111 protein-coding genes and 3 tRNA genes (2 of these 114 cut by a window edge) are annotated in these 115,343 nt (G+C 53.1%); 51 read left to right on the plus strand and 63 right to left on the minus strand.

Annotation, left to right across the window (positions count from 1 at the left end; all coding sequences use genetic code 11):
- A protein-coding gene (gene serB / locus FHW66_RS03170) for a phosphoserine phosphatase SerB (protein ID WP_183378241.1) crosses the window boundary here: on the minus strand, positions 1-613 show its 5' portion. It extends 236 nt beyond the left edge of the window; 613 of the gene's 849 nt are visible here — the first part of the coding sequence; its start codon is at positions 611-613; the stop codon falls past the left edge of the window.
- A 56-nt stretch (positions 614-669) separates the two neighbouring features.
- The gene (gene mfd / locus FHW66_RS03175; protein WP_183378645.1) at positions 670-4,128 is read right to left on the minus strand and encodes a transcription-repair coupling factor; all 3,459 of its coding nucleotides are present in this window, start codon (positions 4,126-4,128) and stop codon (positions 670-672) included.
- A 131-nt stretch (positions 4,129-4,259) separates the two neighbouring features.
- On the opposite strand from mfd, the gene ispD reads away from it, so the two are divergent.
- The 3 genes from ispD to FHW66_RS03190 all read left to right on the plus strand — a co-directional run bounded on the left by ispD (position 4,260) and on the right by FHW66_RS03190 (position 5,872).
- Positions 4,260-5,003 carry a 2-C-methyl-D-erythritol 4-phosphate cytidylyltransferase gene (gene ispD / locus FHW66_RS03180; RefSeq protein ID WP_183378242.1) on the plus strand — a complete coding sequence of 248 codons (744 nt, stop codon included), beginning with the start codon at positions 4,260-4,262 and terminating at the stop codon, positions 5,001-5,003.
- Complete coding sequence (gene ispF, locus FHW66_RS03185; RefSeq protein ID WP_183378646.1) at positions 5,003-5,506, plus strand: 2-C-methyl-D-erythritol 2,4-cyclodiphosphate synthase; 504 nt, start codon at positions 5,003-5,005, stop codon at positions 5,504-5,506. Before ispD ends, ispF begins: the two co-directional genes overlap by 1 nt.
- Before the next feature lie 162 nt (positions 5,507-5,668).
- Complete coding sequence (locus tag FHW66_RS03190; RefSeq protein ID WP_007878889.1) at positions 5,669-5,872, plus strand: cold-shock protein; 204 nt, start codon at positions 5,669-5,671, stop codon at positions 5,870-5,872.
- Positions 5,873-6,124: 252 nt separating this feature from the next.
- Here the strand turns inward: FHW66_RS03190 and aceB are convergent, their stop codons facing one another.
- Positions 6,125-7,711, minus strand: coding sequence for a malate synthase A (aceB, locus tag FHW66_RS03195; protein ID WP_183378243.1), 1,587 nt, complete (start codon positions 7,709-7,711; stop codon positions 6,125-6,127).
- Between the two features lie 152 nt (positions 7,712-7,863).
- Between aceB and FHW66_RS03200 the strand changes: the two genes are divergently transcribed.
- Complete coding sequence (locus FHW66_RS03200) at positions 7,864-8,775, plus strand: LysR family transcriptional regulator (RefSeq protein WP_183378244.1); 912 nt, start codon at positions 7,864-7,866, stop codon at positions 8,773-8,775.
- Between the two features lie 74 nt (positions 8,776-8,849).
- Here the strand turns inward: FHW66_RS03200 and thrC are convergent, their stop codons facing one another.
- Positions 8,850-10,310 carry a threonine synthase gene (gene thrC, locus FHW66_RS03205; RefSeq protein ID WP_183378245.1) on the minus strand — a complete coding sequence of 487 codons (1,461 nt, stop codon included), beginning with the start codon at positions 10,308-10,310 and terminating at the stop codon, positions 8,850-8,852.
- 239 nt (positions 10,311-10,549) lie between these two features.
- Here thrC and FHW66_RS03210 point away from each other — a divergent pair, with 239 nt between their 5' ends.
- Complete coding sequence (locus FHW66_RS03210) at positions 10,550-10,960, plus strand: surface-adhesin E family protein (RefSeq protein WP_255458786.1); 411 nt, start codon at positions 10,550-10,552, stop codon at positions 10,958-10,960.
- 112 nt (positions 10,961-11,072) lie between these two features.
- Here FHW66_RS03210 and FHW66_RS03215 read toward each other — a convergent pair whose 3' ends face one another.
- The 5 genes from FHW66_RS03215 to FHW66_RS03235 all read right to left on the minus strand — a co-directional run bounded on the left by FHW66_RS03215 (position 11,073) and on the right by FHW66_RS03235 (position 20,730).
- Positions 11,073-12,122: a hypothetical protein gene (locus FHW66_RS03215; RefSeq protein ID WP_183378246.1), complete on the minus strand. Its 1,050-nt coding sequence runs from the start codon at positions 12,120-12,122 to the stop codon at positions 11,073-11,075.
- Positions 12,115-12,672, minus strand: coding sequence for a hypothetical protein (locus tag FHW66_RS03220; RefSeq protein WP_183378247.1), 558 nt, complete (start codon positions 12,670-12,672; stop codon positions 12,115-12,117). The genes FHW66_RS03215 and FHW66_RS03220 overlap by 8 nt, the downstream gene beginning before the upstream one ends.
- A gap of 105 nt (positions 12,673-12,777) precedes the next feature.
- On the minus strand, positions 12,778-17,550 hold the full coding sequence (locus tag FHW66_RS03225) for an RHS repeat domain-containing protein (protein WP_183378248.1): 4,773 nt from the start codon (positions 17,548-17,550) through the stop codon (positions 12,778-12,780).
- A gap of 578 nt (positions 17,551-18,128) precedes the next feature.
- A complete protein-coding gene (locus tag FHW66_RS03230) occupies positions 18,129-19,439 on the minus strand; it encodes a homoserine dehydrogenase (protein ID WP_183378249.1) in 1,311 nt (436 codons plus the stop codon).
- A 61-nt stretch (positions 19,440-19,500) separates the two neighbouring features.
- The gene (locus FHW66_RS03235; protein WP_183378250.1) at positions 19,501-20,730 is read right to left on the minus strand and encodes a pyridoxal phosphate-dependent aminotransferase; all 1,230 of its coding nucleotides are present in this window, start codon (positions 20,728-20,730) and stop codon (positions 19,501-19,503) included.
- A gap of 204 nt (positions 20,731-20,934) precedes the next feature.
- Here FHW66_RS03235 and FHW66_RS03240 point away from each other — a divergent pair, with 204 nt between their 5' ends.
- From FHW66_RS03240 to FHW66_RS03285, 10 genes are all read left to right on the plus strand, one after another.
- The gene (locus FHW66_RS03240; RefSeq protein WP_183378251.1) at positions 20,935-21,330 is read left to right on the plus strand and encodes an Mth938-like domain-containing protein; all 396 of its coding nucleotides are present in this window, start codon (positions 20,935-20,937) and stop codon (positions 21,328-21,330) included.
- Between the two features lie 43 nt (positions 21,331-21,373).
- Positions 21,374-23,098: a glycosyltransferase family 39 protein gene (locus tag FHW66_RS03245; RefSeq protein WP_183378252.1), complete on the plus strand. Its 1,725-nt coding sequence runs from the start codon at positions 21,374-21,376 to the stop codon at positions 23,096-23,098.
- A complete protein-coding gene (locus tag FHW66_RS03250; RefSeq protein WP_183378253.1) occupies positions 23,095-23,466 on the plus strand; it encodes a 4-amino-4-deoxy-L-arabinose transferase in 372 nt (123 codons plus the stop codon). The genes FHW66_RS03245 and FHW66_RS03250 overlap by 4 nt, the downstream gene beginning before the upstream one ends.
- A gap of 134 nt (positions 23,467-23,600) precedes the next feature.
- Positions 23,601-24,728 carry a DegT/DnrJ/EryC1/StrS aminotransferase family protein gene (locus FHW66_RS03255; RefSeq protein WP_183378254.1) on the plus strand — a complete coding sequence of 376 codons (1,128 nt, stop codon included), beginning with the start codon at positions 23,601-23,603 and terminating at the stop codon, positions 24,726-24,728.
- A gap of 116 nt (positions 24,729-24,844) precedes the next feature.
- A complete protein-coding gene (locus FHW66_RS03260; RefSeq protein WP_183378255.1) occupies positions 24,845-25,801 on the plus strand; it encodes a glycosyltransferase in 957 nt (318 codons plus the stop codon).
- On the plus strand, positions 25,798-26,715 hold the full coding sequence (locus FHW66_RS03265) for a formyltransferase (RefSeq protein WP_183378256.1): 918 nt from the start codon (positions 25,798-25,800) through the stop codon (positions 26,713-26,715). Before FHW66_RS03260 ends, FHW66_RS03265 begins: the two co-directional genes overlap by 4 nt.
- A 21-nt stretch (positions 26,716-26,736) precedes the next feature.
- On the plus strand, positions 26,737-27,792 hold the full coding sequence (locus tag FHW66_RS03270; protein WP_183378257.1) for a bifunctional UDP-4-keto-pentose/UDP-xylose synthase: 1,056 nt from the start codon (positions 26,737-26,739) through the stop codon (positions 27,790-27,792).
- A 192-nt stretch (positions 27,793-27,984) separates the two neighbouring features.
- The gene (locus FHW66_RS03275) at positions 27,985-28,929 is read left to right on the plus strand and encodes a polysaccharide deacetylase family protein (RefSeq protein WP_183378259.1); all 945 of its coding nucleotides are present in this window, start codon (positions 27,985-27,987) and stop codon (positions 28,927-28,929) included.
- A gap of 72 nt (positions 28,930-29,001) precedes the next feature.
- Positions 29,002-29,481, plus strand: coding sequence for a peroxiredoxin (locus FHW66_RS03280; protein WP_183378260.1), 480 nt, complete (start codon positions 29,002-29,004; stop codon positions 29,479-29,481).
- A 410-nt stretch (positions 29,482-29,891) separates the two neighbouring features.
- Positions 29,892-31,571: a PhoH family protein gene (locus FHW66_RS03285; RefSeq protein WP_183378262.1), complete on the plus strand. Its 1,680-nt coding sequence runs from the start codon at positions 29,892-29,894 to the stop codon at positions 31,569-31,571.
- Positions 31,572-31,654: 83 nt separating this feature from the next.
- On the opposite strand, the gene FHW66_RS03290 is transcribed toward FHW66_RS03285, so the two are convergent.
- The 7 genes from FHW66_RS03290 to rpsF form a co-directional block, all read right to left on the minus strand.
- Positions 31,655-32,662: an inorganic phosphate transporter gene (locus FHW66_RS03290; protein WP_183378263.1), complete on the minus strand. Its 1,008-nt coding sequence runs from the start codon at positions 32,660-32,662 to the stop codon at positions 31,655-31,657.
- A 45-nt stretch (positions 32,663-32,707) separates the two neighbouring features.
- Positions 32,708-33,334 carry a DUF47 domain-containing protein gene (locus FHW66_RS03295; RefSeq protein WP_183378264.1) on the minus strand — a complete coding sequence of 209 codons (627 nt, stop codon included), beginning with the start codon at positions 33,332-33,334 and terminating at the stop codon, positions 32,708-32,710.
- Positions 33,335-33,440: 106 nt separating this feature from the next.
- A complete protein-coding gene (locus FHW66_RS03300) occupies positions 33,441-34,847 on the minus strand; it encodes a replicative DNA helicase (RefSeq protein ID WP_183378266.1) in 1,407 nt (468 codons plus the stop codon).
- A 197-nt stretch (positions 34,848-35,044) separates the two neighbouring features.
- Positions 35,045-35,497 (minus strand): 50S ribosomal protein L9, encoded by a 453-nt coding sequence (gene rplI, locus FHW66_RS03305; protein ID WP_183378268.1) that lies wholly within the window; start codon positions 35,495-35,497, stop codon positions 35,045-35,047.
- Between the two features lie 26 nt (positions 35,498-35,523).
- Positions 35,524-35,808, minus strand: a complete 285-nt coding sequence (gene rpsR / locus FHW66_RS03310) for a 30S ribosomal protein S18 (RefSeq protein WP_007882558.1) — start codon at positions 35,806-35,808, stop codon at positions 35,524-35,526.
- A 34-nt stretch (positions 35,809-35,842) separates the two neighbouring features.
- Positions 35,843-36,136 (minus strand): primosomal replication protein N, encoded by a 294-nt coding sequence (priB, locus tag FHW66_RS03315; RefSeq protein ID WP_183378269.1) that lies wholly within the window; start codon positions 36,134-36,136, stop codon positions 35,843-35,845.
- 54 nt (positions 36,137-36,190) lie between these two features.
- Entirely contained in the window at positions 36,191-36,559 is a 369-nt protein-coding gene (gene rpsF / locus FHW66_RS03320; RefSeq protein WP_183378271.1) for a 30S ribosomal protein S6, read from the minus strand.
- Between the two features lie 256 nt (positions 36,560-36,815).
- Here rpsF and lexA point away from each other — a divergent pair, with 256 nt between their 5' ends.
- The 10 genes from lexA (at position 36,816) to FHW66_RS03370 (ending at position 46,963) form a co-directional block, all read left to right on the plus strand.
- A complete protein-coding gene (lexA, locus tag FHW66_RS03325) occupies positions 36,816-37,463 on the plus strand; it encodes a transcriptional repressor LexA (RefSeq protein WP_183378272.1) in 648 nt (215 codons plus the stop codon).
- 195 nt (positions 37,464-37,658) lie between these two features.
- Positions 37,659-39,635, plus strand: coding sequence for a tetratricopeptide repeat protein (locus FHW66_RS03330; RefSeq protein ID WP_183378273.1), 1,977 nt, complete (start codon positions 37,659-37,661; stop codon positions 39,633-39,635).
- A gap of 313 nt (positions 39,636-39,948) precedes the next feature.
- The gene (locus tag FHW66_RS03335) at positions 39,949-41,037 is read left to right on the plus strand and encodes a flagellin (RefSeq protein WP_183378274.1); all 1,089 of its coding nucleotides are present in this window, start codon (positions 39,949-39,951) and stop codon (positions 41,035-41,037) included.
- Between the two features lie 78 nt (positions 41,038-41,115).
- Positions 41,116-41,484: a flagellar protein FlaG gene (locus tag FHW66_RS03340; protein WP_183378275.1), complete on the plus strand. Its 369-nt coding sequence runs from the start codon at positions 41,116-41,118 to the stop codon at positions 41,482-41,484.
- A 235-nt stretch (positions 41,485-41,719) separates the two neighbouring features.
- Positions 41,720-43,825 carry a flagellar filament capping protein FliD gene (fliD, locus tag FHW66_RS03345; RefSeq protein ID WP_183378276.1) on the plus strand — a complete coding sequence of 702 codons (2,106 nt, stop codon included), beginning with the start codon at positions 41,720-41,722 and terminating at the stop codon, positions 43,823-43,825.
- A 25-nt stretch (positions 43,826-43,850) separates the two neighbouring features.
- Positions 43,851-44,276, plus strand: a complete 426-nt coding sequence (gene fliS, locus FHW66_RS03350) for a flagellar export chaperone FliS (protein ID WP_183378277.1) — start codon at positions 43,851-43,853, stop codon at positions 44,274-44,276.
- A 59-nt stretch (positions 44,277-44,335) separates the two neighbouring features.
- On the plus strand, positions 44,336-44,674 hold the full coding sequence (locus FHW66_RS03355; RefSeq protein ID WP_370543392.1) for a flagellar protein FliT: 339 nt from the start codon (positions 44,336-44,338) through the stop codon (positions 44,672-44,674).
- Positions 44,675-44,676: 2 nt separating this feature from the next.
- Positions 44,677-45,849 carry a flagellar hook-length control protein FliK gene (locus FHW66_RS03360; protein ID WP_183378279.1) on the plus strand — a complete coding sequence of 391 codons (1,173 nt, stop codon included), beginning with the start codon at positions 44,677-44,679 and terminating at the stop codon, positions 45,847-45,849.
- A complete protein-coding gene (locus FHW66_RS03365) occupies positions 45,836-46,123 on the plus strand; it encodes an EscU/YscU/HrcU family type III secretion system export apparatus switch protein (protein ID WP_183378280.1) in 288 nt (95 codons plus the stop codon). The genes FHW66_RS03360 and FHW66_RS03365 overlap by 14 nt, the downstream gene beginning before the upstream one ends.
- A gap of 84 nt (positions 46,124-46,207) precedes the next feature.
- Entirely contained in the window at positions 46,208-46,963 is a 756-nt protein-coding gene (locus FHW66_RS03370; RefSeq protein ID WP_183378281.1) for a flagellar brake protein, read from the plus strand.
- Between the two features lie 120 nt (positions 46,964-47,083).
- Here FHW66_RS03370 and fliE read toward each other — a convergent pair whose 3' ends face one another.
- Positions 47,084-47,437 carry a flagellar hook-basal body complex protein FliE gene (gene fliE / locus FHW66_RS03375; RefSeq protein ID WP_183378283.1) on the minus strand — a complete coding sequence of 118 codons (354 nt, stop codon included), beginning with the start codon at positions 47,435-47,437 and terminating at the stop codon, positions 47,084-47,086.
- A gap of 255 nt (positions 47,438-47,692) precedes the next feature.
- On the opposite strand from fliE, the gene fliF reads away from it, so the two are divergent.
- The 13 genes from fliF (at position 47,693) to fliR (ending at position 59,094) form a co-directional block, all read left to right on the plus strand.
- A complete protein-coding gene (gene fliF / locus FHW66_RS03380) occupies positions 47,693-49,459 on the plus strand; it encodes a flagellar basal-body MS-ring/collar protein FliF (protein WP_183378284.1) in 1,767 nt (588 codons plus the stop codon).
- Positions 49,452-50,447, plus strand: coding sequence for a flagellar motor switch protein FliG (fliG, locus tag FHW66_RS03385; RefSeq protein WP_183378285.1), 996 nt, complete (start codon positions 49,452-49,454; stop codon positions 50,445-50,447). Before fliF ends, fliG begins: the two co-directional genes overlap by 8 nt.
- A gap of 80 nt (positions 50,448-50,527) precedes the next feature.
- Positions 50,528-51,223, plus strand: coding sequence for a flagellar assembly protein FliH (fliH, locus tag FHW66_RS03390; protein ID WP_183378287.1), 696 nt, complete (start codon positions 50,528-50,530; stop codon positions 51,221-51,223).
- 45 nt (positions 51,224-51,268) lie between these two features.
- Positions 51,269-52,672: a flagellar protein export ATPase FliI gene (fliI, locus tag FHW66_RS03395; RefSeq protein ID WP_183378289.1), complete on the plus strand. Its 1,404-nt coding sequence runs from the start codon at positions 51,269-51,271 to the stop codon at positions 52,670-52,672.
- 37 nt (positions 52,673-52,709) lie between these two features.
- The gene (gene fliJ, locus FHW66_RS03400; protein ID WP_183378291.1) at positions 52,710-53,150 is read left to right on the plus strand and encodes a flagellar export protein FliJ; all 441 of its coding nucleotides are present in this window, start codon (positions 52,710-52,712) and stop codon (positions 53,148-53,150) included.
- An 18-nt stretch (positions 53,151-53,168) separates the two neighbouring features.
- Positions 53,169-54,620, plus strand: a complete 1,452-nt coding sequence (locus tag FHW66_RS03405) for a flagellar hook-length control protein FliK (protein WP_255458787.1) — start codon at positions 53,169-53,171, stop codon at positions 54,618-54,620.
- Between the two features lie 134 nt (positions 54,621-54,754).
- Positions 54,755-55,270, plus strand: a complete 516-nt coding sequence (gene fliL, locus FHW66_RS03410; protein ID WP_183378292.1) for a flagellar basal body-associated protein FliL — start codon at positions 54,755-54,757, stop codon at positions 55,268-55,270.
- 4 nt (positions 55,271-55,274) lie between these two features.
- Positions 55,275-56,288, plus strand: a complete 1,014-nt coding sequence (fliM, locus tag FHW66_RS03415) for a flagellar motor switch protein FliM (RefSeq protein ID WP_183378293.1) — start codon at positions 55,275-55,277, stop codon at positions 56,286-56,288.
- Positions 56,281-56,730 carry a flagellar motor switch protein FliN gene (gene fliN / locus FHW66_RS03420; RefSeq protein WP_183378295.1) on the plus strand — a complete coding sequence of 150 codons (450 nt, stop codon included), beginning with the start codon at positions 56,281-56,283 and terminating at the stop codon, positions 56,728-56,730. Before fliM ends, fliN begins: the two co-directional genes overlap by 8 nt.
- The gene (gene fliO, locus FHW66_RS03425; protein ID WP_183378296.1) at positions 56,727-57,209 is read left to right on the plus strand and encodes a flagellar biosynthetic protein FliO; all 483 of its coding nucleotides are present in this window, start codon (positions 56,727-56,729) and stop codon (positions 57,207-57,209) included. Before fliN ends, fliO begins: the two co-directional genes overlap by 4 nt.
- Positions 57,202-57,969 carry a flagellar type III secretion system pore protein FliP gene (gene fliP, locus FHW66_RS03430; RefSeq protein ID WP_370543393.1) on the plus strand — a complete coding sequence of 256 codons (768 nt, stop codon included), beginning with the start codon at positions 57,202-57,204 and terminating at the stop codon, positions 57,967-57,969. The genes fliO and fliP overlap by 8 nt, the downstream gene beginning before the upstream one ends.
- Before the next feature lie 9 nt (positions 57,970-57,978).
- Entirely contained in the window at positions 57,979-58,248 is a 270-nt protein-coding gene (gene fliQ / locus FHW66_RS03435; protein WP_183378297.1) for a flagellar biosynthesis protein FliQ, read from the plus strand.
- Between the two features lie 42 nt (positions 58,249-58,290).
- The gene (gene fliR, locus FHW66_RS03440; protein ID WP_183378299.1) at positions 58,291-59,094 is read left to right on the plus strand and encodes a flagellar biosynthetic protein FliR; all 804 of its coding nucleotides are present in this window, start codon (positions 58,291-58,293) and stop codon (positions 59,092-59,094) included.
- A 79-nt stretch (positions 59,095-59,173) separates the two neighbouring features.
- On the opposite strand, the gene flgL is transcribed toward fliR, so the two are convergent.
- The 10 genes from flgL to flgB all read right to left on the minus strand — a co-directional run bounded on the left by flgL (position 59,174) and on the right by flgB (position 69,481).
- On the minus strand, positions 59,174-60,307 hold the full coding sequence (flgL, locus tag FHW66_RS03445) for a flagellar hook-associated protein FlgL (protein WP_183378301.1): 1,134 nt from the start codon (positions 60,305-60,307) through the stop codon (positions 59,174-59,176).
- 18 nt (positions 60,308-60,325) lie between these two features.
- Positions 60,326-62,587, minus strand: coding sequence for a flagellar hook-associated protein FlgK (gene flgK, locus FHW66_RS03450; RefSeq protein ID WP_183378302.1), 2,262 nt, complete (start codon positions 62,585-62,587; stop codon positions 60,326-60,328).
- Between the two features lie 184 nt (positions 62,588-62,771).
- Positions 62,772-63,722 carry a flagellar assembly peptidoglycan hydrolase FlgJ gene (flgJ, locus tag FHW66_RS03455; RefSeq protein WP_183378303.1) on the minus strand — a complete coding sequence of 317 codons (951 nt, stop codon included), beginning with the start codon at positions 63,720-63,722 and terminating at the stop codon, positions 62,772-62,774.
- Between the two features lie 13 nt (positions 63,723-63,735).
- Positions 63,736-64,890 carry a flagellar basal body P-ring protein FlgI gene (locus FHW66_RS03460; protein WP_183378651.1) on the minus strand — a complete coding sequence of 385 codons (1,155 nt, stop codon included), beginning with the start codon at positions 64,888-64,890 and terminating at the stop codon, positions 63,736-63,738.
- A 58-nt stretch (positions 64,891-64,948) separates the two neighbouring features.
- Positions 64,949-65,731, minus strand: coding sequence for a flagellar basal-body rod protein FlgG (flgG, locus tag FHW66_RS03465; RefSeq protein ID WP_183378304.1), 783 nt, complete (start codon positions 65,729-65,731; stop codon positions 64,949-64,951).
- A 67-nt stretch (positions 65,732-65,798) separates the two neighbouring features.
- Entirely contained in the window at positions 65,799-66,539 is a 741-nt protein-coding gene (gene flgF, locus FHW66_RS03470; protein ID WP_183378306.1) for a flagellar basal-body rod protein FlgF, read from the minus strand.
- Positions 66,540-66,598: 59 nt separating this feature from the next.
- Positions 66,599-67,861 carry a flagellar hook protein FlgE gene (flgE, locus tag FHW66_RS03475; RefSeq protein WP_183378307.1) on the minus strand — a complete coding sequence of 421 codons (1,263 nt, stop codon included), beginning with the start codon at positions 67,859-67,861 and terminating at the stop codon, positions 66,599-66,601.
- Between the two features lie 32 nt (positions 67,862-67,893).
- Positions 67,894-68,613, minus strand: coding sequence for a flagellar hook assembly protein FlgD (locus FHW66_RS03480; protein ID WP_183378309.1), 720 nt, complete (start codon positions 68,611-68,613; stop codon positions 67,894-67,896).
- Between the two features lie 14 nt (positions 68,614-68,627).
- Entirely contained in the window at positions 68,628-69,032 is a 405-nt protein-coding gene (gene flgC, locus FHW66_RS03485; protein WP_183378310.1) for a flagellar basal body rod protein FlgC, read from the minus strand.
- A 5-nt stretch (positions 69,033-69,037) separates the two neighbouring features.
- A complete protein-coding gene (gene flgB, locus FHW66_RS03490) occupies positions 69,038-69,481 on the minus strand; it encodes a flagellar basal body rod protein FlgB (protein ID WP_183378312.1) in 444 nt (147 codons plus the stop codon).
- Between the two features lie 220 nt (positions 69,482-69,701).
- On the opposite strand from flgB, the gene flgA reads away from it, so the two are divergent.
- The 3 genes from flgA to FHW66_RS03505 all read left to right on the plus strand — a co-directional run bounded on the left by flgA (position 69,702) and on the right by FHW66_RS03505 (position 71,390).
- Entirely contained in the window at positions 69,702-70,436 is a 735-nt protein-coding gene (flgA, locus tag FHW66_RS03495) for a flagellar basal body P-ring formation chaperone FlgA (protein WP_183378313.1), read from the plus strand.
- A 119-nt stretch (positions 70,437-70,555) separates the two neighbouring features.
- Positions 70,556-70,909 (plus strand): flagellar biosynthesis anti-sigma factor FlgM, encoded by a 354-nt coding sequence (gene flgM, locus FHW66_RS03500; RefSeq protein WP_183378315.1) that lies wholly within the window; start codon positions 70,556-70,558, stop codon positions 70,907-70,909.
- A gap of 4 nt (positions 70,910-70,913) precedes the next feature.
- Positions 70,914-71,390 (plus strand): flagella synthesis protein FlgN, encoded by a 477-nt coding sequence (locus FHW66_RS03505; RefSeq protein WP_183378317.1) that lies wholly within the window; start codon positions 70,914-70,916, stop codon positions 71,388-71,390.
- Between the two features lie 95 nt (positions 71,391-71,485).
- On the opposite strand, the gene FHW66_RS03510 is transcribed toward FHW66_RS03505, so the two are convergent.
- From FHW66_RS03510 to FHW66_RS03605, 20 genes are all read right to left on the minus strand, one after another.
- On the minus strand, positions 71,486-72,220 hold the full coding sequence (locus tag FHW66_RS03510) for an RNA polymerase sigma factor FliA (protein ID WP_183378318.1): 735 nt from the start codon (positions 72,218-72,220) through the stop codon (positions 71,486-71,488).
- A 6-nt stretch (positions 72,221-72,226) separates the two neighbouring features.
- Positions 72,227-73,024 (minus strand): antiactivator of flagellar biosynthesis FleN protein, encoded by a 798-nt coding sequence (locus tag FHW66_RS03515; RefSeq protein WP_183378652.1) that lies wholly within the window; start codon positions 73,022-73,024, stop codon positions 72,227-72,229.
- A 34-nt stretch (positions 73,025-73,058) separates the two neighbouring features.
- Positions 73,059-74,507 (minus strand): flagellar biosynthesis protein FlhF, encoded by a 1,449-nt coding sequence (gene flhF / locus FHW66_RS03520; RefSeq protein WP_183378320.1) that lies wholly within the window; start codon positions 74,505-74,507, stop codon positions 73,059-73,061.
- On the minus strand, positions 74,504-76,588 hold the full coding sequence (gene flhA / locus FHW66_RS03525; protein ID WP_370543394.1) for a flagellar biosynthesis protein FlhA: 2,085 nt from the start codon (positions 76,586-76,588) through the stop codon (positions 74,504-74,506). Before flhA ends, flhF begins: the two co-directional genes overlap by 4 nt.
- A gap of 2 nt (positions 76,589-76,590) precedes the next feature.
- Positions 76,591-77,769 (minus strand): flagellar biosynthesis protein FlhB, encoded by a 1,179-nt coding sequence (gene flhB / locus FHW66_RS03530; protein WP_183378323.1) that lies wholly within the window; start codon positions 77,767-77,769, stop codon positions 76,591-76,593.
- A 297-nt stretch (positions 77,770-78,066) separates the two neighbouring features.
- Positions 78,067-78,717, minus strand: a complete 651-nt coding sequence (gene cheZ, locus FHW66_RS03535; RefSeq protein ID WP_183378325.1) for a protein phosphatase CheZ — start codon at positions 78,715-78,717, stop codon at positions 78,067-78,069.
- A 1-nt stretch (position 78,718) separates the two neighbouring features.
- A complete protein-coding gene (gene cheY / locus FHW66_RS03540; RefSeq protein WP_183378326.1) occupies positions 78,719-79,117 on the minus strand; it encodes a chemotaxis response regulator CheY in 399 nt (132 codons plus the stop codon).
- A 133-nt stretch (positions 79,118-79,250) separates the two neighbouring features.
- The gene (locus tag FHW66_RS03545) at positions 79,251-80,327 is read right to left on the minus strand and encodes a chemotaxis response regulator protein-glutamate methylesterase (RefSeq protein WP_183378328.1); all 1,077 of its coding nucleotides are present in this window, start codon (positions 80,325-80,327) and stop codon (positions 79,251-79,253) included.
- A gap of 109 nt (positions 80,328-80,436) precedes the next feature.
- Positions 80,437-81,042, minus strand: coding sequence for a chemoreceptor glutamine deamidase CheD (cheD, locus tag FHW66_RS03550; RefSeq protein WP_183378329.1), 606 nt, complete (start codon positions 81,040-81,042; stop codon positions 80,437-80,439).
- Positions 81,043-81,045: 3 nt separating this feature from the next.
- Positions 81,046-81,912, minus strand: coding sequence for a CheR family methyltransferase (locus tag FHW66_RS03555; RefSeq protein ID WP_183378330.1), 867 nt, complete (start codon positions 81,910-81,912; stop codon positions 81,046-81,048).
- Between the two features lie 219 nt (positions 81,913-82,131).
- On the minus strand, positions 82,132-83,700 hold the full coding sequence (locus FHW66_RS03560) for a methyl-accepting chemotaxis protein (RefSeq protein WP_255458789.1): 1,569 nt from the start codon (positions 83,698-83,700) through the stop codon (positions 82,132-82,134).
- A gap of 292 nt (positions 83,701-83,992) precedes the next feature.
- A complete protein-coding gene (locus FHW66_RS03565) occupies positions 83,993-84,706 on the minus strand; it encodes an MIP/aquaporin family protein (RefSeq protein WP_183378332.1) in 714 nt (237 codons plus the stop codon).
- Between the two features lie 81 nt (positions 84,707-84,787).
- Positions 84,788-86,284 (minus strand): glycerol kinase GlpK, encoded by a 1,497-nt coding sequence (gene glpK / locus FHW66_RS03570; protein ID WP_183378333.1) that lies wholly within the window; start codon positions 86,282-86,284, stop codon positions 84,788-84,790.
- A 641-nt stretch (positions 86,285-86,925) separates the two neighbouring features.
- Positions 86,926-87,720 (minus strand): DeoR/GlpR family DNA-binding transcription regulator, encoded by a 795-nt coding sequence (locus FHW66_RS03575; RefSeq protein WP_183378335.1) that lies wholly within the window; start codon positions 87,718-87,720, stop codon positions 86,926-86,928.
- A gap of 264 nt (positions 87,721-87,984) precedes the next feature.
- Positions 87,985-88,061: transfer RNA gene (locus FHW66_RS03580), tRNA-Pro, on the minus strand.
- Between the two features lie 88 nt (positions 88,062-88,149).
- On the minus strand, positions 88,150-89,385 hold the full coding sequence (locus tag FHW66_RS03585) for an MFS transporter (protein ID WP_183378336.1): 1,236 nt from the start codon (positions 89,383-89,385) through the stop codon (positions 88,150-88,152).
- 188 nt (positions 89,386-89,573) lie between these two features.
- Positions 89,574-89,996: an Rrf2 family transcriptional regulator gene (locus FHW66_RS03590; RefSeq protein ID WP_183378337.1), complete on the minus strand. Its 423-nt coding sequence runs from the start codon at positions 89,994-89,996 to the stop codon at positions 89,574-89,576.
- An 88-nt stretch (positions 89,997-90,084) separates the two neighbouring features.
- A tRNA-Asn gene (locus tag FHW66_RS03595) sits at positions 90,085-90,160 on the minus strand.
- Between the two features lie 218 nt (positions 90,161-90,378).
- A tRNA-Asn gene (locus FHW66_RS03600) sits at positions 90,379-90,454 on the minus strand.
- A gap of 97 nt (positions 90,455-90,551) precedes the next feature.
- Positions 90,552-91,769, minus strand: a complete 1,218-nt coding sequence (locus FHW66_RS03605) for an amino acid aminotransferase (RefSeq protein WP_183378338.1) — start codon at positions 91,767-91,769, stop codon at positions 90,552-90,554.
- 116 nt (positions 91,770-91,885) lie between these two features.
- Here FHW66_RS03605 and uvrB point away from each other — a divergent pair, with 116 nt between their 5' ends.
- Together uvrB and FHW66_RS03615 are read left to right on the plus strand one after the other, a co-directional pair.
- Positions 91,886-93,973, plus strand: a complete 2,088-nt coding sequence (gene uvrB, locus FHW66_RS03610; RefSeq protein ID WP_183378339.1) for an excinuclease ABC subunit UvrB — start codon at positions 91,886-91,888, stop codon at positions 93,971-93,973.
- A gap of 39 nt (positions 93,974-94,012) precedes the next feature.
- Entirely contained in the window at positions 94,013-94,801 is a 789-nt protein-coding gene (locus tag FHW66_RS03615) for a uracil-DNA glycosylase (protein WP_183378340.1), read from the plus strand.
- 19 nt (positions 94,802-94,820) lie between these two features.
- On the opposite strand, the gene FHW66_RS03620 is transcribed toward FHW66_RS03615, so the two are convergent.
- From FHW66_RS03620 to FHW66_RS03660, 9 genes are all read right to left on the minus strand, one after another.
- On the minus strand, positions 94,821-96,614 hold the full coding sequence (locus FHW66_RS03620; protein ID WP_183378341.1) for a methyl-accepting chemotaxis protein: 1,794 nt from the start codon (positions 96,612-96,614) through the stop codon (positions 94,821-94,823).
- A 67-nt stretch (positions 96,615-96,681) separates the two neighbouring features.
- Positions 96,682-97,062, minus strand: coding sequence for a RidA family protein (locus FHW66_RS03625; RefSeq protein ID WP_183378342.1), 381 nt, complete (start codon positions 97,060-97,062; stop codon positions 96,682-96,684).
- A 1-nt stretch (position 97,063) separates the two neighbouring features.
- On the minus strand, positions 97,064-97,975 hold the full coding sequence (locus tag FHW66_RS03630) for a dihydrodipicolinate synthase family protein (protein WP_183378343.1): 912 nt from the start codon (positions 97,973-97,975) through the stop codon (positions 97,064-97,066).
- 60 nt (positions 97,976-98,035) lie between these two features.
- Positions 98,036-98,953: an alpha/beta hydrolase gene (locus tag FHW66_RS03635; protein ID WP_183378344.1), complete on the minus strand. Its 918-nt coding sequence runs from the start codon at positions 98,951-98,953 to the stop codon at positions 98,036-98,038.
- Positions 98,953-99,654, minus strand: a complete 702-nt coding sequence (locus FHW66_RS03640) for an ABC transporter ATP-binding protein (protein ID WP_370543401.1) — start codon at positions 99,652-99,654, stop codon at positions 98,953-98,955. Before FHW66_RS03640 ends, FHW66_RS03635 begins: the two co-directional genes overlap by 1 nt.
- A gap of 131 nt (positions 99,655-99,785) precedes the next feature.
- Positions 99,786-100,529 (minus strand): ABC transporter permease, encoded by a 744-nt coding sequence (locus tag FHW66_RS03645; protein WP_183378346.1) that lies wholly within the window; start codon positions 100,527-100,529, stop codon positions 99,786-99,788.
- Positions 100,530-100,572: 43 nt separating this feature from the next.
- On the minus strand, positions 100,573-101,115 hold the full coding sequence (locus FHW66_RS03650) for a VOC family protein (protein WP_183378347.1): 543 nt from the start codon (positions 101,113-101,115) through the stop codon (positions 100,573-100,575).
- A 43-nt stretch (positions 101,116-101,158) separates the two neighbouring features.
- On the minus strand, positions 101,159-102,166 hold the full coding sequence (locus tag FHW66_RS03655) for an ABC transporter substrate-binding protein (protein ID WP_255458790.1): 1,008 nt from the start codon (positions 102,164-102,166) through the stop codon (positions 101,159-101,161).
- Positions 102,167-102,230: 64 nt separating this feature from the next.
- Complete coding sequence (locus FHW66_RS03660; protein WP_183378349.1) at positions 102,231-103,175, minus strand: fumarylacetoacetate hydrolase family protein; 945 nt, start codon at positions 103,173-103,175, stop codon at positions 102,231-102,233.
- Between the two features lie 148 nt (positions 103,176-103,323).
- Here FHW66_RS03660 and FHW66_RS03665 point away from each other — a divergent pair, with 148 nt between their 5' ends.
- Positions 103,324-104,268: a 2-hydroxyacid dehydrogenase gene (locus tag FHW66_RS03665; protein ID WP_183378350.1), complete on the plus strand. Its 945-nt coding sequence runs from the start codon at positions 103,324-103,326 to the stop codon at positions 104,266-104,268.
- Between the two features lie 107 nt (positions 104,269-104,375).
- Here the strand turns inward: FHW66_RS03665 and FHW66_RS03670 are convergent, their stop codons facing one another.
- Positions 104,376-104,846 (minus strand): VOC family protein, encoded by a 471-nt coding sequence (locus FHW66_RS03670; RefSeq protein WP_183378351.1) that lies wholly within the window; start codon positions 104,844-104,846, stop codon positions 104,376-104,378.
- A gap of 247 nt (positions 104,847-105,093) precedes the next feature.
- Between FHW66_RS03670 and FHW66_RS03675 the strand changes: the two genes are divergently transcribed.
- Together FHW66_RS03675 and FHW66_RS03680 are read left to right on the plus strand one after the other, a co-directional pair.
- Positions 105,094-105,738 carry a GntR family transcriptional regulator gene (locus FHW66_RS03675; protein ID WP_183378352.1) on the plus strand — a complete coding sequence of 215 codons (645 nt, stop codon included), beginning with the start codon at positions 105,094-105,096 and terminating at the stop codon, positions 105,736-105,738.
- A gap of 282 nt (positions 105,739-106,020) precedes the next feature.
- Complete coding sequence (locus tag FHW66_RS03680; protein ID WP_255458791.1) at positions 106,021-107,130, plus strand: porin; 1,110 nt, start codon at positions 106,021-106,023, stop codon at positions 107,128-107,130.
- 68 nt (positions 107,131-107,198) lie between these two features.
- Here the strand turns inward: FHW66_RS03680 and FHW66_RS03685 are convergent, their stop codons facing one another.
- A complete protein-coding gene (locus tag FHW66_RS03685; RefSeq protein ID WP_183378353.1) occupies positions 107,199-107,453 on the minus strand; it encodes a hypothetical protein in 255 nt (84 codons plus the stop codon).
- 103 nt (positions 107,454-107,556) lie between these two features.
- On the opposite strand from FHW66_RS03685, the gene FHW66_RS03690 reads away from it, so the two are divergent.
- On the plus strand, positions 107,557-108,468 hold the full coding sequence (locus tag FHW66_RS03690; protein WP_183378354.1) for a LysR substrate-binding domain-containing protein: 912 nt from the start codon (positions 107,557-107,559) through the stop codon (positions 108,466-108,468).
- 15 nt (positions 108,469-108,483) lie between these two features.
- Here the strand turns inward: FHW66_RS03690 and FHW66_RS03695 are convergent, their stop codons facing one another.
- The 4 genes from FHW66_RS03695 to FHW66_RS03710 are packed head-to-tail and all read right to left on the minus strand — an operon-like array spanning position 108,484 to position 111,255.
- Entirely contained in the window at positions 108,484-109,392 is a 909-nt protein-coding gene (locus tag FHW66_RS03695; protein WP_183378655.1) for a metal ABC transporter substrate-binding protein, read from the minus strand.
- A 59-nt stretch (positions 109,393-109,451) separates the two neighbouring features.
- Positions 109,452-110,342: a metal ABC transporter permease gene (locus FHW66_RS03700; RefSeq protein ID WP_183378355.1), complete on the minus strand. Its 891-nt coding sequence runs from the start codon at positions 110,340-110,342 to the stop codon at positions 109,452-109,454.
- A complete protein-coding gene (locus FHW66_RS03705; protein ID WP_183378356.1) occupies positions 110,339-111,115 on the minus strand; it encodes a metal ABC transporter ATP-binding protein in 777 nt (258 codons plus the stop codon). Before FHW66_RS03705 ends, FHW66_RS03700 begins: the two co-directional genes overlap by 4 nt.
- A 2-nt stretch (positions 111,116-111,117) precedes the next feature.
- A complete protein-coding gene (locus FHW66_RS03710; protein WP_183378357.1) occupies positions 111,118-111,255 on the minus strand; it encodes a hypothetical protein in 138 nt (45 codons plus the stop codon).
- A gap of 232 nt (positions 111,256-111,487) precedes the next feature.
- Between FHW66_RS03710 and FHW66_RS03715 the strand changes: the two genes are divergently transcribed.
- Genes FHW66_RS03715 through FHW66_RS03730 form a run of 4 tightly spaced genes read left to right on the plus strand, consistent with a single transcriptional unit; the run spans position 111,488 to position 114,745 of the window.
- A complete protein-coding gene (locus tag FHW66_RS03715; RefSeq protein WP_183378358.1) occupies positions 111,488-112,054 on the plus strand; it encodes a DUF2796 domain-containing protein in 567 nt (188 codons plus the stop codon).
- An 18-nt stretch (positions 112,055-112,072) separates the two neighbouring features.
- Positions 112,073-112,786: an ABC transporter ATP-binding protein gene (locus tag FHW66_RS03720; protein WP_183378359.1), complete on the plus strand. Its 714-nt coding sequence runs from the start codon at positions 112,073-112,075 to the stop codon at positions 112,784-112,786.
- The gene (locus FHW66_RS03725; RefSeq protein WP_183378360.1) at positions 112,783-114,045 is read left to right on the plus strand and encodes an ABC transporter permease; all 1,263 of its coding nucleotides are present in this window, start codon (positions 112,783-112,785) and stop codon (positions 114,043-114,045) included. Before FHW66_RS03720 ends, FHW66_RS03725 begins: the two co-directional genes overlap by 4 nt.
- Before the next feature lie 7 nt (positions 114,046-114,052).
- Complete coding sequence (locus tag FHW66_RS03730) at positions 114,053-114,745, plus strand: DUF3299 domain-containing protein (RefSeq protein ID WP_183378361.1); 693 nt, start codon at positions 114,053-114,055, stop codon at positions 114,743-114,745.
- Between the two features lie 427 nt (positions 114,746-115,172).
- Here FHW66_RS03730 and FHW66_RS03735 read toward each other — a convergent pair whose 3' ends face one another.
- Positions 115,173-115,343 carry the end of a DUF2026 family protein gene (locus FHW66_RS03735; RefSeq protein WP_183378362.1) on the minus strand. The gene runs 474 nt beyond the window's last position, so the window shows 171 of its 645 coding nt (coding positions 475-645); its start codon lies beyond the right edge, outside the window; it ends in the stop codon at positions 115,173-115,175.

A 115,343-nucleotide genomic window follows, 5' to 3' on the forward strand; every position in this document is an offset into this window, starting at 1 on the left:
CAACCACCTTTCCAGTGAGCTTGCCGTCAACGATCTCGAGCACGTTGGCATGTGTGTAATCGAGCTTCAGACGCTGCTTCATGCGGTCGGTAAAAAAAGTAAAACCACCGGAAACCAGCAAGGTTTTCAAACCAGCTGCCTGAATTGCCTGCAGCATCTTCTCCGCACCCGGAGACAAAGCAAGGCGCTCGTCATAAACACGCTGCAAGGCACCCGCATCGAGCCCCTCAAGTAAGGCGACCCGGCGCGTCAGACTCTCCTGAAATTCAATTTCGCCACGCATGGCAGCTTCAGTAATTTCAGCAACCTGGGGCTTGAGCCCTTGCATGTCGGCAATCTCGTCGATGCACTCAATGGTGATCAGCGTCGAGTCCATGTCCATGGCAACCAGCCTGAAATCGTCAAGGCTCCGCCCAGCTTCTACGAAGGCGTAATCGACCTGCAGTGGCAGGCAGGCAGCATTGATATGCTCTCTCAGTTCAGCGCTATCGGCGATGCCTTCACAGCGCCAGGCATTGCCACTCAAGGCCACGACCCTTTGCGGCTGTGCCAGCTTGATGAGACCCTCAATGGCAGCACGTTCAGTGGAGAGTCCTTGCAGAATCAGATTCATGTTCATGTTGATGGAAATGACAAAATGAGAAATAGGTACGACATTGGCCAGCTAATCTAACCCAGCAAGGAACGCATGGTTGCCTTGACTTGCGTCACGCGCGCATTGAGATCAGGCATATTGGCGGTAATTCTTAGCTTGTCCTGTCCGTTGAGCTTGATGTGCCGATTTTTCTGGATCAGCTCAATGATGCGCATGGCATCGATCGGTGGATTAGGGACGAATTGCAGCAGCGCCGACTCAGCGTGTGCATCAATCTTGATAATGCCCAGCGGCTTGGCTGCGATCCGCAATCGATGCGTTTCTATCAAGGCCCTGGCGACTTCTGGCAGCTTGCCAAAACGATCGATCAACTCCTCCTGTAACGCATCGACTGCCTCTTGCGCGGTACAGTTGGCAAAGCGTTTGTAGAGCGACAAGCGCTCGTGCACATCGCCACAATACTCATTGGGAAGCAAGGCCGGTACATGGAGGTTAATTTCGGTAGTGCTGGCCAACGGGGCTGCAAGATCAGGCTCTTTGCCGTTCTTGAGCGACCGGACCGCTTCGTTGAGCATATCGGAATACATCTGGAAACCGATTTCATGCATCTCACCAGACTGGTTGTCGCCAAGGACCTCACCGGCACCGCGAATTTCCAGATCGTGCATGGCGAGATAAAAGCCGCTTCCCAATTCCTCCATTTGCTGAATCGCCTCCAGCCGTCGTTGCGCCTGTTTGGTCAGGCCTTTAACGTCATTGACCAACAGATAGGCATAGGCCTGGTGATGGGAACGACCAACCCGGCCGCGTAACTGATGTAACTGTGCCAGACCAAATTTATCGGCCCGATGCATGATGATGGTATTGGCCGTCGGCACGTCGATCCCGGTTTCGATGATCGTGGTACAGAGCAAGATATTGGCGCGTTGGGCCACAAAGTCGCGCATGACCTTTTCCAGATCGCGTTCATGCATCTGACCATGTGCGATCAGGACCCGCGCCTCTGGCAACAAAGCCTCAAGCATCGCCTTCCGGTTTTCAATCGTCTCGACTTCATTGTGCAGGAAATACACCTGACCGCCGCGTTTGAGTTCACGCAGGCAAGCCTCTCGAATGGTGGACTCGCCCTCTGCTCGCACGAAGGTCTTGATCGCCAGCCGCTTCTGCGGTGCTGTGGCAATGATCGAAAAATCGCGCAACCCTTCCAGTGCCATCCCCAGCGTACGAGGGATCGGCGTTGCCGTGAGTGTCAGGACATCAACTTCAGCGCGCAGCGATTTAAGCGCTTCTTTCTGACGCACGCCAAAGCGATGCTCTTCATCAATGATGACAAGACCAAGGCGCGTAAATTTAATGTCATCTGAGAGCAGCTTGTGGGTACCGATCACAATATCGAGCGTACCGTCGGCCATGCCCTTGATGGCTTGATTGACTTCCTTGCCGGTACGAAACCGTGATAGCTCAGCAATACGCACTGGCCAGTTTGCAAAACGGTCGGCAAAGGTCTGCGCATGCTGCTCTGCCAGCAGCGTGGTTGGTGCCAGAATGGCAACCTGCTTGCCGCCCATCACCGCCACAAACGCAGCACGCAAGGCGACCTCGGTCTTACCGAAACCGACATCACCACAGATCAGGCGATCCATCGGTTTGCCGCTGGTCATGTCGCCAATCACCGCATTGATGGCGGCAGCCTGATCAGGTGTTTCTTCAAAGCCGAAGCTCTCGGCAAACGCTTCATAATCGCGCGCCGAATACTGAAATGCATGGCCCTGTCGAACCGCTCTGCGGGCATACAGATTCAATAATTCAGCAGCAGTATCCCGGACCTGCTGGGCCGCCTTGCGCTTGGCCTTTTCCCATTGGCCGGAACCTAGTGCATGCAAGGGCGCATCATCGGCAGAAGCGCCTGAGTAGCGCGAAATGACATGCAACTGCGACACGGGCACGTAGAGCTTGGCTTCCTTGGCATATTCAAGATGCAGGAACTCGGTTTCACCCTCACCCAGATCCATGCTCAACAAGCCCATATAACGTCCGATGCCATGATTGGCGTGCACCACCGGGTCGCCAATCTTGAGCTCAGAGAGATCGCGCACCATGTGCTCGACCTGAGTCACTGCCTCCTGCTTCTTGCGGCCGGCACGACGCCCTGAACCGGCATAAAGCTCGGTTTCGGTAATGAAGCACAAACCCTCGTCGACCAGTTCAAAACCGGCATGCAACGGTGCTATACCCAGCATCAGCGGCGCATTGTTGAGCGCGAAACTATCGTAGCCGTCGCACAGTGCAGGATGTAGGTCGAATTCCTTGAAATACTGCTGCAAGGTTTCACGGCGACCGATCGATTCCGCGCACAACATCACACGCTTGTCGGTTCGCAGCAAGTAACTGCGTAAATTGGTCAGCGGATCTTCGGTACGGCGATTGACCGCAATATTGGGAATCGAGGCCGATAATTCTGACGGTGCGTCGTCGGTTTGCAGAGCCAGACGACCATGCGGCTTGACCAGCGAGAAAAAGTCCTCGTCTGTGAGAAAAATGTCTTCCGGTGGCAACACCGGGCGCTCACGATCTGCCTTCAGGAATTGATAGCGCGAGCGGGTATCGCTCCAGAAGCGCTTGATCGCCTGATCGATATCGCCCACCGTGGCAAACAATGTCTGCGCGGGCAGATATCGGAACAGAGTCGCTGTCTCCTCAAAAAACAGCGGCAGATAATATTCAATCCCGGCAGCCGCAATGCCATTGCCAATATCCTTATAGATGGCAGCGCGCGAAGGATCACCCTCGAACACTTCACGCCAACGGCTACGAAATGCAGTGCGCGCCACTTCGTCCATGGGAAATTCTCTCCCTGGCAACAAGCGAACTTCGCGCACCGGGTAGAGCGAGCGCTGGGTATCGGCATCAAAGGTGCGAATGGTTTCAATGGTGTCGCCAAACAGGTCGATACGATAGGGCAAGACCGAACCCATGGGGAAAATATCGATCAACCCGCCTCGCACGGAATACTCTCCGGGCGACATGACTTGTGTGACATGGCTATAACCGGCCAGCGTCAGTTGTGACTTCAGTCGCGCTTCATCAAGCTTCTCTCCCTGCTTGAAGAAGAAGGTGTACCCCGCCAAAAAGCCCGGTGGCGCCATCCGCAACAAGGCGGTCGTGGCAGGTACGATCAACACATCGCACTGGCCACTCTGTATTTCGTAGAGTGTTGCCAGTCGCTCGGACACCAGATCCTGATGCGGCGAGAAAGCGTCGTACGGCAGCGTTTCCCAATCTGGCAACAAGTGACAGCGCAATTTTTGCTGCGCATCGTCAATATTTTGCAGGCTCGCCAGAAACCAGGGAATTTCCGTCAGCAAACGTTGCGCATCGGTAGCATTGGCCACAACGACGGCCAACATGCGTTTCTCCGCTTTGAGCGCGAGTGCGGCCTGTGCCAGCAAATAGGCATCAGCCGAGCCATGCACGGCGGGCGGAACGAAACGTACACCCGGCTTGGGAAGGAGTTTTTTCAGATCGAAGGGCATTGGCTGGATTGGGAGGCGCACCAAGGCGCGCAAAATACGACAAAATGCTGCTGAACCGACTGAATTTCGCTTTAGAATTCAGCCTCACATTATAAACGAAGCACTCTGCCACGCAGGCAGCGCCTACCGGCATGACCATCATCTCTTCACCAACAGCCAGTTCTACCGTACCGCATCCCGTCAGCCATGTTGCGCTGATCCCCGCCGCCGGCGTCGGAGCACGACTGGGCGCAACCATCCCGAAACAGTACATGCTGCTGGCAGGCAAGCCGATGCTGCTACACGCGCTCGACACCTTCGCCGCCAATCCGGCCATTTCGCAAACTTTTGTGGTTGTCAGTGCAGAAGATGGCTATATTGAGGAATTACTGTCGACACAAAGCCATCTGCAAGACAAGGTCACTATTCTGCGACACGGTGGTGCCAGCCGTCAGGAAACAGTGCGCAATGGTCTGCTACACATTCGACAACACCTGCGCGACAACGACTGGGTATTGGTACACGATGCAGCACGTCCCGGCCTCAGTCAGCTGCTCCTGAACCGTTTGCTGACAGCATTGCAGGACGATGAAGTTGGCGGCTTACTGGCGTTGCCAGTGGTCGACACGCTCAAACACAGTGTCAACGATCGCAGCAGCAAAACAGTTCCACGAGCCCATTTGTGGGCGGCGCAAACGCCACAAATGTTTCGCTACGGCTTACTGACGCAAGCGATGCAGCAAGCCAAAGAGCGACTCAGCGAGATCACTGACGACGCCAGCGCAATCGAAATGTTGGGTCTGCAACCAAAACTGGTGGAAGGCAGCCAGCGCAACTTCAAGGTCACACTGGCGCATGATGTTGCTCTGGCCGAACTTTTTTTACAAGGATCATGATGACTGCTTCCCTGCCCCCGTTCCGCATCGGACAAGGTTACGATTGCCATGCGCTGGTGGTCGGTCGCAAACTGATTGTCGGCGGCGTCGACATCCCGCATAAAACTGGTCTGTTGGGCCACTCTGATGCCGATGTGTTGCTACACGCCATCACGGATGCGTTATTCGGCGCGGCCGCATTGGGCGATATCGGACGTCACTTCCCAGATACGGATCCAGAGTTCAAGGGCGCCGATTCGCGCCGGTTGCTGCGTGAAGCCGCCAGACGCGTCATAGCAGCTGGTTATGGCATTGGCAACGTTGACGCCACCATCATCGCTCAGGCACCAAAAATGGCGCCACATATTCCCCAGATGGTTGCCAATGTTGCACAGGATCTCGGGATTGCCGAGAATCAAGTTAACATCAAGGCAAAAACCAATGAAAAAATGGGCTATTTAGGGCGTGAAGAAGGGATTGCATCCGAATCAGTAGTTTTGATCTATCGATTATCTGCAAATTAAATCGATCATAGAGACTGAAAAGCACTTGCATTGACGATTTAATCGGTATAATTAAACGGTCGTTAAGATTCGAGTTGGTAGTGCGGTATCAGTCTGTCATTCCTCTCTAGGTTTAAACGATAATAACGGGCAAAGCCCACACTAACTTATTTAGGAATTAACATGGCAACAGGTATCGTAAAGTGGTTCAATGACTCGAAGGGCTTCGGCTTCATCACTCCTGACGAAGGCGGCGAAGATTTGTTCGCTCACTTCTCGGCAATCCAATCGAACGGCTTCAAGTCCCTGAAAGAAAACCAACGCGTTTCTTTCGAAGTGACAACTGGTCCTAAGGGCAAGCAAGCTTCGAACATCCAAGCAATCTAAGTTCAACTTAGTTCGCAAGATGTAAAAAATCCCCGATGCGTCGGGGATTTTTTTCGTCTGTTGTTTCCGTAGCTTGGATAACGTTAGTCGGTTCTGCAGTTTCCATCTCTCGACGCATCCTTGCTATACATCGCAGCGTGCTCGGAAGTACTGACCTGATAAACCAACGAGAAAAGCCCGCAATGTTCCGCGGGCTTTTTGAAGATAATCCAACTCATCCAGCATCCTGTTCACAGATGCCGGACAAACTCATCAGATCTCTTCGTACAAAGGCAGAGTCAAGAATTCTGCAAAGTTCTGCGAAGTCGACATCTCTTCGAAAATCTGTGCAGCACGATCATAGGTGGCACCATTACCCGCCACTTCCTTGACCTTGACCAGCTCTTCCGGAATCATCGCACGGACCATCTCGGCAGTGACCTTGCGACCATCTTCCAGAACACCCTTGCTGCTGCGAATCCACTGCCATACCTGAGCACGGCTAATTTCAGCAGTCGCAGCATCTTCCATCAGATTATGAATAGGCACGCAACCGTTACCCGCCAGCCATGCGCCTAGGTAATGAATACCAACGTTGATGTTGTAACGCAGACCAGCTTCGGTAATTGGTGTTTCCGGCTGGAAGTTCAGCAGGTCAGCAGCCTTGACCTCAACATCCGGACGTTGCTTTTCAAATTGATTTGGCTTGTCACCGAGAACAGCAACAAACTCCTTCATTGATGCCTCGACCAAACCTGGGTGCGCGACCCAACCACCATCGTAACCATCAGTGGCATCACGACGCTTGTCATTGATGATGCCCTGCATTGCAACGGCATTCTTTTCCGGATCGTTCTTGATTGGAATCAGCGCGCTCATACCACCGATTGCTGGCGCACCACGCTTATGACAGGTCTTCAGCAACAGCAGCGCATAGGCGCGCATGAATGGCGCAGTCATTGTGACCTTGGCACGATCAGCCAGGCAGAAGTCCTTGTCATTCTTGAACTTCTTGATGCAGGAGAAAATGTAATCCCAACGACCAGCGTTCAAGCCAGCGCTGTGTTCGCGCAGTTCATAAAGGATTTCTTCCATCTCGAACGCGGCGGTGATGGTTTCGATCAGCACGGTCGCCTTGATGGTGCCTTGTGGCAGACCGATCTCGTTTTGTGCCATGACGAAAATATCATTCCACAGACGCGCTTCCAGATGTGATTCCATCTTCGGCAGATAGAAATACGGGCCAGCGCCGCGTGCCAGCTGTTCGCGGGCGTTATGGAACAGGAACAACGCAAAGTCAAAAATGCCGCCAGAGATACGCTGACCATCAATGGTGACGTGTTTTTCATCCAGATGCCAACCACGTGGACGCACCACCAACGTAGCAATCTTGTCATTGAGCTTGTAGCTCTTGCCGTTCTGCTCCAGCGAAATGGTACGGCGAATGGCGTCAAACAGATTGATCTGGCCAGTGATCTGGTTATCCCAGACTGGCGAATTGGAATCCTCGAAGTCGGTCATGTAGCTATCGGCGCCAGAGTTGAAGGCGTTAATGACCATCTTGCGCTCGACCGGACCGGTGATTTCTACACGACGGCATTCCAGCGCCTTTGGAATCGGTGCAATTTTCCAGTCGCCAGTGCGAATATGCGCAGTTTCCGACAGGAAGTCAGGACGCTCACCAGCATCTAGACGCTTTACGCGTTCCACACGAGCGGCCAGCAATTCCTGGCGACGTCCTTCAAACGCGCGGCTTAATTTTGCGACCAGCGCCAGCGCATCAGGCGTCAGGATCTGTTCATAACCGGGCTTGATTTCTCCTGAAATCTGCATGCCGGCCGGCAGTGTCAATTGCGTCATTGCTGTGCTCCTTAGTCGTTATGGATCAAATAAATTTGTTACTTAGTATATTTAAACTAAATCATTATGAGTAACACGTTTTTATCAATTTATCTTTGCATTTTAGTCACAAGTGAGCGGATAATTCCTGGTCGCCTTCTGAGGTTACCGCCATGGATCAGTTCAAGCAAATCTCCACTTTCGTCGATGTTGCCAGCAAAGGTAGCCTCTCTGCCGCCGCCCGTGCAGAGGGAGTCGCACCGGCAATGATCGGGCGCCGTCTGGATGCACTGGAAGAAAGATTAGGCGTAAAACTGTTGCAGCGCACTACCCGCAAGCTGGTCTTGACCAACGAAGGCGCTGCCTTTCTGGAGGACTGCCAACGCATCCTTGCGGATTTGGAAGTGGCTGAATCCGCGGTCTCTGAACGCAGCGCCAAGGCGAGTGGCAACCTGCTGATCTCGGCACCGGCAGGCTTTGGACGTCAGCATGTGGCACCGCTGGTACCGTCATTTCTGGCAGAACACCGAGACGTCACATTGACCCTCAACCTGAACGATCGCATCGTGGACCTCATTGGCGAAGGTGTTGACGTCGCCATCCGGATTGCCGCCCTCACCGACTCAAGTTTGGTGAGTGTCAAACTTGCCGACAATCATCGGGTGATCGTTGCGGCTCCTGCCTACCTGCGCCGTCATGGAACACCGCAGTCGCCGGACGATTTAATGCGCCACAATTGCCTGGCGATCAGTAGTGAAGGCAGTCAGCGTGGCTGGACCTTGCGCCAGCAAGGCAAGAACACAGTGTTCAAGGTCGGCGGCAACATGGTCTGCAACGATGGAGAGGTGCTGCACAATTGGGCGTTGAATGGGAAGGGACTTGCCTGGCGCTCGATGTGGGAAGTCGGCTCGGCAATCGAATCTGGTGAGCTAGTGACAGTACTGGACAAGTTTGCCGCGCCCGGCAATGACATTTACGCTGTCTTTGCGCAACGTCGGCATTTGCCGCTGCGTATCCGTGCGTTTGTTGACTTCTTGCGACACGCGTATGCACAGCCAGATTATTGGCGCAAAACGCAGAATTAATGACAAGCAAAACAGAACTGGACCTCCTGACTGTACCTAAGCCGGAACAGTCAGGAGGCAAACCCGCCAATGGATTACAGACCAGTATGCTGGGCCACGAAAGCCTTGACCTTGGCGGCGTCGGCTGACATGACTTCAAAGCGCTGCGGCAAGGCTTCAATGTTTTCAAACCCGGCAGGACGGACCGCATCACGCCCTAGGGCCTCACGGATAGTTTCGTTGAATTTGGCTGGCAAGGCAGTTTCCAGCACGATCATCGTGACGCCAGGCGTGAGGTGCTCACGCGCTACCTTGATACCATCTGCAGTGTGGGTATCAATGGTGATACCGTAAGTTTCCTGAGCAAAACGAATCGTTGCCAGACGATCAGCGTGGGTCGACTTGCCAGAGGCAAATCCATACTGCATCACAGACGCAAATTCATCACCATCACTACCTGCAGCACCACTGAGATCAAAGCCGCCAACGGTTTCCACTTTGTGGAACAACGCTTTCACCCGGGCACTATTGCGTCCTAGCAAGTCATAGATAAAGCGTTCGAAGTTAGAGGCCTTACTGATATCCATACTCGGGCTGCTGGTATGGTAAGTCTGTGCAGCCTTGCGCACCCGGTAGATACCGGTACGGAAAAACTCATCCAGAACATCGTTCTCATTGGTCGCCACCACCAGTTTGTCAATCGGCAGACCCATCATGCGAGCGATATGGCCAGCACAAATATTGCCAAAATTACCAGATGGCACAGTGAAAGAAACTTTTTGGCTATTGTTACTGGTCGCACTCAGATAGCCACGGAAGTAGTACACGACCTGAGCAACCACACGCGCCCAGTTGATCGAATTGACCGTACCAACCTTCTGCTTCTTCTTGTACTCCAGATCATTGGAGATCGCCTTGACGATATCCTGGCAATCATCGAAGACGCCTTCAATAGCCAGATTGAAGATATTGGGATCTTGCAGGCTGAACATTTGGGCCGTCTGGAAAGCGCTCATTTTCTGATGCGGGGACAACATGAACACCCGAATACCCTTTTTGCCACGCATGGCGTATTCAGCAGCACTGCCTGTATCACCCGATGTGGCGCCAACAATATTGAGTTCTGCACCTTTTTTAGCCAGCGCATATTCAAACAAGTTGCCCAGCAATTGCATAGCCATGTCCTTGAATGCCAGCGTAGGACCGTTTGACAACGCTTGTAAAACTAGCTTCTTGTCGCCCTGCTCTTCCAGCACGCGCAAGGGCGTGATCGCTGTTGCAGCTTCACCCTGTCTGGCGTTGCGATATACCTCTGGCGTGTAGGTCTTGTGCGCCAGTGCCGCCAAATCTGCATCCGGAATATCGGTGGCAAATTTTTTCAGGACTTCATAGGCAAGATCGGCATACGACAGCGTGCGCCACTGATCCAGCTCGGCATTGGTCACCTGGGGATAGCTGGCAGGTAGGTACAAGCCGCCATCGGGCGCCAGTCCACCCAGCAGGATATCGGAAAAGGAAGGTGTCGCAGAATGACCGCGAGTGGAAACGTATTGCATAGCGTAATGATTGAAGTCTGGCAGCAGGTTGCTCGGAGTCCGACATTATAGCCGGGCGTCGGGCTCAAGGAACGCGATACAGGAGATTCCCGCAATTTCATCCCATTAACCGCAAACAAGACGCCAAGTGAAATAAAATGTGAGCCTGCTTGAAAGGCAACTAACGTCAGGCTATGCTGGCACCCTTCGACCAGTTTCAGGTGCAGTACCTGAAGCAAAAATGCAAAGAAATGGACTTGATGATGAAAAAATGGCTCTTGATGTTGTGCTTCGTCTGTGTTGGCGCCCACGCCGAAGATTGGCGCACTGTGGGTAACTCGGATACCTCAGAGTTGACGGTTGACGTCGATTCCATCAAGGATAATGGTGGCATTCGCGAAGCGTGGTCGATGTGGAATTTCAGCCAAGCCAGAGCGACCAACGACAAGGATTTCCCTGCACTGAAATCCTACAAGGATCTGCAGCAATACAACTGCAAGGACAAAAGCGTGAAATTGACGCGCGAAATCATTTACGCCGATCTCGATGGCGGTGGCGATAAGCGTGATCACAGCGACGCCCTGAAAAATATGCAATTTGTAAAGACAACCCCGGGGACAGTCGCCGACATCATGCTGCAAAAAGTGTGCAGCTATGAAATCAAGAAATAAGCTGTTCACAAACTAGAAGTAATTTCTTGCGCTGGCTACGCAAAAAGGGTGCCACTATGACACCCTTTCCTCCTTCCCATGGAGCCCTCAGAACCTTCCTTCCAATGACGGTCTACGCGTCAGAAACATCGACATTAGTCGCGCCTGTTATACGAATCCGGTAGCGATGCGTATTCCCATCCACATCAATAAATGAAACAAAAACCTCTCTGGATATGGTGGCGTGGTCGTTCGGATTTTCATAATATTGCAATATCCTGATAGGCCATTGATTCGACGGTCGTATGTGTACCGGTTGAGCATTGTTTTCGGGCCGAGCAGTAAACCCATTCCGTATTTCACTAGTCCAAATAGTATTGATTGTGGGGTGTGCTACCACGTCTGCCAACCTGCGTCCCCCTTGAAATATATTTCGCAGATTAGGCCGTCCAGAAAGAAATGCGCCACCGGTTAAGACAGGTCCTTCTATCATGGGCGGACTGTTTGGTGGAAAACGCAGGTAGGTAATATACAGAGACCACCAGTAAATCTTATCCCAAAATACATTTTCATCGAAATAGGATCGCCATTCCCTGTCCAAATCACGGGCGTGAATGCGACGCGGAGCAACTGATTGAATGGTAACGGCGCGAGCTGACGGACTCCTGGTCTCACTACTTGCTCCATCCATCACCATCCTCGCAACGAAACTTGCGGTTTCTCTCACTGAGGATCGTAACCATATCGAAATCACTTGATGCCTCATCGGAACGGCAACATCCGATGAATCGAAAATTTCCCCACTAGAAACATCTTGGTAATTTTCAACCTGTTCGTGAAAAACAGGAGCAATATCTTGATCGATTGACGTTAGCTCATGGATAAAAGCATTGGGAGGTGTATCCTCTGCGCTTCTAAAACGCGGGTTACGCTGCGAATCAGAGCTCCAGTTGTGTATATTTCCCGTGTCGTTCCTGATTAATCGAAGTGATCTAATTTCATTTTGACTGAGAGGAACATCGTGGAATGCGTTATTCATCCATATCTGTTTCTGCGCATGAATGTGCAACTGCAGTTGTTGATTGTTATTGGCAAACAATTGACTGCGATTATTTACTAAATGGACCTCAAAAATTACCATCTCTGGCACTGGTGGTGGTGGTGGAGTAGATTGCTTATCCATGATGAGCACCTCCAGACCAACAGACAGAGAACCCGTAATGTGGAGGGGCGATCTCGCTCAACAACGTAATATCCAATGACGCAGTCATGGGTTGCACCGGCATCATGACTTTTTCCTTCACAAACGTTGCAAACGCCACATCTGCCATAAAAAAATATTGCACAACCTGAGGATGCGTTCGAAAGTACACTAAGAATGCCTGATACAACATGCCGGAAAAATGGACCGCGTGGACAAGAAACATCGCATGATCAGCCTCGCAGATAGGCTTGATACCATCCTCACCGAAGCGTTCAATATCAAACCAGAACGAAATATGGCGATGTTCTAGCATTGGCAGGAATTTCCCTCCATCTTGTTTCTTACAAATCATCTCGTCAAAATTTCCAGGCACGTGCAACCCGACAGGAGAGGAAAATTCGAGCATGTATTTGACGCCGTCGATAATCATCGGCACACATTCACGACTGCTGGTTACGGCCTGCACACGTCCTATCCAGTCACTCCCGACTGCCCCGCTAAACAAGGCATCATGAATATAAGGCTGCATGAATCTCATTATTTTCTCCTGAAAAAATGACGATCATTTGAGATCGCGCTCATAAAAAATGATCCCCGACTGGCGCACCTTTTCACCGACGTTCTGTCAGGTGAGCTACATGGCCTTGGAATAGATATCCAGTAATGCGGAACTACGTAATTTCACTGCCTGTGCGTAAAATGTTTGATCAAATTCCCGCAAACTATCAAGCACACCGTAGACACCACCAGCAACCGGTTCGAATAACGCGTCATCATCCCTTCGAAGGGCATCAGCAACATCGTCGATGGCATCATAGAATCCAATGGAAATGCTGCTGATATTTTCCAAAAATCCTGCCACGTCCGATGTTAAGTTCATGGACCATCTCACACGGTTTCTTCCGTCGCGGCGAAAATTGAACAATTCCGCGCCGGCTTCTTTGAATCCGATTCGAAGTGCTGTTTGCCGACTTTCCTGGAAAAATAAGGGCACGCGTTCCAAATCCCTGCCATTTACTCGCTCGAACCGGTAGCCGATTTTCCTCATAGTCCTTGACGACTTATAGGCAGCCACGCCCCCTCTGGCAGCGACAGTCACGCCAGAACCAAAAGAAACAACGCCGGATATCAGCGATCCAATAGATAGCCAATAGGCAGTTTGGCTATTGTCCGTTCCATTAATTGCGTCAATCTGCGAAACACTTGCAGACGCAATACCCAAACCTAAAGAGACAGCGCTGCTGGCCAGACTTGCCTTGAGCAATACACCTGTCATCCCTGCTGCGGCAATGGCGGCGGGCCCGCCAAAAACTGCAGCCGCGGCCGTTAGCACAATGGATAAGCCAATCAAAATCCAGGTTGCCCACAGAGGGAGCGCCGACAATCCACTCGGGTCTCTGAAATTAATCGGGTCGCCGCCGCAATAGATATAACTATTGATGCCGCCTTCGAAAAATGGACTCAACGGATCTGGCGACAAGAAGATCATCAGTTCGGGACTATAAGCACGCTGACCATTTCCCAAATGGTAGAGCTGACCAAGTGGATCGTAGCGCTCGCCGTTGAAACCAGGCCGATTACGCTCAATTAGCGTAGCGGCGCCGTTACCGTCGATGTCAGACATACCGTAAGGGGAATACTGTATGTGCCTGACGCCACCATTCGCTGCAGACACCGTCCTCACGCTGGCGGCGCTATCGCTAACATTGACTTCGGTCCCGATGGCATTGATGCTGCGCGCCAACACAGTTCCCTGATGACGCACATACCGTCCGCGGACATTGCCTTGACTCATACCAATGATACGATTCTGGCTGTAGTGCAAGCCGACCGAATTGGCTTGCGCATCGGACTGCCGGATCTGACGTCCACTGGCATCGTAGCCATAGCTAGTCATGGCATTACTGTTATTGCTGATCTTGAGCAGGCGCCCCATGCTATCGAAGGTCAATCGGCGAATACCATCGCTCTCCAGATTGCCGCACGCGTCATAATTCAACTGAATAATTTGTGCCGGATTGGTCGTCGTAATCTGGGTCAGTTGAGTAGGATCGATGCCTTTGTGAAGACGGGTCGCCACATTGTCAACCTGACCGACCAAACCCGTAACCACTTGCGTGATGTTGTTGAGTACATCGTACGTAAATGCCTGGGACCGAATCGATCGCCCAAGTTGATCAGCAGCGTATTGCGGACCGGTGCATACATAGCTGACGAGTCTGCCATAGGTATCGTAGGTAAATGATTCATGCGCAAGGGTGAATTGATTAGCATCGACGATTCGCCGGGAAGCAATTTTGCTATTCGCATGATAGGTCAGCGTGATCGTCTGAAACGGGCGCCCATTCTCGGTTATCTGGCGGCTCGATTCGCGGCCAAACTCGTCATAGTTCACTGTGCTGGCGAACACTTTGCTGTCAGCCGCAGTACTGATCATGCTGACACGGCCAATCCTGTCATAGGAGAGTCCGACCTGAGTCGCCGCTCGTCCAGCACCTGAGATTGTCGCCTGCGAAAAGCGACCGTAGGGATCATAGGAAAGGCTCTCAGTATCGCCTACGGCGGACACAAGATTAGTCAATCGCCCCGCCAAAGAATGACTATACCTGTTAATGAAACTATTCTGATTGACTGACTGGCTGTCCACTTGCACTCGGCCAAATTCATCGTACTGTAAGCTACGCGCTGACTCACTGTTGACAGCACCGACCTGCGCTCCAGTCCTCGGATTCAAAGAAAACGTACTGAATGCCTGACCCGCGATATTGATCTGCTTAACGTCATCAAGCTGTATGTCATATTGATATTCTTTTACGACACCCGTGGGCAGACGGACAGAACTCGGGCGCGTCGATCCGCTTGGATAATTCAGGGATGTAGATAACGTGCTGTTACCACGCGTGTGCGAAACAAGGCGGCCGACACCATCATAAACTTTCCTTCCCAACGTCATATTATTGACTAGTACAGATGTCTTGAGCGGCTCCACCATATGACTGGCATAGAGATAAGAAACCGTCTTGACTTCGTTCCCCGTAGCGGGAGTAATGGTTTCAGTGATAACGCGATCAAAAATATCGTAAGTAAAAACGGAACGATTGCCATTGATATCAGTTTCCGAAGCACAGCGTCCGAAACCGTCAAAAGTGCGCGAGAATATGCTGATCGTTTGTTGGTTGGTCCCCACCAACTGAGCACTGGTGATCTTATCGAATTGATTTTCGACACTGCGCATCATTCCGCTGCCAGAGCGCCCTTTCAGGTGAACCCGTGCTATCGGATCATATTCACTGACGACAACGCTGTTATCGGGTTGCGTGATCTGGCGCACCCGTCCCCAGCCGTCAAAAGCATAGCGTGTCTGAAGTGCTATTGATTGACCATCGATACGATCGGTCACGGTCTCAGAGATTAACTGACCTAATGCATCGTACGTATTCGCGCGGATGCGATACTCAATCGACGCTTGCAGTTGAGAAACCGACACAAGCCGACCAATGCCGTCATAACGTGTAATGTATCGCCCGTTCAAGGCATCATTTGTCACCACATTGGCCGCAACACCCGTACTGGCGAATTGATAGGCGTATTGGCGCACTGCAGCGTTTGACGTGCCAGGGGAAATCGTCTCGACGATTACCCGGCCATTGATGTCATACGCAAAACTCACGGTGACTGCATCATCCTTGCGTATTGATAGCAAAAGATCGTTGACCACCGAAGTCGATCTGAGCGTGGTCAACACCGTATTGTCAAAGCCGACAACACGGCGCGTCTCAGTCAATGTATCTGCGCTAAGTTGATAGGTATATTGCGTGCGTGTGGTCTGGCCATTGAGCGTGACTTGTGACTCGCTTATACGCCCATGCATAACGGCGTCGTTATTGGATTGAAGATAAAACGAGCGTTGTATAAGACTATTGGCAAAGATACTGGACTCTTGAACAATGTAAGGCAAACCTCCTGCCAGACCAGACAACGCCGTATAAGTGTACTCAGTGATCTTGGGATTCAGACCGGGCGACGATGGCACAATCCGTTCCTGGCTCATGAAGCGCTGAAAGAATCCATGTGGTTCCGCTGGACATCTACCAGAAGAACCGTTAATCGGATAATAAGAAAATTCATGACGCACACCGGACGGTTCCACATGAACCAGTTCATTGCCGAAATTATCCGTCTGAATCGTCTCTACCTCCCGGCGCGTAGCACTGTTATTGCCGCTGAAAGTAGTCACCATCTCCCTGGGCAAATGCAGATTCGCAGGCTGCTGACCCAATAGGGCGTTTGGTATGTCGTTATAGGTATATTGCTGTTCAAACCGTGCCCCTGCTCTCGCCGTGTACTCATTGATTGGCAGATGAAAGCGATTGAAGGTTACCTGCTTTTCTTGCAGCACATTATTTGCCCCATCGACCGTCTGATCTCTACACCAATACTCATAAGGGGAGAGATGCTGATACATATTGTCCCGCCCTACCTCAAACTGTGGAAATGGATTGCCTGTGAAATTATTCGCGCTATAGGTATAGCGATGTACGCTATTAGGAGAGTCGCTGCCGCTGCGACTTGTCAGTTGCGACACGAAGGGAATGCGCTGATTTCGGAACGCGTGTCCAATACCATCGTAGGCAAGGATGTCTTCGCCCCCCATCGGGTTTGTGAAACTGGATATGGCAAGATAACCATTGAGATTTCTGTACTGAAATGCGAATCTAGGCAGATTCTGTACGGAGGAATTGGTCTCAACCGGCACCGAAACATTGGTCAACTGATTGGAGAAATACGTAAAGTGGATACGGCTAGAACGCCCCCCATCCTGCAACACATCCGCTTGCGAGAGCAATTCGCTGATGTAGCGCAGTGTCAGATATGTCCGTCCCGAGTTTGCATTTGATATCGAAGCGAGACGATCGCCCGAAGCTACCCGTGTATAGGTGAAATTGAATCTTTCGCCATTTTCAAAAATAAGCTCAACGAGCGAGAAAATAGGACCAGGACGCAAACGACGCAGTACTTCGACGACACCGTCCTTATAAATCACGTGCAATATATCTGCAGATTGCCTACGCACCACCATATCTTCGAGCTTGCGATCCCAGAACCGCAAGGATGCATTAACACCTGCTGGCGGTAGCGAGTCGGTCGCGTAAATCTGCCCGGTGATCAATCTAAGTTGTCGCACATCCTCATTGAACTCAGTCGTGTTTAAGGTCCAGCCCAAACCAAAACCGGTATTGAGATCCTCCATCATGGAAAATGAAAGTGTGATGTCGCGGTGTTGCTCTACCGGTCCTTCAGGAGAAATCGTCGCCAGTCTAATGCGACTACCGTATTGTCCTGTTCGCAAATCCACTCCACCACTCAGATAAGAATCAAAATTGAACGCATTGGAATAGATTTGCATTATGAAAGTCTTTCTGGATTCAAAGACGACACGAGAAATGATGTGTTAAAAATGTACGAGGACCGTTCGAATGCAGACTAAACTTTTCAGAGAACTGTCGCCCCCCCCATCAAGAGGGGGCATATGAAATCATTGTCGCAACATGAGTGACATCATGAGCATCGTTGACTGCGTCGCTTCTGCAGGACATGCGAGGAGAACATTTTTTGTACTATTTCTAGCCGCAGAGAATCAGGACCATTGATGAGATGTTCTACGCAGTAGATGCGTCCGAAATTGGCAAGCGTCCAGCTGATCCACATTTTCACCGCACACGGTGCTAACTGGAGTGCGCGACCGGAAGCAGAGCGCCTACAGCCGCAGCTGACTTCTCGCTCAGTGTCGCCCTTTCAGGCAGGAGGCGAAATCTCTTCATTGAATACGAACGCACTCCTTCGCTGCGCAATCATTAGAGTGCACACATGCTGGACGCGCATGAAAAATGCCGTTCAGTCTAGACTGAACGGCATTAGGACCATCGGGTACTTTTTTATCGAAAAATAAGCAAAAAAGCCGAAGTGGACTTAACCCTAGCTTATTTAGCTCAACTCTTCCAGGCGGATCTTTGTGACCGTGCCAACCACCGTGGACAGCCCCTCGATCTTGACAATCGCCGCCTCGATATTACGCTCCTGTGTCTGATGCGTGAGCATGATGATATCGGTCTGGGTTTCGCCTTCCGATGGTTCCTTTTGCAGCATGGCATCGATCGAGATCGACGAATCAGCCAGAATCCGCGTCACGTCAGCCAGCACGCCTGGCTTGTCTGCGACTTGCATGCGCAGATAGTAGCTGGTGGTCACTTCAGTAATCGGCAACACAGGTGTATCGGCCATGGCATTCGGCTGGAATGCCAGATACGGTACACGATGTTCAGGATCCGCAGTAGCGAGGCGGGTGATATCCACCAGATCAGCAATCACTGCCGATGCGGTTGGCTCAGCGCCAGCGCCCTTGCCGTAATAAAGCGTCTCGCCGACCGCATCACCACGCACAACCACCGCATTCATCGCACCCTCCACATTGGCGATCAGGCGGGTAGCCGGAATCAAGGTCGGGTGAACGCGCAACTCAATGCCATTGGCAGTCTGGCGAGTAATCCCCAGCAGCTTGATACGATAGCCAAGCTGCTCCGCATATTTGATGTCGGTCGCTTGCAGCTTGGTGATGCCCTCTACATACGCCTTGTTGAACTGCACCGGAATACCAAATGCAATCGACGCCATGATGGTCAGCTTGTGCGCAGCATCGATACCCTCAATATCAAAGGTCGGATCAGCTTCAGCGTAACCCAGGCGCTGTGCCTCGGCCAATACCACATTGAAGTCGAGTCCCTTGTCACGCATTTCCGACAGGATAAAGTTAGTCGTTCCATTGATGATGCCGGCAATCCAGTCAATGCGATTGGCGGTCAAGCCCTCGCGCAAGGCCTTGATGATCGGAATACCACCGGCCACAGCTGCCTCAAAGGCGACCATGACACCCTTTTCCTGTGCTGCCTTGAAGATTTCATTACCATGCGCGGCAATCAATGCCTTGTTCGCAGTCACCACATGCTTGCCATTGGCAATCGCCTTGAGCACCAACTCCTTGGCAACGTCATAGCCGCCAATCAGCTCAACAACGATATCGATCTCGGGATCGTTGACGACCAGATTAGCGTCTCCCACCACCTTGACTTGTCCATTGGTCAGCTCGGTGGCACGCGCGGTATTGCGAGCGGCCACCATGGTAATTTCAATGCCGCGCCCGGCGCGACGCGCAATTTCTTCCTGATTGCGCGTCAATACATTGAAAGTACCGGAACCCACGGTGCCGATGCCAAGCAAGCCTACTTTGATGGATTTCATAATGTCTTAGTGGTTGATAAAAATGACCGCCACAACGCTGCGGCGGGTACTGCGGTAAAACTCATGCGGTGCCGTGACGCTTGCGATAACCTTCAAGGAAGTGCGCAATGCGGCCAATCGATGCCGTCAAATCATCGGTATTGGGCAGGAATACGACCCGGAAGTGATCTGGCGTCGGGCAATTGAACCCAGTTCCCTGCACAATCAACACCTTCTCTTCGGCCAGCAGCTCATAGGCGAACTCCTGATCATCGCGGATCGGATACACCGCCGGATCCAGACGAGGAAACATGTAAAGCGCCGATTTCGGCTTTACACACGTCACGCCAGGAATATCCGTTAGCAATTGGTGCGCCAGATCACGCTGACGCGTCAGCCGGCCATTGGGCGCAACCAGATCATTAATACTTTGATATCCACCCAGCGCAGTCTGAATCGCATATTGTCCCGGGGCATTAGCGCACAGGCGCATCGACGCCAACATATTGAGGCCTTCGATGTAATCCTTCGCGTGTTTTTTCTCGCCGGAAACAACCATCCAGCCGGCCCGATAACCACAGGAGCGATAATTCTTGGACAAACCATTGAAGGTAATGAACAGGACATCGTCCGCCAGCGATGCCAGCGAGGTATGGGTGTTGCCGTCGTAGAGCACCTTGTCATAAATTTCGTCAGCAAGGATGATCAACTGATGCTGGCGAGCAACTTCCACCAACTCCTTGAGCACATCCGTAGTATACAGCGCGCCGGTCGGGTTATTCGGATTGATCACCACAATCGCCTTGGTATTGGACGTGATCTTCTTGCGAATATCCGCAATATCAGGCTGCCAGCCAGCCTGTTCATCACACACGTAATGCACTGGAGTGCCGCCGGAAAGGCTGACAGCAGCAGTCCAGAGCGGATAATCCGGTGAAGGCACCAGCACTTCATCGCCGGTATTGAGCAATGCATTGACACTCATGACGATCAGTTCCGAGGCGCCATTACCGAGATAAATATCGTCAATGGTGACGCCCTGGATATTCTTTTGCTGGGTGTAATGCATCACTGACTTGCGCGGTGCAAACAAGCCCTTGGAATCCGTGTAACCTGAGGCATTGCCCATATTGCGGATCATGTCCTGCACGATCTCGTCGGGCGCGTCAAAGCCGAAGGCGGCCAGATTACCAATATTGAGCTTGATGATCTTGTGGCCTTCTTCTTCCATTTGCCGGGCTTTTTCCAGCACGGGGCCACGAATGTCATAGCAGACATCAGCCAATTTCTTCGATTTATGAATCGGTCGCACGGTGCAAATCCTTAGAGTGAGCTAGCCCGACAGCGCCGCCGGGACCGGCCATTTTGCCGAAAGCCTTCTATTTTATCAACGAATAAAACTTGGTCAGGAACGGGAAGACGCTACAATGCTGCACTTAAAGAACGGATGCCGTGATGTGATGCGGCATGTCAGCCGCCATCCTCTTGTCCGCAGCACCATTTCGACCAAGATGCCATGAAGCTTCAATCCACAGAAACCCAGCAATATCAAACTGTCACTGCCTACGATGAACGCGGCATTGAACTTAACGCAGTGCGCTTCGATCATAGCCTGCTTGTTTTACCGGAAACACCGCCTACAATCTGGCCCGTCCCGCATTTCGACGCGCTGACCAGCGAACATTTTGACCAGATCGATGCAACGCATCCCGATGTGGTCATCCTCGGTACCGGGCCGCGTCAGCGCTTCGTCCATCCCCGATTGATCGCGAATCTGACTGCACGTCGTATCGGTGTCGAATGCATGGATAATCAGGCAGCTTGCCGGACATACAATATTTTGATGGCTGAGGGCCGAAAGGTCGCCTTGGCGCTGATTCTGGAATCTGCACCAGTTTCTGCGCCGACCTGACTATCGAATCACCGCTGAACTACTGCTCAAGGAAATCGCCGCGATGCGAGAACTCTACAAATCCAAGGCGTTCGTCTGGACGCTACTTATTCTGTTCCTGCTGATCTGGTTTTACATGCTGGGGGCGCGCACGCTGGTCCCAACTGATGAGGGCCGGTATGCCGAAATGGCACGTGAAATGGTTGCCACCCACGACTGGATCACACCACGCCTGAATGCAATCAAGTATTTCGAAAAGCCGCCTCTGCAAACCTGGATGAATGCCATCACGTTCGAACTGTTCGGGCTCGGTGAATGGCAGGCGCGCCTGTGGACCGGTCTGAGCGCACTGTTTGGTATTGCATTGGTGGCCTACACCGGTCGCCGCGTGTTCAATGAACGCGTTGGCTTCTATGCACCAGTGGTTCTGGCATCCAGTCTATTCTGGGCAGCCATGGGGCACATCAATACACTCGACATGGGTCTGGCTGGAATGATGACCTTGAGCATCTGTGCACTGTTGCTGGCGCAACGCACTGACGCCAATCGCGCCGAGCAACGTAACTGGATGCTGCTGTGCTGGGCCGGCATGGCACTCGCGGTGCTCTCCAAGGGACTTATCGGCATTGTTCTTCCCGGTGCTGTATTAGTGCTTTACACGCTCTTTTCACGCGATTGGGGCATCTGGAAACGACTGCACCTAATTAAGGGATTGATCCTGTTTTTCGTCATCACTGTGCCTTGGTTTTTGCTGGTCTCGATGCGCAATCCAGAGTTTGCTCAGTTCTTTTTCATTCACGAACATTTCCAGCGTTTTACCACCAAAATACATAGCCGTACCGGCCCATGGTATTACTTCATTCCCATTCTGCTGTTAGGCATCCTGCCCTGGCTTGGTGTGTTTGCGCAGAGTCTGTGGGGTGCGCTGCGCGAAGATCGTAGCGGTGCCGGTAACTTTACCAGCCTCAGCGAAGGTCGCTTTCAGCCGCGCAAGATGCTGCTGATCTGGTCAGTGTTCATTTTTGTCTTTTTCAGCATTTCTGACTCGAAGCTACCGTCGTATATTCTACCAATATTCCCGACGCTGGCATTGCTGATTGCCTGCCATCTGGAGAGTAGTTCGTCCAAAGCACTGGTCTGGTCGGCATCGCTGCTGGCAATCCCTTGCGCAATTTCCCTGGCCTTCATTCCGCGCGTACCACTGTTGGCCAGGGATGCGTATTCCCTGCCATTGGTGAGCGCACACGTACCATGGATTTACGCCGCTGCCATCACCGCCTTTATTGGTGCCGTACTGGCGATCCGTCTGGCTCGCAGGGAGCGTGATCTGGCGGTTGTGACCCTGGCTGCCGGTGCATTCATTGCCGGACAATTGTTAATGTTGGGTCATGAACCTCAGGGACGCTATTCGGCGGGCGTCAATCATGTCCCTGCAATTGAGGCAGAGCTGACACCAGATACGCCAATATTCCTGGTCGGACTCTATGAACAGGCGTTGCCGTTTTACCTGCAACGGACCATGACACTGGTTCGCCATGCAGATGAAATGGAATTTGGCCTGAAGCAGGAACCACAGTTATGGATCCCGACTGTCGATGCGTTTGTCAAACGCTGGGAAGCAGATCATCATGCCGGCATCAAGGATATCGCCATCATTGATCCTTCGATCTATGCAGACTTGGCACAGCAAGGCGTGCCAATGCGAGTGATCGGCCAGGACCCACGACGTGTCATCGTCGCCAACGACCCCACAACGCCCCTTTTCGACAAGAAGAAGACAGCACCATGAATCTCGCGACCTTCGGTTTTATTTTCACGGGTATTTGCCTTAATGCCATCGCGCAATTATTGCTGAAGGCAGGCACCAATGCGGTTGGTGCAATTCATCTGACCGCCGACAACTGGTTTGCCACTGCAATCAAGCTGGCAACCCAGTTGCCAATTATCGGCGGACTGACTTGCTATGTCGTTTCGGTCGGCGTCTGGATCATCGGCCTGTCACGGGTTGACGTCACCATCGCCTATCCACTGTTGTCGCTGGGCTATATCATCAACGCTGTCGGTGCCTGGTATTTTCTGGGTGAGGCCGTCTCGGCACAACGACTGCTGGCCATCGCCGTCATTATTGTTGGCGTCATTCTGTTGACCAGAAGCTGAGCATGAGATTCCAGCAGGAGTTCACCCCCCCCTCGCAATAGTCACATGCCCATTGGCTGATTTACAATACGTGCCGTTATGCCCGCAGCAGTTACGAGATGTTGCGGCTTTTTTACAATAACCGTGAGCGTTTCATGACACAGCCCCTGCCGTTTCTGCCATTTTCAAAGCCTACCATTGACGAACCAACCATCGCCGCGGTTGCTGACGTATTACGTTCTGGATGGATCACCAGCGGTCCCAAGGTACAGGCATTTGAAAAGACCCTGTCAGATTACCTCGGACAACGATTGGTGCGCACCTTCAATTCGGGCACCTGCACCATGGAAATTGCACTACGTATAGCTGGCATTGGCGCAGGCGACGAAGTGATTACGACGCCGATTTCATGGGTTGCTACAGCCAACGTCATCATTGAAACCGGCGCAACCCCGGTGTTTGCAGATATCGATCCAGTCACACGCAACATTGATTTAGACAAGCTGGAAGCGGCGATCACACCTCGTACAAAAGCTGTGATCCCGGTCTACCTGTCCGGACTTCCTGTGGACATGGATCGTCTGTATGCGATCGCACGCAAGCACAATCTGCGTGTCATCGAAGATGCCGCGCAAGCGCTTGGTTCCAGCTGGAACGGAAAACGTATCGGTTCATTCGGTGACTTTGTATCCTTCAGCTTCCAGGCAAACAAGAACATTACTAGTTCCGAGGGTGGCTGTCTGGTAGTCAACGATGCTGACGAAGCAAAACTGGCTGAAAAATATCGGCTGCAAGGCGTCACCCGTACCGGATTCGATGGTCTGGAAGTCGACGTGTTGGGCGGCAAGTTCAACATGACCGATGTCTCAGCAGCGATCGGTCTCGGACAATTCGCCCATATCGATGCCATTACCGAGAAGCGACGCAGCCTGGCGCGTCACTATTTTGAACAGTTTGGCAGCGACTTCGAAGCCACCACGGGTGCGCAATTGCCAGTCGCCGATTTTGCAAACTCCAATTGGCACATGTTCCAGCTGGTACTGCCAGAACGCATCACCCGCGCTGATTTCATGGAAAAAATGATGGAACGCCAAATTGGCATCGGATATCACTATCCGCCGATTCATCTGCTGAAACTGTATCGTGATCGCGGCTTCCGTGAAGGCATGTTCCCCTTCGCCGAACGCGTAGGTCGTCGTATTGTGTCGTTGCCGATGTTTAACGCAATGGACAAACAGGATGTGGAGCGTGCAGTTGCCGCGGTAAAATCCGTGCTGGCTTGATTGCTCAGAACATAGCAGAATGACAATTCATGCCTCAGTCTCGCGACTGGTACGTGTCTTGCATGCCTGTATGATAAACATGCTTCACTAAAATAAATTCTATATCCCAGGCCTTGATGAAACCAGAACTCTCCGTCGTCATCCCCGTCTACAACGAGCAATCGGGTCTTGCCAAGCTATTTGCACGGCTGTACCCGGCCCTCGATGCGCTAGGAATCACGTACGAAATCATCTACGTCAATGATGGCAGCCGAGACCAGTCTGCGGCACTCTTGGCCGATCAATATCGCGCGCGCCCCGATGTCACCCGGGTTGTCCTGTTCAATGGCAACTATGGCCAGCACATGGCGATTCTGGCTGGCTTCAATGCCACGCGCGGTGATATCGTTGTTACCCTCGACGCCGACCTGCAAAATCCGCCGGAAGAAATTGGCAACCTGGTCACCAAGATGCGAGAAGGCTATGACTACGTAGGATCAATCCGCCGTCAGCGCCAGGATTCCGCCTGGCGCACATGGGCCTCCAAGGCAATGAATCGCCTGCGTGAAAAACTGACCCATATCAAGATGACCGATCAGGGCAATATGCTGCGCGCCTATGGCCGCAATGTGATTGACCTGATCAATCAGTGTCGCGAAGTCAACACCTTCGTGCCGGCGCTGGCCTATACCTTCGCCCGCAATCCAACCGAAATCATTGTGGAACACGAGGAGCGCTCGGCTGGCGAATCGAAATATTCGCTTTACAGCTTGATTCGCCTCAATTTCGACCTGATCACCGGCTTCTCACTGATGCCTCTACAATTTTTTTCGCTATTAGGAATGATGTTGTCGGTAGCATCCGCTGCCTTGTTCATCCTGATGGTAGTACGGCGCTTTGTTCTGGGTGCCGAAGTGCAAGGGGTCTTCACGCTGTTTGCGATCACTTTTTTCCTGATCGGCGTGATTCTGTTCGGTATTGGTCTGCTGGGTGAATATATCGGCAGAATCTATCTTCAAGTCCGGGCCCGTCCCCGCTATGTGGTGCAGGCGATCCTCGAACAATCTTCCGAAGAAAGTCAGAACAACGCATGAACGCAGTCGTCTTTGCCTATCATGACGTCGGAGTGCGCTGTCTGAAAGTGCTGCTGGCGCGCGGCGTCAAGGTAGAACTTGTCGTCACGCATCAAGACAATCCGACGGAAAATATCTGGTTTGGCTCGGTGGCTAGTGTCTGTCGCGAATACGGCATCAATTTCATCACACCTGAAGATCCAAAATCGCCGTCCCTGCAGGCGCAGGTTGCCGCAGTAAAGCCAGATTTCATTTTCAGTTTTTACTATCGACACATGCTGCCGGTTGATTTGCTGGCGATAGCGCGTCATGGCGCCTACAACATGCATGGTTCGCTCCTGCCGAAATACCGTGGCCGAGTACCAATCAACTGGGCCGTCTTGCATGGCGAGACCGAAACCGGAGCTACCCTGCATGAGATGGCAGCCAAGCCTGACGCCGGAGCGATTATTGCGCAAACGGCAGTGCCAATCCTTCCCGACGATACGGCCTACGAAGTATTCGGCAAAGTAGTCGTTGCTGCAGAGCAAACTTTATGGAACGCACTTCCACTGATGCTGGCAGGTCAGACGCCACGGCTGCCCAATGACTTGAGTCAGGGCAGCTATTTTGGTGGCCGCAAGCCCGAAGATGGTCGCCTTGACTGGAAAAAGCCCGCTCAATACGTGCATAATCTGGTACGCACGGTGGCTCCCCCCTATCCGGGAGCTTTCGAAGAAATTTCAGGTGATAAAATCACAGTAACCAAAACGCGGTTGCTTGACGAGTCGGTTCGTACCAAACTGGTCAGAGCACACGGCGCGCAGGAAAAGTTTTTTGATGGTGGCCATCTTTATGCACGCTGTGGCGATGGCAACTACCTGGAAATACTGAGTATCCAGATCAATGATCAGGATGCTTCTCTTAATAATTATCTGAAATACATGGCCGTCTAAGGTCGTCTACCAATACCTATCATGAAAAAAGTCCTTATTCTCGGCGTCAACGGCTTCATCGGCCATCATCTGTCCAAACGCATTCTGGAAACCACTGACTGGCACGTCTATGGCATGGACATGATGACTGACCGCATCACTGACATTCTGGAAAATGAGGCTTACAAGTCGCGCATGCACTTCTTCGAAGGTGACATCACGATCAACAAGGAATGGGTGGAGTATCACGTCAAGAAGTGCGACGTCATCCTGCCACTGGTTGCCATTGCGACACCGTCGACCTACGTCAACAAGCCGCTGCGTGTATTTGAGCTGGATTTCGAAGCCAATCTGCCGATCGTCCGCTCCGCCGCCAAGTATGGCAAGCATCTGGTGTTCCCTTCCACTTCCGAAGTCTATGGCATGTGCCACGACGATGAATTCGATTCCGAAGAATCTGAATTGATCTGTGGCCCGATCAACAAGCCACGCTGGATTTATTCCTGCGCCAAGCAATTGATGGATCGCGTGATCTGGGGTTACGGCATGGAAGACAATCTCAATTTCACCCTGTTCCGCCCATTCAACTGGATCGGTGCCGGGCTGGATTCCATCCATACGCCGAAGGAAGGTAGCTCTCGCGTGGTCACCCAGTTCTTTGGGCATATCGTACGCGGTGAAAATATTTCTCTGGTAGATGGCGGTCAGCAAAAACGTGCTTTCACCTACATTGACGATGGTATCGATGCATTGATGAAGATTATTGCCAACGAAGGTGGCGTTGCGTCCGGCAAAATCTACAACATCGGCAATCCAACCAACAATTACTCGATCCGTGACCTGGCCGACATGATGCTCAAACTGGCAGCCGAATATCCTGAGTACGCTGAATCGGCAAAACAGGTCAAACTGGTTGAAACCACGTCGACCGCCTACTATGGCAAGGGTTATCAGGATGTTCAAAACCGCGTTCCCAAGATCACCAACACCTGTGAAGAACTGAACTGGAAGCCTACCTTCACCATGGCAGACACGCTGCGTAACATTTTTGACGCCTACCGTGGTCAAGTAGCGCAGGCGCGCGCACTGGTTGACTAAGCCTTGCGCAAGCGAGACTGATGAAAATGCGCTCTTTGGAGCGCATTTTTCATTTGGACGGCGACAATCGATACGCGCCGCAGAAAATCGGTTTATCGCGCGCGCCTTTCATGCAACAATTTATGCCATCGATCATTTGATGGAGGCACTCCTCACCGAAGAGCCTCCTTCACCCAAAGAAAGTACGCAAACTTGCCTCAGATCACGCTAAAAATAGACGCCGATACCTACCGCGGCACCCGCCAGGGTGTACCCAATCTGGTTCAGCAGCTGCTGCGACATGGCGCCAATGCGACCTTCCTGTTTTCGCTTGGACCGGACCACACTGGCTGGGCCCTTAAGCAAGTATTTCGGCCGGGTTTCTTCAGCAAGGTCTCACGCACCTCGGTCGTCGAACATTACGGCCTGAAAACCCTGATGTACGGCACGTTGTTACCTGCCCCGGATATCGGCAAGACCTGCGGTGACTTTATGCGCGCGGCGCGTGACGCCGGTTTCGAATGTGGCATACACACCTGGGATCATCGCGTCTGGCAAGACCACGTCCGCGCGCGAGACGCTGCATGGACGCAAAATATCATGCAGCGCTCGTATGCACGTTTTCGCGAGATTTTTGGACACGATCCGGTCACGCATGGTGCCGCCGGCTGGCAAATGAACGAACATGCATTTGTCCAACTCGATAAATTTGGCATCACATACTCCTCCGACGGCCGTGCGCTACTCAAAGAAGATGGCACACTCGCAGACCCGGCAGCCGGTCCACATCGACTTGGTACCAATGGCAGCACCTTGTCATGTGTACAACTGCCGACCACACTTCCTACGCTCGACGAGATCCTGGGAAGAGAAATCAACGGCAAGCTTATTGATGCCAGCAATGCTGCCGCGTTTTTGCTTGCGCTGACCAAGCAGCAGCCTCGGGACCATGTATTCACCCTGCACGCTGAACTTGAAGGGCAGAAACTGGCCCCCATATTCGAGCAGCTGTTACTGGGCTGGCGCGCCCAAGGTTACGAACTGGTATCAATGGGAGAGTACTTTCAGAGCATAGAAGGACAGCTTCTGCCAGTCCTTCCGATTACCTGGGGCGAATTACCAGGACGCTCTGGGGATTTGATCCTGCAAGCCGCATAACGTGTCCCTGGACGATATCCCAGGCACGAGACGCAATTCCAAATTTGATTAAGTAGACTAAGGGGCACTATTTTGACTGACGAAACTCCATCCATCCTCAACAAGATCGTGCCTGAATTTTCTGCAGAGATGACCGGCGGCAAGACCTTCTCGTTGTCAGCGTACAGCGGCAAGAATCTGGTACTGTATTTTTACCCCAAAGACAATACGCCCGGCTGTACCACCGAAGGTATTCAGTTCCGCGATGCCTATCCACAATTTCAGAAACACAATACGGAAATCTTTGGTATCAGCCGGGATAGCCTGAAGTCACACGAAGGCTTCAAAGCCAAACTTGACCTGCCCTTCGAACTGATCACTGATCCTGACGAAACCGTGTGCATCATGTTCGATGTCATGAAGATGAAAAACATGTATGGCAAGAAAGTAAGAGGCGTCGAACGCAGCACGTTTGTGATTGACGGATCAGGCAAATTGGTGAAAGAATGGCGTGGAGTGAAGGTCGCTTCTCATGTCGAAGAGGTGCTCAGTTTCGTGAAAACGATTGCTTAAGAAGTTCTGCTGCTCAGGTTTCACCGTGTTGTGAAATCTTGGCCTGGTGACAATGCCTGTGATGAAATTGTGGCGTTCCACAAGATCGAATTAACGATTTCATCCATCGCATGCAAACCAGCCGAAAGATGTAGTCAATGTAGACAAGCCTTTGAATTCAAATAAAAAACCGTTTCCTGGAAGCCGTTTTTGGATCAGGTCCCGAACCTGCCAAAACGGCTTTTTTACTTTGCATTTCAATGCTTCCACTAACCAAGCCCTCCTCTCCCATGGCTCACTGCAGTTCAATGCAGGCGCCTGTCCCGAGAAGGGTTTGCTTAGCGGCGGTTGTACTTCGTTGTTGCTCCTCCTGCAGTCCCAGTTCGCTCTGACAAAGCGGCATTTTTTCTCCATTCATATCCGAGGTTCTGATGCCCCTGCCCAAACTGCCGAGTAAACCAGCCACCTTGTTAGCACCCAAGGATTATCCCAAGGCCGAACGCAGTAAAACTGTCAAACCCCATATCGCTTTAGTTGAAGTTGCCGCACCTGCCTTACCCGTTACAGTCGCAAAAGCGCAACCTGCCGTGACCGAACCCAGCGCCAGAATCACTGGCAAAAGCTCGGCCGAAAAAACGCGCCCCGCCCCCAAGGCAAGCGAATCACGCGCAAAATCGACGATCAGTCGCACCGCCGACAAGCTCGGCGTCACGAAGCTGTTCGTGCTCGATACCAATGTGCTGATGCATGATCCGACCTCGCTGTTCCGTTTCGAAGAACATGACATCTACTTGCCGATGATCACGCTCGAAGAACTGGATAACCACAAGAAGGGCATGTCAGAAGTCGCACGGAATGCGCGCCAGATTTCGCGCTCGCTCGATGCATTGGTCAGTGATATTGCCGAGGACGCCATCGACAGCGGCATTCCACTGTCAAAACTTGGCAATAAGGATGCCAAAGGACGGCTTTTCTTCCAGACCAAGCTCCAAAATGCCAAGCTGCCGGAAGGACTGCCAGAGGGTAAGGCCGACAATCAGATTCTCGGCGTGGTACGTGCGCTGGACCAGCAGTATCCTGAGCGCCCGGTCGTACTGGTGTCGAAAGACATCAACATGCGCCTCAAGGCACGCGCCATCGGTTTGCCGGCAGAAGATTATTTCAACGATCATGTCCTGGAAGATACCGACCTCCTTTACTCAGGTATTCATCAGTTACCGGACGATTTCTGGAACAAGCATGGCAAAGGCATGGAGTCATGGCAAGAGAGTCGCCACGGCACCAGCTATACCTATTATCGGGTCACCGGGCCGCACGTCCCGGCCCTGCTGGTAAACCAGTTTGTGTTTATCGAACCGAAGAATGGCGAACCAGCATTCTATGGACAGGTGACCCAGATCAACGGCAAGACCGCCGTTCTGCAAACCCTGCGCGATTACGGCCACAGCAAGAACAGTGTCTGGGGGATTACTGCCCGCAACCGCGAGCAGAACTTTGCACTGAATCTGTTGATGAATCCGGAGTGTGATTTCGTCACCCTGTTAGGTCAGGCGGGTACCGGAAAAACCTTGCTGGCGCTCGCTGCTGGCCTGGCACAGGTGCTCGAAACGAAGACCTACAACGAAATTATCGTCACCCGTGTTACCGTACCAGTCGGTGAAGATATCGGCTTCCTGCCGGGTACCGAGGAAGAGAAGATGGGTCCGTGGATGGGCGCCTTCGATGACAATCTGGAGGTACTCAATAAATCCGATGGTGACGCTGGTGAATGGGGCCGTGCGGCCACGCAAGATCTGATTCGTTCACGCATCAAGATCAAGTCGCTCAACTTCATGCGCGGCCGTACTTTTGTCAATAAATTCCTGATCATCGATGAAGCGCAGAACCTCACACCAAAACAGATGAAAACCTTGGTGACACGGGCCGGTCCGGGAACCAAGATTATCTGTCTCGGTAATATCGCTCAGATTGATACCCCTTACCTGACCGAAGGTTCCAGCGGTCTGACCTACGTAGTTGATCGTTTCAAAGGCTGGTCACATAGTGGTCACGTGACACTGGCACGCGGCGAACGCTCACGACTGGCAGATCACGCAAGTGACGTGCTGTAGCATTACTTCTGTTTCAACTTTGCCAACAAAAAAGCCACCTCACGGTGGCTTTTTCTTACCCATAGAAAACGCATAGAAATGACTTAGAACACGTGTGCGCCAACCCACCAGGCAACCGCTGCCACAAAAGCAGAAGCGGGAATGGTAAATATCCAGGCCCAGACGATATCGCTGGCGACACCCCAACGGACGGCGGACATTCTTTGCGAAGCACCGACACCAACGATAGCACCTGTGATCGTGTGCGTTGTTGAGACCGGCACTCCCATGGCAGTCGCAATGAACAGGGTGATCGCGCCACCTGTTTCCGCACAGAATCCACCTACCGGTTTTAATTTGGTAATCTTCTGACCCATTGTCTTCACGATACGCCAGCCACCAAACAAGGTACCCAGACTGATGGCGCAATAGCAGCTGATGATGACCCACATCGGCGGGCTGTCTGGTCCAGCATTGCCGGATGCTATCAGTAACATCCAGATGATGCCGATCGTCTTTTGCGCGTCATTACCACCATGCCCGAGGCTGTACATGGAAGCTGACAGCAACTGCGCGCGGCGGAACCAGCTGTCTACCTTGCGCGGCGTTGATCGGACAAATATCCACGAAACCAGCAGCATCATCAGCGAGCCCAAGATAAAGCCAAGCAGGGGTGACAGCACGATGAACAGGATGGTCTTGATCAGCCCGGAAGCAACCAGCGATCCGGTTCCCGCCTTTGCCACCGCAGCGCCCACCAGGCCTCCAATGAGTGCATGTGACGACGATGATGGAATACCGTAGTACCAAGTGACCAGATTCCAGAAAATCGCCCCAATGAGCGCCCCGAAGACCACCACGTGATCAACGATGGCAGGATCAATCGTACCCTTGCCAACCGAAGCCGCCACATGTAACTGGTGGAAAACAAAGACCGCTGCGAGATTAAAGAAGGCAGCCATCGCAACTGCTGTCTGGGGCCGCAACACACCTGTCGATACGACCGTGGCAATGGCGTTCGCGGCATCATGAAAACCATTCATGAAGTCGAATATCAGCGCCAGCGCGATCAGGAAGATCAGAATGTTGAGACTTATTTGTACTGTATGCATGAATAAACCGTTGTCTTGAAAAACATCTGCAACCTGATCCTGAGATCAGGCGTTTTCGACGATGATGCCTTCGATGATGTTGGCGACGTCTTCACAGCGATCGGTCACAGTCTCCAAGATTTCATAAATAGCCTTGAGCTTGATCAGGTTTCGCACATCAGGCTCGTCACGGAACAACTTGGACATGGCCGCACGCATGACATGATCGGCATCCGACTCGAGGCGATCGATTTCTGCACAGATGGTCAGGATCTGGCGCGAATTATCCATGTTGTGCAGCAGACCAACGGCCGCCTTGACCTTCTCGGCACAGGCCAGACAAAGTTCTGCCAACCTCTTGGCCTCAGGAGTGATGGCCTTGATGTCATACAGAGAAATAGTCTGGGCAGCGTCTTCAAGCAGATCCAGAATGTCATCCATGCGCGTGATCAACTGATGAATGTCATCGCGATCGAGAGGCGTGATGAAGGTCTTGTGCAACAGATCGATCGCATTATGCGTGATCTTGTCGGCCTGCTTTTCCAGCGTTTCAATCGCATGAACGCGGATTTCTAGGTCGTCGAAATTGGTCATCAAACCAACCATTTCCTTGGCACATTTCACACCGAGTTCAGCGTGCTGATTGAAAAGATCAAAAAATTTGCCCTCGGTGGGCATCAGGCGTCCAAACATGTTTCACTCTCTTATGAATAATGAATTCTTTTACGACACAACACTGCACCAACCAGATTGCACAGTATTGAGTTTCCCCGATACGCAGGGCCGTGAATCGGTTACGTCAATCACCACCATACGGTGAAGCCAGACTACCAACGTAATTGTCGTACTTCGTAAATTGACCCAGGAATGCCAGTCGAATGCTGCCGATTGGACCGTTACGCTGCTTACCGATGATGATTTCTGCGGTGCCCTTGTCGGGCGAATCAGGATTGTAGACTTCGTCACGATAAATGAACAAAATCACGTCCGCATCCTGCTCAATAGCACCCGATTCCCGCAAGTCCGACATCACGGGACGTTTATTGGGACGTTGCTCGAGTGCACGATTGAGCTGAGACAGTGCGATGACAGGGCAATGCAACTCTTTGGCAAGCCCCTTCAAACTACGTGAAATTTCCGAAATTTCAGAAGCACGATTTTCGCCACTGCTACCACCGCCGTTACCGGACATAAGCTGCAAATAGTCGATGATAATCAGACCTAACTTGCCACACTGACGGGCCAAGCGCCTCGCACGAGCGCGCAATTCGATCGGACTTAGCGCAGGAGTTTCATCAATGTAAAACTGCGCATCGTTCATTTTTTGAATTGCATGGGTCAGACGGGGCCAATCTTCATCGATCAGACGACCAGTACGCAAACGATGCTGATCCAAACGTCCAACCGAGCCCAGCATACGCATGGCCAACTGTGCGCCCCCCATTTCCATGGAGAACACAGCAACCGGTAAGCCACTGTCAATAGCAACGTTTTCGCCGATATTGATCGAAAATGCCGTCTTACCCATCGAGGGGCGACCTGCCACAATGATCAGATCGCCTGGCTGCAAGCCCGACGTCATCTTGTCCAGATCGATGAAGCCAGTAGGTACGCCGGTGATATCGCTGGTACTGTCGCGATTGTAGAGTTCGTCAATTCGCTCCACCACCTGCGTGAGCAACGGCTGGATTTCCATGAACCCCTGAGAACCACGCGAGCCCTCTTCCGCAATGGCAAAGATCTTGGATTCTGCCTCGTCAAGCATTTGCTTGACGTTCTTGCCCTGTGGATTGAAAGCATTGCCAGAAATCTCATCGGACACCGTGATGAGCTTGCGCAAAATACCGCGGTCGCGAACGATCTCGGCATAACGCCGGATATTTGCCGCAGACGGCGTATTTTGCGCCAGGGCATTCAGATAGCTCAGACCACCAACCTCTTCGGCCTTGCCGCTGGTGGACATGGCTTCATAGACGGTAATCACGTCGGCAGGCTTGGTTTCATTGATCAGCTTGACGATATGCTGAAAAATGATGCGGTGATCATAACGATAAAAATCTTCGGCACTAACAAAGTCAGCGATCCGGTCCCATGCCGCATTGTCAAGCAACAGACCACCAAGCACGGATTGCTCTGCCTCGATGGAATGAGGGGGAACTCGAAGAGATTCTATCTGTGGGTCGGGAGAAGCGTTCATGGCGCGCATTATACCTGCTAAGAGTTAAGGCTTCAGGAGCGCTGGGGAATATAAACTTGGCGAAAAACCAGAAACAGCAGCTAGCTTCAAGCTAAATTATTTCGAAACCACTATTTAAGAAATTTGAATATATTTAAAAACTACAACAAAAAAGCCAGGCGAACCCGGCTTTTTTGTTGTTCAAGATGAACAGCTCAGCGCATCAATTATGCGTGATCGCCCACCACAGCAATGGTCACATCAACGACGACGTCGGTATGCAACGCTACCGAAACAGCGTGCTCGCCAACAATCTTCAATGGACCTTGCGGCAAACGAACCTGTGCTTTTTCGACTGGGAAACCTTGCTTTGCCAACGCATCAGCGATGTCAAAGTTGGTAACCGAACCGAACAGACGGCCATCAACGCCAGATTTCTGCGAAATTTGAACGGTCAGACCGCTCAGCTTTTCGCCTTGCGCTTGCGCTGCTGCCAGCTTTTCGGCTGCAGCTTTTTCCAGTTCTGCGCGCTTGGCTTCGAACTCGGCGATTGCAGTTGCAGTAGCACGACGTGCCATGCGTTGTGGAATCAGGAAGTTACGTGCGTAACCGTCTTTAACACGGACGACTTCGCCCAGGCTGCCGAGATTAACGACTTTTTCCAACAGAATGACTTGCATGTTTTTCTCCTATATCTCGTCGTCAATTACGCGTTGTGCAGATCAGTGTATGGCAGCAACGCGAGGTAGCGTGCGCGCTTGATCGCCGTATCGACTTGACGCTGATAGTGTGCCTTGGTGCCGGTCAGACGTGCTGGCATGATCTTGCCGTTTTCCTGAACGAAGTCCTTCAGCGTGTCGACATCCTTGTAGTCAACTTGCTCAACACCTGCGGCGGTGAAACGGCAGAACTTCTTGCGCTTGAACAGCGGATTTTGCTGTTGGCGCTTTTGCTTCAATTTGCTTTTATCGAACTTTTTACCGAATGCCATTTTGCGGCTCCTGATATATGAAAATTGGGTGGTTCTAAACTACGGAATCAAAATCAACGATGTGAAACACAAGGCCTTTGCTGTTGCGATTCCTGCGCGCTACGAAACCAGTAAATCTGAACATCCCACCGAGACTGGCCTGGTTTAGTCTTCCTGAAATTTCTCCTGCGGCGAACGCAGTCATTTCAAATTCGACCAACCTTTTGATCCCGGCTTCAGTTTGCTCCGACTGGTGGTGCAGCTTGGCTGTCACTACCGGAATGCCTGCCGGGGTATAACGAATAACGTCACGCTCGGCAATGCTGGCAACAAACTGGAACTGATTCACATTTTCTGGTGTTAATTAACGCTGGTATCTCGCAAATTCAGCTCAGCACAGCGATTAGGCTGCTGGTGCTTCTGCGCGATTGCTCTTTGCTGCATCTTCCTTCTGAACAGCCTTCAGGATTGGCGAAGGACCAGTTTCGGCCTTCTTCATCTTGACTGTCAGGTGACGCAGAACGGCATCATTGAATTTGAAGCCAGTTTCGATTTCGGCCAGTGTTTCGCCGTCAACTTCGATATTCAGGCAGACGTAGTGCGCTTTAGCCAGCTTCTGGATTTGGTAAGCCAGTTGGCGACGACCCCAATCTTCGACACGGTGAACTTTGCCGCCGCGTGCAGTAACGATGCCCTTGTAACGCTCGATCATCGCAGGAACTTGCTCGCTTTGGTCCGGATGGACGATAAATACGATTTCATAATGACGCATGTAGACTCCTTTATGGACTGATTAACAAATCGCCCACCTCGGCGTCAAGACGAGTGTGGGAAGAGGAAAGCCCGCAACTATATTACAAAAAAGCGAAAACCTCAATACATTCAGGACTTTGCATGACATCCTGCGCCACACTAGATCACATTTTTCCGCCTGGTGACAACCTCGGCGCCAATTGACACTGAAGGATAACTGTATAAAAATACAGACTGTGCATGCACCCAGCATGTCTTTAATACCGAAAGCCTCCATGCTCAAACTGACCGCTCGCCAGGAACAGATATTAAATCTGATCAAAGACGCTATCGAAAACACTGGCTTTCCACCGACACGAGCAGAAATCGCCAGCGAGCTTGGCTTCCGTTCTGCCAATGCAGCTGAAGAACATTTACAGGCACTGGCACGCAAAGGTGCTATTGAAATTTCGCCCGGCACGTCGCGCGGCATTCGACTGCGCGAGCATATACAGGCAGCAGGCAATCGACAAATGGCACTACCCCACCCTGCATTGATGCAACTCTCGTTGCCATTGGTTGGCCGCGTCGCAGCAGGCTCTCCCATCTTGGCGCAGGAGCACATTGAGAGTAATTACACTGTCGATCCAGCCCTGTTCTCGGCCAAACCTGATTACTTGCTGAAGGTACGAGGCATGTCGATGCGTGATGCAGGAATTCTGGATGGCGATTTGCTGGCCGTCAAAAAGACTGACCAGGCGCATAACGGCCAAATTGTAGTAGCCAGACTGGGAGACGACGTTACCGTGAAACGCTATCGCAAAACCGGCACAATTATTGAACTATTGCCCGAGAACAATGATTTCAGCGTTATCCAGGTCACTGAAGAAGACAATTTTGCACTCGAAGGCCTAGCCGTGGGCCTACTGAGAAGCTGGAACTAAAGCGACTCAACCCAACGCAGCTCCCTACAGCATTTTTACTCAGCCCGCCGAATTGCGGGCTTTTTTGCGTCTGTTTGAACAATTAAATGCAAGATTGAAGCATATGATAGGCGCAGATTATCGTAGTCAACATGCAAACAGCTTAGAACCTGCCAACAGCACAACAGGCATCTTCCCCACAGTTAAGGATTTTTCATGTCAACGCGTAGTAGCCAGAAATCAGTTAAAAAAAATCCCGATCATCACCTTAAAGACCTACTTGCTGTAAGGGAATGTCTGTCACTTCTGGAAGATCATAAAATCGCCGAGGCCAGAGAACTCTGCTCTCAAGTATTGAAACGGTCCCCCAAACTCGTATTTGCCAATCATGCATTGGGCCTGATCCTGATGTACGAAAACGATTATGCACAAGCGGAAGCCGCCTTTCGGAAGGCCATCATTGCAGACCCAGATAACGCAGAATACCTTTCCAATCTGGCAACATCCTTACTAAAACAAGAACGCATTGAAGAGTCAATCAAGCTATTCGAACAAGCTCTGGCAATCAATCCAGAAAACAAAGATGCCCGAATTGGACTGGCCAATGCCTTGCACGAAAAAAATGATCCAGAAGCATCGATTGCTTATTTTGAAGATGCTGCCAAACGTGCGCCAGATGCCCCTGGCCCATTGTCACATCTGGGCAAAGCGCTGATTGACGCCAAGCGTTACAAGGAAGCTGTCTCGGTGCTGCTCAAAGCGCTTGAGATTCAAATTAATTTTGCACCAGCACACACCAATCTCGGCATTGCATTTCAGGAAATGAATATGCTGGACGATGCACTGGAGTGCCACAAGACCTCGCTACTACTCGATCCTACGGATATTTACGCACAGAACAAGATCGCTGACACCTATATCAAGCTCAAGAAATATGATGCAGCTCATGAGCATTATCGACGCATTATTGAGCTCGCCCCCAAGGATCCGAACAGCTACACCAAACTAGGCTCAAGCTACTTTGCAACCGAGGATCGCTATGAGGAAGCGATGGCGCTGTTCCAAAAGGCTCTGGACATTGCCCCACAACACGCACTGACACTGAATAATATGGGCGCAGTCATGTATGACCATGGGGAAACAGTGGCGGCGCTCGAATACTTCCATCGTGCAATCGCGCTCAAACCAAACTATCTCACGGCCATTCACAACCTTGCGCTTGGGCAACTACTCGCTGGAAACTTCGTCGAGGGTTGGGCCAATCACGAGAGTCGCCTTAAAGTCAAAGAACGTAGCTATGTGTATACGGTTATTCATAAGCTATTTTCCATCATTCCGAAATGGGATGGCATTGCCTCACTGGAGGGAAAATACATTCTCTTGATGCACGAGCAGGGTTTCGGGGACAGTATCCAGTTCGTGCGCTACGTGCATGCATTACTCGCACGTGGAGCACGCGTAGCGCTGCACGTCAAAGAACCACTTGCACGTCTGTTCCGAAGCGTTTCCGATCAGGTCACCCTGGTCAGGGAAACCGACCCCCTGCCCAAATGCGACTACGCCTATGTGCTCATGAGCCTGCCGTATGCCCTGAGCACCAATCGCGTGGAAGACATCCCTGCTTACCCATCTTATCTTCATGCTGAGCAATCAGACCGCGATCAGTGGGCACAAAAACTTGATCAATTGGCACCTGAGCGCAACCATCTGCGAGTCGGCTTTGTTTGGGCCGGCAATCCGGAGCATGGCAATGATCGACGCAGATCGATTCCCCTGAAGACTTTTTCCAGTCTCTTCAGCCTTCCAGGCATCGAATTCTTTTCTCTGCAAAAAGGCGGTCCGGTCAGCGAGCTGAAAGACTTCCCCTCCGAATTACCGATGCACAACATTGGTGAGCAATTCACGGATTTCGCCGATACGGCAGCTGCAATTGAGAATCTCGATCTGGTCATCAGCGTTGATACTTCAGTGGTTCACCTTGCGGGCGCACTCGGTGCGCCGACATGGACGTTGCTGGCACACACGCCTGACTGGCGCTGGCTCAATGACAGGGAAGACTCTCCGTGGTATCCCAGCATGCGCCTGCTGAGGCAAGAGAGCCCAGGAGATTGGGCAGGTGTATTAAAGCGGGTAGCGGCAGCGCTTGAAGTAATGCGTGACACCAAACTGAAGTCTCAGCAGACGCTTCATTGATTTTCGAAATATGTCTTTTTATCAACTATTGATTACGGATGGTCTCGATCTGAATACCTGACGGCAATTATTGCAAGATTCACCACTAAAGTTTTCCCGAATCAGGTCGAAATATGAATTGCTTGACGTATGGAAGCACGCGGTTTTAGGTCGGACAGCATTGGAAAAAATTTTTTGCAAAAAACATTAAACTTTTTCCGATACCGTCCGATAAAGCAAATAACAGCGGTTTGAACGCCTGAGGCTTTAGGTAAAAACCAAAGTTAAGCACTGAAACTCGGATTTATCGGCCTCAAATCTTAGGAGAATTAATATGGCATCAGTCATCAATACCAATATTGCCTCGGTTAATACGCAGCGCAACCTCAATACGTCGCAATCGTCCCTGAATACGTCGATTCAACGTTTGTCTTCGGGCCTGCGCGTCAATAGCGCAAAGGACGATGCTGCAGGCTTGGCAATTGCTGACCGCATGAACGCTCAGGTCAAGGGCCTGGCAGTTGCGCAACGTAACGCCAACGACGGTATCTCCCTGGCGCAAACTGCTGAAGGCGCTTTGAGCACCGTCACCGACAACCTGCAACGTATGCGTGAACTGGCAGTGCAAGCATCGAACGGCTCCAACAGCGCCGCCGACCGCAAGACACTGAACGACGAATACAAGCAATTGTCGAACGAAGTCTTCCGCGTGCTGAACGGTACTAACTTCAACGGTCAAAACCTGTTCAGCGGTATCGGTTCTGGCGCGAGCGCAGGTATCGGTTCCGATCCAGCAAACGTTTCTGCTTCGCTGACACTGACTTTCCAAGTTGGCGCCAACGTTGTGGACAACAAGCTGAACGACCAGATCAGCATCTCGCTGTCAGATCTGTCCAACGATCAAACCATTTCCAAGGTGATCGGTACCAGCGCGCACGGTCTGATCGGCCTGGGTGACACCACTGAGGTAGATGCAGCGCAAGTTACCTACACGTCCGCCAAAGCATCACTGGACCAACTGTTCGCAACTGGCTCCGCACTGAGCTCGACCGCTCTGGCATCGTCAGCCGTTCTGTTGCAACAGGCCGTCGACAGCGCCAAACTGACCTTGGACGCAGCAATTGCTGATCCAATGGCACAAAGCGATGCACAAAAGGCGATCAAGAACCTGGATCAAGCGATCAACGTGATCTCCTCGAAGCGTGCCGAATTCGGTGCAGTACAAAACCGCTTCAGCGCTGTTATCAGCAACTTGCAGATTTCGAGCGAAAACATCACCGCGTCGCGCAGCCGTATCATGGATACCGACTACGCGTCCGAAACCGCAAACCTCACACGTTCGCAGATTCTGCAACAAGCAGGTACAGCAATGCTCTCGCAAGCCAACACGGCTCCGCAAAGCGTGCTGTCTCTGTTGAAATAGTCTTAAGAGCTCTGTAGGATGATGTGCGGGGGATATCATTGTATTCTCCGCACATTCCTTTACTGAAGGAGTAATAGTATGTCGATTTCCCCTCTCAACATTACCGCAGCAGGCGACTCTGGTGCTTATGCCCCGATCCAGCCTGCCAACAGGCCCGATCCAGTGGTATCGACAGTTGCACCGGTAGCAGACCCTCAATTCCAGAATTCCAGCGAAAATTCGAGTGACAAGGACGTCGCCAATGCGGTTGATAAGCTCAACGACTTCGCCCGACAAAACGCGTCCGACCTGGATTTCTCGCAAGACAAGGAAACAGGCAAGACCATTGTCAGGGTTGTTGATACAGCAACTGATACGGTGATTCGTCAAATTCCGAGCGAAGAAGCCATTGCCATTGCCAAGTCGATTGACAAGATGCAAGGTGTATTGATTAACCACAAAGCCTGAGTCTGGTACGAACTATTGGGACCTTGATATCTTCATGCGCAATGCTTATTTGTTGCGCATGAGCTGTATTGTCGCGATAGTTCATAACAGATTTTCTCCTTTGCGAAGCACCCCCAACCCAAGCCAGGAGTTATTATCTCGGGTTTGATACCCAACTTAGCTGCTAAATGATGCGCCAACTACTTGGAAGAGCAACATTGCATTTGGCTAAAGCGCATCGCATTCAGGAGCATTTATGAGTACCTCCACCGGTACAATTACATCATCCGCCGGACCGCTCGACGTTCAATCGCTCGTTGGCAAGATCATGAGCGCGGAAGGTACTGCACTTGAGCCCCTGAATAAGCAAGCCTCCAGTTATAACAGCCTGATCTCTGCCTACGGCGGTTTGAAAAGTGCAATCTCCACTTACCAGACAGCACTCAATGGGCTGTCGGCAAACAGTTTTGGCGCACAAAAGGCAACCGTAGCCAATAATGGCGCAACTGGTACCCCCACTACGGATCCACTGACGGCTGATGTCACGCCGGATGACTCAACCAAAGCGTTGCCACAAAAATTGCAGACTGGCGCTTTTCCACCGACTGCGAGCTTCAAAGCAGGCGATTCGCTAGCGATCAAAGTTGGAAATAACCCCCCAAAATTTCTGACACTGCATAGCAATCAGAATCTGACAGGATTGCGCGACGCCATCAACGATGGTTCGCTCGGCGTGAGCGCGACGATCGTTGCTGGTAAAACTGGCGATCACCTGGTCATCACATCAAATACGGCCGGCTCTGCCGGGGCTGTGAAAATTCAGGCCAATAACAGTCTGATTCCACTCTCCTATGACTCCGCTACACCAGCTGCCAATGGCCTGCTTCAGACGCAAGGCCCACGCGATGCCAGCACAGCTGCATCTGGCACCTACACTGTTGCCATTTCACAACTGGCTCAGGCGCAAAAAATCACCTCGGCATCCTTCCCTGATGGTGCGATGTTTGATACCGGCGTCCTGGCCATCAAGACTGGCAAGGGTTCGACAAACATCATTCATCCGACCTCAAACAGCCTGTCGGGTATCCGTGATGCCATCAATGCAGCTGACACCGGCGTAACAGCAACCATTGTTGGTGGCGAGAATGCACAACACCTTGTGATCACGGCCAATGAACCGGGCCTTGAAAATACGATTCGCGTCACAGGGACTGGCAGCTACTCAGCATTGAATTTTGACCCGAGCGGAAACTACACCTCGGCCGGCATTACCCTAGGCCAGACGTTCGACGGGAACGCAGGCGACCTGAGTTTGAATATCAACGGCACGACGACGTCGGTTCCGTTGAGTGGCGAGAATATGAGCTTGGCTGATGTACGTGATGCCATCAATAAATCCGGTTCTGGAGTGACAGCAACCATCAGCAATGATGGCACGCAGGATCATCTGGTTTTGGCAGGGACCGGGAAAAATGCCAGCAGTCCAGTATCGGTAAGGGGAACTGGTGATTTCGCCGACTTCAGCGGCACCAGCATGGGACAATTGAGTGCTGCCAAAGATGCCAAACTGAGTATTGATGGCGTAGCCGTTTCCAGCGCATCGAACAAGGTTCTCAATGCGATCCCGGGAGTGACATTAAATCTGACCAAGGTCACCACCGATTCCGACAACGTCACCTTGACGGTCGGCAACGACACTAGTGGATTGTCCAAGACAGCAGATACTTTCGTCTCCGCCTACAACACCTTGGTCAAGGCGGCCACCGACATGACCAAGCAATCACCGGCCACTGAGCTGGGCAAGGAAGGCAAGTCGGGGCCACTGGCCAGTGAAACTGCCGTCCAAAGCATGCTTTCGCAGCTGCGTAATGCCCTCTTTACCCCGGTATCAGGAGGCAAAGGCATTGCGACTTTGTCAGATGTCGGGATCAGCGTGCAAAAAGATGGCACCTTATCGGTCGATGCCGCCAAGTTGAGCGCGGCTGCAAACAAGAATTTTGCCGGTGTCACCAATTTGTTCACGGCGGGCGCGACTACCAATCCTGATGGCACACTAGCTACACCACCCGCGGACGCAGGCAAGAGCGATGACATCAAGGACAAAGGGGTATTGACCCGTTTGAAATCGCTGGTCAACGGCTTTGTGACAGATGGCGGTATCATTGATACCAAAACCAAAGGCTTGCAAGCTAGTCTGCGTGTCAATAGTGACCGTCAGGCAGCAATCAACCGACGATTAAGCACAATGCAAGATTCCTATACGAATCAGTTCAACAAGCTTAATGGCACACTTTCCAGTATGGCAACAACACAGAGTTATTTAACGCAACAGTTGGCAAGTCTTCAGAAGTCGAACCAATAGTTAATATCGAGCACGGGAGAAAAAAATGTTCGGGACTACGCAAAGCGGTGCCAATGCCTACGCCAATATTGGCGTTGAAACCGGTGTACTGGCAGCGAATCCGCACAAGCTGATCACGATGCTGTTCGATGGCGCGCTTGTCGCGATTGCCCTAGGGCAAAAGTACATGAAGGATGGTGATATCAAGAACAAGGGTGAGTCAATCACCAAGGCGATCCTGATTATTGAGAGTGGATTACGTGCCAGCCTGAACAAGAACGTCGGCGGCGAAATTGCACTTAACCTCGATGCGCTCTATGACTACATAGGGCGCCGCCTGTTTGCTGCCAATCTCGAGAATTCACAGGAGATTCTGGAGGAGGTGCACGGTCTTTTAAGCGACCTGCGCGGCGCCTGGGAAGCCATCGGCCCCGAGGTGGACGCCATGTCGCGGGCTCAAGCAGCAGCCTGATTCACGCACAGGCAGTGTGAACTGAGAACCTCTGATAACAAGTTATACGAAAGCAAAAAATGATGGATGGAGCCGAAGTCATTTCCCTCTATGAATCCGTTGCCGACCTGACCGATCAGATGCTTGCAGCTGCACGCGAGGAAGACTGGAACCTCTTGTCAAAACTGGAAGCGGACTGCGCTCATGTAGTAGGAGTCCTTAAAGAGACAGAGGGGGCTGTTACACTGACAGATGACCGTCGCGAGCGCAAAGTCAAAATACTCAAAAAAATTCTGGCGGATGACAGAGACATTCGCAATCTCACCGATCCCGGCCTGAAAAAACTTGCAGCCCTGATCCATAACACCAGTACCGAACGCAAAATTGCCAGCGCCTACGGTGTCAATCCGCGAGGCTGATAATGATTCCTCGGGCCGACATTACCAATGCCGTCCAGCCCATCGCCAGCGTTGACGCTCCAGCCGCCATTGTGGCGGTTGCCGATGCCAAGCAGGAAGCGTTCAGTCGCCTGGTTCAGATTGCCATTGGCCAGCAGTTACAGGGTAAAGTTCTATCAACATATAACGATGGCAGCTATCTAGTACGTATCGCCAACACGGCTGCTCGTATGGTTTTGCCCACGGCCACGCGTGCCGGAGACTCACTATTGCTGACAATGGTGAGCAAAGATCCTCGCCCCACTTTCCTTTTAACTGAAACAATTCCTGGCGAAGAGGAAAGTAGTTCGGTATCGCTCAGTGCGGCCGGGCGCAAGATGGAAAAGGAGTTACAGACATCGACCACCGGCGCCGAGCGCTCAGCAACAACAGTCGATGGCCGTAACACACTTGTACCTGAGACTGACGACAAAACACCTCAAACAGCACCACAAAGCAGACAGGAAAGCGCACCGGCAACCCTGAGCTCAGCAGGTAAACTAATCGATGCAATTTTGCATACAGCTGACCCGAATCAAGCATCGAAGGCAATCGAATCATCGACCCCTTTGGTCAATACACCTGTCAACGCCTCGCAGTTAGCAAGCGCACTGCATGACACCATAAGCTTTAGCGGCACATTCTATGAGTCTCATGTGGCGGCATGGGCGGAAGGAAAACGCCCACTGGATCTCCTGCTAAAAGAGCCTCAGGCAGATTTAGGACGACAAGCACCGATCTCGACAGCAGATTTGCTTTCCAGCGCGGATCAGTCCCACAAACAGCTGGCAGAAATCATCAATATTCAATTGAACACACTGGAACAACATCGGATACTCTGGCATGGTGAAGTATGGCCCGGACAGCAAATGGAATGGGAAATAAGTCAGGAGCCTCCAGATTCACAGAGTCGTGCAGACCAGGAAGATAGCGCGACTGCTGCGTGGCATAGTGTTGTGAAATTTGAATTGGCGCATCTGGGTACAGTGTCTGCATCAATACGCCTGGTTGATAAACAAATTCATATGCAGGTGCGTACTGATAATGACAACTCCGCACGTCTGCTGCGCCGACACGGCAATCAACTTGCCGACAGCATGGCTGCTGCCGGCACGTCACTGGACTCACTGATTGTGAAGCACGATGGAGAATCCTAAACCGCGACTACAGAATGCAGTTGCTTTGGCATATAACACTAATCAGGCGGCCCCAGTTGTCGTTGCGAAGGGCAGCGGTCTGATAGCGGAGGCTATTATTTCGCGCGCCAGAGAGAGTGGCGTATTCGTGCATGAATCGAAAGAACTCGTCTCGCTGCTGATGCAGGTGGATCTGGACCAGCAAATCCCACCTGCTCTGTATCGTGCTGTAGCAGAGCTTTTGGCTTGGCTATATCGCATTGATAATATGCAATCAGAACGCAATGAGGTATGATCTTTCATTAAAGTAGGACAGCGACCTAACGAAGGATGAAGAACTCCCTTCTTTGAAATTTAGACGTATAGACGCACAGCACAAATGGCAACTCAAGACAATATAAAAGACGACAGTCCGTTCCGAGTTTACTCTCGCCGGGAAATCGTTTCTTTGCTGAATAGCATGATGGAGCGAAATCAACTTCTGAATTTGCTCATCAAAGGCGGATCAGAATCCATTATTACCTCGATTCTTGATGTAGATGAAGCGGATGACAGCGTAGTCATTGATGCGGCACCAAGCGCGACACTGAACAACAATATTCTGCAAAGTAATCGCATTGGCTTCGAAGCGATGTACAACAACATTCGTATCACGTTCAATGTGGATAAGGCACAGGAATGTCTTTTCCAAAAACGCCCGGCACTGAAAATTGCGATCCCTGAAAGTCTGGTTCGACTGCAGCGACGAGAGTACTTTCGCATTTCCACACCGGTTGCCAAGCCACTCCATGTAACTTTCCGAATGACAAAACCGGATGGCACGTTGGCCACGGTTGTCACACAACTGAACAATATCAGTGCGGGTGGAGTCGGCATCACCGATGAAAAAATGCAACTTGATACGACGCTCGGCCGCATCTACGAAGACTGCAGCCTTGAATTGGGTGACAACACGTTGGTTACCGTCAAGTTACAAATTCGTGATGCCAAGGAAACAAAGCTAACATCCGGCAAGAACGTCGTTCGTCTTGGCTGCGAATTTATCGACCTGCCTCGTGCTGTGCTTGCAGCGATTCAACGCTTCATTACTAAAATTGAGCGCGAACAAAATGCCAAGGCTTCTGGAATGATTTAAGCGAATTTTCGCAAAATAATGTCTTCGTACCAGTGCGGAGTCGCACAAAAAGAAAAAGCTGCCTTGGCAGCTTTTTTTACAACCGATACCCAGCACAGCATCAAAAAACCACCTGCCTGCTTAAACCTGCATAGTCATAATGTCACGATAAGCCGAAACCAACTTGTTACGGACCTGCAGGCTAGTCTGAAATGAGATATTTGCCTTTTGCATCGATATCATGACGTCAGACAAATTAATATTGTCATCCCCCATCGAGAAGCCCTCAGACAACTGCTGCGCCTTTTCCTGCGCCTCGTTGACCTGATCCAGGGAATTCTTGAACACACTGGCAAAATCAACGCGCTGAACCGGCTTCTCACTCTCTGTTACGGTATCCACAGGAGAAACGTCACCGTGAGCACGGGCGGCAACCGCTCTAAGCTGCGCCACCATAGCCTCGATTCTGCTAGTATCTATCATGCTCTCAGCCATTTACCCGCCCCTTCATTTTCTGACAAAAGTCACGATTGATCAGTACGCCCAGACTTTCCAGTTCTACAACGACAGGTTATCATGCCAATCCGAGCGGCTCGCAATAATAAACGGGGAAATAGCCATTCTTTTCCATAGATCAAATTTCCAATCTGGCACGACAATCCATAATAGGCATAAATCCTACCTGGATAGGGAAGCAGTGAAGCAAAACATTCAAAGCCACATGCTGGACGGCGTACGCAAGGGGAAATCATGGCGGTAGCGGCCGACGGCACAATGACCAATGACGGCAGCAATCCTGCCGTCGGCGGCGCCACCGGCGACAATATCACGCCCCAACCAGCGCCACCTGGCGGCATCGTTGGCTACGTCCAATCGCCGCAGGGGCGCCGCGCTCTGCTGATGGTTGCAGCGGCAGCTGTCATCGCCCTGATGATCGGCATCTGGATGTGGAGTCAAAAAACCGAGTACCGCGTACTATTTTCCAACTTCTCGGATCGAGATGGTGGAGCGATTGTTGCTGCGTTGCAGCAAATGAATGTGCCCTACAAATATTCGGAGGGCGGCGCTGCTATTTTGGTGCCCGAAACGGTCGTGCATGACGTACGTCTGAGGCTTGCAGCACAGGGGCTGCCTAAGGGCGGCAACGTCGGTTTTGAATTGATGGAAAACCAAAAGCTCGGTGTTTCCCAATTTCTCGAACAAGTGAATTTTCAGCGCGCCCTGGAAGGCGAATTGGCACGTTCCATTCAGACCTTGCAAGCCGTGCAGGCAGCGCGCGTGCATCTGGCACTGCCAAAGGCTTCCGTTTTCGTCCGCGACCAGCAAAAGCCGACCGCCTCTGTCATTCTTGGCCTTTACCCTGGCCGCATGCTGGATGCTCAACAAGTTAGCGCAATTGTCCATTTAGTCGCCAGCAGCGTCCCAGAATTGCCACCGAAGAACGTCACGATCGTTGATCAAAGCGGGAATCTGCTTTCCGACACCAGCAAGCTGCCAGCAAACAGCCTGGACCCGACACAACTGAAGTATGTGCAGGATCTGCAGCAAGATATTGTCAAACGGGTTGAATCGATCATTGAACCGATTGTCGGAACCGGCAATGTGCGTGCCGAAGCGACGGCTGATGTTGATTTTTCTCGTAGCGAACAAGCCGCAGAGACTTACAAACCAAACCAGACTGCTGATACGGCGGCAGTACGCAGCAAGCAGAGCAGCGAGTCGCAAAACTCAAACACAAGTGCCTCCGGAATACCGGGTGCCCTGACCAATCAGCCGCCAGCACCAGCAACCGCGCCAATTACCAATCCACCGCCGAATGCGCCCAGCAGCGCCAGCTCCGGCAACGCCCGCAAAGACTCTACCATCAACTATGAAGTTGACAAGACGGTTCAGTACATTCAGCAGCCAATGGGTGGCGTCAAACGCTTGACGGTTGCAGTTGTGGTCAACTACAAGCGTACTGTTGATCAAACTGGCAAAATCGTGATGAAGCCTTTGACCGACGCTGAGCGGAGTCAGATCGAGGATCTGGTCAAGGAGGCGATGGGCTACAATAAGACTCGTGGCGATTCCCTGAACGTGGTTAACACGCAATTCAGCATCGAGCCGGAACCAGAGTTACCATTGTGGAAACAGCCAGACATGATTGCCCTGGCAAAGGAAATCGGCCGCTATGTCTTGCTGGGCATAGTTATGCTGTATCTCTACTTTGGCGTACTGCGTCCGCTTATCAGAAAGATCTCTGGCAAGGAAGAGCGCGAAGCCAAGGAACGCGCCGATGCTGAAGCCGCTGCAGCAGCAGCTGCAGCCGCCGAGGCAGAAGCAGAGGCCGAGGCTGAAGCCGACGACATGTTCGACCCAGAGGATCCTGATGCGATCGTTCAGCTCTCTGGTGAGCAGGAGCAGATTGATGAGCGCGCTGAATACAAGGCAAATCTCGAAAGCGCCAAGCAATGGGCCAAAAATGATCCTAAACTGGTAGCTAACATCATTAAGTCATGGGTGAACGATGAGTAACGAGGGTGTGCACGAAGGAGCCATCATGATGCTCGCCCTGGGCGAGGATGAGGCTGCCGAAGTCATGAAGCATCTGGGACCGCGCGAAGTGCAAAAGCTCGGTGCTGCAATGTCTCAGCTCAAGGGCGTCAGCTTTGAGGAAATCAACGCTGTATTGGTCAAGTTCCTGGCTGAAACCGGCCAGGCATCTCCGCTCGGACTGGATTCAGACGACTACATCCGTACCGTGATCACCAAAGCCCTTGGCGACGATAAGGCAAGCTCGCTGCTTAACCGTATTCTGGGCGGACGTGATGCCAGCGGTATTGAAAGCCTCAAGTGGATGGATGCCCAATCCGTTGCCGAACTGATCCGCAATGAACACCCGCAGATCATCGCAACCATCCTGGTACACCTGGAGCGCTACCACGCTTGCGACATCATCAATTGCTTTACCGAGCGGTTACGCAACGATGTTGTACTGCGTATTGCAACGCTGGATGGGGTTCAGCCAGCAGCTCTGCGCGAACTCAATGACGTTCTCACAAAATTACTCACAGGCAACGAAAGCCTCAAGAAACAACAGATGGGTGGTATCCGCACCGCCGCAGAAATTCTCAACTTCCTCTCTGGTGAGAACGAAACGTCTGTGATGAACAACTTGCGTGCCTATGATGAAGACATGGCGCAAAAGATCATGGACGAAATGTTCGTCTTTGAGAACATCATTGATATCGATGGCCGTGGTATTCAGTTGCTGCTGCGCGAAGTTCAGTCGGAATCCCTGATTGTGGCCCTGAAGGGCGCATCGCAAGGTCTGCGTGACAAGATTTTCAGCAATATGTCTCAACGTGCTGCGGAGATGATGCGCGAAGATCTGGAATCCAAGGGTCCTGTGCGCTTGTCTGAAGTCGACGCCCAACAGAAAGCCATTCTGCAAATTGTCCGTCGCCTCGCCGATGAAGGTCAGATCGCGCTCGGCGCGAAGGGCGAAGATGCCTTTATCTAAGGTGCCTGCGGGCGCTTTACGCAACCGGTATGCTGGTGTTACGCTGACAACTTGCGTACTCCAGTTTGAGCGGATTTAAGATGGCATCACGAAACAACATCATTCCCAAGGAATTGATGACGCCCTATCAGCGTTGGGAGCTTGCTTCCTTCGACGAACCAGAACCAGCTCCCGTGGTCGAGGAAGAAGAGTTCGTCGAAGAACCACCCCCACCTGTACTGACTGCTGAAGAGCTCGACGCCATTCGTGAGCACGCCCATCAGGAAGGCTATGCTGACGGCCACCAAGAAGGATTTCAAAGCGGTCACAATGAAGGCTACGCGGCTGGGCTGCAGCTCGGCCAGCAAGAAATCACCGAGATTATTGGTCACTTGCGACAGGTCGCCCTCTCCTTTGGTACCGAAGTTGCACAAAGTAGCGAGAACCTCGCCCCCGAGTTGCTCAACCTGGGTTTGGATCTGGCCAAGGCGATGTTAAAGACCGCACTGAACGTCAAACCTGAGCTGATTTTACCCACAGTCAGCGCGGCCATTCATGCCTTGCCGGGCGTACAACTGCCGGCGCTACTGCATCTGCAACCAGACGATGCTGCGTTGGTGCGTGAACACCTCGGGGAAGATCTGAGCAAAAATGGCTGGCGCATCATCGAAGATACCGACCTCGACCGCGGTGGCTGCCGCATCGAAACTGGCACCAACCAGATTGATGCAACCACCGAAACTCGCTGGCGCCGGATTGCCGAATCGCTAAGCAAGCAACTCGACTGGCTGGATTAAGTGGCTGAGCAAGCGCCCTCCTCGTGGCAGCCAGAGTCAGATGCAATGAACTCTCCGACGTTATCGCATTTCAGCCATTGGCAAGCGTATCTGCACAACTGTAGCAGCCTGGTGCAGATGACCGAGCCGACCAGAATTTCCGGACGGGTGACGCGTGTCGCCGGACTGGTCATGGAGGCTGTCGGCCTCAAGCTGCCGGTTGGTAGCCCATGCACTGTCCCGCTGCCAAATGGCACCCTGATTGAGGCCGAAGTAGTCGGGTTCGAGGATGAACGCCTGTTCCTCATGCCACAAAGTGATGTAGAGGGCATCGTTCCAGGTACTAAAGTCTACCCTCTAGAACCTCCCAAACCGCCGCCGCGCGTTGGCATCACAACGGCCATCCGGCGCGCCGACGTGCACACACGTCGACTCCCGGTGGGCGACGAATTGCTCGGACGCATACTCGATGGCGCTGGCCGCCCTCTCGACAACCTCGGCGCACTGCACACCGAACGTTCTGCGCCGTTGAGTGTGCGCTCAACGAATCCTCTCGAGCGTGCGCCTATTGCAGACATTCTTGATGTTGGTGTTCGTGCGATCAACAGTATGCTCACGGTCGGTCGCGGGCAACGTATGGGCCTGTTTGCAGGCTCTGGGGTTGGCAAAAGTGTGCTACTTGGCATGATGGCAAGATATACCAGTGCCGATATTATCGTCGTCGGCCTGATTGGCGAGCGAGGCCGAGAAGTCAAAGAATTTATCGAGCAGATTCTTGGCCCCGAAGGACTTGCTCGCTCCGTCGTGGTTGCCGCACCTGCCGACACGCCGCCACTGATGCGCCTGCAAGGTGCAAGCTATGCCACGGCGATCGCAGAGTACTTTCGTGATCAGGGCAAAAATGTCTTGCTCATCATGGATTCACTGACCCGCTATGCCATGGCTCAGCGTGAGATCGCGCTGGCCATTGGTGAGCCACCCGCCACCAAAGGCTACCCGCCCTCCGTTTTTGCCAAACTGCCAGCATTGGTTGAGCGTGCTGGGAATGGTGATGTGGGGGGCGGATCAATTACCGCTTTCTATACCGTTCTGACAGAAGGCGACGATCAACAGGACCCCATTGCTGATGCTGCGCGTGCAATTCTGGACGGACACATTGTTCTGAATCGGACACTGGCAGAGGCTGGCCACTACCCTGCAATTGATATTGAACAGTCGATCAGTCGTGCAATGCACAGCATCACGTCGATGGAACATCAGCGCGACATGCGCCGACTCAAGCAACTTTACTCCCGCTATCAACGCAATCGAGATTTGATTAGTGTTGGCGCCTATGCATCTGGCTCCGATCCAGTATTGGACCAGGCTATTCAATTATTGCCCCGAATTGAGGCATTCTTGCAGCAGGGCATTTCCGAGCGTGCGGGTGTTACCGAGAGCTTGGGGCAACTTACCGCTCTATTCAAGTGATTGAGCCCGATGTGACGTCCATATAATCGACGTTACTATGGCCACAACCTCCGCACTCGAAACCCTGATCGAACTGGCGATCAAAGAAACCGACGAAGCGAGCAAACGCTTGGGACGGGCCGTGCGTACGAGTGAAGAGGCCCAGCAAAAACTTGTCATTCTGGAACAATACCGCGATGATTACGCCCAACGTTTTCAGGAAAATCTATCGTCGGGTTTAACGGCGATGAACTACCGCAATTTCCAGCTGTTTATCGAGAAAATCGATCATGCGATTGCAGGTCAACAAGGCGTTGTCCGCACGACACAGTTGCGAGTTGCTGATGCCAGAGCTGCGTGGCACGCCTGTGAGCGCAAGCGAATGTCATACGACACGCTTGTCACACGTGCCAGGCAAATTGAGCAGGTGCGCGATAATCGACGTGAGCAAAAGCAAATGGATGAACATGCATCCAGAATCACGTTTTATAAACGGTAGCAACATAGCAAGGCGGAAATGATGAACACACAATTGCCGATATTAAATGCCGTTAGCTCTTCGAATGCTGCGCCCGCTCCAGTGCAGGCTGAATCTGCACGTGCCGGTGCCTCTTTCAACCAGATCCTGAACAAGGAAGTCAGCAGCAGAAAGAGTGAAACCAGCAGCAGTGAATCAAATACAGCAACCACTAAGAACAACTCTACTGCTACCAGTACGTCGACCCAGCCTCAAACCAATACGCAGAACCAGGCCAAGCCGGCTGAGCCCACGCATGCAAATGCACAGGAAACCGCAAAGCCCAATGAGAATGCCTCAGCTGTCAGGGATACAAAGGACAGCAAGGAATCCAAAAGTGCATCTTCTGTGCACAAAAAGGGCGAGGAACAGGCTCAACAAGATGACGATCAGGAAAACAGCAATGCCGCCTCTGCACAGATTCTGGCGTTGGTCTCCAATGTGGGGCAACTGAACAACCACCAAAATAGCAACGGCGGCCAAGGACAGCGGCAAACTGGCGAGCACATACAGTCGCTGAACGGTGAGTCCAAAACCGGGAAGAAACATAGCGATACTATTGGTCTGGTCACTGGTGCCGGGTTGGGAGCGGCAGCAGGAGCCACTGTAGCGGCCGGTATCGGTAGTCTTGAGGCGCAATCCAAACTCGGTGGTCTCAAGGCCCAAGACGAGGGAGTCGGGCAAGGTAAGCCATTCAGCCTGAACGATCAACAGGAAAAGTCACTTTCAACCAAACAAGGACTGGGAGCGGCTGGGTCCTCAAGCCTGAGCCTGCATGGTGACGCGGAAAAGAACCTGGCGGAAGGTGCCTTTGGCGCGAAAGCTGCATTCTCGCTGGCGCAGGATAAGGACCAGCAAGCCAATGGTCAGCATGCCAAAGCCGCAGTCGATGCCAATGCCCGCGTTGGTGACGCCAATATGCAACCCAACTCACTTGCATTGGCACCTGGCGTACAACAAAGCATGAGCCTGAATCAGCAAGGCGCGATTGCCGGACAACCGACAGAACGACTGACACCTGCTGTGGGTAGCCCTGGCTGGGATCAGGCGGTGGGTCAGAAGGTCGTATGGATGGCAAGCGGCGGATTGCAAAGTGCATCTTTGACCCTCAATCCACCCGATCTTGGTCCATTGCAGGTAGTTTTGCATGTCCACAATGATCAGGCAGATGCCACCTTCATCACAGCACAACCCGAGGTGAAGCAGGCGCTGGAAGCTGCCATGCCGAAGCTGCGTGAAATGCTCGACGCCTCCGGTATTCAGTTAAGTCAGGCAACTGTCAATACTGGCTTGCCAAATCAGCAACAAGGAAATAATCGCCAAGAATTTGCATCGGATCGCGGCGGCGCATCCGGATTTGGTGCGAATAGCGACGAAGGAGAACTCAATGTCGCTACGATCCCGGTGCGTCCAGCAACTGGTGGCCTCGGCATGGTAGATACTTTTGCGTAAAATCGGCACTATTCCGAACGCAAGGAATTGAACAAAAAATAACTGACGTTTCTACAGAAGCACTCAATATCGGCAGATTCCTGCCGATAGTATTGTTAACTGCATTGTGGACTCGCTCGAAAGGGAAATTTTAGATGGCAACAAAAGCCCCGGCAAAAGCAGCCGCCAAAGAAGCGGATGCACCTGCTCCGAAGTCAAAAAAGATGCTCTTCATCATCGTCGGTGCAGTGTTGGTCGTTGTACTTGGCGGTGCAGCAGCATTCATGTTGATGGGTGGAAAATCGAAGAAAGCCGATGAGGAGCACAGCGAGAAGGAAGCCCCCTCGAAAGTCCCGGTATTCGTGGTAATTGAACCATTTGTGGTCAATCTTCAGCAAGAAAATGGTGATCAGTTCTTGCAAGTCGCGCTCACACTCCAGGTCCCTAACGCAGAAACAGCTGAAACATTGAAGTTGTTCATGCCGCAAGTGCGTAGTCGCCTACTGATGGTATTGTCGAGCAAAAAAGCCAGCGAATTGCTGACCAGCGACGGTAAACATAACCTGACTGACGAGATCATCGATCAGTTGGGCGAGCCATTTACCGGCGGCACAAAAGGTCCGACAATCACCGATGTTTTTTACACTTCTTTTGTGATTCAACAGCAGTAGCGCTATGGCCGAACACTTTCTATCCCAGGAAGAAGTCGATGCACTCCTGCGCGGGGTCACCGGGGACGAGGACGATGATGCCGTCGCCGAAGATGCGCCCGGTACGGTACGCACCTACAACCTGGCAACGCAGGAGCGGATCGTCCGTGGGCGCATGCCTACGCTCGAAATCATCAACGAACGTTTTGCCCGCCTCTTCCGTGTTGGCCTGTTCAATTTCCTGCATCGTACTGCCGAAATTTCGGTAGGCCCGGTCAAGGTTGCCAAATACAGCGAATTCATTCGCAATCTGGTGGTACCTACCAATCTGAATCTGGTGCATATCAAACCATTCCGGGGGATCGGGCTGGTGGTATTCGACCCGCAACTAGTATTCCTGCTGGTTGACAATATGTTTGGCGGTGATGGGCGCTTTCACGCTCGTATCGAAGGTCGTGAATTCACGCCAACTGAACAGCGAATCATCATGCGGGTACTGGAAATCTGCTTCCAGAACTATGCAAAGTCCTGGGAGCCAATCTATCCGATTGAATTTGAATACATACGCTCAGAACTCAACACCCAGTTTGCCAATATCGCAACGCCGAATGAGGTGGTAGTGTCGACCACGTTTACCGTGGAGCTGGGGCCAGTGAGCGGCGAGTTGCATATTTGCACTCCGTATTCCATGATCGAGCCCGTCAGAGACAAACTGACAAGCAGTATGCAGGGTGAGGCACTGGAAGTCGACAAACGCTGGATCCGGCTCATGAAACAGCAGATTCAGACTGCAGAGGTCGAATTGATTGCCAATTTCGGCACTGCCCGCGTCACTTTCACTGACCTGCTGAATTTGAAGGTGGGCGATGTCATCCAGCTGCAGAGTGCAAAACCGGTGACCGCGCAGGTGGATGGCGTTCCGGTCATGGAATGCAGCTATGGAAAATTGAATGGGCAATACGCATTGCGTGTAGAAAAACTGCTATCCATCTCAAATAACGAAACAACAGAAGGCACACAAGGAGAGCAGAATGGCTGAAGATAACGTTGACCAACCAGCGGCGGAAGAAGATCCGTGGGGTGCGGCGTTAGCCGAACAGACGCAGGCAGAAGAGGCGCAAAAGAAGCATGTTCCCGAAGAGCAGGGTATCGATGCCAAACCCGCCCAAGCGACCATTTTCAAGGAGTTTAGCGCTGGTGACATCAAGACCAACACGCCTAACGATATTGATTTCATTCTCGACATCCCAGTCCAGCTGACGGTAGAACTGGGACGTACCAAGATCGCGATCAAGAACCTGCTTCAACTGGCACAAGGTTCCGTGGTTGAGCTTGATGGCATGGCAGGTGAGCCAATGGATGTGCTAGTCAATGGTTGTCTGATCGCCCAGGGCGAAGTGGTGGTGGTCAACGACAAGTTTGGTATTCGACTCACCGACATCATCACTCCCGCTGAGCGGATTCGAAAACTTAACCGATGAAACGCTTCCAATACATCGGCTGTGTGCATTGTAGCTACAGCTTGTCGGGAGCCGCAATTGCGCTCCTTTCGCTTTTCGTCAACACGGCAAATGCGGCAGATATCGCCAATAGCACGACTGCTGCTGGCTCGGCGACCGGCAGTGTTTTCACCATGCTGTTGGGGCTGGGAACGGTATTGGCGCTTTTGGTTGGTCTCGCGTGGCTGTTCAAACGTACCGGGCTGGTCAAAGGTGCCGGTAGCAACGCCGTTGCAAAGATCATTGGCGGCGTCAGCGTCGGTACGCGTGAGCGCGTTATGGTGATCGAAGTGGCAGAGCAATGGATTGTGGTGGGGGTTGCCCCCGGGCGAGTCAATACGCTTGCCACGATGCCACGCCAGGAGCACCTCTCCGCTCCCTCCACTCCTTCAGTGCCAGCGGCAAACTTCTCCGCTTGGCTAAAACAGACAATCGATAAGCGCAATGGTAGCAGTGAGTAATTTTTTTTCAGCAAGTCGCACACGTCACTTGCGACGTGGACTGCTGGTTCTACTGCTCTGCCTGCCGTTAGCGGCAGCTGCGCAGCAGGGATTGCCGGCATTTACAAGCACGCCAACGGCTGGCGGCGGTCAGACCTACAACCTCAGCATCCAGACGATGCTGCTGCTGACCTCTCTGTCCTTCATTCCGGCAGCGTTGCTAATGATGACCTGTTTTACGCGGATCATCATTGTCTTGTCACTCATGCGCCAAGCATTAGGTACGCAATCCACACCACCCACACAGGTCCTGGTCGGATTATCGCTATTTCTGACGTTTTTTGTGATGGGCCCGGTATTCGATAAAATTTATGCGGATGCCTATCAACCCTTCGCCGAAAACAAGATTTCGATCACGGAGGCAATGGAAAAAGGAGCCGGACCTCTCAAGGAGTTCATGCTCAAGCAAACCCGTCAGGCTGACCTTGCGCTGTATGTCAAGCTGTCTCACAATCCTGACCTGCAAGGCCCTGAAGACGTCCCAATGCGTTTGCTGGTACCGGCATTTGTCACCAGCGAACTCAAGACCGCGTTCCAGATCAGCTTCGCCATTTTCATCCCCTTCCTTATCATCGACATGGTCGTTGCCAGTATTTTGATGTCAATGGGGATGATGATGATGTCTCCGGCAATTGTCTCCCTGCCGTTCAAATTGATGCTGTTCGTGCTGGTCGATGGTTGGCAATTGTTGATTGGTTCACTCGCAGAGAGTTTTTATTAAGGTCTTACCATGACTCCAGAAAGTGTAATGACACTTGGCCGTGGTGCCATCGAAGTGACACTGATGATTGCCTCACCGATGCTGTTGACGGCGTTGGTGATCGGTCTGATTGTCAGTATTTTTCAGGCAGCGACACAGATCAATGAAGCGACGTTGACCTTTATTCCAAAACTGGTTGGCGTATTTCTAGCATTGATCATTGCCGGTCCCTGGATGCTCAGTGTCATGGTCGACTATATGCGACTGATGTTCAGCGGCATTCCAGCAATGGTCCAGTAATCCAGCACAGGATTGCGGTCTGGTACTGCAATTCCCATCCACATGATCTCCGTCACAAGCGCCCAGTTATCCATCTGGATTGCCTCATTCATCTGGCCGCTCACCCGCATCCTTGGCCTGCTCGCTGTTGCTCCGCCGTTCGGTAGCGCCAGCGTACCAATGCTGGTCAAACTTTTGCTGGGAGTGATGATTGCCATTGTGATCTCGCCTAGCGTTCCTATCCCAACTTCACTCGATCCAGCCTCATTGACAGGCTTGCTGATTCTGGCGCAACAACTGTTGATCGGTCTGTCGATGGGTTTTGCGGTACGCTTGGTATTTGCCGCAGTTGAAATGGCAGGTGAACTGACTTCATCCACGATGGGGCTCGGTTTTGCGGTATTTTTTGATCCACAATCACAAGGTAGAACCTCGGCCATCAGCCAGATGTTCAGCTTGCTGGCAACCTTGGTTTTTCTCAGCATCAATGGTCACCTGATGCTGTTGGCAGTGATGTCAGACAGCTTCGCGAGCCTGCCGATCACAGCGACACCGGTAACAACGGAAGGATTTCACTACTTGGTGATGTCTAGCGCGATCATTTTCAGAATGGGTCTGCAATTATCGCTTCCCATTCTGGTAGCCCTCTTGATCACCAACATGGCGCTGGGAATTCTGACCAGGGCGGCGCCACAACTGAATCTGTTCGGCATCGGCTTCCCGATCACCATGATTGCAGGCTTTTTACTAGTGGCCGTATCGCTCCCGTATATGCTCACACCACTGCAGCACTTTTTGGCAGACACGATCGACCTAGTGAGAACGCTGGGCGGCATGGCAACCATCCCGACCATGCCGAAACGATAGATGTACCTAAACAGGTACATCTATAAAGAGAATGAGGTGCCGCGCCGATGGTCCACCACAGCGACAGCAATCGGACTAATTACCGCAAATAGTTCAATAACGAAAGATTGCTGGTGGAAACAAACACCTTTTGTGCCGCCTGAAGATACTGAGATTGCTGATTCAACTGACTGATGACCTCGGTGACGTCAGTACCATTGCGACCCAATAGATTATTGGTAGTCTGAAGATATTGCTGATTCAGTACCTGACCCTGTGCATCCAGATTATCCAGCTCATTCTGACGCGCTCCCACGGATGCAGTGGCAGATTCCACGTTGCCCATTTGCAGACCAATCGAGTTACCAAGTGCACTCAGACTACGCGACAACGCAGCCTGACTACCTGGAATAGGCGTACGTGCAGCATCAGCCTGATCAGCAAGCAACTTGGCATTGGACGCCCTGGTCATCAGCTCACTAAATCTTTCATCGGTCGGATCGGTCGCATCCAGTTCTGACTGAATATCGTTATATTCGGCAATCGGGAATCGGCCGGAGCCGGGAGGAAACTCAAAGGTCGATGCCGCCACTGTGTCCGCATTATTGGCAGCCTCGGACGTTGGCACTGACAACAGGGTGATCAGATCCTGCATTGTTTTGAAGGTATCTTGCCCATTGCCCTGAAACACCGCCTGCCCCGACGCGCTCACTTCCATTTGACGGGTTGCATCCACCTGTAAGGTTTGCGTTCCCTGGTCGCCGCTGTAGACAATATTACCCATGCTGTCGTAGCTGAACGGCTGGGTTGTACTCCTGAATCCGCCAAAAACATAATTGCCCAGGCCATCCGTCGTATTGGCAAGGCCGAGCATCTCATTGAGATTGCCCTTCAGTTCTGCCGCCATATTGGATCGCTCGGCATTGGAAAACGAGGCATTACCAGCCTGGACCACGTCCGCCTTGACCTTGGTCAGCAACTGCGTCACGCTGTCGAGTGCACTGCCTACCGAGGCAAGCGAACTTTTCGCATTATTGCGGTTCGTCGCAAACTGTGAATTCAGCGCCTGGGTTTGAGACAGATCCAATGCGCGCGCAGCAGCGACAGGATCATCTGATGGAACCAGAACTTTCTGTTGTGCATCGACTTTTTGGGTGAGTTTAACAATCGACCCCTGCATCCCGGTTAAATCGTTGTTGCTGAGCTCATAAAGTTGATTCGTGCTAATACGCATGATGTTATCCCCCTACCCTTAATGCTCGATATTGAACAAGACATTGAGCATATCGCTGGCGGCCTGAATGACTTTAGCCGCCGCCTGATATGCGGTCTGATTCTTGATCATGTTCGATAATTCTTCATCCTGATTGACCCCGGATTGAGACTGCTGCTCTTGCTGAATCGATGTCAGCCGTGCTTTTTCTGCTGCGTTGGTAACGTTGATTTCATTGGTTCTGTTGCCGATCTCACTGACCAATTGCGAATAGGAACCCTGGAAGGAAGCCGTACCAATCGTACTTGCAGTCTGTAATGCGTTCAGCGCCTGCGCATTCCGGTTATCGTTGACACCATCGGTATTGGACTCGACATAGAATTGATCACCATCTGCTGGCACACCAGTAATCCTGAAACTGATACCTGCCGTGGTGAACTTGTCGCCCGCGGTAAAGTTGATCGGTGCACCGGAAGCGTAATTAGTTGTCGATCCGTCCTGATGCGTAATCAGTACTGGTCCAACGTCTGAAGATGGCTTGAACTGTCCGGTTGTGCCATTGAAAGTGAAACCCAGTTTGGTCCCCTCTGGCAATGGCTTATACGTCGAATCAATACTGCCCGACGAAATCGTCGCCAAGCCGGAATTGCCCGGTACCGGAGAGAAACGATAGCTATCACCGTCAGCCGGTGTGCCACTAAGCACAAAGCTGACACCACCAGAGCTGATGGTGGCACCGGCAGAGTAAGGAATCGCAGTACCCGCAGCATAGGTCTGCGTAACGCCTGAAGTAGTTGTTACTGTGACGGCAGCTGGCGGCGACAACGACAATGATCCAGTAGCGGCATCGTACTTGAAGTCAAGCTTGGCGTTAGGCGTAAAACTTGCTTTGTCGACCGTGGCTGAGGTCACTACACCTGTGCCTGTGTTGCCTGTTGTGACCAAGCCCATATTGGTGACTGCATTGCCAGAAGTCAGTACGGGCGTACCTGCTGCAACCAACTGTGTTTTGTCAATAGCCATGCCAATCAACGCGGCACCTGCGACGGTCGGCTTGATCCTGAAGCTGTCACCTGCAGACATGGTTGGCGCCGCATAGGTAACACCATCAATCGTCACGGGGAATTTCCCTGCCGGAATCGCGGAGGAATCTACAACCGTCTTTTGACCATCCGACAAGCGAGTGAACGTATATTTGCTTCCATCGTAATTGAGCGTGTAATCGCTGGTCGTCAATTTCGATGCATCTGTGATCGTCGCAGGCAGTGTGGAACCAGCAGAGTTTTTGATATCACTGTAGACGACTGGAGGAGCAACTTTAAAAAAATCAGTCCCCATATTACCGTTCTGATCCTGCCCCAGCTTGTGCTGGGCATTGAACGATGAGCTCAATGCAATAGCGACACGACCAAGCGAATTTTGGGCCTGATCCAGGGTCTCGCTACGGTATTGCAAAGCGCCGCCCAAACTGCCACCGGTAAATGCACCGTCAGGAATCAGTACATTCTGCCCATTGGTCTGGTAGGAAATCTGCAAGCGTGTCGGGTCATTTGGTGACGGCGTGGCAGCGAGAGTAGAAACGGTATCCCCCAACACCAGCGGCTGACCATTTCCGACAAACACGCTCAATGAGCCATTATCCTGACGCACGGTCGTCACTTTGACGATTTTATTCAGATCGGCGAGTGCTTGATCGCGCTGATCAAGCAAATCATTGGGAGTAGCACCAGTCGCCCCCGAGGCTTTCTGGATTGCCAAGTTCAGTGTCTGAATCTGGCGTGCGAAAGCATTGATGGTATCGACGTTGGACACAATCTGATTATTGACTGTGCTACGGCTCTTGGCCAACTGATCGTTCAGACTTTGGAACCTCGAAACCAGGCCCTGACCGTTAGACAGCACTGCCTGGCGGGCGGCATCATTATTAGGGGTGGATGCCAGATTCTGCAAACTTGAAAAGAAACTTTGCAGCGATGGTGACAAACCAGCCGAGGTATCTGCGACCAGATTATTGATTTGACCAATCTGCTCGGAGTAGGAATCCATGGAGCTCGCAGCCGTCTGCGATGCCATGACCTGTTTAGCCAGAAAATTGTCGTAGATGCGCTTGATCTCAGCAACATTCGTACCTTGCCCCACAAAGCCAGGACCGTAGTTAATGGCACCAGCTGTCGTCTGCACAACCACCTGGCGATTGTAGCCCGGGGTAGTAGCATTCGAGATGTTGTGGCTGGTCGTTGCCTGCGCCGTTTGAGCGGCTGCCAGTGCACTTTGCCCGATACTGAAGATATTGGATGTCATGCTATGTTTTCTTTGCCCGAGTTCTCTACTCAACGGCAATTTGCGGGGAAACTTTAATCACCTCCGCCGGTATCATGATGGCCAGGTGTGCGTCAGCCAAGCAAGTTCTGCGGCCTCAACCAGAAGATAGAACGGCAGTAACGTTTAGCAGAAAACCGTGGTTTCGTTGCCGTCCAGAACCCAATCAAGCAGAGAGCGACTGATTGATGATGCGTGACAGTTTTTCTGCATAATGCGGGTCGGTCGCATACCCTGCGCGTTGCAGACCGTAAGCAAAACCATGAGCATCTTGCGCATTCGCCAGCACTTTTTCATAGCGTGGATTGCTACGAAGAACGTTCGCATAATCTTTAAATGCTTCAGCATAGGACTCATAAGCACGGAATTTTTCAATGCGCTTTTGTGGAGTACCATTCACATATTCAATCGTCGTTGCCTCAACCACTTTGCCTGTCCAACTACCACCGGCTTTGATACCAAAAAGATTATGTGCAGAGCTGCCATCGCGTGCGCGAATTTCCTTCTTACCCCAACCGGTTTCCAATGCCGCCTGAGCCAGCATGAATTTGGCGGGGATACCAGTCATTTGACTGGCACGCTCAGCATCTGCCTGCAAACGATTCTGAAATGCCTCAACGTGAGCCGGTCGTTGCTGACCAACACGGCGTTTGTTACTTGGATTGTCAGGTGAAGGCAAATCCGCAGTGCTTACTGCAATACCCTGGAATAATTTGGCCTTGTCGATATCACTCAAGCCCCGAAGAAGAGGGATGACAGCCTCCGATGAAGAATTGCTCTCCTCATCGGTGGGCAATGGCTTGCTCACCGAGCTCGACAGCTGCCTTTCAAGCATATCGGCCAAACCGACGCCACGCTGCGCCATGTTCTGGCTAAGCTGCTGATCAAGCATCCCGGTGAACATTTTGGTCTGCTGACTGTCCAGCATCCCGTCCTGAGGAGTCGCATCACGCATGCTCTTCAACATCATGTTGAGGAACAACGCCTCGAATTGCTTAGAAGCCCCTTTGATGGCCTCAGGAGAATTTTGGGTTGCAGCGGAACGCAAACTATTGAGACTATTTGCATCGACAGCCAGACTTTCGGTCGGATTAGCGGGCTTGATGTTGTTAATCATATGCACATCCCGTTTAAATGATTTCCAGTTCCGCACGCAGCGAACCTGCTGTCTTCATCGCCTGCAGAATTGCTAGCAAATCCTGCGGCGTTGCCCCGATTGCATTAAGTGCCTTCACTACATCAGACAAGGACGCACCACCCTTCAAGTACATCACTTTGCCCGGCTCAGCCGTAATTGATATCTGAGCATTGGTATTGGTTGTGGTCTGACCGCCCGAGAACGCGCCAGGCTGACTGACACTGTTATCAGCATTGATCACAACCGACAGATTACCATGCGATACCGCGCATGTATCAAGTGTAACAGCCTGATTCATCACAACCGACCCGGTGCGAGCATTCAGGATCACTTTTGCCTGCATGATGGCGGGAGTTACGTCGAGGTTCTGCAATGCTCCCAAGAATGCCACCCGATCGCCGCTACCTAGCGGTGCACGCACACGAATCACACGGCCATCCTGGGCCATTGCCGTATCAGCACCAAAGCGCTTGTTCACAGCTTCAACGACACGATTGGCCGTCGAGAAATCGCTATCACGCAATTCCAGATTAACGACGTCGCCCTGTCCCAGTGCTGAAGGTACTGACCGCTCCACCGTGGCGCCGGCCGAGATGCGTCCAACGCTGAGCTGATTGATTGTCGTGCTGCTGCCGCCGGCTGAGGCTCCGGCGCCACCAACAACGATATTACCTTGAGCAATTGCATAAATTTGACCATCGGCACCTTTCAAAGGCGCCATCAGCAGCGTACCGCCGCGCAAGGTCTTTGCATTACCAATCGAGGATACAGTGACATCGAGCGTTTGACCCGGCTGCGCAAATGAAGGCAACGAAGTCGTCACGATCACCGCTGCTACATTTTTCAGCTGCATGCTGCTTGCGGTTGCCGCGGGTAGATTGACACCCAGTTGCTGCAACATATTGACGACACTTTGCACGGTAAATGGCGTCTGCGTGGTCTGGTCACCACTACCATCAAGTCCCACTGCCAGCCCGTAGCCGATCAACTGATTCTCACGGACGCCCTGAATACTTGCCAGGTCCTTGAGTCGCTCAGCTCTTGCCACACCCGCGCTAAGCACGACCACCAATATCAGCAAGACGGACACAACTCGTGATGCCACATGCTTTGGGGCACGCAGACCAGAGTTGAAAACTGAAAACATATCCATCATGCGACTCCTAAATCAGAAAGATGAGGCGCTAAGCACCCCTGCAAAACCGTTACAACTGCGACAACTTGGCCAGCATCTGATCGGATGTGGTGATCGCCTTGCTGTTGATTTCATACGCGCGTTGCGTCTGGATCATGTTGACCATCTCTTCAACCACGTTCACGTTCGATGTTTCCACATAACCTTGCCACAATGAACCGGCACCATTGGTTCCTGGTGCAGTAGGTGCAGGCGTACCGGAGGACGCAGTCTCAGAGTATAGATTCTCACCCTTGCTCTCCAATCCGGCCGGATTGATGAAGGTCGCCAACTGCAATGCGCCGATCTGTGTGGTCGCGGTCGAGCCAGCCTGTGTTACCGAGACTGTGCCATCGCGACCAATCGTCATTTTTGTCGCATTGGCTGGAATTGTGATTGGTGGCTGCACAACATAGCCGCTCGAAGTCACCAACTGCCCTTGCGCATCAGTCTGAAATGAACCATCGCGGGTATAACCTGTGGTGCCATCAGGCATTAATACCTGAAAGAAACCTGCACCCTGAATTGCTACGTCCTTATCGTTCCCCGTCTGGTTGACGTTACCTTGAGTATGAATACGCTCAGTGGTGACTGGACGAACACCAGTACCAATTTGCAAGCCGGAAGGCAACTGGGTTTGCTGGGTGGATTGTGCGCCGGGCTGGCGAATGTTCTGATACAACAGATCTTCGAACACAGCACGCGAACGTTTAAAACCGTTCGTACTGACGTTGGCCAGGTTATTGGAGATAACATCCAATTGCGTTTGTTCCGCATCCAGACCAGTTTTTGAAATCCACAGGGAACGAATCATTTTTTCTCCAATACCTTTTCAGGGGAAAGACCAAGGTCTTACTTCGGGTGTGACTTCAGGCTCAAATTCAGGACAACGATAGAATTTGATTGGCTTTATCGGTGTCGCCTTCAGCTGTTTGCATCAGCTTCATGTTCATGTCGAACTGGCGCGCCAGATTGATCATGCTTACCACTGACTCAACAACATTGACATTGCTTCCCTCCAGCGCACCGCCAACCAGACGCACATTTGCGTCAGCCTGAGCCTGAGTGCCGCTGGTCAGACGGAACATGCCATCATCACCACGCTTGAGTGACTTTTCGTTAGGATTAACTAATTTGAGGCGCCCCAAAATATTGACTGCAGTGGTAGCTCCCGTCGTCGGAATACCAGACACCGTCCCGTCTGGCGAAATCGTGATACTGGTATCTGGCGGAACACTGATTGGACCTCCTTCACCCACAACGTTCTGGCCACGTTGCGTTTGCAGCACGCCGTTCTCGCTGAGTTTGAAATTACCGTCACGGGTATAAGCTTCGCCACCGTCGGCAGTTTGCACAGAGAACCAGCCAGGCCCCTGAACCGCTACGTCGAGAGGCCGTCCAGTCTCCTGAATCGGTCCACCCGTAAAATTTGACCCAGCAGTTGAATCGACCACAAAGCTGCGGGTCGCCAATCCCTGACCGACAACCGGCACCGAGCGAAAGGTATTGAGCTGCTCCCGAAAACCCGTTGTCGTCGCGTTGGCCAGATTGTTGCTCACAGTGGCCTGCTGCTCCATCGTGTGCTTTGCGCCGGACATCGCGGTGTAGATCATGCGATCCATAGTTACCCCTAAACTGATACGCGGCAAAACCGCGTATGGTCCTATTTCTTATCGCGTGATCAGCGCAGGCTGACTAAGGTTTGCAATACGGAATCCTGCACCTTGATTGTCTGCGAGTTGGCCTGATAAACGCGCTGCGCAACAATCATGTTGACCAGTTCGGCGGTCAAATCTGTGTTGGAATCCTCCACAGATCTCGCTTGCATCGTGCCGAACTGACCGGTAGACGGCGTACCAATCAATGGTGCACCGGCATCAGGTGAAGCAGTAAAGAGATTGTTGCCGACTGGTTGCAATCCATTAGGATTGGCAAAGTTGACCAACACGATCTGACCCAGGGTCTTGCTATCCCCATTGGAATAACTGCCAGTGATCAAACCATCCTTACCGATTGCAAAACTCGACAACACGCCAGGACCTTTACCATCCTGGGTTTGCGCAACTGTTGTGAAGTCAGCGCTGGTCTGCGTGCTACCTGTGTAATTAAGCGTGATGCCAGCAGATGCAAAGGAAGCACCTGGCCTCGGTGTCAGGTTCAGCGTGGCAGCAGGCTGCGAGCTTGTCAGATTACCGTTGCTGTCAAAACTCAGGGTCGCAACCTTTGATTGCGAACCACCCAAGCCAACTGCAGGATAAGGCGCGCCGTCAACGGTGGTGTACACGTCCCAGTTGGTCGAACCACTGGATGACGATGCCGTATTTTTGACGTAGTAAGTCTGCACGTTGTAGCTATTACCAAGACTGTCATAGACAGTTGCGCCTGTTGTGCTGTTGTAACTGGCACTATCGGTCGGATCAAATGGCGTTGTCGCCGGCGCCGCCAGTCGGGAGTCCAGATTCAGCTTGCTTTGCACAGCAGTGGTTTGAGTTGCCGGAATATTGGCGGTGTTGATTTGCATGCGCACTGGATCACCGCCCTTGGCATTTCCAGGCCAGCCGGTCAAATACGCGCCATTCTCACTCTTGTTAACAATATAACCATCTTTGTCGAGCTCGAACTGACCATTACGCCCGTACATCGGCGTTGCATCTTGTTCGGTCGACTGCATCCGGAAAAAGCCATCACCATTAATCGCAACATCCAGAGGATTGTTGCTGGAAGTGATATTGCCCTGGGTGAATGACTGACGCACTGTTGCCGTCATAACACCAATCCCGACCGGCGAATTACCCGAACGGTTCATCGAATTCGCGTACAAATCGGCAAACTGCGCCTGCGCCGATTTGAAACCCACTGTGCTGGCGTTGGCAACGTTGTTACCGATCACATCAAGACTCTTCGATGCGCCATTCAAGCCACTAAGGCCTTGTTGAAAACTCATTTGATTCTCCTTGAACTGATGCCGTCAGTGGATTAAAGAATTTGAACTACGTCGGTTGTTTTGATCGTGCCAATGTTGGATACATTGAGCTTCACACCATCCGCACCTGTGGTGACGCTGGAAACCGTACCGAAAGACAGTCCGGTTGCAGATACTGGCGATCCCGCGGATGTCCCCGCTACTTCAAATGTGTACTGACCATCTGGCGCGGGCTTGCCGGAATCGGTTGCACCATCCCACACAATCGGCAATGTACCTGCACTTTGAGATCCCATATCCAGAGACTGCACCACCTTGCCGCTGGCGTCGCGGATGTTGATCTTGAGGCTGTCCACATTACCGTCCAACTGCACGCCGAAAACAGCACGCTTTGTCGTGGTCGTTGTGCCATCCGGGTTGATTGTCGAAGTTGATGCCAACGTGGTTTCCTTACCGGGTGCCAATACGCTGTGACCGATCATGTTGGCCGATTGCAAGGACTGCGACGATGACGAGTTCGCCATCAGTGATTCCAGCGTGGTGTTCAGTTTGCTGATACCAGAAACTGTCGACAGCTGCGCCAGCTGGGTGGTCAGCTCAGCGTTATCCATCGGCTTGGTGGGATCCTGGTTTTTCATCTGCACAGTCAGCAGCTTCAGAAACCGGTTCTGAATTGCCTCAGGACTGTTTTCGGTCAAACCTGAAGAAGTACCCGGCGGCGTCGCAGAGGCACCATTCATGGGAGACAACAAGTCACTGGAAATAGTAGACATGATCGATAGTTTCCTTATTGACCGATAGTAAGTGTTTTCAACAACATGTTCTTGGCGGTATTCATGGTCTCCACATTGGTCTGATAAGACCGCGAGGCAGAGATCATATTGACCATTTCTTCCACTGGATTGACGTTCGGCATGGCCACATAGCCATTGCCGTCAGCCATTGGATTTTTCGGGTCATACATTAACCGGGGAGGCGTCTGATCTTCGACCACACGCTCAACCTGCACGCCACTATTCGAAATATCACCATAAGGCACAGTCTTGAACACAACCTGCTTGGCCTTATAGGGTTGACCATCAGGCCCCGTTGCACTATCAGCGTTGGCAATGTTACTGGCGACAGTATTGAGACGCTGCGACTGCGCACTCATCGCCGAGCCTGAAACGTTAAAAATGTTAGACAGGGACATAATGATCAGCCAGGTTGAATAGCGCTTAACAGCAATTTGATCTGCGCATTGATTGCGGTAACGCCAGCCTCGTAATGCACGCCGTTATCAGTGAACTGATTGCGCTCAACGTCCATATCAACTGTATTACCATCCACACTGCCTTGCGTCACAGTGCGATAAAGCAATTGTGAATCATCAAGTCCACGATCAGACTCGATCGGAGTACCAGCAATATGTCCCGGAGACGTTCTGGCCAGTTCGACCGGTGGCAATCCGGGCAATGGCTTGACCGGCGTTTGGTGGCGACCAAGCTTTTCCTCAAGTGTTTTGGCAAAATCAATGTCACGCGCCTTGAAGTTAGGCGTATCAGCATTAGCGATATTGGACGCCAGCACTTGCTGGCGCTGCGCGCGCAAGTCCAGTGCTGCTTCATTAAACCGCAAGTAATCGTCCAATTTAGCGACCATCAAACTCTCCAGATAATGCTCACAATCAACCACCAAGGCTCAGCTACAATGCCAGTAGCGGGATTTACGTAGGTTGGATCATACGACGCCCTCATGAACTCGATTGGGCGAGAAAGGGATGAAACTACGTCTTGTTCGAGCTTTTGACAAAAATGGCCAGGACTACTATTGCTGGCAACATGCCTCTCCATTCGGCCACCAAGGATTTACGTTGTCGTTTATGAAATTTTATTCCACGGCGTCTGCGCTGTTGTTCATGTGCGTATTCGCATCTTCGGTAACGGCCCAGAGCACCGCACAGCAATTCCAGAGCCAGTCACCTGCCCAGCAGCGGCAGGATTTGGTTGCATTGCAGCAAGTTGCAGAGCAGTTCATGCAGACGCAAACCAACGGGATACCTGGCACCATCACAGTGACTACCGAGCCACTTAATCCCGCGCTAAACCTGCAGGCCTGCCCTACGCCCCAAGCCTTCATGCCAAATGGAGGCCGTCTCTGGGGCAAAACGACTGTAGGCATCAGATGTACAGCACCGTCACAATGGACTGTATACATGCGCGCCACGGTGCAGGTCATGTCTCCATATATTGTTGCCGCGGCTCCTTTGGCGCAAGGTCAAACAATCAACCCGACCAATATTGCGGTCGTCACAGGTGATTTGGGAAGTCTGCCCAATGGCGTCATTACGGACGAATCGCAGGCAATTGGTCGCGTCGCCAACATGTCGATTCCGGCTGGAGCCCCCATCCGGCAAGACGCACTTCGCGCCAACCGTGTGGTGCAACAGGGTCAGGCAGTACGTATTGTGTCCATCGGACAGGGCTTCCAGATTACCACCGAAGGACGGGCACTGAATAACGCAGGAGAAGGTGAACTGGTGCAAGCCAAAACCGTATCAGGCCAGGTAATTAGCGGCGTAGCCAAAGCTGGAGGTATCGTGGAGATACGTTATTAGCGTTCCCCTCAGGGAAATATGTTCTCTGAGCGAGAAATGTATTAAAGTTCGAGCGAAAATGGCCGATAATCATTGCAGCAGGTTGGCTATAAACGCCACAACCAGAGAAGGACATCGCCGTGAACGTTAATGACGCACTCAACAAGAACACAGGATTACCGGACGTAACACCCCAGCAAGCCCGTCCTACGCCCACTACAACGGCAGCTTCAGCACCAGCAACGCCAGCCAAGTTCGATCCCCCACCAGCCGTCAATAACAGCGCAGCGAATGTCCAGCTTTCCGCCCAATACCAGGCACTTGGTGCCAAGGCGAATGGATCTGGTGATAATTTTGACGCCAAGAAAGTCGCCGAAATCAAGGCGGCAATCGCCAATGGCACCTTTCAGGTAGACCCAGATAAAGTGTCTAGCGGCTTGCTGGACACTTGCAAGGACCTCATCAGTACACGCAACAATAGCAATAGTTATTAATGATATGACAAGCACCACTTCCCATCGGCCAACACAAAGCCTGAAGCAGGAAAAACTGGCGACTTCGCGCCTGATTGACGTGCTCAAGCAAGAACAGGAATTACTCATTGGCAATGGTGAAGCAGACGAAATTCCTGCTGTGATCAGTGAAAAGGCAAATATCGTTGCCGAGATGGCCTCACTTGCTGATAGTCGCCATCAAATCCTGGAAACACTTGGCCTGCCGCCAAATGAAGATGGTATGCAATTTTGGATCACCCAGTGCGGCTCTGACGAAGACAAGCAAACGTGGGATGACTTGTTCTCTCTGGCGCAATCTGCAAGAGAACTAAACCGGCTTAATGGTATTTTGGTCGGTAGACAAATGGCAATCAATCAGGGCGCCATGAACGTGTTGCAAGGCAAGAGTAACGGTACATTTTACGGTCCTGACGGACAATCAAAAATACGCAACAACGGTCGCCCACTCGCTATCGGTTAAAGTTCTCTTGCGGGGCATGAAATGTGGAAATACGCTCCCCGCACTCACCAGTTTGACACCGGCACGAACTCAGCACACTTGAAACAGCAACACGCTTAAGAAACGCCCGTCCAGGCTTGCTCTCGCAAGGTTGAACGCATCCGCGCAATTGCCTGACTGTGAAGCTGGCAAACACGCGACTCAGACACTCCCATTACAGCGCCGATTTCCTTGAGATTCATCTCCTGCTCATAATAGAGACCCATCAGAATTTTCTCGCGCTCAGGCAATGCGCGAATGGCATCAGCCACCGCCTCTCGAAAACCACCACTGATCAAGTTCTGCAGCGGGTCTTCACCTTGCCCGGTTTGATAACGATCAAGGAAATGCTCATTGCCACCTTCGGAATCGTGAAAATCCTCATAGTAAATCAGTTGATGACCACCACATTCGGTCAACATATCCTGATAGTCTGTCAGGCTCATCTTGAGATGCGCTGCCACTTCGGCCTCTTGCGGCGGCCGCCCCAATTGCTGTAGCAGGACATGAATTGCATCCTCGATCTTGCGAGTACTTTGACGAATACTACGGGGCAACCAGTCACTACCGCGCAACTCATCGAGCATCGCACCACGAATACGCTGCACGGCATATGTCTCAAATTGCGCGCCGTGTGTTTCCTCATAGCGATTGACAGCATCAAGCAGGCCGATCATGCCAGCCTGAATCAAGTCATCCACTTCTACACTGGGCGGCAGCTTTGCCTTGAGCTGATGTGCCAGTTTTTTAACCAGCGGCGCATGCAACTCAAGCAAACTGTTCTTGCTCGCCTTTCCCTTGACGTTATACATGACACGTCATACCCCGAGACTTGCACCATCAATCGCCATACCGTAGCTACTCTTGGTCAGCGTAGAGAGAGAAAACTGACTGGCCAGACGCCTGAACGCCAGCGCAGCACCCGTCAACGGAAACGCCTCCAGCACTGTTCGCCCCTGCCCTGATGCCCGACGAATATGCTCGTCGGCCGGAATCGAGCCCATGAAGTTCAGCTGCGCAGCCAGATAACGATTGGCAGCCTGCGACATGTTGGCAAAGACCATCTGCGCCTCGGCGTCGGAGCTACCGGTGACCAGCAGGCTAAAGGGACGACGACCGAGTCGGTCACTTAAATCCTTCAACAGGACGTACGCAGACTTGATCGAAGCTGGAGTGGTCGACATGTGCACAACAATCTCGCCCATCTCCATGGCGGGCACAGGAAGATTGTCATATTCACTCAATTCCGCATTGACCAGCGTTATGTCAGTATCAGAAGCAAGCTTGTCAAACGTCTGTGCCAACAGAGATGCCTGCGGGTGCGGCACCATCGAGACATTCTTGCGCGACAGCCGGGTCAGCGCAAAACCCTCCGGAACCAGGCGCAAAGCCTCATCCAGATGACGATCCTTGTTGGCTACATCGAGCAAGGTCGCTACCGGAAATCCACCAAACCGCGACAAGACACTCGACGGTGTCATGCAAGCATCAACCAGCAAGGCATTACACTCACTTGCCGCCAGGGATGCTGCCAGATTGATCAGCATTGCCCCCTTCTCGTCATCCGGCAAAACCGAGAAAAAAGTGAATACTCTTGGTACCGGACGTTCCAGCATCCGGCGCAGACCTTCAGCCTGATCGGTGTCATGATTAGCCAAGGATCACCTCCCGCAGTGTCTTGTCATTCATGGCAGTCGCGGTCGGACCGATCACGACTGGCAGTTCTGCATCCTGAAACTCGAATGGTGCGGTTTCACGCTTGAGCTTGAATGCCCGATCAACCAGATACAACTTGTTTGCCACGTGCAAATCCTCCGGCACCCGTTGGCCATTGGCCACGTAGTAAAGATTGAGCTTTTGTCGAATGACTACATCCAGAACGTTGCCGATGGTCGCTGCCTCATCGAGCTTGGTAATGATGCAACCAGCGACACCATTGCCAGAATAGGCACTGACAACTTCATTGAGCGTGCCACCGGTCGCTGTTGCATTCAGGCAGAGAAGCCGCTTGATATGAGAGCCAGCACCCGACAGCATAGCCGCCTGCTCAGCCACCATTTGATCGCGCTGCCCCATCCCAGCGGTATCAATGAGTACCGTGTGCTTGCCGCGCAATTCATCGAGAGCGATGCGCAAATCAGCCTCATCCTTGACCGAGTGCACCATCACGCCAAGGATCTTGCCGTAAATACGTAATTGCTCGTAGCCACCGATACGATAACCGTCAGTGGTGATGAGAGCCAGTTTGCCCGGGCCATGTCGCATCACGCAACGTGCCGCCAACTTGGCAGTCGTGGTGGTTTTGCCGACACCGGTCGGACCGACCAGCGCATACACGCCACCATCTTCCAGTAGTTCGTTTTCGTTGGCCATGGTCAACAGATTTTTGGCCAGCACGGATTTGACCCAGAACATGGCATCCTGCGACTTCGGGCTGCTCGGCAGATTCTCGGTGATCAGGCGTGACAGACTGGCACTAAAACCTGCCGCCAGCATCTCACGCATGATCGCCGCTTTGAGGGGTTCTCGCTTTTGCGTACCGCCCCAGGAAATTTCTGCCAATTGTGTTTCCAGCACACCACGCATGGTGCGAATCTCGGTCATCACATCGGACAGAATTTCATCGTAATCCTTGCCGTCGAACTCGGGCATCACATTCGAGTGCTGACGTGGCTCTGCCGCCTTGGCTACTGGCTTTGGCGCAGCCTTGGCTTCCACCACCGGTTCCTTCACAGGAGCAACCGGTGCTTCCTTGACGCGATTATCGTTGCGTGTACGCCAGACGCGGGCATCCGCCTGCGCTGTGCTTTGGCGCACAGATTCAGGACGCACAGGCGAGGCAGACTCAGGACGTGGCCGAGCAATCCCGGCAAGTGGCTGACCTTGCGAGGGCGGTCTTCGGACTGCTGCCGGCGGCATTGCCTCGCGCGCCATCGCTGGGACGACCAGTGAAGACATATCTTCATTGGCCATGGCCAGAATTTCCACGCCATCATCGATATTCCTGTTGGAGAGAATAACCGCATCCGGACCGAGTGCTTCGCGCACCTGGCGCCAAGCATCCCGAGACGAACCCGCGATAAATTTTTTCACATTCATGCTTGCCCTCCAACTAGGCTAGTAACTTTAATCGTTTTTGAATCCGGCACCTCAGCATGCGACAAAACACGCAGCTGCGGCATCGAGCGCCGCAAGAAGCGCGCCAGCAATGCCCGCAGCGGACCTGGAACCAACAATACCGGCGTCAGACCAAGCTGCTCCTGATGACGAGCAGCACTTTCGGTCTGCGCAATCAGCGCATCTGCCAGGCCTGGCTCGATACCACCACCATCCGGACCACTGGCTTGCAACGCCTGCATCAACAGCCGCTCAAGCTTGCTATCCAACGTCATGACAGACAACTCACTCTCAGTCGGGAAAATCTGCTGCACAATTGCCCGCCCCAATGCGACGCGCACAATTGCAGTGAGCTCGGTAGGCTCCTGCGTACGCGACGCATTTTCAGAAAGAGACTCTATGATGGTACGCATATCGCGGATATGCACACCTTCCGTGAGCAGGTTCTGAAGTACTTTTTGAACTGCGCCAAGCGGCAACAATTTCGGTACCAGATCTTCAACCAGCTTGGGCGCATCCTTGCCAATATGATCCAGCAATTGCTGCACTTCCTGCCGTCCAAGCAACTCGGCCGCATGCAGCGTAATCAAATGGTTCAGGTGGGTCGCAATCACTGTTCCGGTATCAACTACCGTGTAACCCATGGTCTGCGCCATTTCACGCATGCCACTCTCAATCCACACCGCTGGCAAGCCAAAGGCCGGATCGCTCGTCATCAGTCCGGGCAATGGCCCGGTCACCATGCCAGGGTTAATGGCAAGAAACTGACCATATGTCGCCTCACCTTTACCAATTTCGACCCCTTTCAGGGTAATCCGATAGGCAGATGGCTTCAGTTCAAGATTATCGCGGATATGCACTGGTGGTGACAGAAAACCAACTTCTTGAGCAAATTTCTTGCGAATCCCTTTGATTCGACGCAACAGCTCTCCACCCTGCCCCTTGTCGACCAGGGGAATCAAGCGATAACCGACTTCCAACCCCAGTGTATCAACCGGCAGAATATCTTGCCAGGTTGCCTCTTCCACTTCCTGCGCAACCGCAGCCGGCGCAATCGGCTTGGCATCCTCCCGCGCCTTGGCCAGACGCTCGCGCACCACGTAACCAGCAGTCCCCAGCAATACGCCAAGCAACACAAATGCGATATGTGGCATACCTGGAATCAAGCCCATGCCACCAATAATACCTGCCGTCAGAAACAGTACCTGTGGCTTGGCGAACAGTTGATTAATCAACTGACCACCAACGTCATCATCATTGGCAACGCGGGAAACCACCACACCCGCCGCAGTTGAGATGATGAGCGATGGAATCTGCGCAACCAGACCATCACCGATGGCGAGCAAGGTATAGTTTTTCAGCGCCAGATCGAACGCCAGATCATGCTGCACCATACCAACCACCAAGCCACCCACAATATTGACGACAGTGACGATAATGCCTGCAACAGCATCACCCCGGACATATTTACTGGCACCGTCCATTGCACCATAGAACTCAGCCTCCTGCGCCACTTCCTTACGGCGCGCACGGGCATCTGGCTCGCCAATTAAACCGGCATTCAGATCGGCATCGATCGCCATTTGCTTACCCGGCATCGCGTCCAGTGTAAAACGTGCGCCCACTTCAGCGATACGGCCAGCACCTTTGGTGACCACGGTGAAGTTGATAATGGTGAGGATGATGAACACCACGATACCGACCGTATAGTTACCGCCAATGAGGAAGTGGCCGAACGCCTCAATGACCTTCCCTGCAGCATCCGGTCCGGTGTGCCCCTCAGTGAGTACGACCCGGGTCGAAGCAACGTTGAGCGACAGCCGCAACATGGTGCTGACCAGCAACACCGCGGGGAAGGCAACAAAATCAAGCGGCTTGACCGTGTACAACGCTGTCAGCAGAACAATGATGGCAAGCGAAATGTTGAAACTGAAGAAAATGTCCAACACAAAAGCCGGCAAGGGCAAGACCATCATGGCAAGCATCATGATGATCAGAATCGGAGCCGCCAGCGCCTTGGTATGCTTGACCTGAACCCAGGCTGGTAATCTCAAGCTAGTCATGTTCATTCAGCAGCCCTCGCACGTGCAGCAATGGCAGCTTTGCGTTTATAGAGAGGATCATCCATTTCCGAGGGAACAGCGAGGTCATCCGGAGCTTGAGGCGGCAATCCTCCACGATTTTTGTAGGTACGCAACTGGAATACGTAGGCCAGAACCTCGGCTACCGCGGTGTAAAGCGCCTCAGGAATCTCGTCGCCAATCTCGGTGTGGTAATGCAAGGCACGCGCCAAAGGTGGCGCCTCAAGAATCGCGACATTGTTTTCGGCTGCAATGGCGCGGATACGTGCCGCCACTTCCTCGGTACCCTTGGCTACAACTGTTGGCGCCGACATGGCCCCTTCGCTGTATTTCAGCGCCACGGCAAAGTGGGTCGGGTTGGTCACGACCACATCAGCAGTTGGCACGGCCGACATCATGCGGCGCCTTGCTGCTGCCCGTTGCAACTGCCGGATCTTGCCCTTGATGACCGGATCACCGTCAGACTCCTTGTGCTCCTGCTTGACTTCCTGACGTGTCATCTTCAACTTGCGGGTGTAGTTCCACATCTGATAAGGCACATCGATGGCTGCAATGAAGACCAGGGCCATCACTATCATGATGAAACTGGACCACAACAGGTAGGGCATGTGCGTACTGCTCACCTTGAGCGGCTCAACACTGAGGTTGAGCACCGCCTCGATGCGACTTTTCATGGCATACCACGCGACCGTAGCCACCAGCACTGTTTTAAGCAGGCCCTTGCCTAGCTCAACCAGAGAGTTGAGAGAAAAAAGATTCATGACACCCTTGATCGGGTTCATGCGTTCGAATTTGGGCACCAGCGCACCCGTATTAAACAACCACCCACCCATGATCAGCGGCGCCGCCACCGCAGCCAACAACATCATGCAAGCAATGGGAATGCACGCCATGGCGACATCGGCAAAGCGACCGCCAAGATATCCAAATAGCAAAGCCGGGTCATACGCCATTTCACGCTCGAAAGTGAGCGCATCGACCATAAGACGATTGAGACTATGCACCAGTGGACCGGTGAAAACCCACAAGGTACTTCCACCAATGAGCAGCATGACGCACGTAGCCATCTCCCGCGACCGCGGCACGTCGCCTTGCTCACGGGCCTTTTCAAGGCGTTTCCCCGTGGGCTGTTCGGTCCGTTCTAGATCGCTTTCTTCGGCCACTGCCGCTCCCCGTTACTACCCATCTTTTAATTGGACGGATTTTTGAGATTAACACGAGCAATTATTGGCCAGAGATGTCTTACATCATCGTACGAATAAGAGGCGAAACGCCCCGTATTTCGGCACAGAAGAGACCCGTCAACTCTGCATTGCTTTAATACAGAGAGTATACAACGGGTTAGCTGCCACAGGATGACCTGAAGCGAGGAGAGGTGAAGGAAGTACGTTATACGAGATCAGACGACCTCGTTAAAAAAACACGACAAAATAGGAGCAAAAACAACAAGGATCAATAAATCAGAAACCAAGACTTTCCAGCAAGTCGTCGACCTGACTCTGATCCGCAATAACATCCTTTCCAGCAGGATTGATTTGCGGACCGTTCAACAATCCACTGTCTTCGCGCTTGGTCTCAGCCGGGGAATAATCAACGAGCAACTGCACAAGCTGGCTCTCGATGTCATGCGCCAATGCAGTGACACGCTTGATCACCTGACCAGTCAAATCCTGAAAATCCTGCGCCATCATAATATCGAGCAGCTGTTGCTTGGTCTGCACAACATTACCTGAAGTCAGTGACAGGAAAGCTTGGGTTTTTTCAGCCATGGCACGGAACTCGGTCTCTGAAAATGCACCTTCCATAACCGACTTCCATTGCGCAGCCAGATTTCCTGCCTCATCACCGATACGATCCTGCAGAGGTCCCGCGATTTCAGTAGCATTGAGCACACGCTGCGCAGCCTTCTCCGTCATCATGGCGACGTATTCAAGACGATCTCGCGCATCCGGCATGTCACTGGCAGCCTTCTCCAGCAAACGATCAAACCCCAAACCACGCAAATTGTCGTGCAGGCTGCGCGTCATCTGCCCGATACGCGACAGGAACTGGTCCTGATGCGCATCGGCACCCACATGCGATGGAGAGGGAGCCTGATCTGGCTTGTCCACGTCAGGCTCCGGCAGCGTTCAGTTTTTCGAAAATCTTGCCCAGCTTCTCGTCCAAAGTGGCCGCCGTGAAGGGCTTGACCACGTAGCCATTGGCTCCCGCCTGCGCAGCAGCGACGATATTTTCCTTTTTGGCTTCGGCAGTCACCATCAGCACGGGCAGTTTTGACAGAGCAGGATCTTTACGAATTTCCTGCAACATTGTCAAACCGTCCATATTTGGCATATTCCAGTCAGAGACAACGAAATCAAACTGATCGCTGCGCAACTTCTGCAAGGCCTGGACGCCATCTTCGGCCTCATCGACATTGCTGTAACCCAGCTCTTTGAGCAGGTTACGAACGATGCGACGCATCGTTGAGAAATCATCTACAACGAGAAACCTAGTATTTGGGCCTGACATGATAACTCCATTGATTCAAAGCAAATATTGACGATAACGACATGTCATTACGAAACTTGAGGTGCCGCTCTCAACTATACGCGAGCGCCACCTTTGATTTTCAGTTTATGCAACTGGCAGCATGGTACTCGAACTACACTCGCAATGCACGACTACCATGCTCGGCAAGATAACCAAGTACGCGTCCTGGCATTGCCTGAAGTGCCAGCACTTCATGCGCCGCACCAACCGCAATAGCTTCACGTGGCATGCCAAAAACGACGCATGAAGCTTCATCCTGAGCAAAATTATAAGCCCCGGCATTCCTCATTTCCAACATTCCCAGCGCGCCGTCCTTGCCCATTCCGGTCATAATCACGCCGACGGCATTTTTACCAGCACAGGCGGCTGCCGAATTGAACAAGACATCGACGGATGGCCGATGGCGGTTGACAGGCGGCCCCTGATCCAGCTGGGTCATGTAATTGGCGCCGCTGCGCACCAGTTTGAGATGCGAATGCCCCGGTGCAATATAGGCATGCCCTGGCAAAACACGTTCATTACCTGCGGACTCCTGCACCGAGATTTTGCACAGATTATTGAGTCTGGCCGCAAATGAACGAGTAAAACCCTCGGGCATATGCTGCGTAATCAGAATCCCTGGGCAATCAGAAGGCATTTTGATCAGAAAATCCTTGATTGCCTCAGTCCCACCGGTTGAAGCACCAATAATGATCAGTTTTTCACTACTGGTCAGTGGGTTGCGCAACTGTGGCAACACTTCATTGGCAGCCTTGGAGCCGTCTGCAGCAGGAACCGGACGCGGACGGATGCTCGCTTTTGAGGCGGCGCGGATCTTGTCCGCAATCATGTCGGTATATTCCTGCATGCCGCTCTGGATCGAGATTTTAGGCTTGGTCACAAAATCAACCGCCCCCAACTCCAGCGCGCGCAAAGTAATTTCCGATCCGCGCTCAGTCAGTGAGGACACCATCACCACTGGCATCGGCCGCAAACGCATGAGTTTTTCCAGAAAATCCAGGCCATCCATGCGCGGCATTTCCACATCCAGAGTCAACACATCAGGATTGGTCTGCTTGATCAGATCACGCGCAATGATTGGATCAGGGGCCACGCCAACGACTTCCATGTCGGGCTGGCTGCTGATGATTTCCTTCATGACACTGCGAATCAACGCAGAATCATCGACGATCAAGACCTTAATTTTCATATCAATACTGCCTTCCGGAAACTTATTCTTCTGCAATGTTGCCAAACTACATCATACACTGCGTATCTAAGCAGGTTAAGCGCCTGCCTTGACGTTACATTACGTGACATTAAAACAGATCAACCGCGCCGCCAACAGGTTTGGTGACCAGTTTATTGGCATAATCCTGCTCACGGTTGACCAAGGTATTGTTATGCAGTTGCTTGAGTTTTTTCACCAATACCTTTCCTGTTCTCGGAAAAAAATAGACCTTGCGTGGCCATACATCGTTGAGATCCTCTGCGACGATACGAATATTCTCTGCCTTCAGATACTCCTTGACGAACCTGGCATTGCGTTCGCCGACATTGATTGCCACAAAGCCACGCAAGACGTTACCACCGCCAAACACCTTTGCCTCCAGGTTTTCACGTCGGGCACCGGCTTTCAGCAAGTCATTAATCAGAATTTCCATGGCATAAGTGCCATAACGCATGGATGCCGATACCGGGCTATCACCGTCACCACTATCTGGCAGCATGAAATGATTCATGCCGCCGATCCCGCTGACCCGATCGCGGATGCACGCCGATACGCATGATCCGAGTACCGTCACGATCATCATATCCTTGTGCGTAAAATAATATTCACCAGGAAGAATCTTCGCCGCATCGCAATCAAAGCTGCGGTCGTAATAAACATTCGAGGCAAATTGCTCTTGCCCTTGGGGACTCATGAGTTATTTTCCTGCCTTGCGTTGTGCTGCCTCATTCAACTCGTAGACCGTTTTACCCTTGAGCTTCAAGGAGTCTGATACATACAGGAAGTTTTCCGAATGCCCCGCAAACAACAGAGCATGAGGTTTCATCAGCGGGACGAAGCGCGACAGGATTTTGCTTTGCGTCGGCTTGTCAAAATAAATCATCACGTTGCGGCAAAAAATCACATCGAAGGGTCCTGAGACCGGCCAACCGTCACCCAGCAAATTCAATTGCTTGAAAGTAACCATCTTGCGCAACTCCGGACGTACCCGAACAAAACCTTCTTGCGCCCCCTTCCCACGCAGGAAAAATTTCTTGACCCGCTCGGGCGCCATTTTCTCGATACGTTCCAAGGGATAAACACCATTGGCACCAGTCGCCAGAACATTGGTATCGATATCCGTCGCCACAATCTGCGCCGGTGGAGTAAGACTGCCATAGGCCTCACACAAGGTCATGGCAATGGAATACGGCTCTTCGCCGGTGGAACTGGCAGAACACCAAACCGTCACCGGCTCCTTGAGCGTCTTGACGAAGTCCCCAAGAATCGGAAAGTGGTGCGATTCGCGGAAAAAGGACGTCAGATTGGTCGTCAGTGCATTGGTGAACGCTTCCCATTCGTCAGCATCACCGCCCCGCTCAAGCAGGTCAAGATACTGTACGAAAGAGCCAATACCAGTTGCGCGCAAGCGTCTTGCCAGTCGGCTGTAGACCATTTCCTGCTTGCTGTCAGCCAACGCAATTCCCGCCCTCCTGTAGATCAAGTCGCGAACCCGTTCAAAATCACGGTGAGTAAAATCAAATTCTTTGACAGAATCAGATTTTTCCGCTGATGAGGTTTTCAAGTTGATTTTCCTTTTTATATGGAGCGCGCGCCCGCTTTTGCAGGCAGCCCCCGTGGTCGAATAATCTATCAGCTACCCGACGCGGTCAAGGTCTTCAATCCGAAATCTGGCCTACCGGCAGGCAGACATCGCAGTCACCGAAAATTGTGGAAAGTGTCAATACCTTTTCCGAAAAAGATCCTGTGTCAACCACAGTTGTGCGGATCAGCCCCGCAAATACTAATTGTGCTGGTTAGAACGGTAACCAACCCGAAAACCGCCCCAATGTCGTCCACCTACGTAGATCGGGACCGATAGATCATGCATGACCTCTCCAGTATCGCGCTTATAGGTCTGCAACAGGAATGGCTTTGTATTTGCGCCACAACGTTTGCCGGTCCGGTCACTGAAAATTCGCTTGGTACGGTTGTTGACCAGATCGACGTCATGGTCGCCCGTCAGGGGCTGTGAGAATTTCTTGTTGTGCGTAGGAAAATAACCGTTGTTATCAACGGCGCCGGCATAGACCAGCTGCGGCAACGCAACCAGAAGTGCCTCCTGAATCTCTGGCAAAACCTGATCGGTAAAGGCATCGAATTGCGTCTTGTGTTTTGCGGGATTGGTATTGGGAATCGGTGTGTAATGGCGATCAAACAAAGCAGCTTGAGTGATACGACCGGCTGCAATTGAGACCTCAAACAGCTTGCCGATCCGACTTGCCGCAGCACTCGCTGCACGCCGGATCTCTTCATGATGGGTGCTGGCGTTAGCATCTGCAATAGCCTCAAATACCTCCTCTGCCTGCTCCGATAATACCAGCGCAGATGCTGCCACGCGTGGCAGCTCAGTGTCGGTGGCCAGCATGCCATCGCGAATCTTCAGAATCGCATCAGCAATCTGCTGACTGGTTGCTACCTGATCACGAGAGGCCTTGGCGATCTGGGCCACTTCATCTTCCGATTCTGAGGCTGCGCGCTCAATGCTACCCAGATATCGGTGTACCTGATCGACATTCTGCGATGCCTCAATGACGTTGCCACTGAGCGCCTGCATTCCGCTGGCAGCCAATTCAGCCTGTTCAGTGATAGCACGCACCATGACGCCGATATCGTCGGTGGCCTCCTTGGTACGCAGTGCCAGCTGCCGCACCTCACCAGCGACAACTGCGAAACCACGTCCGTGTTCACCGGCTCGCGCCGCCTCAATCGCGGCATTGAGTGCCAGCAGATTGGTCCGCGCAGCGATCTCGCTGATGACTTCGGTAACACCATGAATACGCCGCGACTTTTCCTGCAATTGCGTCATCAGAACGGAGGCGTTTTTTGCATCCTCACTGGCTTTACCAATTTGCTCCAGTACCTGTCGGACCTCAGCCCGGCCAGCAACACTCTCGGCACGCACTTCGGCAGCAACGCGGGACGCGCGCTCTGCGTTAGAGGCAATCTGTTCCGTGGTCCCGGCATTTTGATCGGCACCCGAGACAATCGCATTGGCAGCCACGACATCATGACTGAGCTTGTTTTTGATTGTATCGACAAAAAATGAAGTCTCCGCAGCACCGATCATGATGTGATCAATTTGACCCACAATCCGCTCCACCAGCGCATCGCCCTGGCCTGTCTGACGTCGCTTCGCGAGATGCGTCAATGCGACCGCCAGCACCAGCGCCACTACCGCAGCCAGTACCGACGGGATCATCACCGACACAACCGGTAGCAACGTCAAACAGGCAAAGACGATACCGGCGACCACTACGGGCAAGACACCCTCAACAATCATGACTCGCACAAAGTACTTTCTTTCGGACATTCCGCAACCTCCTAACAAAGTAGCCGTCGAGGCTTGTTTTTTCATCAACAATCAGTCGTTGGCCGTTACTGGAACGCTTCGCCAAAGCAAAGCGGCTACAGGAGGATTCTTCTCAGTCGATGAGTGAAGTGGCAGCATTGATTATTTTTTTGCTGCTTTGTCTCCGTTTTATTTTTATCCATCATACAAAAAGATTCTTACGCGTGGCTTATTGCACCGCGTCCGGGGCCGGAAGCAAAAAAGGCTACAAGCAGATGCTTGTAGCCTTCACAGATTTACCGACGAAAAAGGATCAATGCATTTTTTGCAATCCATAAACCAGTGCTGCCAGTACACCACCAGCGATTGATCCAACCACCGGCACCAGCGCATATCCCCAGTCACTGTCGCGCTTGCCAGGAATTGGCAGCAACGCATGCATCAGACGTGGGCCGAAATCACGTGCAGGATTGATTGCGTATCCGGTCGTCCCCCCCAGCGAGACACCAATGCCCATGACCAGCAATGCCACCGGTAACGCATCCAGCGCCCCCAGCCCCATTGATGGCGAAGCGATGTTGAGAACGCAGTAGACCAGCACAAACGTACCGACAACTTCCGACACCAGATTACCTTTGGTGTTACGAATTGCTGGCGAAGTGCAGAAGGCGGCCAGCTTGAGATTGCCATCCGTCGTCGCAGCAAAGTGGTTGCGATACACCAGCCAGACCAGGAAGGCTCCCATCATGCCACCCAGCATCTGCGCAGCGATGTAGGCAGGAACATTAATCCAGGCAAATTTGCCGGCAACTGCCAGCGCCAGTGTCACCGCGGGATTCAGATGCGCACCGCTGGAAGCCGCCGCAACGAATACCCCCACGAATACGGCCATGGCCCAACCGACGGTAATCACGATCAGACCACTGCCATTACCGTGTGTTTTGTTCAACAACACGTTGGCAACGACGCCATTGCCAAGCAGGACAATCAGGGCGGTGCCCACAAATTCAGCTAAATAAGGACTCATGATGATCAACTTTCAAAATGGATGATAGTGATGGGTGTGAGCGGCAGATTTCTCTCCGCCTGCTCAGCATGCCTTGGCAAATCAGTGATTAGCCCAAGCAGTCGCGGCACTGATGGCGCGCTGCCACCCCTTGATATTGGTCTGCACTTCGGCCGCCGGCATGGCTGATGCAAAGCGTTGATCAAGCTGCCACTGCCCCTGCACGTCATCTGTGCTGCTCCAGTAACCCACTGCCAGACCTGCCAGATACGCTGCACCCAGTGCAGTGGTCTCGGTGATCTTAGGACGTACAACATCAACCCCGAGAATGTCAGACTGGAATTGCATCAACAGGTTATTAGCCGTTGCACCGCCATCCACGCGCAACTCTGGAATGACAATACCGGCATCGGCTTCCATCGCCTTCAATACATCCATGGTCTGATAGGCAATACTATCGAGAGCGGCACGCGCATAGTGTGCCGCTGTGGTACCACGGGTAATACCAAATACCGTGCCACGCGCATGCGGATTCCAGTGCGGCGCGCCCAGTCCGGCAAATGCCGGCACCAGATAAACACCATCGGTGCTCTTGACGCTACGCGCCAACGCTTCCACTTCGGAGGACGTCTTGATGATACCCAGGCCATCACGCAGCCACTGCACAACAGCGCCGCCGATAAAGATACTGCCTTCAAGTGCATAGCTGACCTGATCACCAATCTTCCAGGCCACGGTCGTGAGCAGATTATTCTTTGATGCGATCGGCTTGGAACCGGTATTCATCATCATGAAGCAGCCAGTGCCATAGGTGTTCTTGACCATGCCCGGCTGGGTGCACATCTGACCAAACAACGCTGCCTGCTGGTCACCAGCGATACCAGCGATCGGGATTTCGGCACCGAAGCTGGACACCTCGGTATGACCATAGGTTTCGCTGGAAGAACGCACTTCTGGCAACATATTGCGCGGCACGCCCATGATATCGAGCAGTTCTTCATCCCATTGCATGGTATGAATATTGAACAGCATGGTGCGCGAAGCATTGGACACATCAGTCACGTGACGCTGACCACGAGTCATATTCCAGACCAGCCAGGTATCCACAGTGCCAAATGCCAGACGCCCCTGATTGGCCAGCTGACGCGCACCGGTGACGTTTTCCAGAATCCAGCGAATCTTGGTCGCGGAGAAATAGGAGTCCACCAGCAGCCCGGTCTTCTCACGGATCTTCTCTGCCAGACCACGACTCTTCAACTCATCGCAGAAAGCTGCCGTACGACGATCCTGCCAGACGATGGCGTTATAGATTGCCTTGCCGGTTTCACGATCCCAGACAACGGTCGTTTCACGCTGATTGGTGATACCGATGGCAGCCACCGAGGTACCGTTGAGACCCACCTTGGTCAGCGCCTCGGCAGCAACTCCTGCCTGGGTGGACCAGATTTCCTGAGGATCGTGCTCTACCCAGCCTGGCTGCGGATAAATTTGTTGAAATTCCTTTTGCGCCGAGCTGACGATATTGCCCTGGCGGTCGAACAGAATGGCGCGGGAGCTGGTAGTGCCTTGATCGAGGGCGAGAATATATTTATTTTTCAACTTGTCTACTCCAAGGTTGGTGGATCCGTCTGCACGGATTAATTATTGACCTTGATCCCGAACGATTCAGAATCGGTCTTTTTTCTTCTGATGCAATGGTCCGCACCAGAGTACCGCTAGAAACCAGAATTGACGGAATGAGGGAACGCGCGACTGATGCCGCATCGCGTAGACAAGCCCGGTGACCACAACCTGAATGCAGATTAAGACTAGACCGATAACTTATCTTGTTGCAAGGCTCCTTGAACGATCTCAAAGCGCCCCCGTCTCCTCATGTCGGCGACTCCGTGCCACTAAAATCAAGGGATTCCCCCATGGCAATTCACTACCTGCAGCATGTCACCGACGATCAACTATATTTATTTTCGAAAGTATATTGTTCGAATTCGAACATTCATATTGGTTTATATTAATCAAAACGAACATTTCGATAGTTTTTAACTTAATCAGAAATAGCTAATTCCTATCTCTATAAGGAAAGCTGATCACAACCAGAATCAACGAAATATGAGGATGCCGCTGCCGCGGCGCACAACTACACGGCGCCGACGCACAGGGATAGGAAAGTAAGGATGAGAATAGAAACTACCTGCAGCTATCGCAGGGGATCGCCAAGAAAATAAGAATGCGCGAAAACGCGCTCAGCGACGTTCGTCGTTTGGCGCAACAAAAACATCAATCTTGGCTTCATCGAAGATCGTGCGCATTTCTTCCGGTACCGGACGATCCGTGAACAAGGCATTGATCCTGGAGATATCACCGAGACGCACCAGCGCAGGTCGCCAGAACTTGGAATGATCAGCCACCAGAAACACGCTACGTGAATGTTCAATGATTGCTTCCGACACTCTGACTTCACGATAGTCGAAGTCACGTAGCGTGCCATCAGCCTCGATACTGGAAATACCGATAATGCCGAAATCGACCTTGAAACGGCGAATGAAGTCGATGGTGTCCTCGCCGGTAATACCGAGATCCCGTGCACGCACGACTCCACCGGTAATAATCACTTCGCAGCCAGGGTAGCCACTCATGATCGCGGCCACATTGAGATTATTGGTAATGACGCGCAGATTGCGACGGCGACTCAGCGCTCTGGCAACTTCTTCATTGGTAGTACCAAGATTGATGAAGAGTGTGGCCTGATCCGGAATATGCTCCACCACCATCGCAGCGATACGTCGCTTTTCTTCTGAATACATTCCCTGCCGCGCGCCATAGGCAATATTTTCTGCGCTCGACGGCAAACCAACACCACCGTGATAGCGCTGTAACATATTCATTTCTGCTAGCAGATTAATGTCCCGGCGTATCGTTTGCTGTGTGATCTGAAAGCGTGTCGCCAGATGTTCGACGGTGACAAATCCATCGCGTTGCACATAGCTCAGCAATTCCTGTTGGCGGGCATTTAGCTTGTTCGGGGTTGTCTCTGACATGAAACCTGTCCAGTTTTTTAGCGTCTTTTTTGAAGACCGTTCCCGGGGATACGGGGCGTCTGGTCTTGTGCCACATTCCTGGATGGCGGATGCGATCAGGACATTTGTGCGCCTTGAATTTTACGACGAAAAATGCCTCTGTAACGCGCTACGAGGAATCACAAACTCGACTGTAATAACCAGCCGTGCCCGGGAACAATCGAGAAATAGTCAGTACCAAAAGAAAAAGGGTTACAAGCAATGCTTGTAACCCTTTGATTTTCTTGGTCGGGACGGAGTGATTCGAACACTCGACCCCTTGCACCCCATGCAAGTACGCTACCAGGCTGCGCTACGCCCCGACGAGCCAAGAATTATAGCAGAGTCGATTTCATTTTGTCTGCGCCAATTACAGCCGACAAAGAAACTCTCCACCAATAAAGCCAGCGCTTATTTGTGCAGAATATCTTCCAGCCGATTACCGAATCCGAAGCTGCTGATCACGATCAAGCCCAGCAATCCCAACGCGCTACCGAGCCACATTGTCGCCGGAACACCAACCGTATCAGCAACCAAACCACCCACACTCGAACCGACAGCAATCGCCACCTGCACAATGCTGACGAACATGGCCGAGCCTGCTTCCGGCAAATCCGGCGAAGACCATTGCAGCCAGATACTCAGGCACAAGGGAATCGCGCCAAAGGCAATGCCCCACGCCACCACCATTACCGACACGCCAAAGAAAGATGCATGCAGCAAGGGCAAAGACAACAACGCCACCATCAACAACGCAACAATCGCAAGCAGGCACTTGTGCAAATGTCGCGTCACCAGCGATGAAAAGACAGCATTGGAGACAAAACCTACAAACCCGAAGCCGAGCAACAGCGCTGTAATTGCCGACAGACTGAAATCACTCAAGTGCAGAAATGGCGCAATGTAGGTGTATGCCGAAAAGTGCGCACCAAAGACCAGCGCCACCATCAACAAGCTCTTGCGCGGATTACTGCGACTTACCAATGTCCGCAGGTCTTGCCAGCGGATCGCAGCGCTCGAGGGCAGCGAAGGCAACAATACCGCCTGCGCAATTAACGCCACCGCAGCCAGCAAGGCAGTTGCCATGAACGAGGTGCGCCATGACCACAAACCGCTAATGAACGTCCCAAGTGGCACGCCGATGACCGTCGCAAAAGTGACACCACTCAGAATGATCGCCGTCGCTCTGGCTGCATCTTCCTGCCGCACCAGCCTGCCAGCTGTCGCCAGCGCTAACGTCCAGAACCCACCCAGCGCAGCCCCCAGCAATGCGCGGCCCAACAACATGAGGAAGAATGACGGCGCCAGCGCGGACACCAGATTTGATGCCAGCAGCAGCACCGACAGCGCCAGCAGAATCAAACGTCGATTGATACGCCCAGCCCCCAGCATCAGGCCTGGCGCCGCGATTGCAGCAACCACGCCGGGCGTGGTCACCATCAATCCGGCAGTACCATCAGACACCCCCAGCTCCTGAGCAATCTGCGGCAGCAATCCAACCGGCAGGAATTCCGTCGTCACAAATGCAAACGCGCCAAGCGCCACCGATGCTACCGATAGCCACGGACGCCAACCATCGGCGACCTGCGCGGCGTCGCCGAGCTCGATACCGGCACTGGCGTGATCGAGCACAATATTTTTTTCCATTTACTTACTCCATGAAAACCAGCGGCCAGCGCTTCCCCCTGCGCATCAGCCGCCTGATGTGAAATCGCCCTGCCGCCAGCGAGGACGGACATTGAACGAAGCAGTAACTGTCATATTTTACACGACAGTTAAAAACAAAAATAAGGACCCGTCGAGGTCCTCGATATCACTAGCAAACCACGATCGCGCTAATCAGGAATCCGATTCACAAGCTCAGACAGTTTACGTGTCTTCAGGATTTTCAGCAGCGCCGCCTCAACCTCTGACAGTACTGGCTGCAAGGCAGCATCCATGCTACAACTGACACGACAGGCAACGTCTTTGGGTCGGGTATTAGGTTTGAGTACCGGCCCTTGCTCGACCGCCAGATAGACATCTGACAAACAAATCTGACTGGCTGGCCGCGCCAGTTGTGCCCCGCCACCACGCCCTTCCTTGGTCACAACAAGATGTGCCTTGGACAGCTGGCACAACAGTTCACGCACAAATACCGCATTGGTATTGACGCTCGCCGCAATCGCAGAGGACGGGAAAAATAGCTCGCCATCACGCGTTGCGTGCTCAATGCTGACAAGAATATGTGCCGCGACGGCAAACCGGCTTGATTTCATACTGTATATATATTTTATACAGACAGCCAAGTCAACCTGGCAGCAAGAAAAGTAAAAGCCCCGCACAAGTGCGAGGCTTTAGAATTTTTGGCTCCCCGACCTGGACTCGAACCAGGGACCTGCGGATTAACAGTCCGTCGCTCTACCGACTGAGCTATCAGGGAACAGATGAGGGCGCGATTATGAACTATTTTTTCTGTTGTCGCTAGCTCTTCTACAACAGAAATGGATAAATCTTTTCACGCTGCCATGCTTGCACTCATTGCATGGCACTTCACAACAATTGCTCGTTTCCGCAATGCAGAAACAAAACAAACAAACCAGACTGCACTACCTACGGAATTGAAAAAGCCTCGCATTTCTGCGAGGCTTTTATATTTCTTGGCTCCCCGACCTGGACTCGAACCAGGGACCTGCGGATTAACAGTCCGTCGCTCTACCGACTGAGCTATCAGGGAACAGCTGAGAACAAGATTATGACCGGCTTTTTACTTCCTGTCAAAACCTTTTTACTGTTCTCACTTCTCTTTTTCAAGACTGTCCAGACACTGACAGTTACAGCACCTTGGCAATTGCATCGACCACAGCGTCGATGTTCTTGGTGTTCAGTGCGGCCACGCAAATACGACCGGTGTCCACGGCATAGATCGAGAACTCGTTACGCAGACGTTCGCACTGCGCCTTGGTCAGACCGGAATAGGAGAACATGCCGCGTTGCTTGATCACAAAGTCAAAGTCGTGCGCAGGTGCCTTTTCCTTAAGCTTGGCAACCAGCAGTTGACGCATTTCGCGGATACGTACACGCATCTCAGCCAGTTCCTTTTCCCACAGGGCGCGCAACTCTGGGGTTGCCAGCGCAGTCGCCACGACCTGACCACCATGGATTGGCGGGTTGGAATAGTTAGTACGCACCACGCGCTTGAGTTGTGACAGCACACGAGCAGCTTCTTCGCTGGAAGCGGCAACAATGCTCAGTGCGCCAACGCGCTCGCCGTACAGCGAGAACGACTTCGAGAACGAGTTGGAAACAAACAGCGGGCCACCAGCCTGCGCAAAACGCAGCACGACCTTGCCATCTTCTTCGATGCCATCACCAAAGCCTTGATAAGCCATGTCCAGGAACGGGATCAGGCCACGCGATGTCACCACGCTGATGATTTCAGTCCATTGGTCGTCAGTCAGATCAGCACCGGTTGGGTTGTGGCAGCATGCGTGCAGCAGCACGACCGAGCCTGCTGGCATGGTCTTGAGCGCATCCAGCATGCCGGCGAAGTTCACGCCACGGGTTGCTGCATCGTAGTAAGGGTAGTTGTTGACTGTGAAACCGGCCATTTCAAACAGCGCGCGGTGATTTTCCCAGCTTGGATCGCTGATCCAGACCTGAGTCGATGCTGGCGAGAAATGTTTCAGGAAGTCTGCACCCAGCTTCAATGCACCGGTGCCGCCCAGGGCCTGCACAGTGATGGCACGCTTTTCAGCGATGACCGGGCTACCGGCACCAAACACCAGCTCTTGCACGGCCTTGTCGTAAGTTGCCAGACCGTCAATCGGCAAATAGGTACGCGGCGCCAGCTTGGCTGCCAGCTCGGCTTCCGCCTTGCGCACGCACTCCAGCAGCGGCACCTTGCCGTTGTCGTCGTAGTACACACCGACACCCAGGTTGGTTTTGCCTGGATTCTTGTCAGCATTGAATGCTTCGGTGATCCCGAGGATAGGGTCGCGTGGCGCCATTTCGATGGCGGTGAAGAGGGAGGCAGAGAGAGGAGCGTTCATCGTGATAACATAAAAAGTTAGCTGCAACCGTGGATTGCAGTCGGGATGGATGCAGGGCAACAACGCTCGCCGAGCACCGCTTTGCAACACACAATTTTACCAAAGGTCGAATGAGTATGGCTGATTTATCCCCCCTGGCGTCGGCGCCCGCTCTGGATGAAAGCAAATTTCTGAGTTTCCCGGATTCGCCCTACAAACTTTATCAGCCCTTCCCGCCCGCTGGCGACCAGCCTGCTGCCATCGAGAAACTGGTGGAAGGTGTCAATGACGGCCTGTTTTTCCAGACCTTGCTGGGTGTTACTGGCTCCGGGAAAACCTACACCATGGCCAATACAATCGCACGTCTGGGTCGCCCGGCCATTGTATTTGCCCCCAACAAGACGCTGGCGGCCCAGCTCTACAGTGAGTTCCGCGAATTCTTCCCGCACAATGCCGTGGAATATTTCGTCAGTTACTACGATTATTACCAGCCGGAAGCCTATGTGCCGCAACGCGATCTGTTCATCGAGAAGGATTCCTCGATCAATGAACACATCGAGCAAATGCGCCTGTCCTGCACCAAGTCGCTGATGGAGCGCCGCGATGTTGTGATCGTCGCAACCGTCTCGGCGATCTACGGTATCGGTAACCCCAGCGAATACCACCAGATGATTCTGACCTTGCGCGCCCGGGACAAAGTCTCCCAGCGCGACGTCATCGCCCGTCTGATCCAGATGCAATATTCGCGCAACGAGGTTGACTTCGGACGCGGTACCTTCCGTGTGCGTGGCGACACGATTGATGTGTTTCCGGCTGAACATGCAGAGCTGGCGGTGCGCATCGAAATGTTTGACGATGAAATTGACAGCCTGCAATTGTTCGACCCGCTGACCGGTCGCGTGCGTCAAAAAATTCCGCGCTTCACCGTCTATCCCGGTTCTCATTATGTGACGCCACGCGCCACCGTACTGCGGGCGATTGAAACCATCAAGGATGAACTGCGCGAACGACTGGAATTCTTCCGCAAGGAAAACAAGCTGGTCGAGGAACAACGGTTGGAGCAACGAACCCGCTTCGACATTGAAATGATGACCGAAATCGGCTTTACCAAAGGAATCGAAAACTATTCGCGGCATTTGTCCGGCGCCAAGGCAGGTGATCCGCCTCCGACCCTGATCGATTATTTACCATCGGATGCGTTGATGTTCCTCGATGAGTCGCACGTGCTGGTGGGCCAGTTGAACGGTATGTACAACGGCGACCGCGCACGCAAAACCAATCTGGTCGATTACGGCTTCCGCCTGCCTTCCGCACTGGATAACCGTCCTCTCAAATTCGACGAATTCCAGAGCAAGATGCGGCAGACCATCTTTGTCTCGGCGACGCCGGCTGAATATGAGAACAGTCACGCTGATCAGGTAGTCGAGCAGGTGGTGCGTCCAACCGGTCTGGTGGACCCGATCATTCTGGTACGCCCGGCCTCCACGCAGGTCGATGATCTGATGTCGGAAATCACGGATCGCGTCAAGAAAAACGAACGCGTGCTGGTAACGACACTCACCAAGCGCATGGCTGAACAGCTGACCGAGTTCCTCAGCGATAACGGTATCAAAGTGCGCTATCTGCACAGCGACATCGATACCGTGGAGCGGGTAGAAATCATCCGTGATCTGCGTCTGGGCACCTTCGACGTTCTGGTCGGGATCAACCTTCTGCGTGAAGGTCTGGATATTCCCGAAGTCTCGCTGGTGGCGATTCTGGATGCCGACAAGGAAGGCTTCCTGCGCTCCGAGCGCAGCCTGATCCAGACCATCGGTCGCGCCGCCCGTAACCTTAACGGCATGGCGATCCTGTATGGCGATAAAGTGACCGACTCAATGCACAAGGCGATCGGTGAAACCGAACGCCGCCGCGCCAAACAGGTGGCCTTCAATGAAGCTAACGGCATCACGCCGATGGGCATCAAGAAGGAAATCCGTGAGTTGATTGATGGCGTCTACAGCCCGCAAGAAGCACGCGTGGAATTGATGGTGGCGCAAGAGCAAGCCAACTACGAAGCCATGAGCGAGAAGCAGGTCAGCAAGGAAATCAAGCGTCTCGAAAAACTGATGCAAGACCACGCCAAGAACCTCGAATTTGAAAAGGCTGCCAAGGTACGCGACCAGTTGCATCTGCTCAAACAACAGTTGTTTGGCGCTGCCGGCGACGACGCTGCAGTCGCCTGAAAAACTGCCTGCTAAAAAATGAATATTTGATCAGAACCTATGTCGCAACAAATTCCTAACAACCTCCTGCAACTCTGCCAACGCGCACATCCCTCCTGGCAGGCAATCCTGCAGCAGGGTCTGCAAGCCATTGCCGATCACGACCCTGTTTATCTGGCGACGCTTGCCGAAGATCAGTATCTGCCGACCCAGGGCCGGCTCTTTGCGGCCTTTGAACAACCTGTGGAAGCAGTGCGTTACGTGCTGGTCGGCGAAGGCCCTTATCCGCGTGAAGCCAGCGCTACCGGCGTCTGTTTCATGGATGGGGCAGTCGATTCCTTGTGGTCTGACAAGGGCTTGTCCAAACAGGTCAATCGCGCCACATCATTACGTAATTTCATGAAGATGCTGTTGGTGGCAGCTGATCAACTCGCTGCCGACAACACCAGTGGCGATGCCTTGGCAGGCATTGCTGCACAGGCGCAGGCCAATCCGGCCTCAACTATTCAGACGCTGGCCGAGCTGCAGCGTAATCTGACGACGCAGGGTTTTCTGCTGCTCAATGCCAGTCTGGTATTCCGCCATCATGTGGCACCGGTGAAGGATGCCAAGGCCTGGAAACCATTCCTCGACACCGTACTCAACGGTCTGGCCAATGCTGCACGTGAGCGCCATGCCCGCCTGCCGACATTGGTTTTGTGGGGCAAGATCGCCGAGCAGTTACACGCTTTGCCGGTGGTAGCTCAGTTTCCGCAAGCAGCGGCAGAACATCCCTACAATCTCAGCTTCATCCAGCATCAGGGTATGCAACAGCTATTTGGCCCTATGCAGCTGTTGCGGCAGCAGTAATCCTGTCGCACTTCTATATTTAGTCCAGCTTGAAGGCGGCCACGACATCGGCCAGATGGGCTGCCTGATCTTGCAATGATTGCGCAGCCGCAGCAGCCTGTTCCACCAATGCCGCGTTTTGCTGCGTCGCCTGATCCATCTGGGTAATGGCATGTCCTACTTCGGCGATGCCATTGCTCTGCTCCTGACTCGCCTCGGTAATCTCGGCCACCACCTCTGTAACGCGTTGCACGCTGGCGACGACGTCGGTCATGGTAGCTCCCGCCAGCTCCACCAATTGCCTGCCGGATTGCACTTCCAGCACTGACGCGTCGATCAGACTCTTGATCTCCTTCGCCGCCGTGGCACTGCGCTGCGCCAGACTGCGTACTTCCGACGCCACGACCGCAAAGCCGCGTCCCTGCTCGCCAGCACGCGCAGCTTCCACTGCGGCATTCAAGGCCAGAATGTTGGTCTGAAACGCAATCCCATCAATCACACTGATGATATCGACGATCTTGCCAGCCGACGTATTGATAGCGCCCATCGTATCAATCACCCTGGCGACGACGGCACCGCCATCAGCCGCCACGGACGATGCCGACAACGCCAGTTGGCGCGCCTGCCGTGCGCTCTCGGCATTCTGGCCAACGGTGGAAGTGAGCTGCTCCATGGCCGAAGCCGTCTGCTCCAGCGAACTGGCCTGCTGCTCGGTGCGCCCTGACAGGTCAAGGTTGCCACTGGCAATCTCACCCGATGCGGCTCTGACGGCAGCACTGGCTTGATGAATCTCTTGCAAGGTGTGGGTGATCTTGCCCACAAAGCGATTGAACGCTGCAGAAATCTGCGACAGCTCATCATTGCCTTGTGTATCCAGCCGACGCGTCAGATCACCGTCACCAGAGGCAATGTCTTCCAGCGCATCGCGTACACTGCCGAGGCGCTTGAGCTGAGCGCTGATGGTCACAGTCAGCAGCACCGCAGCGGTCGCAATCGCGAGTATTGCTGCGATCACGGCCGTCATCATCAAGCCCCGAATCGCATGGGTTGCCTCCGCATCATTGAGCGCAACCACCAGGAACCAGTCGGTACCCTGTACCGGTTTCACGTATAGCAAATGTGTCGTGCCGTTGATCTCTACGGCAGTACCGGGTGCCATTGCCAGCAGCTTCCCGGCATCGAGTCCGGGATCAAGGTCCGAGACCGGTTTGAGCGCCAGCTCCTGGCGTGGATGCGTAATGATGCGACCGTTGCGACCAAGCAGAAACGCAAAGCTGCTCGGCGTGGGTGCAATATCTGCTACATTGCGCACCACGTTATCGAGCTGGACATCAGCTGCCAGCACGGCCTGCAAACTGGATTGACTGCCCAGCACTGCTTCGGCAAAGGTGACCACTAGTTTGCCCGTGGTGGAGTCCACATAGGGCGCTGTCAGTACCGGCCCACCTGCCTTGACCGCTGCAACATACCACGGGCGCTTGCTGGGATCGTAGGTCCGGTTCATGTCATGCAGCCCGACCAGACGCTTCTCTGGCAGGCCAATGTAGGCGTCATCAAAGGCACCAGCTTCCTTGGTCGTCGCAATAATGGAAATGGCAACGCTATCGTCCTTCCCGACAGCCTGACGCATGGCGCCGGTAATGATCCGCTTGCTGCGCACCCAGCCCGCAATACTGGCAGCGTTGCTGTTAGTCAGCTGGTTCATTTCAGTATTGAGTGCAGCTAGCGTGTCGCGGCGGACACTGAAAATATTCGCGGCACTCAATGTCAGCATGGCGAACGCAACAATCAGAACGCACAAAACAATGATCCGTGCGCGCAGTGAAGACAACATGATTTCCCTTTTGATATTGATTAACGATAGCTGATGCAGACACTGCAATCACTTGATGGATTGTTTCTTACTTCTGCAATGGAGGATGCGCGTCTGGTTGATAAGCCGTCACCGTCAGTTCAACCCGCATCTGCGGATGCGGCAACTGATGCACCGCAACCGTGGTACGGGTTGGTCCCTGCTCATTGAAGTACTCGCCATAGACGGTGTTATAGAGATCGAAATCGGCCATGTCGACCAGATAGCTGGTCACCGCCACACAATCACTGAGATCAGCACCTTCACTTTGCAGGATTGCCCGGATCTTTTCGATCACCACCCGGGTCTGCTCGCGTACCCCCTCAGGAATACTGCCGTCCGCCAGTCGCGCGCTCATGCCGGAGAGATAGATGCTGTCACCGGCACGCTTGAGATAGGGATATTTACCCAGAGGTTTGGCCTGTTCCATCTCAGGCCACCAATCCCGGCATGCTGAACCCGATCTGTGCCAGTTCCGCCTGCAGTTGGAGACGTTGTTGGCTCGCCAGCGGACTCAATGGCGGACGCACGTTTTCCCAGGTGGCATTGCCACTGACATGCGCCGTAGCATATTTGAGTGCAGCGATCATTGGATACTTCTGGAAGGTCTGCCGGATCGCATCGGCCTGCTGCTGCAATTGCGCACCCTGTGGCTGATCCCACTGCGCGCACAAACGAGCGATGCCGGATGGATTGACGTTGGCGGTCGCCGAGATGCAGCCCGCTGCACCCAATGGGCGTGCACGCGACAGAAAGGATTCGGAAGCCGGGAAAATGGCGAAGCCAGGAAATTCCTTGAGCATCGCCGCGACGTTGTCCCAATCACCGGAACTGTCCTTGATGCCCACCACCGTCTCGGGGAAATCCTTGATCAGGCGCGCAATCAACGACAAGGTGATCGGGACGCCGGTAAATGCGGGAATGTGATACAGGTAGAGCTTAAGTCGGGCCGACGCCACACGCTGGATCACCTCGGCATAATAGCGATACAGGCCGTCATCGGAGACACCCTTGTAGTAAAACGGCGGCAGCATCAGCACACCAGCACAACCGGCCTCGACCGCATGCCGGGTCAGCGCCACGGTATCGTCAATGGCACAGCAACCGGTACCGGGCAACATACGCGCCGGATCGAGGTCAGCCTGCAGCAGTTGATCCAGCAATTGACGACGCTCGGTCACCGTCAATGAATTGGCTTCACTATTGGTACCGAACATCGCCAGGCCAGCACCCTGCCCCAACAGCCAGCGGCTGTGCTGCACGAACAGGGGAACGTCCACACGAAGGTCGGCGTGGAAGGGGGTGATGACAGGCGCGAATACGCCCGATAAGGATAGGCTCATCGTTGATCTCTCTGTGTCATTTTTATAAAAGTGAATCGGTAAGCTGACTGTGATTAGCGATCAGGCGACCTCGATGAAGTCCAGCAGCTGCCGTCCGAAATCGTCATCCGGTGTATCCATGTGCGCCACGATGGAAGTGTGGTTGTGATGTCGCACCTGCACGAAACGCGGTGCACGTCCCCGGGTCGCGCTGACACGCCAGAACAGCTCCGCCGCATAGACATCCAGATAGGGATTTTCATGTTCGGCCACGGCAATCATCAGTGGCACATCAATGTTATGCGCGTAAGTCACCGGCGATAGTCGCTCAAACGCATCGACATCTTCACCCCAGTACGCCTTGACACCACCGGCATTGGGATTGTCGGGATGGATATCGGCGCGCAGGCGGGCACTAATTAATACCAGTTTGGCCACACCATGACCGGCGGCTGGCCGCACCACCGGATCTGCGACATAACTGGCGACATGCGCACCACCAGCCGAGTGACCAATCAGCACAATGTGCTCCGGATCACCACCAAACTCATGTGCATGTTCCCTGGCCCAGATCACCGCCGCAGCAACATCTTGCGAGCCTGCCGGATAGGCCGCCTCCGGTGCCAGGCGATATTCGACATTGATACCAACATAGCCTTGACGGGCAACGTAATAGAGGACATTGCCGTAGATCTGCGCATTTGCGTTCATGTTGCCACGTAAGAAAGCGCCGCCATGCACGAAGATCACAATGGGCCGCCGCTGCTGCACCGAACTCCCCTGCGGCAGATAAAGATCCAGCTTTTGACGTGCATGGGTACCGTAGGCAATATCACGCGTGACCGTGATGCCCTCCTTGCTAGTGGCCTGCAATACAGGTGTGTAGCATTCCAGCACGACCTGTCGATGGGCATTGATATCCTTGGCCCAGATAGGACCGATCTCCTGCAAGCGTGTGCGAGCGGCCTCCGGCAAGCCGGGGAAATACGTCGCCGCCATCAGAACACTCCCATGATTTTGCTGATCTCGGCGATGTATTGACCGTAGCGCGGATTGCCCTTGATGTTCTCCGGCAGACGTGGACGAGGCAGATCGATCTTGATGTCATGCACTACCCGGCCCGGCCGCGCCGACATCACCAGCACCCGGTCCGACAAAAATACCGCTTCCTGAATGCTGTGGGTAATCAGCATGACGGTTTGCATGCGCTCCTGCCAGATCCTCAGCAACTCGACATTGAGCAGATCGCGGGTCAGTGCGTCGAGGGCTCCAAATGGTTCATCCATGAGCAGGATGCCGGGCTCCAGCGCCAGAATCTGACCAATCGAAGCGCGTTGACGCATACCGCCCGAGAGCTGGTGCGGATGATTGTGTTCAAAGCCGGACAGTCCCAGCATCTTGACCAGCTCGCGCACCTTGGCCTCAGTCTGCTGTTGCGGTAACTTGCGCAATTGCGCACCCAGCATCATGTTCTTTTCGACCGTCAGCCACGGCAGCATATTACTGGTCTGGAAGACCACGCCAATCTCTGGCGACGGCCCCTTGACCGGCTTGTTGTTGACCAATACTTCTCCCGCATTGTGCGGCACCAGCCCCGCAACGATGCGTAACAAGGTACTCTTTCCGCAACCACTGGGGCCGAGAATGGAAACAAATTCACGCTCACGAATCGTTAGCGATACGTCTTCCAGCGCGTTCATCGCATGCTTGCCCGGATAGCGCTTGAGCACATTACGTACGCAAATTGCACCGGCCGCTGGTTGGTTGTCCTGCACGCTGTGATCGTTGACCACTGCCTGCAAATTTCGAATCATCATTGTCTGTCCCATCATTACACCGCCTTCCCGCGCCACCACACCAGACGCGATGCCATTTCTACCAGCCAGTACAGCAGCGTGGCCAATACCGTGATCACCAGAATTGCAGCGAACATCAGATCAGTGCGCGCATTGGCAGTCGCCAGCGTGATCAGATGCCCGAGCCCCTCTTCCGCACCAATGAATTCGCCGACAATGGCACCGATGACTGCCAGCGGCATCGATATCTTGATGCCATCGATAAAGCTTGGCAGTGCCGCCGGTACCTGCAGGCGCCAAAAGGTATCCCAGCGCGATGCACCGAGTGCCCGGAAGTGTTCATCCAGATTGGCGGCAATCCCGGACAGACCACCCAGCGTTGCAATCACCACCGGGAAGAACGCGAACAGGAACGTCGCGGCGATCTTGGAACTGAAGCCATAACCAAACCACACGATCATCAGCGGTGCCAGCGCAATCTTGGGCATGCTCTGTAATGTGGCAATAAATGGATACAAGGTGCGCCGCGCAAAATCACTGAAGTGAATCAGCATGCCCAACACCACACCACCCAACACGGCTGCCAGAAAGCCGACCAGCACTTCCGTCAGCGTGACCCAGGCATCACTGACTACCATCTCGCGTGACTCCCACCCTGCCATCACCACCGCGCTCAACGGCGGCAGCAAATAACGCCGCACACCCAGTGCGGCAACACCGTATTCCCACAGCAGCGCAAACGCGCCCCAGAATACAATCGTCTCTATCCAACGTTTCATTTGTCTCCTCCTGCTATTGATTTGATCGGATCGCTTGCCTGGCTTATTTTTTATTGCTCTTGGCGTCGATCACTGCTTGCGGTGGTGGCACCACAAAATGCTTGAAGTGGTATTGATCAAAGGAATCGATGTTGCGCTCCCAGACCTTGGGTTGATAGTTGGATGCCGGCGTGATCTGGGTCATCTCGCAATACAGCTCGACGTTATTGCCATCTGGGTCCTTGAAGACCAGGAACAGGTTTTCACCGGGACCATGCTTGCCGATACCGCGGACGATTTCCACACCTTGCTCCTGCAAAAAAGCAGCCGCTCTGTCCATCTCGGCGCGGTCTTCCACCAGATATGAGAAATGCTCCATGCCGGGACGGTTGTAGCGCGGCAGGTCGTTGATGTCTGGTGAATCCTTGGGAATCTGCGACAACGCCAGATCATGGTGATCAGTATCAGCGCGCAGAAACACCATCTGATCGCTGATCCAGTCGGATACCTGCAAACCCAGAATCTCGGTATAGAACTTGACCGAAGCGTGAATGTCTCGCACTGTCAGTACCAGATGCCCCAAACGTTTGGGACGTATTTTTTCCATTTTCACTTCCTCCTTGATTGACACAACCGCACCTACGCTTGATTTACTCGACGAACTTGTTGGTATAGATATCGTTCGGCTTGACTGGCGCTTGCAGATTGAAAGCCTTTTTCACAAAATCGACGGTGGATTGCATGCGGTCAGCGCGCATCCAGCCAAGCTTCTTGTTCTCGGCTTCAGGGTCATCGATGATTTGATTGGTCTCGGTGATTTGCTGCAGCAGAATATTTTTATCGATCAGCTTTTGCTGACTAGCAATGGCGTCGGCAGATTCTTTGGGATTACTGCGCTGATAGGCATAACCACGATAGGTCGCCTGCACAAAGCGCTTGACCAGATCGGGATTGCTGGCGACCAGCTGTTCGCTGGTGACGATGCCGTTGCCATAGAGATTGAGGTTGAAATCGCGGTAACGCAGTACGCCCAGCTTCTTGCCATCCCGCTGTGCCAGCGCTTCCAGAATCGGCTTGTTGGCACCTTCCCAGCACTCCGCCAGATCAATCCGCCCTTCCAGAAACGAGGAATTGATAACCGATGGATCAAGGCGCAGCAACTTGATCTGATCGACCGGAAGCTTGTTGGCTTGCAACCAGCTCGGCACGATATTTTGCAGCGGCGAAGCGGCACCACCACCGAGCGAGAGTCCCTTCAGATCGGCTGGCTTTTGCAGCTTGCGATCTGCCCGTTCGAGATAGCACAAGGCACCGGGCCAGCGGGTATTGATGGTTCCGACCATGACCGTCTTGCCACCCTGCGCCCGATTGAGCATGACGCTGATCGGATCGCCATAGCCAAACTCGAACAAGCCTTGATCAATCTCGTTGACGGTCCGCTGACCACCGTAACCACGCACAGCTGTGACATCGAGTCCGGCTTCGGCATAGAAGCCCTTGGCAATCGCCACCAGAATGCCACCGGTACTACCTTGCGGTAGCCAGGCCAGATTGAACTTCACCTTGTCGGCGGCCACCGCTGGTAACAGCGGTGCAGCACAACAGGAACCCAGTACGACAGAAAACAGAAACTTCTTGATGCATTTGCTGATGGTCATTCCACTCTCCATTGCATGCTGCAGTAACCGCTTGATTTGGTCTGAACGGGGGCTGTTGCTGGCCTTAACTGGCCGCGGCAACCACCTTGTTACGAATGCTGCCGATACCCTCGATGGAGGCAATCATCTCGTCCCCCGGCTGCAAATAAACGCCGCGCCCCATACCGACACCATCGGGCGTACCGGTCGCGATCATGTCCCCCGGCTGCAAGGTCAGAATGCTTGAGAGATAAGCAATCTGTTCAGCGATGTTAAAGATCATGGCTTCGCCGGTACCGTTCTGCATCATGGCGCCGTTGACCTGTAGCTGCATGCGCAGCTTCTGTGGGTCAGCGATGCAATCGCGTGGTACCACCCATGGCCCCATCGGTCCGAAGGTGTCAAAGCTTTTGCCGCGGAACCAGTCATGCTTGAACGGATAGTCGGTGCGACGATTGAGGTCACGCGCGCTGATGTCATTGAAGACGGTATAACCGGCGATCACGTCATAGGCGTCTGCCACTGAAACGTTCTTGCAGCGACGTCCGATAATCACCCCGAGCTCGACCTCCCAGTCCAGCTTCTCAGTGTTGGGTGGCATCACCACGTCAGTGTCTGTGGCGGTGACACTGGTGTCGGCCTTCATGAAACAGTAAGGCGAACTCTCTGCACGCGGTGCCAGTTCGGTCCCCATCTCGGCGGCGTGATCGTAGAAGTTGGATGCCGTGGCGAAGATGCGCGCCGGTTTGAATGGCGCTGCCAGCGTGTAACTGGCCGCTGCCAATGGAGCAATCCTGCCAGCGGCCAGCAGTACCGGGATCTGCTCTGCCAGTTGTGCCAGTTGTGCCGATCGTGTGTCCCAGGCACCGATGAGCTCCGTCACACTGGAAGTACCGGCCAACCCGCTAATCAGCTCCGCAGCCGGCAATGCAGCCTGCAACGCCGCCAGATCGAACAGCTGCTCACCCACCACCAGTGCAGGACGCGCCTGTCCGCCCTGCTCATATGTTGCTATCGCATACCAAGCCAAGATCGCTTCCTTTCGAGAAATTTACGCACTTCAGAAAATACAATATAAATACATTAAAACGTATACGTATACATTGCAATACAAATGTGTAAAAATTTTAGACAGATAAAACCATATGTATTCTTATATTTCACGTTAGGGACAAAATATGCCTCCAGCTCCAGAACTCCTGATCCTGATTCCACTTGCCGAATCCCTGCTGGCACAACTGCGCGACAACCCGGCGCTGCCGACTTTGCGCTATGCCCCGCAAGGCCCGGACTGGAGCGATAGCAGCTTGCAGGCGATACGGTTTGTCCTGACCAATGGATCGACCGGCCTGAGCCGGCAGCAAATACAGGCGCTGCCGGCGCTGAAACTGGTTAGCGCCTTTGGTGCAGGGTATGAAGGGATTGATCTGCAGGCCGCTTACGACTATGACGTCGCGGTGACGCATGCGCCAGGAGCCAACAACGCCACCGTCGCCGATCACGCAATGGCATTGATGCTGGCCATCGCACGTGGTCTGCATGTCCTGGACGGCGCAGTAAAGGCTGGTCAATGGGAGCTGAGCCGCGCAGCACGCCCCAGCATTCATGGCAAGCGTCTGGGCATCATCGGATTGGGCAATATCGGCTTGCAGATCGCCAGACGTGCGACCGCATTCGATATGGAGGTGGCTTACCACACCCGTCACGTGCGCCCGGAGCTTCCTTACGATTATTGTGCAACGCCGTTAGCACTGGCGACACGCAGCGACTATCTGATACTGGCCTGCCCCGGCGGCCCGGCCACGCGCCACCTGGTCAACCGTGATTTGCTGACGGCACTCGGACCACAGGGTTTCCTGATCAATATCGCGCGTGGCAGTGTGGTCGATACTGCCGCACTGATTGAGGCACTGCAACACAAACGCATTGCAGGCGCGGCACTCGACGCTGTTGACGGCGAGCCGATACTCCCTGCCGCTTTCAGCACCCTGGACAACCTGCTCCTCACTCCCCACATCTCAGGGCGTTCTCCGGAAGCCTTGCAAGTGCAGCTCGGCATGTTTTGCGACAACCTGCTGGCATGCCAAAACGGACAGGCACTGCAGCATCTCATCACGCAATGAGCCAGCACTGAGCAAGCACTGAACAGCTCCGTAAAAAAGCCCGACCAGAAAACTGGCCGGGCCTCCCCCCTCTGATAGATCAGATGAATTGCTTTGGATGATCGGTTTTAGATACCGCTACGATCGGCCTTCAGATCCGGATGACGCAAGGCCGGACCATCGCTGTGTGCGCCACCATCCTTTGAGGCACCACCCCAGCCATGGTCGGTCAGATCACAGATGACGCCATTCGGATCCTTGTATTTGACTTCATAAAAGATGTTGCCCTTGACCGGCACCTCACCCATGTAATACGTGCCACCGGCTTGTTCGACCTCCTTGCGGGCATCGACGATGTTGTCGACCCAGACGCCAATATGGTGCAGGCCCACAAAGTCACGACCACGGTCACCCGCAGCCTCGTCGGTCCTATAGTTCAGCAGCGCCAGCGACATGGTGCCGTCGCTCAGATACACGCCGCGTGCCAATGACGAATCGGTTTCACCGACTTTTTTGAAGCCGAATGCTTGCTGATAGTACTCAGCAGTCTTCCAGGGATCAGGAACCGAAATAGCGATATGACGCAGTTTGTTTGCCATGGTGCAGCCTCCTCTTGTTTGATTGGTCAGCAGATAAGTAATCTTGTCGTACAGCGCAATACATAACGACGGATTCTACTCAACGAATTTTTATATGTATACTTTAATTTTTAAATGTATTCACAAGAATATAATTAGATACTCTTAATACGAAGTCGTCGTTGATATAGATTTTTGCTATAGTGCTGGCGTTGTAAGATATAGCGACCTGTTGACACAGGAATCCCCCAAAAACGAGAACGCACGAATGGAAACCATCTCTCTTCGCATCTACCGCACCCTGACCGAGGAAATCATCAGCGGCGCACTGCCACCAGGTGCGGCACTGGAAGAAATTGCCCTGGCAGAACGCTTCAAGGTATCGCGCACGCCGATCCGTCAGGCACTGCGTGAGCTGGCCGCACGCGGCATGATTGAACTGAAGCCGCGCAAGGGCGGTATTGTTACCAGCATCGGCGTCGATGAGCTAGCTGACATGCTGGAAGCCATGTGTGAACTGGAAGCGCTGTGCTGCCGCATCTGTGCCGAACGCATGAGCGCGGTACAAAAGAAGCAGCTGGAGCTGGTTCATCTGCAGAGCCAGGAATGCGTCGCCAACGGTGACGATGCCGGTTACCTGTTGCTGAACAAGAAATTCCACAATCTGATTTGCGCCGGTGCCCACAATCGCAGCCTGACGGAAACCATCGACAATCTGCGCGACCGCCTGACGCTATTCCGTGCTGCACAGAACGGCGTCGACAAACGCTTGACGGTGTCGCATGAAGAACACGATGCCATCATCGCTGCGATTTTGGCCTCGGATCCTGAAAAGGCTTATCTGGCCATGCGCAATCACACCACCCGTCTGAGCATTCACGTGCTGGAGACCATCAAGGAACATCAGGCCTGATGCCCCTTCCCGGGTGTGACGCTACCGGCGTCGCACCTGCACGCAGCCCGCAGCATCATTGTTGTTATCACCTCAGCAGTCCCCTTGTATAGCCCCCCCCTGTAGTTCTTCCTCTTTAATTTTTAAGCCCCTCCCCTATCCGCAAGGAAATTTTTTCCGGATTATTCATTCATAAAACAACAAATAAATTCATTAGTAATTTATACGTATACATATAAAACCATATTAATTACTATTTTCAAAAAAAAGAAAATTCACAACAACCAATGGAGGGGGCAAGCAATGCAGTTCGCAACTAAAAAGGTAATGAAGGGCTTGTTCGCGGCAGGACTGGCAACCGGCGCCAGTTGTGCCACGGCGCAAACCGATTCGGTGACCGTGTACGGCTTTTTGAAAGCGGATGTCGAGAGTGTCTGGGCCAGCGGTCCCAAAGGCGGTGTCGGGACCGCTGAACGAGTGTCGAATGACTTGTCGGTACTGGGATTCAAAAGTGTTGAAAATCTCGGCGGCGGCATGCAGGCGTTTGCCCAGATCGAGTCCAACGTCTATGTGGATACCGGTGTTGGTTCGTTGGCGGACCGCAACGACAATGTCGGTTTGCGGGGCAGTTTCGGTGAAATTTTTGCCGGTCAGTATGAGCTTCCCTTCCGCTATGTCTCGGTCTATGAAATCGATCCATTCACCGCTGGCATCTTTGCCTCGAATTCAATCATGGGCAATGGTTTTGCGGTCGGGGCCAATGCCCAGACACCAGCTTCGTTTGACCGCCGTCAGAAAAACCTGCTGCAATATTCGATTCCGGCTTTCCATGGCATCAACGCCAGCATCGCCTTTGCAGCGCGCGAAGAACAGACCGCCACCACCAATCCTGGTCTGGTTTCCAGCATCATTACCTACCGCAGCGGACCGCTCTATCTGGCCTACGGCTATGAAGTGCACAAGGATTATTTTATCGCTGGCAGCAAGGACACCGGCAACCGTATCGGCATCGCCTATTCAATCGGTAATACGCGGGTGCGCTTTGCCTGGGAGCGGCTGCGCTATGAACCAACGGCCACTACCAGTCTGAGCCGCGATGCATGGCAACTGGCGCTCACGCAGGATATTGGCCAAGGCCAGCTGCGTTTCTCGTATGTCCGCGCCAAAGAGGCAGAAGGCAATGCGACAGCTGGTATTGGAGGTATCGGCATCCCGGGAACACCGTCGGGAGCCCGGCAGGTAACACTTGGCTATGGTTACAACCTGTCCAAACGAACCGAGCTGTGGGGTGCGTTCACCAAACTCAATAATGAAAAAACGGCGACCTACAACCTGTCGGCCAATGCGGTTCCCGGCCTGTCAGCCGGTCAAAGCCCCGGTGGCTTTGGCATTGGCGTCACTCACAAGTTCTAAGAACTCTTGGATTACCAGGCTGGGCGTTCCAAGTACAGGCAGGCCCTTCGGGGTCTGCACAGATCAGCTCAGAGCTGCGTTTGCAGTTCCGACAGGGCACGTTGATGAATGCCGTCGAGCGCACGCAGACGGCGCTCCATTTCGGCGTGATCAGTGACACCCTGCAGATAAGGTGCGTCATTCAGATCAAACAGCGCGCCATCGATTTTCTTATCGGTGTCGCTGACAAAGGCGCGCTCGATAAAGAACTGGAAAGCCTCCAGCAAACTCTGTAAATTATTAGAAAATCCGGCGGATTCATCGGTGGCCTGATAGGCAGACATGGTTTTTTCTCCTACGTAATGAAGCATTGGTATAGAGAATAAGGATTCCAGTGGATTTTAAAAAGCAACATTTTCCGACAGCAGCATAAGAAAAACTAACATCATGAGTATTCCCCTTCCGCCTCTGAAAGCACTCAAGGTCTTCGAAGCAGCGGTCCGCACCAAGAGCCTGACGGTTGCCGCCAATGAACTCCATATCACCCATAGCGCCGTCAGTCAGCAAATCAAATTACTGGAGGAATACTTTGGTCAGCCATTGTTTATCCGTCGCCCACGTGGCGTGGAAGCAACTGAAGCGGCACTGTTGTTTTATGGTGAGGTACGTGCCAGTCTGGACCGGATTGCCATCGCTGCGGAGCAATTGACCTTTGCCGGCAAGAACCGCATTGTGCGCGTGATCACTGCGCCGTCAGTGGCGATGCGCTGGCTGATCCCAAGGCTGTCGCAATTCCAGATAGACAATCCGCGTATCGAGATCCGCGTGGCGACCACCGTGTCGGAGAATTTTGAAGATATGAAGGATCCGTTCGATGTGGTGCTATGGCGTAATCCACTGGAACGCAGCGGGTTTGACTGTGTGCGCTTTCTCGACGATGTCTCCGCACCACTGGCGTCGCCGCATTTTCTGGAACTGCATCCGATCAGCAAACCACAAGACTTGTTGCAAACATCACTGATTCATCTGGCCGCACGCGCAGACTCCTGGCAGCAATGGTTTCAGGCCGCAGGCGTGCCGGTGAGGAAAAAAATTCCTGGCACCAGTTATGAGCATTTTTTCCTGAGTCTGCAGGCAGCATCGACCGATCTGGGTGTCGCCATCGGGACGCTGGCACTGGTTGACGATGATCTGGCGCATGACCGGCTGCGCCAGCTGTTCCCGGAATTCGTGATCCACGGTCAGGGTTTTCACATCCTGCACCGCCGGCTCGACAATACTGGCAGCAACGGCAATGCACTGAAAACCTTCATTGCCTGGCTGATGCAGATGGGACAAGCGTCAGCCTATCGTGGCTGACGCTGCTTTCTGTTCTTAATTCAACTTGAGTTGCGCCAGAATCTGCTCGATGTTGTAGCGCATCAGACGCAGGTAAGTCGGTGCCGGGCCGTTGGGAGGTGACAACGCATCGGCATACAACTCGCCACCGAGCGTGACGCCGGCTTCCTTGCTGATTTGTTTGATCAACTGCGGGCTGCTCATGTTTTCCATGAACACGGCGCGAATCTTTTCCTTACGGATTTGCCGGATCAGCGCTGCGATATCCTTGGCGCTGGGTTCACTTTCTGTGGTCACGCCTTGCGCTGCCAGAAAGCTGAGCTTGTAGTGCGCGCCGAAGTAACCAAACGCATCATGCGAGGTAATCACTTTGCGCTTGGCTTCCGGGAACTGCAAAAATTGCTGCGTAGCCCAGCGGTCCAGCGTATTGAGCTGGGCAATGTAGGCGTCGCCGTTGCGCTGATAGGTCGCTGCGCCAGCCGGATCGAGCTTGCTCAATGCCGCCACGATGTTACGTGTGTAGATGATGACGTTGGCTGGATTGTGCCAGGCATGGGGATCGTCCTTACCATGCTCAGCATGCGCATCATGTCCCGCCTCATCAGCACGGTCACGCACCGCAATGCCGTTGGAGGCGACCACTATCTCGCCGCGATAAGCTGCGGCTTGCACCAGACGCTCCATCCAGCCTTCAAAACCAAGGCCGTTGACTACCACCAGTCTGGCACGCGCGACCTGCTTGATATTATCTGGCGCTGGCTGGAATACATGTGCATCCTCGTCCGGCCCTACCAATGTCGATACCGTAATTCGGTCGCCACCAACATTGGCAACGATATCGCCCAGAATACTGAAACTGGCAACCACTGGCAGGCGTTGATCCGCTGCAGCAGCAGACTGCAGCACACCCAATTGCACCAGAACGATGGCGCACAACGACAGCATTTGACGTAACGATTTCACCAGACTACTCCTCATTAAAAACGGAAAGTTCGCGTACAGGCTCATGCACGCAAATGCGGACGACGCAGCAGTCGCGGAATCCAGCCACGCGGTGCAAACAGCAGCGACAGGAAATAGAAACCACCGGCGCAGACGATAATCACCGGGCCGGAAGGTACCGAGGCGTAATACGAAAGCATCAGCCCGGTATAACCCGCCAGTGCCGCCTGCACCACGCTATTGACCAGTTGCGCCGGCAAACTGTCATGCCAGAGCCGCGCCGATACCGCTGGCAACATCATCAAACCCACGGCCATGAGGGTTCCCATGGTCTGGAACGATGCCACCAGATTCATCACTACCAGCATCAAAAACAACTGCTGATACAAGGCGCTGCGACCACCACTGGCAATCAGATAGGAAGGATCAAAACTTTCCAGCAGCAGACCACGATAAAAACCCGCCATCAGCAATACGCTCAGCGATGCCACTGCTGCGACCAGCAGCAGCCCTTGGGTATCCACACCTAGCACATTGCCGAACAGGATATGCAGCAGATCAAGCTGGGTACCATGCCCTGAAATCAGGATCACGCCGAGTGCCAATGCCACCACATAGACGGCTGCCAGACTGGCATCTTCCTTGAGCTCGGTGTAGCGGCTGATGATGCCAGCCACTGCCACCACCACCACACCAGCCAGAAAACCACCGATACTCAACGCTGGCAACGACAGTCCGAAGAAAATGAAACCCGCCGCCACCCCCGGTAATACTGCGTGACTGAGCGCCTCGCCAAACAGGCTCATGCGGCGCAAGGTCAGCAATACGCCCAGTGGTGCGCTCGACAAGGCCAAGGCCAGCGTTGCCACCAGCGCACGTCGCATGAACGCAAATTCCTGAAACGGGGCCAAGGCAGATTGATAAAACGAGACCAGTACATCGTGCAGCATCATGTGTGCTCCCGGTGCGCGGCAATATGCTTGAGCGCTGCTTCATCAATCGCGCATAGCGGCGCATGTTCATCAACCGCTTCCGACATGGTGCGCGCACGATGCAGATTGTCATGATTCAAGACTTGCTCAGTCGCACCCCAGGCCACGACATTGCGTGCCAGCAGCAAGGTTTGCGGAAAACTGCGACGCACCTGATCGTAATCGTGCAGCACCGCAATCACGGTACGCTGCTCGGCATGCCAGGAGCGAATGATGTGCAGCAAGTCATCGGTGGTTTTGGTATCGACAGCGCTGAAGGGTTCATCGAGCAGAATCAGGCGCGCATCCTGCAGCAAAATACGCGCAAACAGCACGCGCTGGAACTGACCAACCGAGAGGCTGGCGACCGAGCGCGCAGAAAAGCCGGCCAGACCAACCGCTGCCAAGGCCTGTTCAGCACGTTCCACCATCGCCTTACTGATATTGCCAAACAAGCCGACGCGGCCCCAGTAACCGAGCAGCACACAATCCCGCACCGAGATAGGAAAGCTGCGATCAATCTCGGCCTGCTGCGGCAGATAGGCAATACGCCCGGCCTCTGGATGCTGAATAACACGGCCACTATTGCAGGTAACTTGCCCCATGATGGTCTTGAGCAAAGTACTCTTACCGGCTCCATTGGGACCAACGATGGCCGTCATAGAACCGAGCGCGAACTCACCTGAAACATGGTGTAGTGCCGGGTGACGGCGATAGGTAACGGTCAGGTTTTCCAATGAAATGGCAGCCGACATGCTTAATTCCCTCCCAACGCCCAGGCCACACCGCACCACAGCAGCAGGCATACAGGAACCACCAGCAAGACCCGTTGCCACCAGGGCAACGCAAAGACGCTGGTTTGTTGCGACCAGATGCGGCAAAAAGAAGAGAACATAAGCTTGAGAAGATCCGTCGACGAAACTACCGGGAGAAGCAATCGGGAACTGGTACAACCGGTTACAAATCTAGTTGCAACCGAGTTGCGGAAGTCGAATTATAATGCAACTCGGTTGCAAGATGTGATCTACATTTATAGCAACTTGCTAAATATGACACACTGCACAAATACCCCATTTCCGATCAATAGTTGCCTGCGCCACCTACCTATTCCTTATAGAGAGTTCTCCATGACCTTGCGAAAGATTGCCGTACTGGCTAGTTGCCTGATGCTGCTCGCCCCTGTTGCTTCTCCTGCCTTGGCGCATGAGGCCCATGTCCACGGTGTCGGCAAGCTCGACGTCGCGGTCGACGGCAATACCCTGTCGCTGCATCTGGATTCACCGCTGGTCAATCTGATCGGCTTTGAACATGCTGCTACCAGCGCTGCCGATCGTCAGGCTGCCAGCAACATGGCAAAAACCCTGCGCGATGCCGGCAAGGTATTTGTCACCACGGCCGCCGCTGGCTGCACCGTCACTTCGGTGCAACTGGTCTCGGCTGCGATTGATCCTGCCTTGCTGGGCGAACCGGCGGCTACCGGCAAGTCAGCAACCCATGCAGATCATGATGGTCATGCTGATCTGGATGCCGACTTTATCTTCCACTGCAACGCGCCTGACCGTCTGCAAAATATCAACGTCAAACTGTTCGATGCCTTCAAGGGCTTTGTCAGCATTGATGTACAGCTGGTCACCGCCAAGCGTCAGGCTGCCGCCAAGCTGAGCACGACTTCATCGAATCTGGTTTTTCCCTGATGTCACACTGAGGAAGTCATGAGCCATGCCGCCATCGCCCTGCGCGATATCAGTTTTACCTGGCCCGGTCAGCGCACGCCCACTCTGGCGCTGGACCGCTTTGAAGTGCAAGCGCAGGAGCAGGTATTTGTCAGTGGCCCCAGCGGTAGCGGCAAGAGCACCTTGCTGGCACTGATTGGCGGCATCAACAGTGCGCAGTCCGGCACGGTGACCATCCTGGAGCAATCACTGGCGTCACTGGCCGGTGCCCGGCGTGATCGCTTCCGAGTGGATCACATCGGCTTCATCTTTCAGCAATTCAATCTGATCCCTTATCTGTCGATCCTCGACAACGTGATGCTGCCCTGCCGCTTTTCGACGTATCGGCGCGAGCGCGCACTGACGCAAGGCAGCAACGTGCTCAACGCAGCACAGTCACTGCTGCGCAGTCTGGATCTGGCACCGACACTGTGGAGCCGTGCCGTTACCCAGTTGTCGATTGGCCAGCAACAGCGGGTTGCCGCCGCACGGGCATTGATCGGACGCCCTGAAATCGTGGTTGCTGATGAACCCACATCGGCCCTCGACAGTGACCGTCAGCAAGGCTTTCTCGACCTGATCCAGCAAGAGTGCCGACAAACCGGTGCCAGTCTGGTATTTGTCAGCCACGACCAGCGGCTGGCGCAACGCTTTGACCGCCGCATTGCACTCAATGACATCAATCGCTGCGCACAGTTGGAGGAATCAGCATGAGTTTCCTGTTCCGTCTGGCTGCCCGAAGCGCCTGGAATCGCCGCTTTACGCTGGGATTGATGCTGCTGGCTATCGCCCTATCGACCACCATGCTGTTGGGCATTGAACGCGTACGACATGAAGTGCGCGACGGCTTTTCGCAATCCGTATCAGGAACCGATCTGGTCGTCGGAGCCCGCACCAGCCCGGTACAGCTGATGCTGTACGCAATTTTCCGCATCGGTGGTGCGACCAACAACATGGGTTGGGACAGTGCACAGAAACTGGCAAAGAATCCTGCTGTGGCATGGACCATCCCGCTATCGCTGGGTGATTCGCATCGTGGCTTCCCGGTACTGGCCACTAATGGTGACTACTTCCGGCACTTTCATTATGGCGATGGGCAAGCACTGAAACTGGCTGAAGGCCACGAATTCAGCGATATCTTTGATACCGTGATCGGTGCCGAAGTCGCGCAGCGACTGCACTACAAACTGGGCGACCATATCGTGCTCAGCCATGGCATGGGTAGCATGCATCTGACCGACCACGCCGACAAACCCTTTGTCATCACCGGCATTCTGGCGCGCACCGGCACTCCGGTGGATCGCACCGTGCATATTGGGCTGGCCGCCATGGAGGCGATTCATCTCGACTGGCAGGGCGGCGCACCCATCCCCGGGCTATCGATCAGCGCTGCGCTGGTCAAGAAGTTCGATCTCACGCCCAAGACCGTCACCGCCGTGCTGGTGGGCCTAAAAAATCGCGCCGCCGTCTTCGGCGTGCAACGAGATATCGCCGATGACACCAGTGAACCACTGATGGCGGTCTTGCCGGGCGTAGCACTGGACGAACTATGGCAAGTGGTCGGCATCGGCGAAAACGCCTTGCTGGTGGTATCGGGCATGGTCGTCATCGTCGGTCTGGCGGGATTGGTATCGGCGATTCTGGCCAGCCTCGGCGAGCGCCGCCGGGAGCTTGCCGTTTTACGCTCGGTGGGTGCGCGGCCGCTGGATATCTTCCTGCTGCTGGCGCTTGAAGGGTTGGCAGTAATGCTAGCGGGCGTGTTTCTGGGCGTGGTGCTGCTTGCACTGGCACTATGGGCGCTGGGGCCCTTCCTGAGTGCGCAATTTGGCGTAACATTACACCCAGCCCTGCCAGCGCCCGGCGAACTGAATCTATTGCTGTGGACGATACTGGCCGGCTTTGCTGCGAGCCTGCTACCCGGCTTGCGCGCCTATCGGCTGAGTCTGGCTGATGGATTGACACCGAGGACCTGAACACATCATGAAAAGCATTACCTGGATCGGCATCATCATCGGGGCTGGCCTGCTGGTCGGCTACTCGCTGCGTTTGGCAGCGACCCCGGCGACACCTAACCCACCTGCCGCGCCGGCAATATCGGCAACATCAGCAAACAGCGCCGACAATTCCCAGTACAAGGTGGGCGACCACCTGCAACCCGGCCCGGATCTGACGCAATCACCCTACAAACCGTCTGGCAAAAGTGATGGCGGCTTCAAGGAAGTTGCCTGGGAGTCACTGATCCCCAAGGACTGGGATCCGATGGCGCCGTTCAAGGGCCTGAAGCTGGAAAAGTTGCAGGATGATGATCCCCGCGCCGTCGAAGCGCTGTGGAAAGCCAAGAAATACTGGAAGAACGCTCCCATCGATCCCAGCATGGATGGCGCGGCGATCCGCATCCCCGGCTTTGTGGTCTCGCTGGAGCGCGAAGGTGAAGCCCTCAAGGAATTCCTGCTGGTACCCTACTTTGGCGCCTGTATCCACGTACCACCGCCCCCTGCCAACCAGATCATCCATGTCCACAGTGCCAAGCCGATCAAGGATATTCGCACCATGGATGCAGTCTGGATCAATGGCGTACTCAAGGTTGACCACTCCGACACCATGATGGGCAGCGCCGGTTATAGCATGACGTCAGTCAAGGTCGAACCCTACCTTGACAAATCGACTCAGTGAGTGAAAAGTGCCTGTGCACAAATCATGAGTTATCCCCACATTTTGGGAGCAAGCTTGTGGATAAGCACTTGAGAACTACCTCAAACCCTTGATTAATAAGCGCTTTTCAAAAACTTGTCATTCTTATGCAAAGACGAAAAAAAACCTGCGACACAGACGCATCGCAGGTTGATATAAAGCAAGTCTAGAGGAGACAGGACGCATCATACCGAGCTTGTATGACAAGCCGGTGACAGCAGCTCTCCCCTTTTTGCTTGGTATTGGTAGCGGCGCTATCGCAGCGCTACTGTCACGGCACCGTCACAAAAGCACATTAAGCTGTGATCTGGTTACGCGATACATGCAACGGATATGCATGATCGCCAGGCGCACCGGGCAATGTCCGGTGCTCCACCATCTTTCCGCATTGCCCCACCACAACCCGAACTTACCAGGCTCCGGTAATTTGCAAGCGACTGAGCTTGATACTGGTCCCCGGTCCTTCTGCTGCCTGCATCACCAGATCGGTCTCCAGTTCCTTGGGCGGCTTGCGATACCAGTCGACACACACCTGCGAGAGATTGCTCAACGCCGTCTTTTGCATAAATTGCTGCAACAG

The organism is Herbaspirillum sp. Sphag64, from assembly GCF_014192645.1.
Taxonomy (GTDB): domain Bacteria; phylum Pseudomonadota; class Gammaproteobacteria; order Burkholderiales; family Burkholderiaceae_D; genus Herbaspirillum.

Coding starts and splice junctions, on each gene's coding strand:
- mfd (WP_183378645.1), bottom strand. CDS start 4,128: ATGCCCTTCGATCTGAAAAAACTCCTTCCCAAGCCGGGTGTACGTTTC.
- ispD (WP_183378242.1), top strand. CDS start 4,260: ATGACCATCATCTCTTCACCAACAGCCAGTTCTACCGTACCGCATCCC.
- ispF (WP_183378646.1), top strand. CDS start 5,003: ATGACTGCTTCCCTGCCCCCGTTCCGCATCGGACAAGGTTACGATTGC.
- FHW66_RS03190 (WP_007878889.1), top strand. CDS start 5,669: ATGGCAACAGGTATCGTAAAGTGGTTCAATGACTCGAAGGGCTTCGGC.
- aceB (WP_183378243.1), bottom strand. CDS start 7,711: ATGACGCAATTGACACTGCCGGCCGGCATGCAGATTTCAGGAGAAATC.
- FHW66_RS03200 (WP_183378244.1), top strand. CDS start 7,864: ATGGATCAGTTCAAGCAAATCTCCACTTTCGTCGATGTTGCCAGCAAA.
- thrC (WP_183378245.1), bottom strand. CDS start 10,310: ATGCAATACGTTTCCACTCGCGGTCATTCTGCGACACCTTCCTTTTCC.
- FHW66_RS03210 (WP_255458786.1), top strand. CDS start 10,550: ATGATGAAAAAATGGCTCTTGATGTTGTGCTTCGTCTGTGTTGGCGCC.
- FHW66_RS03215 (WP_183378246.1), bottom strand. CDS start 12,122: ATGGATAAGCAATCTACTCCACCACCACCACCAGTGCCAGAGATGGTA.
- FHW66_RS03220 (WP_183378247.1), bottom strand. CDS start 12,672: ATGCAGCCTTATATTCATGATGCCTTGTTTAGCGGGGCAGTCGGGAGT.
- FHW66_RS03225 (WP_183378248.1), bottom strand. CDS start 17,550: ATGCAAATCTATTCCAATGCGTTCAATTTTGATTCTTATCTGAGTGGT.
- FHW66_RS03230 (WP_183378249.1), bottom strand. CDS start 19,439: ATGAAATCCATCAAAGTAGGCTTGCTTGGCATCGGCACCGTGGGTTCC.
- FHW66_RS03240 (WP_183378251.1), top strand. CDS start 20,935: ATGAAGCTTCAATCCACAGAAACCCAGCAATATCAAACTGTCACTGCC.
- FHW66_RS03245 (WP_183378252.1), top strand. CDS start 21,374: ATGCGAGAACTCTACAAATCCAAGGCGTTCGTCTGGACGCTACTTATT.
- FHW66_RS03250 (WP_183378253.1), top strand. CDS start 23,095: ATGAATCTCGCGACCTTCGGTTTTATTTTCACGGGTATTTGCCTTAAT.
- FHW66_RS03255 (WP_183378254.1), top strand. CDS start 23,601: ATGACACAGCCCCTGCCGTTTCTGCCATTTTCAAAGCCTACCATTGAC.
- FHW66_RS03260 (WP_183378255.1), top strand. CDS start 24,845: ATGAAACCAGAACTCTCCGTCGTCATCCCCGTCTACAACGAGCAATCG.
- FHW66_RS03265 (WP_183378256.1), top strand. CDS start 25,798: ATGAACGCAGTCGTCTTTGCCTATCATGACGTCGGAGTGCGCTGTCTG.
- FHW66_RS03270 (WP_183378257.1), top strand. CDS start 26,737: ATGAAAAAAGTCCTTATTCTCGGCGTCAACGGCTTCATCGGCCATCAT.
- FHW66_RS03285 (WP_183378262.1), top strand. CDS start 29,892: ATGCCCCTGCCCAAACTGCCGAGTAAACCAGCCACCTTGTTAGCACCC.
- FHW66_RS03290 (WP_183378263.1), bottom strand. CDS start 32,662: ATGCATACAGTACAAATAAGTCTCAACATTCTGATCTTCCTGATCGCG.
- FHW66_RS03295 (WP_183378264.1), bottom strand. CDS start 33,334: ATGTTTGGACGCCTGATGCCCACCGAGGGCAAATTTTTTGATCTTTTC.
- FHW66_RS03300 (WP_183378266.1), bottom strand. CDS start 34,847: ATGCGCGCCATGAACGCTTCTCCCGACCCACAGATAGAATCTCTTCGA.
- rplI (WP_183378268.1), bottom strand. CDS start 35,497: ATGCAAGTCATTCTGTTGGAAAAAGTCGTTAATCTCGGCAGCCTGGGC.
- rpsR (WP_007882558.1), bottom strand. CDS start 35,808: ATGGCATTCGGTAAAAAGTTCGATAAAAGCAAATTGAAGCAAAAGCGC.
- rpsF (WP_183378271.1), bottom strand. CDS start 36,559: ATGCGTCATTATGAAATCGTATTTATCGTCCATCCGGACCAAAGCGAG.
- lexA (WP_183378272.1), top strand. CDS start 36,816: ATGCTCAAACTGACCGCTCGCCAGGAACAGATATTAAATCTGATCAAA.
- FHW66_RS03330 (WP_183378273.1), top strand. CDS start 37,659: ATGTCAACGCGTAGTAGCCAGAAATCAGTTAAAAAAAATCCCGATCAT.
- FHW66_RS03335 (WP_183378274.1), top strand. CDS start 39,949: ATGGCATCAGTCATCAATACCAATATTGCCTCGGTTAATACGCAGCGC.
- FHW66_RS03340 (WP_183378275.1), top strand. CDS start 41,116: ATGTCGATTTCCCCTCTCAACATTACCGCAGCAGGCGACTCTGGTGCT.
- fliD (WP_183378276.1), top strand. CDS start 41,720: ATGAGTACCTCCACCGGTACAATTACATCATCCGCCGGACCGCTCGAC.
- fliS (WP_183378277.1), top strand. CDS start 43,851: ATGTTCGGGACTACGCAAAGCGGTGCCAATGCCTACGCCAATATTGGC.
- FHW66_RS03355 (WP_370543392.1), top strand. CDS start 44,336: ATGATGGATGGAGCCGAAGTCATTTCCCTCTATGAATCCGTTGCCGAC.
- FHW66_RS03360 (WP_183378279.1), top strand. CDS start 44,677: ATGATTCCTCGGGCCGACATTACCAATGCCGTCCAGCCCATCGCCAGC.
- FHW66_RS03365 (WP_183378280.1), top strand. CDS start 45,836: ATGGAGAATCCTAAACCGCGACTACAGAATGCAGTTGCTTTGGCATAT.
- FHW66_RS03370 (WP_183378281.1), top strand. CDS start 46,208: ATGGCAACTCAAGACAATATAAAAGACGACAGTCCGTTCCGAGTTTAC.
- fliE (WP_183378283.1), bottom strand. CDS start 47,437: ATGGCTGAGAGCATGATAGATACTAGCAGAATCGAGGCTATGGTGGCG.
- fliF (WP_183378284.1), top strand. CDS start 47,693: ATGGCGGTAGCGGCCGACGGCACAATGACCAATGACGGCAGCAATCCT.
- fliG (WP_183378285.1), top strand. CDS start 49,452: ATGAGTAACGAGGGTGTGCACGAAGGAGCCATCATGATGCTCGCCCTG.
- fliH (WP_183378287.1), top strand. CDS start 50,528: ATGGCATCACGAAACAACATCATTCCCAAGGAATTGATGACGCCCTAT.
- fliI (WP_183378289.1), top strand. CDS start 51,269: ATGAACTCTCCGACGTTATCGCATTTCAGCCATTGGCAAGCGTATCTG.
- fliJ (WP_183378291.1), top strand. CDS start 52,710: ATGGCCACAACCTCCGCACTCGAAACCCTGATCGAACTGGCGATCAAA.
- FHW66_RS03405 (WP_255458787.1), top strand. CDS start 53,169: ATGATGAACACACAATTGCCGATATTAAATGCCGTTAGCTCTTCGAAT.
- fliL (WP_183378292.1), top strand. CDS start 54,755: ATGGCAACAAAAGCCCCGGCAAAAGCAGCCGCCAAAGAAGCGGATGCA.
- fliM (WP_183378293.1), top strand. CDS start 55,275: ATGGCCGAACACTTTCTATCCCAGGAAGAAGTCGATGCACTCCTGCGC.
- fliN (WP_183378295.1), top strand. CDS start 56,281: ATGGCTGAAGATAACGTTGACCAACCAGCGGCGGAAGAAGATCCGTGG.
- fliO (WP_183378296.1), top strand. CDS start 56,727: ATGAAACGCTTCCAATACATCGGCTGTGTGCATTGTAGCTACAGCTTG.
- fliQ (WP_183378297.1), top strand. CDS start 57,979: ATGACTCCAGAAAGTGTAATGACACTTGGCCGTGGTGCCATCGAAGTG.
- fliR (WP_183378299.1), top strand. CDS start 58,291: ATGATCTCCGTCACAAGCGCCCAGTTATCCATCTGGATTGCCTCATTC.
- flgL (WP_183378301.1), bottom strand. CDS start 60,307: ATGCGTATTAGCACGAATCAACTTTATGAGCTCAGCAACAACGATTTA.
- flgK (WP_183378302.1), bottom strand. CDS start 62,587: ATGACATCCAATATCTTCAGTATCGGGCAAAGTGCACTGGCAGCCGCT.
- flgJ (WP_183378303.1), bottom strand. CDS start 63,722: ATGATTAACAACATCAAGCCCGCTAATCCGACCGAAAGTCTGGCTGTC.
- FHW66_RS03460 (WP_183378651.1), bottom strand. CDS start 64,890: ATGTTTTCAGTTTTCAACTCTGGTCTGCGTGCCCCAAAGCATGTGGCA.
- flgG (WP_183378304.1), bottom strand. CDS start 65,731: ATGATTCGTTCCCTGTGGATTTCAAAAACTGGTCTGGATGCGGAACAA.
- flgF (WP_183378306.1), bottom strand. CDS start 66,539: ATGGATCGCATGATCTACACCGCGATGTCCGGCGCAAAGCACACGATG.
- flgE (WP_183378307.1), bottom strand. CDS start 67,861: ATGAGTTTTCAACAAGGCCTTAGTGGCTTGAATGGCGCATCGAAGAGT.
- FHW66_RS03480 (WP_183378309.1), bottom strand. CDS start 68,613: ATGTCTACTATTTCCAGTGACTTGTTGTCTCCCATGAATGGTGCCTCT.
- flgC (WP_183378310.1), bottom strand. CDS start 69,032: ATGTCCCTGTCTAACATTTTTAACGTTTCAGGCTCGGCGATGAGTGCG.
- flgB (WP_183378312.1), bottom strand. CDS start 69,481: ATGGTCGCTAAATTGGACGATTACTTGCGGTTTAATGAAGCAGCACTG.
- flgA (WP_183378313.1), top strand. CDS start 69,702: ATGAAATTTTATTCCACGGCGTCTGCGCTGTTGTTCATGTGCGTATTC.
- FHW66_RS03505 (WP_183378317.1), top strand. CDS start 70,914: ATGACAAGCACCACTTCCCATCGGCCAACACAAAGCCTGAAGCAGGAA.
- FHW66_RS03510 (WP_183378318.1), bottom strand. CDS start 72,220: ATGTATAACGTCAAGGGAAAGGCGAGCAAGAACAGTTTGCTTGAGTTG.
- FHW66_RS03515 (WP_183378652.1), bottom strand. CDS start 73,024: ATGCTGGAACGTCCGGTACCAAGAGTATTCACTTTTTTCTCGGTTTTG.
- flhF (WP_183378320.1), bottom strand. CDS start 74,507: ATGAATGTGAAAAAATTTATCGCGGGTTCGTCTCGGGATGCTTGGCGC.
- flhA (WP_370543394.1), bottom strand. CDS start 76,588: ATGACTAGCTTGAGATTACCAGCCTGGGTTCAGGTCAAGCATACCAAG.
- cheY (WP_183378326.1), bottom strand. CDS start 79,117: ATGTCAGGCCCAAATACTAGGTTTCTCGTTGTAGATGATTTCTCAACG.
- FHW66_RS03545 (WP_183378328.1), bottom strand. CDS start 80,327: ATGAAAATTAAGGTCTTGATCGTCGATGATTCTGCGTTGATTCGCAGT.
- cheD (WP_183378329.1), bottom strand. CDS start 81,042: ATGAGTCCCCAAGGGCAAGAGCAATTTGCCTCGAATGTTTATTACGAC.
- FHW66_RS03560 (WP_255458789.1), bottom strand. CDS start 83,700: ATGTCCGAAAGAAAGTACTTTGTGCGAGTCATGATTGTTGAGGGTGTC.
- FHW66_RS03565 (WP_183378332.1), bottom strand. CDS start 84,706: ATGAGTCCTTATTTAGCTGAATTTGTGGGCACCGCCCTGATTGTCCTG.
- FHW66_RS03575 (WP_183378335.1), bottom strand. CDS start 87,720: ATGTCAGAGACAACCCCGAACAAGCTAAATGCCCGCCAACAGGAATTG.
- FHW66_RS03585 (WP_183378336.1), bottom strand. CDS start 89,385: ATGGAAAAAAATATTGTGCTCGATCACGCCAGTGCCGGTATCGAGCTC.
- FHW66_RS03590 (WP_183378337.1), bottom strand. CDS start 89,996: ATGAAATCAAGCCGGTTTGCCGTCGCGGCACATATTCTTGTCAGCATT.
- FHW66_RS03605 (WP_183378338.1), bottom strand. CDS start 91,769: ATGAACGCTCCTCTCTCTGCCTCCCTCTTCACCGCCATCGAAATGGCG.
- uvrB (WP_183378339.1), top strand. CDS start 91,886: ATGGCTGATTTATCCCCCCTGGCGTCGGCGCCCGCTCTGGATGAAAGC.
- FHW66_RS03615 (WP_183378340.1), top strand. CDS start 94,013: ATGTCGCAACAAATTCCTAACAACCTCCTGCAACTCTGCCAACGCGCA.
- FHW66_RS03620 (WP_183378341.1), bottom strand. CDS start 96,614: ATGTTGTCTTCACTGCGCGCACGGATCATTGTTTTGTGCGTTCTGATT.
- FHW66_RS03625 (WP_183378342.1), bottom strand. CDS start 97,062: ATGGAACAGGCCAAACCTCTGGGTAAATATCCCTATCTCAAGCGTGCC.
- FHW66_RS03630 (WP_183378343.1), bottom strand. CDS start 97,975: ATGAGCCTATCCTTATCGGGCGTATTCGCGCCTGTCATCACCCCCTTC.
- FHW66_RS03635 (WP_183378344.1), bottom strand. CDS start 98,953: ATGGCGGCGACGTATTTCCCCGGCTTGCCGGAGGCCGCTCGCACACGC.
- FHW66_RS03640 (WP_370543401.1), bottom strand. CDS start 99,654: ATGAACGCGCTGGAAGACGTATCGCTAACGATTCGTGAGCGTGAATTT.
- FHW66_RS03645 (WP_183378346.1), bottom strand. CDS start 100,529: ATGAAACGTTGGATAGAGACGATTGTATTCTGGGGCGCGTTTGCGCTG.
- FHW66_RS03650 (WP_183378347.1), bottom strand. CDS start 101,115: ATGGAAAAAATACGTCCCAAACGTTTGGGGCATCTGGTACTGACAGTG.
- FHW66_RS03655 (WP_255458790.1), bottom strand. CDS start 102,166: ATGACCATCAGCAAATGCATCAAGAAGTTTCTGTTTTCTGTCGTACTG.
- FHW66_RS03665 (WP_183378350.1), top strand. CDS start 103,324: ATGCCTCCAGCTCCAGAACTCCTGATCCTGATTCCACTTGCCGAATCC.
- FHW66_RS03670 (WP_183378351.1), bottom strand. CDS start 104,846: ATGGCAAACAAACTGCGTCATATCGCTATTTCGGTTCCTGATCCCTGG.
- FHW66_RS03675 (WP_183378352.1), top strand. CDS start 105,094: ATGGAAACCATCTCTCTTCGCATCTACCGCACCCTGACCGAGGAAATC.
- FHW66_RS03680 (WP_255458791.1), top strand. CDS start 106,021: ATGCAGTTCGCAACTAAAAAGGTAATGAAGGGCTTGTTCGCGGCAGGA.
- FHW66_RS03685 (WP_183378353.1), bottom strand. CDS start 107,453: ATGTCTGCCTATCAGGCCACCGATGAATCCGCCGGATTTTCTAATAAT.
- FHW66_RS03690 (WP_183378354.1), top strand. CDS start 107,557: ATGAGTATTCCCCTTCCGCCTCTGAAAGCACTCAAGGTCTTCGAAGCA.
- FHW66_RS03695 (WP_183378655.1), bottom strand. CDS start 109,392: ATGCTGTCGTTGTGCGCCATCGTTCTGGTGCAATTGGGTGTGCTGCAG.
- FHW66_RS03700 (WP_183378355.1), bottom strand. CDS start 110,342: ATGATGCTGCACGATGTACTGGTCTCGTTTTATCAATCTGCCTTGGCC.
- FHW66_RS03705 (WP_183378356.1), bottom strand. CDS start 111,115: ATGTCGGCTGCCATTTCATTGGAAAACCTGACCGTTACCTATCGCCGT.
- FHW66_RS03710 (WP_183378357.1), bottom strand. CDS start 111,255: ATGTTCTCTTCTTTTTGCCGCATCTGGTCGCAACAAACCAGCGTCTTT.
- FHW66_RS03715 (WP_183378358.1), top strand. CDS start 111,488: ATGACCTTGCGAAAGATTGCCGTACTGGCTAGTTGCCTGATGCTGCTC.
- FHW66_RS03720 (WP_183378359.1), top strand. CDS start 112,073: ATGAGCCATGCCGCCATCGCCCTGCGCGATATCAGTTTTACCTGGCCC.
- FHW66_RS03725 (WP_183378360.1), top strand. CDS start 112,783: ATGAGTTTCCTGTTCCGTCTGGCTGCCCGAAGCGCCTGGAATCGCCGC.
- FHW66_RS03730 (WP_183378361.1), top strand. CDS start 114,053: ATGAAAAGCATTACCTGGATCGGCATCATCATCGGGGCTGGCCTGCTG.